Annotated in this window: 70 protein-coding genes (1 of these 70 cut by a window edge); 39 read left to right on the top strand and 31 right to left on the bottom strand. The window is 36.0% G+C overall.

Going from position 1 to position 81,263, the window contains the following annotated elements; all coding sequences use genetic code 11:
* The first annotated feature begins 479 nt into the window (after window positions 1-479).
* The 4 genes from E4T88_RS05495 to E4T88_RS05480 all read left to right on the top strand — a co-directional run bounded on the left by E4T88_RS05495 (window position 480) and on the right by E4T88_RS05480 (window position 3,191).
* Complete coding sequence (locus E4T88_RS05495; RefSeq protein ID WP_135104446.1) at window positions 480-1,652, top strand: TlpA disulfide reductase family protein; 1,173 nt, start codon at window positions 480-482, stop codon at window positions 1,650-1,652.
* Between the two features lie 174 nt (window positions 1,653-1,826).
* Entirely contained in the window at window positions 1,827-2,297 is a 471-nt protein-coding gene (greA, locus tag E4T88_RS05490) for a transcription elongation factor GreA (protein ID WP_135104445.1), read from the top strand.
* A gap of 4 nt (window positions 2,298-2,301) precedes the next feature.
* Complete coding sequence (locus E4T88_RS05485; protein ID WP_135104444.1) at window positions 2,302-2,694, top strand: HIT family protein; 393 nt, start codon at window positions 2,302-2,304, stop codon at window positions 2,692-2,694.
* Window positions 2,695-2,849: 155 nt separating this feature from the next.
* The gene (locus E4T88_RS05480) at window positions 2,850-3,191 is read left to right on the top strand and encodes an iron chaperone (RefSeq protein ID WP_135104443.1); all 342 of its coding nucleotides are present in this window, start codon (window positions 2,850-2,852) and stop codon (window positions 3,189-3,191) included.
* Window positions 3,192-3,196: 5 nt separating this feature from the next.
* Here E4T88_RS05480 and E4T88_RS05475 read toward each other — a convergent pair whose 3' ends face one another.
* On the bottom strand, window positions 3,197-4,471 hold the full coding sequence (locus tag E4T88_RS05475; protein WP_135104442.1) for a peptidase U32 family protein: 1,275 nt from the start codon (window positions 4,469-4,471) through the stop codon (window positions 3,197-3,199).
* Between the two features lie 470 nt (window positions 4,472-4,941).
* On the opposite strand from E4T88_RS05475, the gene nrfH reads away from it, so the two are divergent.
* The 5 genes from nrfH to ccsA all read left to right on the top strand — a co-directional run bounded on the left by nrfH (window position 4,942) and on the right by ccsA (window position 10,480).
* The gene (nrfH, locus tag E4T88_RS05470; protein ID WP_135104441.1) at window positions 4,942-5,526 is read left to right on the top strand and encodes a cytochrome c nitrite reductase small subunit; all 585 of its coding nucleotides are present in this window, start codon (window positions 4,942-4,944) and stop codon (window positions 5,524-5,526) included.
* 8 nt (window positions 5,527-5,534) lie between these two features.
* Window positions 5,535-7,031 carry an ammonia-forming cytochrome c nitrite reductase gene (gene nrfA / locus E4T88_RS05465; RefSeq protein WP_135104440.1) on the top strand — a complete coding sequence of 499 codons (1,497 nt, stop codon included), beginning with the start codon at window positions 5,535-5,537 and terminating at the stop codon, window positions 7,029-7,031.
* Window positions 7,032-7,104: 73 nt separating this feature from the next.
* Window positions 7,105-8,382 (top strand): alginate export family protein, encoded by a 1,278-nt coding sequence (locus E4T88_RS05460; RefSeq protein WP_135104439.1) that lies wholly within the window; start codon window positions 7,105-7,107, stop codon window positions 8,380-8,382.
* A 22-nt stretch (window positions 8,383-8,404) separates the two neighbouring features.
* Complete coding sequence (locus E4T88_RS05455) at window positions 8,405-9,682, top strand: cytochrome c biogenesis ResB family protein (RefSeq protein ID WP_228093737.1); 1,278 nt, start codon at window positions 8,405-8,407, stop codon at window positions 9,680-9,682.
* 18 nt (window positions 9,683-9,700) lie between these two features.
* Window positions 9,701-10,480 carry a cytochrome c biogenesis protein CcsA gene (gene ccsA / locus E4T88_RS05450; protein WP_135104438.1) on the top strand — a complete coding sequence of 260 codons (780 nt, stop codon included), beginning with the start codon at window positions 9,701-9,703 and terminating at the stop codon, window positions 10,478-10,480.
* Window positions 10,481-10,560: 80 nt separating this feature from the next.
* On the opposite strand, the gene E4T88_RS05445 is transcribed toward ccsA, so the two are convergent.
* The gene (locus E4T88_RS05445) at window positions 10,561-11,223 is read right to left on the bottom strand and encodes a Crp/Fnr family transcriptional regulator (RefSeq protein WP_135104437.1); all 663 of its coding nucleotides are present in this window, start codon (window positions 11,221-11,223) and stop codon (window positions 10,561-10,563) included.
* Between the two features lie 210 nt (window positions 11,224-11,433).
* On the opposite strand from E4T88_RS05445, the gene hcp reads away from it, so the two are divergent.
* The 7 genes from hcp to E4T88_RS05410 all read left to right on the top strand — a co-directional run bounded on the left by hcp (window position 11,434) and on the right by E4T88_RS05410 (window position 22,033).
* Window positions 11,434-13,086: a hydroxylamine reductase gene (gene hcp / locus E4T88_RS05440; protein WP_185146731.1), complete on the top strand. Its 1,653-nt coding sequence runs from the start codon at window positions 11,434-11,436 to the stop codon at window positions 13,084-13,086.
* A 31-nt stretch (window positions 13,087-13,117) separates the two neighbouring features.
* Complete coding sequence (locus E4T88_RS05435) at window positions 13,118-13,447, top strand: cupin domain-containing protein (RefSeq protein ID WP_135104435.1); 330 nt, start codon at window positions 13,118-13,120, stop codon at window positions 13,445-13,447.
* A gap of 3 nt (window positions 13,448-13,450) precedes the next feature.
* Entirely contained in the window at window positions 13,451-14,677 is a 1,227-nt protein-coding gene (locus E4T88_RS05430) for a DUF438 domain-containing protein (RefSeq protein WP_135104434.1), read from the top strand.
* A gap of 6 nt (window positions 14,678-14,683) precedes the next feature.
* Window positions 14,684-15,190: a DUF1858 domain-containing protein gene (locus E4T88_RS05425; protein ID WP_135104433.1), complete on the top strand. Its 507-nt coding sequence runs from the start codon at window positions 14,684-14,686 to the stop codon at window positions 15,188-15,190.
* Between the two features lie 239 nt (window positions 15,191-15,429).
* A complete protein-coding gene (locus tag E4T88_RS05420; protein ID WP_135104432.1) occupies window positions 15,430-18,321 on the top strand; it encodes a PD-(D/E)XK nuclease family protein in 2,892 nt (963 codons plus the stop codon).
* A gap of 155 nt (window positions 18,322-18,476) precedes the next feature.
* Window positions 18,477-20,150, top strand: a complete 1,674-nt coding sequence (locus E4T88_RS05415) for a putative transporter (RefSeq protein ID WP_135104431.1) — start codon at window positions 18,477-18,479, stop codon at window positions 20,148-20,150.
* Between the two features lie 104 nt (window positions 20,151-20,254).
* Window positions 20,255-22,033 carry a L,D-transpeptidase family protein gene (locus tag E4T88_RS05410; protein WP_135104430.1) on the top strand — a complete coding sequence of 593 codons (1,779 nt, stop codon included), beginning with the start codon at window positions 20,255-20,257 and terminating at the stop codon, window positions 22,031-22,033.
* Window positions 22,034-22,048: 15 nt separating this feature from the next.
* Here E4T88_RS05410 and E4T88_RS05405 read toward each other — a convergent pair whose 3' ends face one another.
* The 4 genes from E4T88_RS05405 to E4T88_RS05390 all read right to left on the bottom strand — a co-directional run bounded on the left by E4T88_RS05405 (window position 22,049) and on the right by E4T88_RS05390 (window position 27,005).
* On the bottom strand, window positions 22,049-23,341 hold the full coding sequence (locus tag E4T88_RS05405; protein WP_135104429.1) for a bifunctional folylpolyglutamate synthase/dihydrofolate synthase: 1,293 nt from the start codon (window positions 23,339-23,341) through the stop codon (window positions 22,049-22,051).
* Between the two features lie 145 nt (window positions 23,342-23,486).
* Window positions 23,487-24,851, bottom strand: a complete 1,365-nt coding sequence (gene radA / locus E4T88_RS05400; protein ID WP_135104428.1) for a DNA repair protein RadA — start codon at window positions 24,849-24,851, stop codon at window positions 23,487-23,489.
* A gap of 22 nt (window positions 24,852-24,873) precedes the next feature.
* On the bottom strand, window positions 24,874-26,487 hold the full coding sequence (locus E4T88_RS05395) for a trypsin-like serine protease (protein ID WP_135104427.1): 1,614 nt from the start codon (window positions 26,485-26,487) through the stop codon (window positions 24,874-24,876).
* A complete protein-coding gene (locus E4T88_RS05390; RefSeq protein WP_135104426.1) occupies window positions 26,484-27,005 on the bottom strand; it encodes a shikimate kinase in 522 nt (173 codons plus the stop codon). The genes E4T88_RS05395 and E4T88_RS05390 overlap by 4 nt, the downstream gene beginning before the upstream one ends.
* 418 nt (window positions 27,006-27,423) lie before the next feature.
* On the opposite strand from E4T88_RS05390, the gene E4T88_RS05385 reads away from it, so the two are divergent.
* On the top strand, window positions 27,424-28,062 hold the full coding sequence (locus E4T88_RS05385; protein ID WP_135104425.1) for an HAD family hydrolase: 639 nt from the start codon (window positions 27,424-27,426) through the stop codon (window positions 28,060-28,062).
* A gap of 8 nt (window positions 28,063-28,070) precedes the next feature.
* On the opposite strand, the gene E4T88_RS05380 is transcribed toward E4T88_RS05385, so the two are convergent.
* The 4 genes from E4T88_RS05380 to E4T88_RS05365 all read right to left on the bottom strand — a co-directional run bounded on the left by E4T88_RS05380 (window position 28,071) and on the right by E4T88_RS05365 (window position 30,591).
* A complete protein-coding gene (locus tag E4T88_RS05380) occupies window positions 28,071-28,589 on the bottom strand; it encodes an NUDIX hydrolase (RefSeq protein ID WP_135104424.1) in 519 nt (172 codons plus the stop codon).
* 200 nt (window positions 28,590-28,789) lie between these two features.
* Entirely contained in the window at window positions 28,790-29,008 is a 219-nt protein-coding gene (locus E4T88_RS05375) for a (4Fe-4S)-binding protein (RefSeq protein WP_135104423.1), read from the bottom strand.
* 47 nt (window positions 29,009-29,055) lie between these two features.
* Window positions 29,056-29,358 (bottom strand): GNAT family N-acetyltransferase, encoded by a 303-nt coding sequence (locus E4T88_RS05370; RefSeq protein ID WP_135104422.1) that lies wholly within the window; start codon window positions 29,356-29,358, stop codon window positions 29,056-29,058.
* A gap of 72 nt (window positions 29,359-29,430) precedes the next feature.
* The gene (locus E4T88_RS05365; RefSeq protein WP_135104421.1) at window positions 29,431-30,591 is read right to left on the bottom strand and encodes a low temperature requirement protein A; all 1,161 of its coding nucleotides are present in this window, start codon (window positions 30,589-30,591) and stop codon (window positions 29,431-29,433) included.
* Window positions 30,592-30,848: 257 nt separating this feature from the next.
* Here E4T88_RS05365 and E4T88_RS05360 point away from each other — a divergent pair, with 257 nt between their 5' ends.
* Together E4T88_RS05360 and E4T88_RS05355 are read left to right on the top strand one after the other, a co-directional pair.
* Window positions 30,849-32,015 (top strand): AIR synthase related protein, encoded by a 1,167-nt coding sequence (locus E4T88_RS05360; protein WP_135104420.1) that lies wholly within the window; start codon window positions 30,849-30,851, stop codon window positions 32,013-32,015.
* A gap of 121 nt (window positions 32,016-32,136) precedes the next feature.
* Window positions 32,137-32,376, top strand: coding sequence for a hypothetical protein (locus tag E4T88_RS05355; protein ID WP_135104419.1), 240 nt, complete (start codon window positions 32,137-32,139; stop codon window positions 32,374-32,376).
* Window positions 32,377-32,453: 77 nt separating this feature from the next.
* Here E4T88_RS05355 and E4T88_RS05350 read toward each other — a convergent pair whose 3' ends face one another.
* The 4 genes from E4T88_RS05350 to E4T88_RS05335 all read right to left on the bottom strand — a co-directional run bounded on the left by E4T88_RS05350 (window position 32,454) and on the right by E4T88_RS05335 (window position 40,097).
* Window positions 32,454-34,538, bottom strand: coding sequence for a DNA topoisomerase 3 (locus tag E4T88_RS05350; RefSeq protein ID WP_135104418.1), 2,085 nt, complete (start codon window positions 34,536-34,538; stop codon window positions 32,454-32,456).
* A gap of 72 nt (window positions 34,539-34,610) precedes the next feature.
* Entirely contained in the window at window positions 34,611-35,429 is an 819-nt protein-coding gene (panB, locus tag E4T88_RS05345) for a 3-methyl-2-oxobutanoate hydroxymethyltransferase (RefSeq protein ID WP_135104417.1), read from the bottom strand.
* A 266-nt stretch (window positions 35,430-35,695) separates the two neighbouring features.
* Window positions 35,696-37,222 carry a beta-helix domain-containing protein gene (locus E4T88_RS05340; protein WP_438503323.1) on the bottom strand — a complete coding sequence of 509 codons (1,527 nt, stop codon included), beginning with the start codon at window positions 37,220-37,222 and terminating at the stop codon, window positions 35,696-35,698.
* Window positions 37,223-37,262: 40 nt separating this feature from the next.
* Window positions 37,263-40,097 carry a TonB-dependent receptor gene (locus E4T88_RS05335; protein WP_438503322.1) on the bottom strand — a complete coding sequence of 945 codons (2,835 nt, stop codon included), beginning with the start codon at window positions 40,095-40,097 and terminating at the stop codon, window positions 37,263-37,265.
* Between the two features lie 257 nt (window positions 40,098-40,354).
* Here E4T88_RS05335 and E4T88_RS05330 point away from each other — a divergent pair, with 257 nt between their 5' ends.
* The 17 genes from E4T88_RS05330 (at window position 40,355) to E4T88_RS05250 (ending at window position 55,096) form a co-directional block, all read left to right on the top strand.
* On the top strand, window positions 40,355-40,924 hold the full coding sequence (locus tag E4T88_RS05330) for a hypothetical protein (protein WP_135104414.1): 570 nt from the start codon (window positions 40,355-40,357) through the stop codon (window positions 40,922-40,924).
* A gap of 23 nt (window positions 40,925-40,947) precedes the next feature.
* Entirely contained in the window at window positions 40,948-42,282 is a 1,335-nt protein-coding gene (locus tag E4T88_RS05325; protein WP_135104413.1) for a TolC family protein, read from the top strand.
* Between the two features lie 7 nt (window positions 42,283-42,289).
* The gene (locus E4T88_RS05320; protein ID WP_135104412.1) at window positions 42,290-43,519 is read left to right on the top strand and encodes an efflux RND transporter periplasmic adaptor subunit; all 1,230 of its coding nucleotides are present in this window, start codon (window positions 42,290-42,292) and stop codon (window positions 43,517-43,519) included.
* Between the two features lie 4 nt (window positions 43,520-43,523).
* Window positions 43,524-44,264 carry an ABC transporter ATP-binding protein gene (locus E4T88_RS05315; RefSeq protein WP_135104411.1) on the top strand — a complete coding sequence of 247 codons (741 nt, stop codon included), beginning with the start codon at window positions 43,524-43,526 and terminating at the stop codon, window positions 44,262-44,264.
* Window positions 44,265-44,273: 9 nt separating this feature from the next.
* Entirely contained in the window at window positions 44,274-45,494 is a 1,221-nt protein-coding gene (locus tag E4T88_RS05310; RefSeq protein ID WP_135104410.1) for an ABC transporter permease, read from the top strand.
* 2 nt (window positions 45,495-45,496) lie between these two features.
* Window positions 45,497-46,585 (top strand): sensor histidine kinase, encoded by a 1,089-nt coding sequence (locus E4T88_RS05305; RefSeq protein ID WP_135104409.1) that lies wholly within the window; start codon window positions 45,497-45,499, stop codon window positions 46,583-46,585.
* A complete protein-coding gene (locus E4T88_RS05300; protein ID WP_135104408.1) occupies window positions 46,582-47,283 on the top strand; it encodes a LytR/AlgR family response regulator transcription factor in 702 nt (233 codons plus the stop codon). The genes E4T88_RS05305 and E4T88_RS05300 overlap by 4 nt, the downstream gene beginning before the upstream one ends.
* A 214-nt stretch (window positions 47,284-47,497) precedes the next feature.
* Window positions 47,498-48,115: a TetR/AcrR family transcriptional regulator gene (locus tag E4T88_RS05295; RefSeq protein WP_135104407.1), complete on the top strand. Its 618-nt coding sequence runs from the start codon at window positions 47,498-47,500 to the stop codon at window positions 48,113-48,115.
* 138 nt (window positions 48,116-48,253) lie between these two features.
* Complete coding sequence (locus E4T88_RS05290) at window positions 48,254-49,159, top strand: phospholipase A (RefSeq protein ID WP_135104406.1); 906 nt, start codon at window positions 48,254-48,256, stop codon at window positions 49,157-49,159.
* Window positions 49,160-49,161: 2 nt separating this feature from the next.
* Complete coding sequence (locus tag E4T88_RS05285; protein ID WP_135104405.1) at window positions 49,162-49,599, top strand: thioredoxin family protein; 438 nt, start codon at window positions 49,162-49,164, stop codon at window positions 49,597-49,599.
* 29 nt (window positions 49,600-49,628) lie between these two features.
* A complete protein-coding gene (locus tag E4T88_RS05280; RefSeq protein WP_135104404.1) occupies window positions 49,629-50,576 on the top strand; it encodes a 3-oxoacyl-ACP synthase III family protein in 948 nt (315 codons plus the stop codon).
* Window positions 50,577-50,600: 24 nt separating this feature from the next.
* Entirely contained in the window at window positions 50,601-51,578 is a 978-nt protein-coding gene (locus tag E4T88_RS05275) for a UDP-3-O-acyl-N-acetylglucosamine deacetylase (protein WP_135104403.1), read from the top strand.
* Window positions 51,579-51,584: 6 nt separating this feature from the next.
* On the top strand, window positions 51,585-51,779 hold the full coding sequence (locus tag E4T88_RS05270) for a hypothetical protein (RefSeq protein WP_135104402.1): 195 nt from the start codon (window positions 51,585-51,587) through the stop codon (window positions 51,777-51,779).
* Between the two features lie 24 nt (window positions 51,780-51,803).
* Window positions 51,804-52,055: a winged helix-turn-helix domain-containing protein gene (locus E4T88_RS05265; protein ID WP_438503321.1), complete on the top strand. Its 252-nt coding sequence runs from the start codon at window positions 51,804-51,806 to the stop codon at window positions 52,053-52,055.
* A 158-nt stretch (window positions 52,056-52,213) separates the two neighbouring features.
* Complete coding sequence (locus E4T88_RS05260; protein WP_135104401.1) at window positions 52,214-53,320, top strand: PCMD domain-containing protein; 1,107 nt, start codon at window positions 52,214-52,216, stop codon at window positions 53,318-53,320.
* 11 nt (window positions 53,321-53,331) lie between these two features.
* On the top strand, window positions 53,332-54,096 hold the full coding sequence (locus tag E4T88_RS05255) for a porin family protein (protein ID WP_135104400.1): 765 nt from the start codon (window positions 53,332-53,334) through the stop codon (window positions 54,094-54,096).
* 22 nt (window positions 54,097-54,118) lie between these two features.
* Window positions 54,119-55,096, top strand: coding sequence for a DUF3667 domain-containing protein (locus E4T88_RS05250; protein ID WP_135104399.1), 978 nt, complete (start codon window positions 54,119-54,121; stop codon window positions 55,094-55,096).
* Here the strand turns inward: E4T88_RS05250 and E4T88_RS05245 are convergent.
* The 5 genes from E4T88_RS05245 to E4T88_RS05225 form a co-directional block, all read right to left on the bottom strand.
* On the bottom strand, window positions 55,093-56,142 hold the full coding sequence (locus E4T88_RS05245) for a winged helix DNA-binding domain-containing protein (RefSeq protein WP_135104398.1): 1,050 nt from the start codon (window positions 56,140-56,142) through the stop codon (window positions 55,093-55,095). The genes E4T88_RS05250 and E4T88_RS05245 overlap by 4 nt on opposite strands.
* A gap of 17 nt (window positions 56,143-56,159) precedes the next feature.
* The gene (gene nadC, locus E4T88_RS05240; protein ID WP_135104397.1) at window positions 56,160-57,020 is read right to left on the bottom strand and encodes a carboxylating nicotinate-nucleotide diphosphorylase; all 861 of its coding nucleotides are present in this window, start codon (window positions 57,018-57,020) and stop codon (window positions 56,160-56,162) included.
* Entirely contained in the window at window positions 57,013-58,596 is a 1,584-nt protein-coding gene (gene nadB, locus E4T88_RS05235) for an L-aspartate oxidase (RefSeq protein ID WP_135104396.1), read from the bottom strand. Before nadB ends, nadC begins: the two co-directional genes overlap by 8 nt.
* A gap of 86 nt (window positions 58,597-58,682) precedes the next feature.
* A complete protein-coding gene (gene nadA, locus E4T88_RS05230) occupies window positions 58,683-59,687 on the bottom strand; it encodes a quinolinate synthase NadA (RefSeq protein WP_135104395.1) in 1,005 nt (334 codons plus the stop codon).
* A 141-nt stretch (window positions 59,688-59,828) separates the two neighbouring features.
* Entirely contained in the window at window positions 59,829-61,037 is a 1,209-nt protein-coding gene (locus E4T88_RS05225) for a hexokinase family protein (RefSeq protein WP_135104394.1), read from the bottom strand.
* A 383-nt stretch (window positions 61,038-61,420) separates the two neighbouring features.
* Here E4T88_RS05225 and E4T88_RS05220 point away from each other — a divergent pair, with 383 nt between their 5' ends.
* The 3 genes from E4T88_RS05220 (at window position 61,421) to E4T88_RS05210 (ending at window position 67,058) form a co-directional block, all read left to right on the top strand.
* Window positions 61,421-62,521, top strand: coding sequence for an efflux RND transporter periplasmic adaptor subunit (locus tag E4T88_RS05220; RefSeq protein WP_135104393.1), 1,101 nt, complete (start codon window positions 61,421-61,423; stop codon window positions 62,519-62,521).
* A 67-nt stretch (window positions 62,522-62,588) separates the two neighbouring features.
* A complete protein-coding gene (locus E4T88_RS05215) occupies window positions 62,589-65,624 on the top strand; it encodes an efflux RND transporter permease subunit (protein ID WP_135104392.1) in 3,036 nt (1,011 codons plus the stop codon).
* Window positions 65,625-65,738: 114 nt separating this feature from the next.
* Window positions 65,739-67,058, top strand: coding sequence for a TolC family protein (locus E4T88_RS05210; protein WP_185146730.1), 1,320 nt, complete (start codon window positions 65,739-65,741; stop codon window positions 67,056-67,058).
* A 62-nt stretch (window positions 67,059-67,120) separates the two neighbouring features.
* Here the strand turns inward: E4T88_RS05210 and E4T88_RS05205 are convergent, their stop codons facing one another.
* The 12 genes in view from E4T88_RS05205 to E4T88_RS05150 are tightly spaced (at most 21 nt apart) and all read right to left on the bottom strand, a layout consistent with a single transcriptional unit that may run on beyond the window.
* Complete coding sequence (locus tag E4T88_RS05205) at window positions 67,121-69,076, bottom strand: polysaccharide biosynthesis protein (RefSeq protein ID WP_135104390.1); 1,956 nt, start codon at window positions 69,074-69,076, stop codon at window positions 67,121-67,123.
* A gap of 16 nt (window positions 69,077-69,092) precedes the next feature.
* A complete protein-coding gene (locus tag E4T88_RS05200; RefSeq protein ID WP_438503320.1) occupies window positions 69,093-70,235 on the bottom strand; it encodes a DegT/DnrJ/EryC1/StrS family aminotransferase in 1,143 nt (380 codons plus the stop codon).
* 1 nt (window position 70,236) lies between these two features.
* Entirely contained in the window at window positions 70,237-70,818 is a 582-nt protein-coding gene (locus E4T88_RS05195; protein ID WP_135104476.1) for an acetyltransferase, read from the bottom strand.
* Between the two features lie 10 nt (window positions 70,819-70,828).
* Window positions 70,829-71,434 (bottom strand): sugar transferase, encoded by a 606-nt coding sequence (locus E4T88_RS05190; protein WP_135104389.1) that lies wholly within the window; start codon window positions 71,432-71,434, stop codon window positions 70,829-70,831.
* Window positions 71,434-72,579 (bottom strand): glycosyltransferase family 4 protein, encoded by a 1,146-nt coding sequence (locus tag E4T88_RS05185; protein WP_135104388.1) that lies wholly within the window; start codon window positions 72,577-72,579, stop codon window positions 71,434-71,436. The genes E4T88_RS05190 and E4T88_RS05185 overlap by 1 nt, the downstream gene beginning before the upstream one ends.
* The gene (locus tag E4T88_RS05180) at window positions 72,572-73,660 is read right to left on the bottom strand and encodes a glycosyltransferase (RefSeq protein WP_135104387.1); all 1,089 of its coding nucleotides are present in this window, start codon (window positions 73,658-73,660) and stop codon (window positions 72,572-72,574) included. The genes E4T88_RS05185 and E4T88_RS05180 overlap by 8 nt, the downstream gene beginning before the upstream one ends.
* Window positions 73,657-74,886, bottom strand: a complete 1,230-nt coding sequence (locus E4T88_RS05175) for a lipid II flippase MurJ (RefSeq protein WP_135104386.1) — start codon at window positions 74,884-74,886, stop codon at window positions 73,657-73,659. The genes E4T88_RS05180 and E4T88_RS05175 overlap by 4 nt, the downstream gene beginning before the upstream one ends.
* A gap of 19 nt (window positions 74,887-74,905) precedes the next feature.
* Entirely contained in the window at window positions 74,906-76,237 is a 1,332-nt protein-coding gene (locus E4T88_RS05170; protein ID WP_135104385.1) for an O-antigen polymerase, read from the bottom strand.
* A gap of 21 nt (window positions 76,238-76,258) precedes the next feature.
* Window positions 76,259-77,503 (bottom strand): nucleotide sugar dehydrogenase, encoded by a 1,245-nt coding sequence (locus E4T88_RS05165; RefSeq protein WP_135104384.1) that lies wholly within the window; start codon window positions 77,501-77,503, stop codon window positions 76,259-76,261.
* Between the two features lie 5 nt (window positions 77,504-77,508).
* Window positions 77,509-78,519: an SDR family oxidoreductase gene (locus tag E4T88_RS05160; protein ID WP_185146722.1), complete on the bottom strand. Its 1,011-nt coding sequence runs from the start codon at window positions 78,517-78,519 to the stop codon at window positions 77,509-77,511.
* Complete coding sequence (locus E4T88_RS05155) at window positions 78,476-80,818, bottom strand: GumC family protein (protein WP_135104383.1); 2,343 nt, start codon at window positions 80,816-80,818, stop codon at window positions 78,476-78,478. The genes E4T88_RS05160 and E4T88_RS05155 overlap by 44 nt, the downstream gene beginning before the upstream one ends.
* Window positions 80,819-80,823: 5 nt before the next feature.
* Window positions 80,824-81,263, bottom strand: the 3' portion of a protein-coding gene (locus E4T88_RS05150; protein ID WP_135104382.1) for a polysaccharide biosynthesis/export family protein. Its footprint extends 391 nt past the window's final position; the window shows 440 of its 831 coding nt (coding positions 392-831); its start codon lies off the right edge, out of view; the stop codon is at window positions 80,824-80,826.

Below are 81,263 nucleotides of genomic sequence, written 5' to 3'. Positions count from 1 at the left end.
TTTTGTGATCCTGTCCTTATCGATTCACTTATTAAGTAAATTGACGGTATAATATTTTCTAGCACCGAAGTGCTATTGTACTACACTCATATGTTGTCAAAATTTCAAAGATCGTTATCTGTTCGCTAAGTGAAAATCTCCAGACTAAAACTAGTGGCCGAAACCCTCTTTTTATGCGCCGTGTTCTCTATCAAAGCGGGTGCAAAGATATGCATTTTATTTATACATCTCCAAATATTTTAATGCCTTTTTTTCAAAATATTTTAACCGAAATATACAATCACCTTAAACAAAACTACTTAATTGATTATTGTTTTTTCGACTATAAGAGCATCCATCAAAAAGAGCAATCCTAACCTTACTATATATTATATATATGAAAATATTTTTGGAAAGAAACTCTTGTGGAGAATCACATAATAATTATAATTAATATCTTTGTTCCGCTAAATACTTATATAATATAACATGCATTATACATGAAAACATTTCTTTTTTCCAAGTTATCTATTATTACTCTTGCGGTCATCACTTTTGCATCTTGTCAGAATAAAGGCCCTCATTTTACAGTAGAGGGCAAGATTGCCAATGCCGACACCACAATGTTATATCTAGAAAGACGGTCTTTGAATGAAACGACAATCATAGACTCAGTAAAACTAGATGCAGATGGGAGTTTCAAATTTGAAGAACCTGCATTAGGATATCCTGAATTCTATTTACTAAGAATGGATAAGCAATCCATAAACTTAGCAATAGACTCTATAGAAACAATTACTGTACATGCTAGCAAACCTACATTTGCATCGGAATATACAATAGAGGGATCTGAAGGCTCTGTGAAAATAAAAGATATTGTTTTTGCCCAAAACAAGCTTAGTCGGACTGTGTCTGATTTGAGAAAACAATTTGAAAGTAAAGAAATATCACAGGATCAATATGTCGCAGAAATTCAAAAAGCACTGGATGAATATAAAACTAAAGCTAAAGATCTAATCTTATCTGATTCAAAAAGCTTAGCCAGCTATTTTGCTTTATTTCAAAAAGTAGATGGATATTTAATATTCGATCCTTATGATAAAAATGACTTGGTAGCTTTCAGAGCTGTTGCTACCGTTTGGGATCTATACAAATCAAAATCACCACGGGCAGAGCATTTAAAGACTTTTACGCTGACTACTTTGGCTGAGTTGAAACAAATGGCAAGTCAGGAAGAAACACTGAAGAAGCTAGAGAATACCGAAGCTACAGATCACAGTGTGTTTTATAATATAACGCTACCTGATATTAATAATAAGGAAGTAAGTTTATCTTCATTGAAAGGAAAAGTTGTTATACTCGATTTTACGGCATACCAAACAGATTTTTCTCCGGCGCACAATATACTTATCAATAATGTATATATTAAGAATAAAGGAAATGTAGAAGTATACCAAGTATCTTTTGACACGGATATACATGCATGGAAAAATGCAGCAACAAATTTACCTTGGATATGTGTAAGAGATAGCAAATTACTCAACTCTGAATGGCTTGCCAAATTCAACATTCAAGGCTTCCCTACTACATATTTATTAAACAAGAATGGAGAGATTGTAAAAAGAATTTTATCTACTGATAACCTAGCTTCAGAAGTTCAAAAATTATTATAAAAGTATTTCCAAATATTTGAAAATACGAAAAATATAGTATATCTTTGTTTTTGATAAAATGAAAAAGGAAAAGGAGTTCTGGCCTTTAACGGCAGGAATTCTTTTTCTTTTTGTCGCTTTAAAAACAATCAAAAATTAAAAAAACAGTAGGAATTAATTTAATTTTTAATTACCATGGCTATCACTTACATGACCGCGGAAGGTTACAAAAAGTTGAAAGAAGAAATCAACACTCTTGAAACTACGGAAAGGCCTGCTATATCGAAACAAATAGCAGAGGCTAGAGACAAGGGAGACTTATCTGAAAATGCTGAATACGATGCAGCCAAAGAGGCTCAGGGGCTACTTGAAGCTAAAATAGCCCAAATGAAAAATCTATTGGCAAATGCTCGTCTGATCAATGAAGATTCAATAGGAACAGACGTTGTGCAAATATTGAACAAGGTTACAATACGCAATACGAAAAATAACCAAAAGATGACATATACAATCGTTGCAGAGAGCGAGGCTAACTTGAAAGAAAACAAGATGGCTGTAAACACTCCTATCGCGCAAGGATTGATGGGTAAAAAAGTGGGAGATATAGCCGAAATAAAAGTTCCTTCGGGAATTATGAGTTTCGAAATTATGGATATATCATTATAAACTTATGCCTAGTATTTTCAGTAGAATTGTTAAGGGTGAGATACCATCATATAAGGTGGCCGAAGATGAGAGGTTCTTTGCATTCTTGGATATAAATCCGATGGCAAAGGGACATACACTTGTCATTCCTAAGCAGGAGGTGGATTACATATTCGATCTTGACGACGATATTTTAAAAGATATGGTCATTTTTGCAAAAAAAGTTGCAAAATCTATTGAGAAAGCCATTCCTTGCAAACGTGTAGGTATAATGGTTGTAGGCCTTGAAGTACCTCATGCTCATATACACTTGATTCCTATAAATAAAGAATCAGATATGAGCCTTTCAAATCCAAGAATAAAGATTGAGCAATTTGAATTTGAAGAAATTGCAAAAAAAATAAGAGAAAATATATAAGACTTATAACGAATATTATTCTGAATTGGTGGGAGTACATACTCCCACCTTTTTTATTTTAGTTCATATTGAAATAATTTTAAATAAATTTGTAAGACTTGAAAATTAAATTCAAGCCTTACAAATTTATTTTATTAAAGTTAAACATTATAATTATGCAAAACATAGATGAATATATAGCTTCATTTCCTGAGAATATTCAGGCATTGATGAATAAACTAAGAAAAATCATCAAAAAAGCTGCACCTGATGCAATCGAGAAAATCAGTTGGCAAATGCCCACCTTTCATCAGAATGGAAATCTTATACACTTTGCAGGTCATAAAAAGCACATCGGTTTATACCCGGGTGCAGAAGCTATTATTGCCTTCGAAGAAGAACTCACACAATACAAAACATCAAAAGGAGCAATACAATTGCCATTGGATAAACCTTTACCATTGAATCTAGTTACGAAGATTGTAAAGTTCAATATAAAAAGGAATCTGAAAAAATAATATTGCTATATTTTTTCTACAAACTTCTTCTTCCGTTCTACCGCTACTAGCTTAAATAGTTTGTCGGAAGGTCTGATTTTATCATTCACTTTAATAGAGAACTTCTCGCCTTTTACTGTCTCTTCTACAGGTTGAAGGTCAACTCTAATTTCGTCTACGATCTGTGTTACTGCTCCTGTAGTAGGCCCGGTAATAAGTATTTCGTCACCAACCTTCAACGATTGTGTTTCCATCAAGAATTCGGCAACACCAAGATTTGAGAAATATTTAAGCCCTTTACCTATGTATATTTTTCGTTTTGTTGCTCCTGAACCATAATTACTAGACCACTCTCCCAGTTTCTGACCAAGATAATAACCATCCCAGAATCCTCTATTAAAGACCGTAGCAAGGCGTTCGTCCCACTTTCCAATCTTTTCTTCAGTATATGTATCTTCACAATAGGCTTGCACCGCTTCTTTGTAGCATTCGACTACAGTACGCACATATTCGGGACCACGAGCACGCCCTTCTATTTTAAATACACGCACACCGGCATCCATCATTTTGTTCATAAAATGAATGGTTTTCAAATCTTTTGGAGACATGATGTATTCATTGTCAATTTCGAGTTCGATATCCGACTCCTTATCTTTTACAATATAGCTGCGGCGGCACAGTTGATTGCATGCCCCCCTATTTGCAGATAAATCTCTTTCATGCAAGCTCAGGTAACATTTGCCTGACACAGCCATACACAAAGCTCCATGAGAAAACATTTCGATACGGATAAGTTCCCCTTTAGGACCTCTTATATTTTGTTCTACAATATCTTTATAGATAGAAGCCACCTGATCGAGATTCAGCTCGCGTGCCAATACAACAACATCTGCAAATTGCCCGTAAAACTTTAAGGACTCTGTATTCGTAATGTTCAATTGTGTAGATAAATGAACTTCAACACCTATGCTGCGCGCATACATCATCACAGCTACATCAGAAGCAATTACGGCTGAAAGCTCAGCCTCTTTTGCAGCATTTACAATCTGGTGCATCAACGAGATATCATTGTCGTAAATAATTGTATTCACCGTCAGATAGCTCTTTAGTCCATTTTCTTTACATATAGCGGCGATCTGCTTCAAGTCATCCATTGTAAAGTTATTAGAGGACTTGGCTCGCATATTCAGCCCTTCTATTCCAAAGTAAATAGAGTTTGCCCCACCCTGTATAGCCGCAGCCAAAGAGTCGTAAGAGCCAACTGGAGCCATTATCTCAAAATCTGATATCTTCTTATTCATTTCTTTCTTTTGTATGTTTTTTTAGTGCTTCAAAAAAGCTGTGCGCAAAATTACCGCTTTTAGATGAAAAGGACAAATAGAGATCAAGCTAAACCTTAAGCAAATAAAAAGTTAAAACAAAGAACAAAATTCTTTGAAGAATAAAAAATAATTTGTATTTTGTCGTGAATAACAAACATTTATATACGTCTTTTATAACGGTTCACTCTCATACAACTAAAAAATCTGTATAAGTATCTATTACAAATAAATTATTTCAATAAACAGATACTCTATTCTTTAATATTATGGCACGACTTTAATTATCCATTGAAACAGGATAACATATTTCGATAACTCTCAAAAGAGACGAAATGATATAAGTAGCTCTAAATTAATTAATAAAAAATAACACCACGTAACATTTGTTACGGAAATTATCATTTCTATATAATATCTTTGTTTAATAACAGTGTTCATTGGTAAATAAAATGAGAAAACTTCTAAATCTAATACCACGGAATTTTGTTGTTCCACTATTTGTTATAGCGGGAATCATAGCCGGACTTGGCGGATACACGGCCTATATGTCCCGGGCACATTCTTATCTGTCTGATGATCCCGAAGCTTGTATCAATTGCCATATTATGACTCCTTATTATCAAACATGGCAACACAGCGCACACCGAGAATGGGCCAATTGCAACGATTGCCATGTACCACATGATAATGTCATTAATAAATATGCATTCAAAGCTATGGATGGACTTTATCATGCTGCAGTATTTACATTAAATGCTGAGCCACAGGTTATCCGTCCTCGAGATGCCAGTAAAAAAGTAATCATGGATAACTGCATTCGCTGCCATACTCAATTGAATACAGAATTTGTGAATACCGGTATGATAAACTACACACAAGTAAAAGAAGGTGAAGGAAAAGCGTGCTGGGATTGTCATCGGGAAGTTCCTCACACCGTCGTGAGCAATCTATCTTCTTCACCGAACGCGATTGTTCCGTTACCAAAGTCAGCAGTACCGGATTGGTTGAATAATATTATGAAAAATAAAAAATAAGATCCAATATGTTAAAGAAATTAGCAGAAGCAATCAGGCGAAAACCGATCATTGGATGGGGGATTTTTGCGATAGTAATGGTTTTGGTATTTATGCTTGGACTTTTAGCAGCATCTATTACAGAACGTAGAGCTGAAATAGCGACTCTGTATAATAATAAAAAGATAGAGATTACAGGAATTAATACCAATAGTGAAGAATGGGGTATCAATTATCCTCGTGAATACGATACTTGGAAAAAAACAAAAGAAATGGATTTCCGCAGTAAGCATTTAGGCAATATGCCTGAAGATGTACTCGAAAGCCGTCCCGAAATGGTTGTTCTTTGGGCTGGTTATGCATTTTCCAGAGACTATTCGGCTCCACGAGGACATATGTATACGATAGAAGATGTAACGCATACACTTCGTACCGGAACACCTGATCATGAACACAAAGATATGCAACCGGCTACTTGCTGGGCCTGTAAGAGCCCTGATGTGCCACGAATGATGCATGAAGTAGGAATAGAGAATTTTTACAAAGCCACATGGAGTCAGTTTGGCAGTGAGATTGTAAATCCTGTAGGTTGTGCCGATTGTCACGATCCTAAGACGATGAATCTGACTATCACTCGCCCGGCTTTGATAGAGGCCTTTGAGCGTCAAGGCAAAGATATTACAAAAGCAACTCCTCAGGAAATGCGTTCTCTGGTATGTGCCCAATGCCATGTCGAATATTTCTTTAAGGGTGACGGTAAATATCTGACCTTCCCTTGGGATGGAGGTATGACAGTAGAATCGATGGAAGAATATTATGACAATGCAAATTATACAGACTGGGTGCATCATCTGAGCAAAGCTCCAATGCTAAAAGCACAGCATCCTGACTATGAAATTTTCCTTTTAGGACCACATGCTCAACGTGGATTATCATGTGCCGACTGTCACATGCCATATATCTCGGAAGGTGGCATTAAGTATTCTAACCATCAGGTAATGAGTCCACTTAAAAATGTGTCATCAACATGTCAAACATGCCATAGAGATAGTGAAGAGAATCTGAAAAATTATGTTTATCAATATCAGGATAAGGCATTAGAGATTAGAAACAGGATAGAAGTAGAACTTGCGAAAGCCCATGTAATGGCTAAAGCAGCGTGGGACAATGGTGCAGATGAAGCTAAAATGAAAGAGTCTTTGAAATTGATTCGTCAGGCTCAATGGCGTTGGGATTTTGCTGTGGCCTCTCACGGTGCATCCTTCCATGCTCCTGTAGAAACTCAACGAATCCTTGCTCATAGCCTAGACCGTACGCTACAGGCACAACTGGAACTGCAAAAAGTATTATTCACTCTTGGAGTTGCAGACGTTAAAATGCCAGATATTTCTACAAAATCAAAAGCTCAGGAATATATCGGATTGGATATGAAAAAGCTTCGTGAGGACAAAGATAAGTGGATTAAAACAACACTTCCTACTTGGATAGAAAAAGCCAAATCAGAAGGAAAGCTGGCTATGAACTAATTTTTTCTTACCTGAAGGGCGTCTGCATTCATCTAATATAGCATTTGCAGGCGCTTTTTAAACTATAATCATTATGAGAAAGATTTTCATAATAGGGTTGCTATTACTCCCTCTCACATTATTAGGACAAGAGAATAATCAAGAAGACATATTTTCCATATCGGCGCAACTACGATCACGGGGAGAATATCGCAATGGGGCCTTGTTCCCCAGAAATGAAGGTGAACACCCCGCTACTTTCATAAACAACCGTGCTCGAATCTCAATGGACTTTCAACGTTCAAATCTGGAATTAAAACTATCAGGACAGCACGTTGGAGTTTGGGGGCAAGATCCCCAAGTAGATAAAAATGGGCGTTTCATGCTAAACGAAGCATGGGCTAAATTAAATTTTAACAATGGATTCTTTGCCCAATTAGGAAGACAAGCATTATCTTATGACGATGAACGTATATTAGGTGGGCTCGATTGGAACGTTTCGGGACGCTATCATGATGTATTAAAGTTAGGATATGCGGATAAAATAAACACTTTGCATTTGATCCTGGCTTTAAACCAGAACGATGAAAAAATAAAAGGAGGAAGTTTTTATGAAGCCGGAGGACAGCCTTATAAAAATATGCAAACACTTTGGTATCACTATGGAAATAAAGAGAACCCATTCGGCATCTCATTACTCGCAATGAATCTGGGTCTTCAGTACGGAAGCGAAGAAGATTCAGCCAACAAGTATATGCAAACCTTTGGAACTTATTTGACTTATATAGCAAACGGTTGGGATATCAAAGGTTCTTTTTATTATCAAACAGGAAAAAATAAGTCAAATAAAGAAGTATCAGCCTTTATGGGAAGTCTTTTTGCAGGTTTCAAAATAGACTCTAAATGGTCATTAGGTGTAGGCAGTGACTATCTGAGTGGAAACAAGCAGGATGACACAAAGCAAAAAGCATTTGATCCGTTATATGGTACACACCATAAATTCTACGGAACAATGGATTACTTCTATGCTTCTTCATTTGCGAATGGTCTCAATCCGGGGTTATGGGACAATCAACTTGCCATTTTCTACAAGCCCTCGAAGAAAGTCGATCTATCTTTGAATTATCATTATTTCTTGACTGCAAATGAAGTTGTTGTATCAAATGAAAGAATAGACAAAGGCTTAGGTTCTGAGTTTGACTTTCAGGTAAATTGGTCAATCATGCCTGATGTAAAACTTATGGCAGGCTATTCGTTCATGCTTGGAAGCAAGTCGATGGATGTAGTAAAAGGCGGATACCATAAAAGCTGGCAAGATTGGGGATGGGTATCCATAAATATAACACCTAAACTATTCTCGACAAAGAAATAATAGCTCTCTTCTATATAAACAGATGGAAAAAACAAAGAATCGAAAAATTTGGCAACAGCCTTGGGGATATCCTGAAAGCATTGTTACTACGTGCGGAATCCTTTTGGTCGGATTTCTCCTTCAACTCACAATTGGTAATTTTAATTTTTATTTATTGGCATTCCCTTCCAATCTTTTGGTAGGAGCTATTACACTGATTTTATGTATTCTTTCGCTTTTTGTGCGTAAGAGTCATTTCATACTATGGTTTAGTGGTATTCCCTCTTCAGTCTGTTTAATCTCAGCATTACTCATTCTTACGATCATTATGGGGCTTACTCCACAAACGACAAGCCATACGGACGAAGTTTCAGTAAACATATTTTCAAGTCTGGGTTTCGACAGTATGACAAGTTCATGGGCTTTCATACTCATTTACTTTATCACCCTATTATCACTTGGCTGTCTTATCGTTCGCCGTTTGTTTAATTTCCGCAAGAAAGACTACGCATTTTACTTGAATCATATCGGACTATGGATTACACTTTTCGCAGCAGGACTGGGACATGCTGATATTGAACGTTATCTGATGCACATACGTGAAGGAGAGGTAGAGTGGAGAGTTTATGATGAAGATGAAAACGTAAAGGGATTACCTATTGCGATACAGCTCAACGATTTTGATATGGAAGAATATCCGCCCAAGCTAACTATTATAGATCGCAAAAGTGGAAAACCTCTACCAGAAGACAAGCCGGACTATTATCAGATAGATACAGAAATAACTGAAGGACATCTTAATGGATGGGAGATTGAATTGAAAGAATATATCCATCAGGCAGTACGCAATAGCGATAGTACCTATCGGGAAGTACCTATGCCCGGAGCAACTCCGGCTGCCAAAATACGGGCATTCAATGTATCTCAAGGTAAAGATACCACCGGATGGATATGTGGAGGAAATCAAGCTCAACTTTATATGACCCTTCCCCTCGATGAACACCAGTGTGTGGTAATGAGTGTTCCCGAGCCAAAACGATTCATATCGGATATAGAAGCATACACACCTGACGGAACAATAAAAAAAGGAACAATAGAAGTAAATAAACCAATGCGTATCGGTAGTTGGACGATCTATCAATATGGATATGATAATCAGGCCGGACGCTTATCTTCATACAGTAGCATGGAACTTGTATACGACCCTTGGCTTATACCGGTATATATCGGATTTATTTTTATCGCTCTAGGTTCAATCGCTTTAATTTGGAATGGCAGATTGGTTAAGCATAGAAGTGAGAATGACAACAACAAAGAATAATAGTACTAAGATAAGAATATGAATTGGAATAATTTTATATGGTTTTCACTTCCTGCTGTGATACTCTGGTTTTCGGCCGGAATTATAGTGTATCGATCACAAAAGCGATTAGCTGATATATTAATGCTATGTGGCATTGCTGTATTTGCTGCATTTATCGCAGGCTTTTGGATACATATCGAACGTCCGCCAATGAGAACGATGGGTGAAACTCGCTTATGGTATTCTTTCTTTCTGTCTTCGGTCGGATACCTAGCTTATCGCAGATGGAAATATCCTTGGCTATTATCTTTCTCTGCATTGGTAGCATCGGTTTTTGTGTTTATCAATTTATTTAAGCCCGAAATACATTCTAAAAATTTGATGCCTGCTCTTCAAAGCGAATGGTTTGTACCTCATGTCACATCTTATATTCTTTCTTACGCTATGTTTGGAGCTGCTACTATCGGAGCTTTTGTACAATTACGAAAAGTACACCGTTATGGTTATTCTGATGAAAAGATATTCAATTTTATAGATAATATCGTTTATGTAGGATTCGGGTTCCTTGTATTAGGAATGCTGATGGGTGCTGTATGGGCAAAAGAAGCATGGGGACACTATTGGTCATGGGATCCTAAAGAAACATGGGCTTTTGTTACGTCCATGGCTTATCTCGCGTATATACATATACGGTTGTATGGTAAATATGATAAAGTTGCGCTTTGGGCGTTGCCTATCGCATTCATATTACTGATGATAACTTGGATTGGTGTAAATTACCTACCGGCCGCACAAGGGAGTGTACATGTATATTGACAATACAGAGTTATATAGATAGAATAGAATATTCTGTTCTCTATTACTATAGAGTAAGACAAAAGATATTCGGAAATCAATTATCCTAACAATTCTTTTATTTCATTATAGTTTAGTATATTACCTTTACCTCCTTCAAATTCTATGATTCCACTGGCAGCCATTTCTGAAATAGCTCTGGATAGGGAAGGACGTTCTACACCAAAATACTCGGCAAGAGATGCGATACTTTTCCCTAGTTCAAAAGATCCGTTTTTATCGTGCTGCAAAATGTAATATGCTATTTTAGCTTTAATTCCTTTTTGTGAGAATATTTTGAGCCTTTCGGATAAGAATTGGACACGATCGGCATTGAAGGCCATAAAACCTCGCAAAAATCCGGGACATTTAGCCATTTGTTTCTCCACAGAGTCTTTGGTGATAAATAAGATTTCGCTATCATCAAGAGCTATCACATCCACAGGAAAACGATTATTTTCGGCAAAAATAAAAGCAGCAGCCAAAGGATAAGGAGCTGAAATTTCTTCTACTGATAGAGTAAGCCCCGAATCGGAAACTATCTCTGTTTTTACTTTCCCTTTTGATAACATATATAACTGTGAAATAACATCGCCCTGATAGGCGATATATTCTCCTTTTTTATAATGCTTTATAGTATGATCTATCGTACACTTTAGTCGAGCAATCTCTTCTTGAGATTTTTCACGACACATTGTACAGAAAAAGAGTAAGTCAGAGTTCATAGTCTTGTAATTTTTTACAAAGTTACAAAAAATAATTCACAGTCGTAACAAATGTTACGATTTTAGTTTTACTACCATCGTATGTTTGCATAGGAAATAACAGGTAGTCACAATAATCAGGAGTTAAATTTACTATATAACCAATTTATCAGAAATAAAGGAATAATCATTCTATAAAAAATAATTAACTAAAAAACTAAGGATATGAATATGTTTTGTTATCAGTGTCAGGAAACAGCTCACAATACAGGCTGTACGGTAAAAGGTGTTTGTGGAAAAACTTCGGAGGTTGCTAATCTTCAAGACTTGTTAATGTTTCTTCTCAAAGGAATCTCATACAGTACAGTAGAATTACGTAAAGCAGGTGTAGAAATACCCGCTTATACAAATCGCTTTGTAATGGAATCATTATTTATGACAATCACCAATGCAAACTTCGACAAAGAGCGTTTCGTAATACGTGTACGTGAAGCTATAAATCTGAGAGACGAACTTTTACTCGAATTAAAAGCTAAAGGAGGCAACACTACACCCAACCTAGATTGTGACTGCATTACTTGGACTACCGAAAGCGTAAAAGAAATGGAAGTGAAGGCTGGAAATGTAGGAATCCTTGAAACTAAAAATGAAGATATACGCTCGTTGCGTGAACTTCTTATCTATGGAATCAAAGGGATGGCAGCTTACGCTGAACATGCGTCAAATCTGGGATATGAGGATGATGACATCCATGCTTTTATGCAAGAAGCTTTAGTTGCAACAACCCAAGAATTAAGCGGAGACGAGCTTACAGCTCTTGTGCTTAAGTGTGGTGAATATGGTGTAAAAACAATGGCTTTGCTTGATAAGGCTAATACTTCTACATACGGAAATCCTGAAATTACAAAAGTAAATATCGGAGTTCGCAATAATCCTGGTATTCTTATCTCTGGTCACGACTTGCGTGATATGCAAGACCTGTTAGAACAAACAGAAGGAACAGGCGTAGATGTTTACACACACAGCGAAATGCTTCCGGCACATTACTACCCTGCATTTAAGAAATATAGCCATTTTGTAGGCAACTATGGTAGTGCTTGGTGGCGTCAGAACGAAGACTTTGAATCATTTAATGGTGTAATACTATTTACAACTAACTGTATTGTACCTCCACGTTCTACGTCAACCTACGCAGATAAAGTATATACTACCGGTGCATCAGGGTTTACCGGCTTCCAACATATAGAAGACAGAAAAGACGGGCAGCCTAAAGATTTTTCAAAATTGATAGAGCATGCAAAACAATGCAAAGCTCCTACTGAAATAGAGTCGGGAGAAATTATCGGAGGATTTGCTCACGCACAGGTATTCGCACTTGCTGACAAGGTTGTTGACGCTGTAAAAACAGGAGCTATACGTAAGTTCTTTGTAATGGCAGGTTGTGACGGTCGTATGAAAGGACGTAACTATTATACTGAATTTGCAGAAAATCTACCTAAAGATACAGTTATACTTACTGCCGGTTGTGCTAAGTATCGCTACAACAAATTGCCTCTGGGTGATATAGGTGGTATTCCTCGTGTTCTCGATGCCGGACAATGTAACGACAGTTACTCTCTCGCTTTGATTGCGCTGAAACTTAAAGAAGTTTTTGAACTAAATGACATTAATGAATTACCGATTGCATACAACATTGCATGGTACGAGCAAAAAGCTGTTATCGTTCTTCTTGCATTGTTATCACTCGGTGTAAAAAATATTCACTTAGGGCCAACACTCCCTGCATTCTTATCGCCTAACGTGGCTAAAGTGCTGGTTGATAATTTTGGTATTGGCTCTATTACCACACCTGACGAAGATATGAAGATGTTTCTTGCTTCATAATGTCAGCACATAATTACATAAAACATTAAAAATGGAAACAAATACATTCGCTAAAGCAACCGTATTCAATATTGCGGGGCAAATCGATTATTCCACAGGAGGAATAGTAAGCAAACAAATACTTAAAAACCGAGCAGGAAATGTTACATTATTTTCCTTCGATAAAGGACAAGGACTTAGCGAGCATACAGCACCTTTCGATGCGCTTGTACAAGTATTGGATGGTGAAGCTGAAATTCGCATAAATGGCGAACCTCATAGGGTAAAGGCAGGTGAGATTATTATAATGCCGGCCAACATAACTCATGCACTTCAAGCTGTGAAGTCTTTTAAGATGTTATTAACCATGATAAAAGAATAGACGATGAGCGAGCTAATCAATAATTCCGAAAAAAGAAAAGAGTTACTTAAACATCTTATTCTTCAATTACATAACGGCGAAGCTCCCGAACAAGTGAAAAGCCGTCTGATAAATTTACTGCACTCGGTTCCATACAATGAGGTAGTAGAGGTAGAGCAGGAATTGATAGCTGAAGGTCTTCCCGAAGAAGATATATTACGTCTCTGTGATATACACACGGCTGTACTCGACGGAAGTATAGATACCTCAACCGCCAAAGGTGTACCTGATGGACATCCTGTAGATACTTTTATCAAAGAAAACAGAGAACTGGAAAAGCGCATCGACCTGACTTATGGGATGTTCGATGTGTTGAAAAACTTGAAAGATAGTGACATTGCAGATTATACGATGGGATTGCGAAGCCTCTTTAATCAACTATCGGATGTAGATAAACACTATTTGCGCAAAGAGTATCTACTGTTTCCATTTTTGGAGAAGGCAGGAATTACAGGTCCACCGAAAGTGATGTGGGGTAAACATGATGAAACCCGGGAATTATTGAAAGCCGCTCATGAAGCTCTCAAAAGCGAACTGACAAGAGAAGAGCTGGAAACAGTTTGCTCTTTGGTTTTGCAACCTGCTATCGATGCAATAGAAGGCATGATAATGAAAGAAGAACAAATTCTATTGCCAATGTGCTTGGATACACTCACTGACGAAAATTGGTATCAAATACATAAAGAAACAACGATATACGGTTTTTGCCTTTATGATCCAAGCGTAGAATGGAAACCCGAACTTGTAAAGCAAGAAGAAGCGATCTTTATGCCGGGTAATGCAATTAAGCTATCTTCAGGCAACTTCGACATAAAGGAGTTAGAAGCTCTATTTGTTACTCTTCCGGTAGATATCACATTTGTTGATAAAGATGATAAAGTAAAGTTCTTTTCTCATAGTCCTAATCGTGTATTTGAGCGAAATCGTTCTATTATCGGGCGTGATGTACGTATGTGCCATCCTCCCCACAGCGTTCATATCGTAGAACAAATCATTGATGACTTCAAGACCGGCAAAGAAAACAAAGCCGCATTTTGGATATCTAACTTCAAAGGACGCTTTGTGCATATAGATTATACCGCTCTCAGGGGACAGGACGGAGAATATTTAGGCGTGATAGAAATTACTCAGGATATAACCGATTTGCGAAAGCTGGAAGGAGATCAGAGGTTACTTTCTTATTCAAAATAAAGAGTCATGGATATTAATCTACATATAAAGGTTTCTGATTTGCTGGATGCATATCCTCACTTAGAGGATACACTATTGGAACTTTCTCCTGCATTCTCTAAACTGCGGAATCCTATTTTGCGCCGTACTGTAGCAAAGGTTACGACATTACAGCAGGCTGCAAAAGTTGCGGGCATCTCCCCTATTCTACTTCTTGAAACACTGCGCCAAGCCGCCGGGTTGCCTATTGATAACAGTAATGAATCAATAGATATAGATAATGAACAGAAAGATAAGCCGGAATGGTTTGGCGAAATGAATATCACAATTCGGTTTGATGCTCGTCCTATTATAGAGTCTGGAGAAAACCCCATGCAAGAGATTATCCGGTTATCAAAGGAATTGCAAAACAATCAGATTATGGAATTAACTGCACCATTCAAGCCCGTACCAATCATGGATTTGCTAAAATCAAAAGGATTTGAAGTATGGTATAATAACGGTAAAGCTTATTTCATACAACAAAATCAATGAGCCTTGTAAGATTATAAAAATTAAACATTTAACCAAATTGGGAAAGGGGTGCATACTAAATGCATCCCTTTCTCATAAGAGAACCAGAATCTTTATAGTCGTGTAAGGAATCTATTTTAATTATAAAGCACTTCATCAAGAATAAAAACTTTGCCCGGTAATCTTTTGAAGAAAATAATACAGCCAATGTCTTAAATTCGTATTTTTGCATGTAGTTGATTTACCTACTTTCTAAAAAAATGATTCCTTTTCTATACAATGTAGCTCAAGCATACTATAAGGCCGATGGACAAAATATAAGTCGTTATACTTTTGTTTTTCCGAACCGTAGAGCCGGAGTCTTTTTCCAACATTACTTATCGCAGATAGCGGATAAGCCTATTTTTTCGCCCCAAATACTGACAATAGCAGACTTATTCGAACAACTAAGTCCATATAAAAAAGCAGATCGCATTGAGATGCTTTTTATGTTGTTCAATATATACAAACAGGTAGGTAAGACCAACGAAACATTCGATGAATTTCTATATTGGGGAGAAATGCTGCTCAATGATTTTGACGACATCGATAAATATTTAGTTGATGCACACCAACTGTTCAGAAATATAAAAGATTTAAAAGATATTGACGCCGGATTTTCATACTTAACCGAAACACAAATAGAGGTTATACGACGTTTCTGGTCAAACTTTTTGCCCGTAGGAGAAAATGACAAAAAGAAAGACTTCCTCGAAATGTGGGAAGTTCTCTTTCAGCTATACTCTTCTCTAAGAAACCAACTTGCAGAAAAAAATCAAGCCTATGAAGGAATGATTTTCAGAGATGTAATAGATTCTTTTTCAAAGAATCCGGATTATGAACTTCCATACGAAAAAATAATATTTATAGGCCTAAACGGGCATAGCAAATCCGAAGAGAAACTGCTTAGTTACCTCCATAAAAAAGGTATTGCCGATTTTTATTGGGATTATTCATCTCCTTTGGTACGCGATCCTCAGAACAAAGCATCTTTCTTTATGGATAAGAATAAGGTGCAATTTCCGTCTCAGCTCGCGTTACAACCGGAAGAATTAAGCCTTGATCGACCGACTGTGGAAGCTATTGGCATTCCGTCGTCAATAGGACAAGCAAAATATGTGCATACAATCATCAAGTCTTTGTTGGCCGAAAATCAGATAGTATCATCCGATCAAGCTATGAATATAGCATTGGTGCTACCTGATGAAAATCTTCTATTGCCAACGCTGTACTCCATACCCCAAGAGATAGACAAAATAAACATAACAATGGGGTATAGCCTGAACAATAGTTCTGTTTCGGGACTGATGGAACACATTTTTGAATTGCAAAAGAATGTAAGAAGATCCGAAAATAGCGCAGGCTTTTATTACAAACCGGTATTGGCTATACTCAATCACCGATATATAAGAAATATAGCCGGAGAGGAGGCAAAAATACTGGGACAAAATATACTTCAATACAATAAGATTACAGTATCGGTTAAAGAATTGGAGATTCATCCGTTATTTAGTCTCATATTCAAAACAATAGATAATTGGTACGATGCACCTGAATATTTAAAAAACATATTATCCACACTAAGGAGATCCTTATATAATCAGAAAGAAACAGAGAACGAAGAAGAGCAAATAAGTGCCCGTTCGGTGGACATTGAAGGTGAATTCATTGTAGAATACTACAAGACGATCAATAAAATGAACGATGCTTTGCAAAATGTTTCCTTTGAAATTAAAATTGAAACGTATTTCAAACTATTGAAAAAGTTGATCGTAAACATCAACGTGCCTTTTACGGGAGAGCCTTTATCTGGATTGCAAATTATGGGAGTGCTCGAAACTCGTGCTTTAGACTTCGACAATCTTATTATCCTATCGATGAATGAAGGTATCTTCCCTCTCAAACGTGCTACCAGTTCTTTTATACCATACAATCTTCGAAAAGGATTTGATTTGCCGACTTACGAGCATCAGGACAGTATTTTTGCTTATCACTTTTATCGTTTGATAAACCGGGCTAAACGAATTTATCTTTTGTATGATACTCGCACCGAAGGCTTACAATCGGGCGAAGTGAGCCGCTATTTTAAACAGATAAAACATTTATATGCCAATTCATTCGATATAAGGGAAAAGCTCACTGTTTATAAAGTTTCTTCTACCGAGAGTCTTCCCATTTCAGTATCTAAAACTCCTGAGATACAGGAAAAGATGAATGTGTTTTTGCAAGGAGGAGACAAACAACTATCTGCCAGTGCTATCAATATGTATCTCAATTGTCCTCTACAGTTTTATTTCTCTGTAGTAGAAAACATGGCAGAAGAGGATGAGGTAGTGGAAACAATAGAGGCCAGTATGTTTGGAACAATTTTTCACTCAATAATGGAATGGTTGTACGAGCCATTTAAGGGAAAGATGATTACTGCGGACTTGTTACACAAGATCAGAAAGGATGAAAAGCTGCTGACAGAAAATATAGAACGATCTTTTGCTAAAAACTATTTCAAAACTGAGAAAATAAAAAAATTGACAGGGCAGAATTATCTGACCGGAGAAGTGCTTCGTAAATATATCAAACAAGTTTTAGTTACTGATGCGGGACTTACACCTTTTATCTATGTCGACTCAGAAGAAAGAATAAAAATGGAATATACTCTACCATCGGGGAAAGTTGTATCCTTAAAAGGATTTATCGACCGTGTAGATGAAGTTAAAAGCCGTACCCGTATTATCGATTATAAGACAGGAAAAGGAGTATTACGATATAAAGAAATGAAAGATCTTTTTGATAAAGATCTTAAAGATCGCCCTAAAGCAGTGATGCAGGTATTTATGTATTCACATCTTTATATGCAAAAATATCCGAATAAAATAATAGAACCAGGCATATACTATCTCCGAAATCTATTCGATGCTAAATTTGAGCCGGGAGTAATCAACAAATCGGGACGCAACGATGACAATATAACAGACTTTTCAATGTATAGAGAAGAATTCAAAGAGTACTTCGATACGTGCCTCGATGAGATATTCGACCCTGAAACATCATTTACGCAAACACCTACCGGAGAAGCTTGTAAGTGGTGTATATTCACAAACATTTGCAAGAAATAGGAAGTCCGCAAATTATCATTAACACCTTCTGTAATTGAATAACGAGAGACGGAAAATTTATATTCTTCTCTCTCTTTTTATTTTTCACATGCGGATATTGGCTCTTTCACATTAAATGTTTTACCTTTGCAGTCCATTTCTAAGTAGTAAATTGTATGGATTGGTTTATGAAAACCATAATAGAATCACCATCGGTTCTATCAATTATAATTATATCTATAGTTTCTGCTGTTGGACTACAACTAGGAAAACTAAAACTTCTCAATATCTCTCTTGGTATTACTTTTGTCTTCTTTGTAGGTATCGTTATTGGTCACTTCAATTTCGACCTGAACAAAGACATGCTCAACTTTGCTCAAAATTTTGGACTTATCCTTTTTGTATATGCATTGGGATTGCAAGTAGGACCGGGATTCTTTTCATCTTTAAGGGCTGGAGGATTGCGTATGAATATGCTTGCCTTGGGAGTTGTATTTCTAGGACTAATCCTCACCGTTATATTCAGCTATGCGAGTGACATATCCCTTCCTAATATGGTAGGAATATTATGCGGTGCTACTACAAATACACCGGCTCTTGGTGCGGCTCAGCAGGCATTACAACAAATTAGCGGAAATCAAAGGGTAATAGCCGACATGGCCTTGGCTACAGCCATTGCCTACCCATTAGGGGTAGTGGGAGTTATTCTGGCTATAATATTTCTTAGAAAGTGCTTTGTGCCAAACGATGAATTTGCGAAGCTATCAGAAAAGAAAGAAAATGAAATGCACGTAGGTGAATTTCATATAACTAATCCGGCTATAGAAGGAAAATCGATAGTTGATATAATGAAATTAACGGCTAAGCATTTCGTTATTTCACGTATCTGGCACGATGGTATAGTTACTATTCCTACTTCTGCGAGTATTCTCAGACATAATGACCACTTGCTTATTATATCTAAAAAAAGCGACGTAGAACATATCAAAGTTCTATTTGGAGAACAAGAAAACGTTGACTGGAATAAAGAAGATATAGACTGGAACCACATAGACAATAGCCAATTAGTATCACGAAGAATCATTATCACCAATAGCAAAATAAACGGTGAGAAACTCGGAAGCCTGAAACTGCGCAATAATTATGGAATAAACATAACACGTATTAACCGTGCAGGTATAGACCTATTAGCATCATCGGATCTTATGCTACAAATTGGAGATAAACTCACTGTAGTAGGAGAAAAAGCATCGATAGACAATGTTGCTAAAATACTTGGTGATGAGGAAAAGCGACTGAATACACCAAATCTGATAGCAATATTTCTTGGAATCGCACTAGGTCTTATACTAGGAGCGTTACCTATACCTTTTCCAGGAATGGATTTTCCAATCAGGTTAGGGATTGCCGGCGGTCCTATTATTGTAGGAATTTTGATGGGCTCATTTGGCCCTCGATTTCATATTACTACTTATACAACGCAAAGTGCCAATTTACTGATGCGCCAGTTTGGTTTAACAGTATATCTGGCTTGTCTGGGTATCGGAGCAGGAGAACACTTTTTCGAAACAGTATTCCAAACCGAAGGATTGATATGGATTGGTTTTGGCTTTATACTCACAGTTGTACCGGTACTTATTGTTGCATTGATAGGGATGAAAGTATATAAGATCAACTTTGCCCGGAATGTAGGGATGCTATGTGGTAGTATGGCTAATCCGATGGCTTTAAGCTATGTCAATTCTACTATCGACGGTGATGAACCTGCCGTTGCTTATGCTACAGTGTATCCGGTATCAATGTTTGCTCGAATCGTTTTCACACAATTGTTGCTGATGCTATTTTTCTGAAATAACTATAATAACATCAGGTACCTTAACACGTTTGTACTATCATAACTTTTTGTATAATTTTGTCTTTATAAAAACACTTGTACTTGATCAACTTTACTTTTATGAAAAAAACATTATCCATTTCTTTAGTCTTAGCATTCTTAATTTTTAGCTTCACGGACTGTAAAGAAAAGGAAACTACAAAGCTTAGCGAATCAACAAATAAACAGGTAGCTAAGTCTAAATTTGCACGACTATATCCCGACTATAATCCTCAGCTGATAAAAGAGACTATACATGAGCTTATTCTAAAAGATTCCCTATTACTGCCATTTTATACCGAAGATGTATATCATCCTGTTTGGTCACATGATACATTAGACGTAGCGAGAATAAAGGACTTTGTTTCTGTTCTGAAAGAAAGTGATAAACATGGTTTATTGTCAGAATATTTCTCTGCGAGTAGAATAGAAGCTCTTACAGATTCTATAGACGCAGGATTGTATAACCTTGACGATCTGTATAAAAAGATGGTTGATCTGGAACTGACTTCTACTCTGACTGCTGTAAAATACATCAAAGGGATGAAATACGGTTTTGTCAACCCTAAAAAATTGTACAAAAAAGATTATGATATATCAGTATTAACCGCCGACTCTGCTTTCTATCAAGAGATATATAAGGGGTTGAAAGAAGATCCGATCTCTAGTATCATTAATTCTGTGCCTACAGACCCGATCTATCTGAGACTTCAAAAAGAATACCAAAATCTGAAAGATAACAAAGAACAAGGATTTAAAAAGATAACAAGTACAGAAACCTATAAGTTGGGAGATAAAAATAAACATATATCTGAAATTGCCAGAAGATTAGCCCTAACAGGAGAATATATTATGGAAGAAGGCGACTCTATCGGAGATGATTCTTCAGATATGATCTTGGATGAAAATCTGCTCGAGGCAATAAATGTATTCCGAAAAAAGAACTCATACCCGGAAGAAAAAGAAGTAGGCAAGCTGACTATAGATGCGCTAAACAGGCCACTGGATTACTATTTGGATAAGCTACAAGCTAATATGGAGCGTTATCGTTGGAAAATGACAAAAGCAAAGCATAACAAGCATATCGAAGTAAATGTTGCATCGGCATATCTTATGGCCACGGAGCAAGACAGCCTTCCTCTGATCATGAAAGTTTGTGTTGGCACTGCTACTAATAAAACACCTTTATTACAAAGTGATATCAGCTACTTGAATCTGAATCCGATATGGAATATTCCAACAAGTATAGCACAGAAAGAAGTAGCAGTATTACAAAAAAAAGATCCTACATACATTAAGCGTCACAACATGAAACTGTATAGGAACGGCAAAGAAGTAGATATTACGACTATCAACTGGAAAGAAGTTGACCCTTCTAAGTTTTCATATACAATTCGTCAAAGTCCCGGAGAAAGTAATGCTCTTGGCTTAGTAAAATTCATGTTCAACAACGCATTTTCAGTATATCTACACGACACCCCATCTAAAGCGGCATTCGGAAGAAAAAACAGAGCCGTAAGCCATGGATGTGTCAGAGTACAAAAACCTTTCGATCTGGCTTTCTTTTGTATGTCGACAACATCAGACGACATATACAAAGATCGATTATTTTATAGTATAGATAAACAACCTATATCAAAGGCAGGAAAGAAGCTCGCACAAGAAAACAAATTAAAAAAGCTACCGGATATTCTTAATCCTAAAGACAAGATTTCTTTATTCATAGATTATTACACAGTCTATATGTATCCTGACGACGATATGCTATACTATGCTGATGATGTGTATGAATATGATAGTGCAATACTTAATGCACTAAAGCCGCAACATAGTAAAGTAAAGAAAGAGCAAAAGAATTAATACCCTGTATTGCTTCTATTCATAGCCGAATTCGATAAGTGCATCAGCTACAACGAAGTTGCTTCCTCCTATAAATATAAAATCACTTGGTATAGCCCAATCTTTTGCTGCACGAATAGCTTCTTTCACTGTAGGATATGAATAGCCTGTAAGCCCTTTTTTGACAGCTAATTCTTGCAAGGTTCGTTCGTTCATCGATCGAGGTACAGATGCTTTAGTAAAGTAATAAATAGCCTTTTTAGGGAGTAAGGATAATACAGATGAGATATCTTTGTCATTTACCATACCCAGAATAATATGCAATGTATCATAACGCTCGTTTACAAGCTGTTCTGATATATATTTCATTCCGGCTTCATTATGCCCTGTATCACATACAATTTTGGGATTATAGTCTTGTAGTATTTGCCAGCGTCCCATTAGTCCGGTATATTCATTCACATAGGCAAAACTATTATATACAGCCTTGGATGGTATTACATAGCCCTGTTTTTGAAGTTCACGTATAGCACATAGTACTGTCGCCGTATTTTTTATCTGGGCATAGCCCGAAAGTTCACCTTTGAGCTGCTGATAGTATTTTGTATCATACAACCACCCACTGGCAGTACGCAAGCTTGAGTGTATAAGTTTTTCATCTTCTGCAAAAACGATAGGTGCTCCTACCCTCTCTGCAGTATCTTCAAACACCTTACGGACATCACCTTCTGCCTCTCCAATAATAACAGGAATATATTTCTTGATTATACCTGCTTTTTCAGCCGCAATTTTCTCTAGTGTATTGCCCAAAAATTGCATATGATCGAAGCTAATATTGGTAATTATACTCAACACCGGTGTTATAATATTAGTACTATCCAGTCTTCCTCCTAGTCCGACTTCTATTATTGCAACATCAACATTTGTATCGGCAAAATACTGAAAAGCCATCATCATCGTCAGCTCAAAGAAAGAAGGCTGTATAGGCTCATAAGCCTCTCTGTGTTTTGTTACAAAATCCAAAACATATTGCTTCGATATCTTCTCTCCATTTACACGAATACGCTCTCTAAAGTCAACTAGATGGGGAGAAGTATATAATCCAACCTTGTAACCAGACTGTTGCAATGTTGCAGCCAAAAGGTGAGACGTAGATCCTTTTCCGTTTGTTCCTGCAATATGAATCGTCTTATATCGGATATGAGGGTGTGAAAAATATTTATCAAGAGACAGACTGTTGTCCAATCCTTCTTTATAGGCTGTACCTCCTACTTTTTGATAAACAGGTAATTGATTATATAAATATTCTAGTGTTTCTTCGTAATTCATTATAAACTATTCTTCTATCTTTTTCTTTATCAGTTGTAATACAACGGAAAATGACATACTTATCAAACCTCCCAATAACGTAGTAAGCAAAAAAGATAATGTCGTCAATACTTCTTTTTGATACGATTCTAATATCGTTATATTTTCATCCAAATAATTGCCTAAAAGCCTCTTCTACTTTTCGTACTTGCACGATCTCAATATTTACTTTCGAGGCAAATCCTTTCAGGTTATTTTGAGGAACAAGTATCTTAGAAAAGCCCAGCTTCTCTGCTTCCAATATTCTTTGTTCAATACGATTTACGGGACGTATTTCACCCGACAAGCCTACTTCGCCAGTCATACAAACATGCTTCTCGATGGAGATATCCAAGCTTGAAGACAATACAGCACTAATTACTGACAAATCCATAGCAGGATCATTCACTCTAAGCCCTCCTGCGATATTAAGAAATACATCTTTTTGTATCAGCTTAAAACCTGCTCTTTTCTCTAATACCGCAAGTAACATATTCATCCGTCGCAGATCAAAACCTGTAGCCGAACGTTGAGGAGTCCCATAAGCAGCAGTACTTACCAAAGCCTGAGTTTCGATAAGAAACGGACGTATTCCTTCTATAGCTGCGGCAATAGAAACACCGCTCAGCCCTTCGTGATTCTGAGTTAATAGCAATTCGGAGGGATTACTAACTTCACGAAGCCCATTTTGCCTCATTTCGTAAATACCGAGTTCGGCAGTACTCCCAAAACGGTTTTTTATACTTCGCAAGATACGATACATATAATGCTGATCTCCTTCGAATTGCAGTACTGTATCTACAATATGCTCTAGTACTTTTGGTCCGGCAATACTTCCTTCTTTATTTATATGCCCGATAAGAACCACAGGGGTTCCTGTCTCTTTTGCAAACTTAAGGATTGAAGCAGAACATTCGCGGACTTGCGATACGCTACCCGGAGACGATTCTACGGTTTCTGTGAAGATTGTCTGTATAGAGTCTATAATAACAAAGTCCGGTTTCAGATTTTGTATATGAACAAATATCTGTTCGAGATTTGTCTCGCATACGATAAAACAGTTCTCACTATTGGAGTTTATACGATCGGCACGCAATTTCAATTGCCTGGCGCTCTCTTCTCCCGAAACATATAGTGTTTTTATTTTTCTCAGTCCTAAGACTGTTTGTAAAACGAGTGTCGACTTTCCGATGCCCGGTTCACCACCAATCAGCACCAACGAACCGGGAACCAGTCCTCCTCCAAGCACACGGTTCAATTCTCCATCGTGCAAGTCTATACGAGGTTCTTCTCCCGTTTCTACTTCCTTCAATAATAACGGCTTCGCCTTAGATATTTCAAATAAGTTGGAGTTCCCTCTCGATGAGCTGTCTTTACTAACAATCTCTTCGACATAAGTATTCCACTCTCCACATACAGGACACTTCCCTAGCCATTTAGGAGAGTCATTTCCACAGTTATTACAAACATATACTGTTTTGGTTTTAGCCATTTTATTATTGGATCTTTCTTCTTTACTTCATTACTTTTATCGACTTCGTAGACCTTCCCGAAACATCCACAGAGACAATATATACTCCCGGACGCCATCCATAGAACGTTTCTTCAAATATAGAAGAATCAAAACCTGTGGTTTTAGTATACAATATTCGTCCGTTTAAGTCTGCAATACTTACTTTCTTTAATATATCTTTAGCATATATGCGCAAAGCATCATCTTTAAAATATGCAATGAGTTCTGGCTGTTGATCAGGATTTGGTTCGTCAGTTCCAAGCGAACTCAAACCCTTCAATTTAGTAGCTCCTGTATTGTTGGGATCCAAATATTTAGACATATGCTGATCTGCATCATAGTACTGATCCCAATGAAACCAAAATTTACCAAAAGAATCAGCTAACCCCTGATTTGAACAATTACTTTCTCCTCCTGATAATGTACCCACCACATAACCATTTTGATTAAAGAGAGGAGCTCCCGAAGAACCACCCTCTGTAGCGCCTTTATAATAAGTCACACTCCATTGAGTACCATCTGGCTCGTCTTCAGAGTCCGGATCCCATTTACTCGAAGTAAGAGGTTTATTAAATAGAGTTATTTTTTTAACATCTCCCAGAGGGTGATGAATTACCGCTCCACCTGTTACACTCGCGCCATCATTTGTTCTATCCCAACCGTTGTAATAGACATCCCAGTTATCGGGAATTGACTCCGACAACCTAAGTAAGGCGCCGTCAGAACCATCATCAATTGAATTAAGCACCAATGGTTTTGCACCTTTATGATATTTATAGTTGGGTCTGTTTTCTGTTTCACATTCGGGAGTCTCATAATCAAAAAAGAATTCAGTATTAGATATTATTGACGACGATAAGTATTCAAAACAATGATATGCTGTTAACACATAGGGAGTTTTATCTTCACTCGTGTTATTAATTAACGTACCCGAGCAAAGATAAGTACTACCTCCTCTTTTGACACGCAATTGCAACACTCCTTTTTTCTGATTCTTCCAAAAGCCGCCTTCTGCACAATTTATATTTACCATACAAGAATTAGAGGCGGTATTAAAGCCACTGATTGGGTCGCCTTGTTCATCAACATATTTATACCCTACATCGGATATATGCAATCGTGGAGTTCCTAGATTTTGTGGTGCTACATATTCAAGTACAACATTATCTCCTTTCAGATTCTCGAGAGAGTAAGCTCCACCTTGGGGGTTATCTTCATGTTTGTATACAATAGCATTTTTCACATTGCTTTTTTCATATACATATAATTGAGCCCCTTCGGGTAAATAAAAATCATCGAATCCTATATAAAACCCTTTGGCATTGGGAATATCGAAAGACAACTTCCAAACATTTTTTTTTGTAGGCAATACCGACCATGTACCAACTGTGTCGGAAGCTATATCTAATGTATAAATTTTGGCCTCTTTGAGTGGAAGGCCTCTTCTTTTTACATTGTTTTTTACTACTAATAATTTTGTATTTTCTTTTTCAACAATGAGAGTCAATTTCGATTTATCTTTATTGAAACTATATTGCTTTTCTTGGGCAGAGAGTGAAATAATACAGGATAACAAAGTAATACCTGCTAAAAAACGAATCAGACTTAAGTTCATAATAATTTTATTAATTTCCGAACATACTCATTTACATCTTCACGAGTGACCAACACCTCAGTTTCATATATAATTTTCGCTTTGGAATAAAAAGACTCTCTCTTTTCTAGAGTATCTGTTACAAACCGAAGTAGTTCCTCTTCATTTTTATCCTTTATCAAAGGGCGTTTATCTTTACAATCATTCAATCGCGAAGCCAGCACATCAGCCGATGCTTTCAAATAAATGGTTGTACCTACTTGATTCATATACTCTATATTATCAAAAAAGCAGGGTGTGCCTCCACCTGTAGATATCACTACATCTTCGAACTCACCTACTTCTTTCAGAATGCTCTTTTCAATATTACGAAATTCGCCTTCTCCAACATCTGAAAAAATCTGTCCTACTGTTTTTTGATAGCGAGCCTGTATGAAGTGGTCTAAATCAACGAATTCTAGATTAAGCTCTTTTGCTAGCTCTCTACCTGCTGTTGTTTTTCCAGCACCCATATATCCTATCAGGAATATTCTTCTCATCTTAAACAATCAAATATACAAAAATATAAATAAAATAAATAAAGAGGCTTTTTTACAACACCGATTCTTTAGCAAATAAGTATTAATTGCACCTTAATTCCAACTTTTATGACATTCTTTATATAATGGTACAAAAAGTGACAATCCGGAATATATCACAACACAATATACTGCAAACAATTACGTAGCAAAAGGTGACAAAGGTGACACTTTTTTATATAATTATTATTGTCACTTTTCTGCTATGCTTTTTACAAGTGACAAGCGATTAATGAATTTATATTGCAATCGCAACAGTACTTTATAATAGATATTTTAAACAGAAAAATATAGTAACTATTTACAAATCAAACGCTAATTGTTAATAACGATTTAAAACCTTACCTTTGCAGCAGAAAAGAAGAAATAATATTGAAATATGACAAAAATAACAACCGTACTGTTCGACTTTGATGGAGTGATAGCTAACACCGAGCCTCAATATGATATATACATTGATGCTTTAGGTGAAAAATATAATCTAGGTATCGAAAATTTTGCTTTGAAAGTAAAAGGAACCACTAGTCCGGACATACTAAAAAAATATTTTAGCCACTTACCCAAAGAAGAAGTAAAAACCGTAGAGAAAGAATTAGGTGAATTCGAATTGCAAATGGACTTTCCTTTGGTAGACGGTGTGATGGAGTTTATTGAGTATCTGAAAAACAATAACTATAAAATAGGATTGGTAACCAGTTCGCAGGATTTCAAAATGAAACGTGCTTTGGATATATTAAATTTATCCAAAACATTCGATACCGAAGTTACAGCGGCACGCATAACCAAAGGTAAACCTAATCCGGCATGCTATCTATTAGCTGCGGAAGACCTGAATGTATCTCCCTCAGAATGCGTTGTATTCGAAGATTCTTTTCATGGAATACGATCAGGCAAAGATGCCGGAATGCGTGTTGTAGGTGTTTCCACTACAATTCCCGAAAATGAACTTCAAGGTAAAGCCGATTTTATAATTTCAGATTTTTCAGATCTAAAACAAGTCATCGAATATATCAACTAAATATAGGACTACTGTTGAGCTATATTTTGAGAGCCTTTGTGCAGGAATAATCTGAAGTCGGATTCAAAATTTAAGGTAAATACATCTTTACCCAACTCTTTTTGTACCTCATCGATCGTCCAAAAACGTCCGTCGGCAAGTTCTTCGGTATTTAGCTTAAAACTTCCATCGTATATAGCGTAATAGCAATAGCTTAATTCGCGTTCCCGATCTGTCTCTATTATATATTTGGTTATATAGCGAGGTATAATATCTGATATATTTAACTCTTCGGAAGCCTCGCGCAATGCTGCCTTTTCGGGTGTCTCGTTTAAATCTATATGCCCCGCTACGGAAGAGTCCCACCTGTTGGGCTGTACATCCTTTGTTGCAGAACGTTTTTGTAAATACAATTCACCTTTAGAGTTAAAGATGTGGAGATGAATTACAGGATGTAACAACTTTGATCCATCATGACAGACACTGCGTGGCGCCTGTCCAACTACAATACCTTGTTCATCTACTAGAGGAAATATTTCTTCTTGCATTAAAGTCTTTTTTATTATAAAGTCTTCTTGACTTCTAAATATAGAAATTATTTTGATTAGAATTAGTTTGTTATCACTACCAATTTTTTGTACAGAATCTTCCGCTTTACTATTTGACTATATAAATAAGGTTGAATATAAGTCTGAATTTGATAAAGTATTTATATATAAAAAGTTTAAGGATAAAGTAAAAGAGTATATTAAGTCTTATTCATCCGATAGGTAAGAGCTTTGGACGGACACATATCTATCTGTTCTATTAGTTCCTCAGTGGTAGCATTTTCAGGTTTTACCCATGGCCTTTCTTTAGGATGATAAACATTTGGAAGCATTTTAACACAAATACCCGCATGCTTGCATATTTCAGGTTTCCATATTACGGTCACTTCTCCGTTTGTGTATTCTATTACTTTTTCCATTTTATGAAATATTTTTTAATTGATTATTTTTGTAAAGATGTGCTACGTTATACATTTATCCCCTTCATAACAATACGCCTCCAGTCTGGATGTTTTCGTATATATCCGGCAACAAAAGGACATAATGGTACTAATTGAAGTTTTTGCATCTCAATATCCTGCAATACTTTTTCTACCAACTGACTGCCTATACCCTGACCTCCAAGTTCGGAAGGTACTTCGGTATGTGTCAGATAAATCTCATTGTTGACCGATTTCATATATTTTATTTTGGGAATGTATTTTCCTACATGAAATTCATACTGGCTTTCATCTGTATTATTTATCAATTCATATTCCTTTGTTTCCATATTTCATTTCTACTATAAGTTTTGTTTCTTATTTATAAAACATATTTCTAGCACTCTTGTTCTCAATTTTTGTCATTCAACATATGGATTCATCATTTCATAAATACTGATTGCCACAAATACGAACACAGACAAGGCATTAATTATTAACAGATTCAGGTATGGAGAAAACGGAATTATCAGCAATAAAGCTATTATGCCCACAATATGCGATTTTGCGATAATATGGCAAGTAAGCCATTTATAGGCAATATTGCTCACAAGATAAATGACTGGCCCCACTATGATTACAAAGATTGCAGCTAAAGAAATATAGCCAAGAGGATGATTGACAGTCAGTTCATCTCCAACAGCACTCATTATCAGTGCACCTACCAGTACCACATGCACAGCATGATATTTCAGCCCTAACATTCCGGGATCGTCCACTTTCTGGATTTTCTCAGCACCTACTTCGCTGCTCGTATCAAAATAGACCCACCACATAGCCAGACTGCTGACAGCAGACAAAAGGGCTGCTGCCACAACAGGTAGTGTCCAAACTTCTAATTCGCTCAACGATGCACCTGTCATCAATATGGTTTCTCCAAAAGCAATAATTACAAAAAGCTGACATCTTTCTGTCAGATGGTGTCCTTCAATTGTCCATTCTTTGCTCGAATCGGAACGACCGAGAATGGGAAGATAAAAACCATGCATAGGAGCTATATAGTCAGACAGAACAGCGATAGTCCATAATATCAATCGAATGAAATCTTCTTCCAAAGCTCCTACGATCCAGAATACGGCTGAGATAAAAAACCATATCAATATACGAGCATAGTTCTTTGTCAGATGATGCTTCTTGCCAAGCATAAAAAGGATAATACCCGAACGTCCAATTTGAGTAACAATATAACACAAGGCAAATATGAGCCCCCTATCTCCGAATGCATCTGGTATTGCTGCAGCAATGATAAGCCCTATCAACATTAAGATAAACAGAAAAATACGGATTTTTCGTGTATTAGGATCGAACCAATTAGTCATCCATGTAGTATGCTGCCAAGCCATCCACATGGCAAACCAGATTACTGCACTTTGTAAAAATCCAAGCCATGTAAGATGATGCAGGAGATAATGAGATATCTGGGTGACGGCAAATACATAGATAAGGTCAAAAAGAAGTTCGGAGAAAGAAACAGACGCGATACCATTCCCTCTACTGCGCAACAATGACTGTGAAAATGACATATTATAATAAGTTGAAAGATATTTTAGTAGCAATAAAGATAATAAAGAAAACTAAAAAGTCAAGATGGCTTCTATTCCAACAAAGATAAAATTTACATGTAAGTATGCGCTTAATTTCTTCTCATTTTTTCACACAATTCCCGCCTAAAAGAGAGTTATATATAGTATTGTATGATTGCAAAAATTAGAACTGTATTTCTTATTTCGATATTACCTCTATTTTATTAACTTTGCAGCTTAAATATATTCATATAATAATGAGTGACCAACGATACAACCAGCGTGGCGTTTCAGCATCGAAAGAAGATGTACATAATGCTATAAAAAACATCGATAAAGGAATATTCCCTAAGGCTTTTTGTAAAATAATCCCCGATATATTAGGTGGCGATGCCGAATATTGCAATATCATGCATGCCGACGGAGCAGGGACAAAATCTTCGTTAGCCTATATGTATTGGAAAGAAACCGGCGACTTGTCGGTTTGGAAAGGTATTGCACAAGATGCATTGATAATGAATATAGACGACCTGCTGTGTGTAGGTGCTACTGATAATATTTTATTGTCGTCTACTATAGGGCGTAATAAGATGTTGATTCCGGGCGAAGTGATCTCTGCCATTATACAGGGAACAAATGATCTTTGTGAAGAATTATCGTCACTAGGAGTAAATATATATCCTACCGGTGGAGAAACTGCCGATGTAGGCGACCTCGTACGTACAATAATAGTGGACAGTACGGTTACCTGCCGCATGAAAAAATCGGATGTAATATCTAATGACAATATACAGGATGGTGATGTGATTGTCGGCCTATCCTCATACGGACAAGCCACATACGAAAAAGAGTATAATGGCGGTATGGGTAGCAACGGATTAACATCTGCCCGCCATGATGTGTTTGCGAACTATTTGGCAACGAAGTATCCGGAAAGTTATGATTCGTCTATTCCTAGCAATCTGGTTTATTCAGGCAATATGAAGTTAACGGATATGATCGAAGGGTTAGGAATTGATGCCGGCAAATTGGTTCTATCTCCTACTCGTACTTATGCTCCTGTTATAAAACAGATACTGGATAAATTACGTCCGGTAATACACGGTATGGTACACTGTTCGGGAGGAGCACAAACAAAGGTTCTCCACTTTGTAGATAAAGTAAAGATAACAAAGAACAACTTGTTCCCTGTGCCGCCTTTATTTAAACTGATACAGGAACAATCGGGAACCGACTGGAAAGAAATGTACAAAGTATTCAATATGGGGCATCGTATGGAAATATACTTACCGTCAGAATATGCCGAGGCAGTAATTGATATATCAAAATCTTTCGGTATCGATGCTCAGATCGTTGGATATGTTGAGAAGTCGGATAAGACAGAACTGCTTATTGATAGTGAATTTGGCCGATTTGAATATTAATTAGGAATAGTTACTGTATTTGATTATCAAATTTAACTTTAGTTAATTAAATTCTATTTGATTTGCTACTATATTTGTATCCAAACGAAAATATTAATATTCACTTAATAGCGTACAAAGTATGAAAAAAATGATCATGTCGGCAATTATGTGTTTAGCCTTAATTGCATCAACAAGTGTAATGGCTCAAGACAAAGCACCTAAAAAAGATTGTCCTAAATCTAAAACAGAATGTACTAAAGACGGAGAAAAGAAAGCATGCTGTAAAGACAAAGCTGCTGCCGACAAAAAAGCTTGTACAAAAGACGGAGAGAAAAAAGCTTGTTGCAAAGACAAAGCTGCTACAGATAAGAAAAAGTAATTAAAACTTAAGGTAAAAATAAGAGCTATCATTGATTGATAGCTCTTTCTTTTTATATGTGACTTTCACAAAAGTAGCTAAGACTTATATTTCGTTTCAAATATTTCTTTTAGTTCATCATCAGTCAAACTATCACCAACTTCATCAAAGGTCAAACGGAAGGTACAGCCCTGTTTCCACTCAGAACATCCGTAAGCCGTTTTCCCTTTCAATATTTTACCGACTTTGCACAACGGACAAGATAGAGGCTCGCTATTTTTAGATTCGGTTTTCTTTTCTTTCTTAGGCTTTGGTGTCGTTTTTTTATCACTAGCCTTCTTGTCCTTAGTCGGTTTCTTTGTCGATTTAGCCTCTTCTTTTACGGCTTCTTGTATTGTAATAGTCGTTCCCCAATCATTTTTCACATTGGCTACAATCTCTATTAGCATTTGCTTGAGCTCGTCAATGAACTGACGAGGATCGTACTCGTTTCGTTCTATCTGGCGCAACTTTTTTTCCCAGATTCCGGTTAGTTCGGCTGATTTTAGCAGCTCTTCTTTGATTGTACCAATAAGCTCAACCCCTGTTTGAGTAGCATACAGATTCTTTCGTTCCTTGCGGATATAATTCCGTTTAAACAAAGTTTCTATTATTGCTGCCCGTGTAGAAGGACGACCTATACCATTCTCTTTTAAGGCATCACGCAACTCGTCATCATCCACAAGCTTCCCTGCAGTTTCCATAGCACGCAACAAAGTTGCTTCGGTATAATATTTAGGTGGCTGAGTCCATTTTTCGTTCAAAGCAGGGATATGAGGCCCCGATTCTCCTTTTTCAAAAGCAGGTAGTATGTTATCATCGGCATCCTCTTCTTTTTCATCCTGACTTTCTGCTTGCTTTTCAAATACTACTCGCCAGCCGGGTTCCAGAATTTGTTTGCCCGTTACCTTAAATTCTATTTTATTTACTTCACCCAGAACGGTCGTTGTTGCTATTTTACAATTTGGATAAAAAGCTGAAATAAAACGCCTTGTTATAAGATCATAAACCTTTTGTTCGTTACCTGCTATCGCATTCGCCCTTACACCTGTAGGTATAATAGCATGGTGGTCGGTAACTTTACTATTATCAAAAACCTTTTTTGACTTTGGAATCTTTGCTGCTGCCAATAAAGGTTTCACAAGCTCTTCATAGCCACTTATTCCACGGAGGATGGCAGGAATTTTAGGATAAATATCATCACTAAGGAATGTAGTATCAACACGAGGATATGTCACCAGTTTCTTTTCATACAAAGACTGTATCGTCTTTAATGTATCTTCTGCCGAGAATGCATACTTTTTATTGCATTCCACCTGTAGAGCAGTAAGGTCAAACAAGCGTGGAGGTGCCTCCTCGCCTTTCTTTACTGATACATCTGTTACTTCAAAATCAGCTTGCTTTATTTCTTCAAGAAACTTCTCACCTTCTTCTTTTACCAGAAACCGTCCTTTAGTTGCAGAGAACGTCGTTTCTCTATAAACTGTTTTTAGCTCCCAGTAGGGCTCAGGCTTAAAGTTCTCAATCTCGAGCTGACGGTTGACAATAAGTGCCAATGTAGGTGTTTGCACACGTCCGATAGACAGTACGGATCTATTTTGCCCATACTTTACAGTATATAATCGGGTGGCATTCATACCTAACAGCCAATCGCCTATTGCCCTGGACAATCCGGCTTCATAAAGTTTATCGAAGACCTGCTCTTCTTTAAGATTATTAAACCCTTCGCGTATAGAATCTTCGGTTAATGATGATATCCACAGACGTTTTACAGGAACTTTACATTGAGCTTTTTGCAATACCCAACGTTGAATTAGTTCTCCTTCCTGTCCAGCATCACCACAGTTTATAACCTCAGCAGCTTGAGAAATCAAGGTTTCAATAACCGAGAACTGCTTCTTAACACCATCATTATCAATAACCTTTATACCAAAACGAGGTGGAATCATCGGCAACACGAATAGAGACCATTTTTTCCACTCTTGGGTATATTCGTGAGGCTCTTTGAGTGTACAGAAGTGTCCGAAGGTCCATGTTACCTGATAGCCATTGCCCTCAAAATAGCCGTCTTTACGAGCATTCGCGCCTAAAATACTTGCTATCTCTCTTGCAACACTTGGTTTTTCTGCAATACAAACCTTCATTTATTGTCAACTCCTTTTATAGATATTATAATATTTAATAGATCTGCTATACTTTGCAACAGAGATCAAGCTCTAATAACTTTCGTTCTCATTCGGAAAATCAGATGTCTTTACATCCTTGATATAATTCTGAACAGCTTCAGTCATTACAGAATGTAAATCTGCATAACGACGTAAGAATTTAGGCGAGAAATTTTTATTTATTCCAAGCATATCATGTACTACCAAAACTTGTCCGTCGGCATGAGGTCCCGCCCCTATACCTATAGTAGGAATTGATAGTTTTGATGTAACTTCTTTTGTCAGTTCAGCAGGAATTTTTTCTAATACCACACCAAAACAACCTACTTCCTGAAGTTTAAGAGCATCCTTTAGTAGTTTATCTGCTTCCGACTGGTCTTTTGCTCTCACATTATAAGTTCCATATTTATTTATAGATTGTGGCATAAGCCCTAAGTGCCCCATTACTGGAATACCGGCATCGATTATCTTCTTGATATCCGAGATAACTTCTTCGCCACCTTCTACCTTAATAGCATCAGCTCCGGTTTCTTTCATCATGCGGATAGCATATTCAAGAGACTTTAATGGGTTACCTGACACAGTACCGAATGGCATATCAACAACAACGAGAGAGCGTTTAACTGCATTCATGACAGAACGCCCATGATAAATCATTTGTTCCAGAGTCATCGGAAGAGTAGTAACATTACCAACCATTACATTAGAGGCGGAGTCACCAACCAAGATAACATCCATTCCTGCCTGATCGATAATAGATGCCATTGAAAAATCGTACGCTGTAAGCATTGAAATTTTTTCGCCACGCTGTTTCATTTCTATCAGGCGGCGAGTAGTGACCTTGCGGTTATCTTCTGTGTATGTGGACATAATCTCCTTTTTATGGTTAAAAATTATGGATTTAAAGACACAAAGATATGATTAAAGTATCAATTTAAGGGTTAATCTTACCGTGATATAATTTCTCTTTGTTAAAACAATACAATTCCAGAATCATGCTAAGGAAGGAGAATATACGCTGCATTCTCTTCTATTTTATGCACTTATATGCTTATTGATATCCCCAATATTAAGCATAAAAAAGCCGAATGTTTTTCACATCCGGCCTTTTCTCATTTTGAAAATTTCTGTTATTATTAGTAAGTAGTGTTTTGAGGATCAAAATTTGTCCATCCTTGCAACCAGTTATCATTGCTAGAGTCACTGGCAAAAGCACCTGAATAGGTTACTTTTGTGAAGAATGAATCTGACAACGAAGCGTTTGAGAAAGAAGCCAATCCAAGGACAGGGCTACCTGAAACAGGACCGTAGTTTGGATTACTTGCTTTACTGTTTGGTTGTTTCAATTTCAGGTCTGAAATACTAGTCAAAACCTTATTATTGTTAGCTGTTAGTTTAAAGAATGTACTTGAGAATGATGCTTTTGTTTCGTCAGTTATAGATGTTCCATTTGTTGACAATTGGTCTGTCCATGTAGGCGATTGTTTATTGATATCAGCACCAAGAACGTTCATTCCGGCAAAAACATTGTTCTGTAGTTTAAGTGTGCCGTCTTCAGCCCATTTTTGAGTTGTTCCTTTCTGATTGTCTAATATTAAACCTACCGGATAGCCTGTTGCAACAGAATTGAAAAGATTCAAACGAGAGTTGCGACGAATTTGTATTGCAGCTTGGAATACACCTAGTCTTGATCCATTATTAGGATTTAGTCCATTACCTGTAATGTATTGAGTTGTATTAGCAAAATCTGTAGCTTGTCCGATTGGCCCTATTAGAGTCACATTACTAAATACAGCTTTTGTATATGGCTCGTCCGTTGTACCATTCGCGTTGTTGTCTGATTCGAAACCATTAGATAAAGATTGGTCTGCAATCTGAGGGTTTCTAACACCTAAAAGGAATTGAAGATTACCTGAATACCCATTATCTGTATCAAAATCATCATCCCATCCGTGATATGCTACAAGGTATTTAGCATTTACAGTCCCGCCAAACCATTCAAAAGAGTCATCATTAGAATAAGATACTTGTACGTGGTCTATTTGTGTACCACGACCTACAGATCCCATTGTCAAACCATTGATTTCCTGGTCTGTTGCAAAAGGAAATCCGGCATATTCAATTCTCACATAGCTGACTACACCAGAGTTGTCATTATCGTCATTACCACCATGTTTGGCATTTACTCCACCTTCTATTTGCATTCCATCTACGATATCGATATTATTTTTTGCTCTACCGCAAAGTATAATACCTCCCCAGTCTCCCGGCTTACGGCTTCCTGCCGCCTGATTAGAAGTAAATACGATAGGTGCAGAAGCTGTTCCTTTGGCGATTAGCTTTCCGCCTCTTTTTGCTATAATTGCTGCTTTTGTATTTTTATCACCTTTGATAATAGTACCCGGCTCGATAGTCAGTGTAGCACCATCTTCGATATATACCCAACCTTTCAATACATAAGTACCTTTTGCAAGTGTATGGCTCTCTTTTATGCTAAATTCCTGTTCACCATTACCTATTTCAGTACCATTGTTAAATAGGATCTGTTCTTTAGACGGATCTACTGTTGGATCATCATTGCCATTATCAGAACAAGCTGATAGAATAGCGATAGATGCAACTAAAAATAATTTTCCAAATAAATTTAATGTCTTCATATTCATATTATTAAAATGTATTACTTTCTGATTTATAATTTGTTTTCTAAAAAGAGTATCTAGCTGTTAATGATATATTTTGTCCGGTCTTAAATTCTTTTGTTATTTGTTCTCTTTCTTGTGTATTACCATCAGCATCTATGAACTTAGGAAATTGAGCATACTTTACTTTTGCGGCAAGTATATCTTTTACTGCTGCATTCAGTTCAAAATGCTTCCCGAATTTTTTAGTTATAATAAAGTCTACTACGCTTCTTGGCATCTCATACATATCGGGAATATCATTGTTTACAGAGCCACCAGAAGTAGTAGATACACGGCCAATACCAACTATTCGTTTCCCAATTATATTATAGAGTACTGTCGCATTAATTCCCAATTTTTCGTTCTGATAGAATATACCTGTATTTACCAGATAAGGAGATTGACCTTGCATAGGACGGTCGTAGTTGGCACTACTTCTTTCTTTAAACTTTACCTCGCTTTTTATCAGAGACCCGTTGAAGGTCAAAGAGAAGTTATTAAGCCCTATAAAGTCTAAACTTTTCTTTATGTCTACTTCAATACCATAGTTGTTAGCCTTATCCGCATTTTTGAAAGTATAGATATATGTTCCACCTCCATCGAGATAAGTCCATTCTATCGGATTCGTAAAGTTTTTGTAAAATAGAGCTACCGAGAAAATTTCTGAGTTGGAAGGATAAAACTCGTATCTTAAATCAAAATTATTGACATATGCAGGCTTTAAGTCAGGATTACCCGAAACAAAACTGAACAAATCAAAATCATAATATGACGAAGATGATATTTCTCTGAATTCTTGTCTGTTTGTAGATCGCCCATAAGCCAATCTTACTAAATGATCGTTAGATAAATTGTAAGAAGCATTCAAAGAAGGAAATATATCTGTATAGTTATAATCTGATGTTTTTGACTTATCTCCCGATATTGTTGTATAGCTCTTCAATGACATTTTGTTGTGTTCTAAACGAACTCCGGTATAAATATTCAATTTATTCAGTGGAATATTGAAGCCGATATAGCTTGCAGCCTGCGTATTTGTTCCCGAATAATCATTTAATCGATCAGTATCATCATAAACATACAGCTTGGTTGCTCCATAGTTTTGAGGAATCAGCATTTGAGTATAAACATCTTTATATCCAAAGTCTTCATCCAGATTCTCAGGTATCCAGCGATATTTAAAATAGCGTGTATTATAATTCCGATCTCTATATTCTCCATATACACCTGCTTTTATAGACGGTTTAAATCCATTATCAAAAGAGAAATCATGTGTATAATTGGCAGAAAAGGAATAATTATATTCGTTTAGTTTGTTATAGTCGCGTGTTATATCATTTTGATCGATTTGGTATTCCATATAGTGTGCATCACCCGGATAACCATTTTGCTCCCAGTTGATAATACGTCTGTCCGGCTGATTTCTATTGCTGTAAGAAAAGCCCAATACCCAATCTAATTTGTCTTTCTCGGTCAAGGTGTGCTTCCCTGCAAATTGGGTAGAATAAGCAAGACGACTGCTATAGATATATTCTGCTTTTCGTTGCCCGTAGAAGCCACTTGTATTCTGATATCCTTCGCGCTCAGTATATCTGCTTTTACCTATTTGGTTCAAAATATTTCTAAACTCGAAATGGTGTTTATCGTTCGGCATGTATATCAGATTAGCCAAAGCCCCTACCCTTGCATCATTGTTGTACTGATTGTCTTTATATTTAAATGTAAAGTATGGTTTATCATTGTCCGAATCATAAACTCCATATCGAGAGTTTTCCATATCTGTAAAAGTCTTACTTGTATTGCTATAATTCAGAGCAGCAATGAGTCCCCACATACTGTTGTTGGCTCCGGCGTATTTTCGGTTGATAACAAAACCTAAACGTTGATCAGGTAATGGTTTCTTGTTTTTTACAAGCCAATCGTTATTGAATCCGTTTTGGGTAAGATCTGTTACTTGCTGAGAATTATCATTATCTATACGTCCGGATGAAAATGCACTCGAAAGACTTCTCATACCATTATCAAATCCGAGAAAGTCTGTTGCACTACCTTTGCTGTATTTAAAGTCTTTGAATTGAGTTTGCGTATTTATACCGGCTCCGTAACTGACCTGGATAGAATTTTCATTCGGAATCCCCTTTGTCTCTACTTTAATAAAACCTCCCGAAAAGTCAGCCGGCAGCTCTGGTTGCGGAGATTTTACAATCATAATATTTTCTATCTGTGAGCTTGGCAATATATCGAATGAGAAAGATCGGCTATCTGCTTCCGAGCTAGGTATAGCACTATTATTTACCCATACATTGTTATATCGTTGAGAAAGACCTCTGGCAACAACAAACTTATCATCTATAATCGATATGCCGGGAATACGTCTTATCACCTCCGATGCATCGCGATCCTGACTTTTTGCAATTTGCTGTGAGGATACTCCACTGACTACTGCGTTCGATTTTCGTATAGAGCTGAGTAAAGACACTTCAGAATTTATACGTCCCAAGGCTACAACGTATACTTCGTCTAATGTATGCGATGCTTCTATCATGGGAATATCTACTACAGTGGGCTCTCCTTTTTTGATCTCTACATCTGTAATTTCTAATGGTTGATATGAGATGTAAGAAGTTACGAGGGTATATTTCCCCGGACTAAGCTTCAATTCATATTTTCCATCTTCATCAGAAATAGCACCTATTGTTGTGTTCTTAACAGAAATGGTAACTCCCGGTAGAGATTCTTTTGTTTTTGCATCTATAATACTTCCGGTCAGAATGGTCTGAGCAGAAAGTGTAGTTATTGATAATAAAGCAAATACAAGCAACATTGATTTTAGTAAGTTGCGGTTCTTCTTTTTCACTGAATAGTCAATTTTAAACATATATTTATTTGATATTTTACATTGCAAATCACTTACATTTTTGTTACAAGAGAACTACACCCTCAATAAGTTTAATTCAAGAAAACGTTTCGTTTTAGTTACGGTGCACCAATATCTGAACTAGCCAACAGATCAAACCTAAATATGATCTATTTGTCGATAAAACAGACTTATTCATCGATTACCATTGTGTAGCGAAATACACAAATATACTTTTGAGTAAAAAGAAAGATAAAATGAAGAAAATATTATTGACAGTAACTCTTGTTATAACATGCGGTAGCCTTGCTGCACAAGGCTCTATGGGAGGTATGGGAGGAGGAAGACCTCCCGGAGGAGGCAAAGGACGAGGGGAAGGCCATGCCCCTATGCATCAAGGTAATTCTCGAGACGAGAGCTTTTTTATTATGGGTATACCTGACATTCCGAACCTAACCCTTGAACAACGAGAGAAATTGAGTAAAACGATTTCGGATGAACGGAAGGATATCTTCAAATTGATGCAAGAGAAACAAGAGCTAAAAATGAGATCAGAGAATCCCGGAATAGCAAATAAAGAAAGATTAAAACTTACAGAAAAAATAAGTAAAACAGACGAGAAGATTAAGACTAAACAAGAGAAATACGACAAAAAGTACAAGTCTATACTTACATCGGAACAATACCACATATTTGCTGAAAAGAAACAAAGCGTGGAGTTCCGCGAACCACCCAGAAGGAGACTCGAAGAGAAAGGAGATCAACGCCCTTCAGCAATGCCAAACGAAGGTACAGCTCCCGATGAATCACCAGATGGAATGTTTTGAAAACATTAAGATACAATTTAAAGATGAGCATTTATTTTACTAAAAATTTGTTAGGTTTAGTAATGGCAGTAACCGGACTCTTCATTCCGGTTGCTGCTTTCTCTCAAAAAAAATGGACATTAAGAGAGTGCATAGACTATGCCAGACAAGAAAACATCCAAGTAAAGAAGTCCATTATCACTACAGAAAGTTACAATGTAGATATTTCACAATCGAAGGCTGCATTGTTTCCGAGTTTAAGCGGAAGTGTTTCGCAGCGATACACAAATTCTCAGTCACCGGATGGTGCCGGGAATTATCATTATGAAGGATTGTTCAATGGGGAATATACATTAAATGCAAACTGGACAGTATACAATGGTGGAAAAAATAAGAACAATATTAAACAAGCTCAACTAAAAAAAGAAGCTCAAAACCTAAATACAGAAAATATCCGTAATCAGACTGAGATATCTATTACACAGGCTTATTTACAAATTTTATATAGTAGAGAGTCGATAAAAAACAACGAGAATATTCTAGCATCGGATGAAGAGCAATTGAAACAGAGCAAAGAGTTTCTTGATGCAGGAAGTATTACACACAGTGAATATGCTCAGGTGGAAGCTCAATATAGTTCCGACAAATACAATCTTGTACAAGCACAAAGTTCTTACGAAAGTTATAAGTTACAACTGAAACAATTGCTCGAATTAGATTATGATGAAGAGATAGACATTGTATTTCCTGAGATAAATGACGAAGATATACTATTATTTATTCCTTCAAAATACGAAGTTTACAGAAGAGCTCTGAATATAATGCCCGAAGTAGCAAATAGCAAATTAAATATCCAGCTGGCTAATCTCAGTAAATCATCTGCAAAGGCTGGCTATCTACCTACTGTTTCTGTTACAGGAAGTATGGGCACCGGTAATATATTTAATAATTCACCCTCTTTTGCAACACAAATAGGACGAAATTTCAATCAGTCTATAGGGCTTACGCTTAGTGTGCCTATTTTCGATAATAAACAAAACAAGTCAAACGTAAAAAAGGCAGAGCTCGACATACAGACAGCTCAACTAGACTTGATAGATACAGAAAAAACATTATTAAAGACGATAGAAACCTTATACCAAGATGCAGTATCGGGGCAAAGCAAGTATAGAGCAGCTAAGGATCAAGTAAAATCTTCGGAATTGAGTTATCAGCTCGTACTAGAGCAATATTCACTAGGAATACGCAATACAGTAGAGCTCACTACCGAGAAAAACAATTATGCCAATGCTTTACAGTCTTTACTGCAAGCCAAATATACAGCATTGCTAAGTTTGAAATTACTAAATTTCTATCAAGGACAAGAATTAACGCTTTAATAAGATAATGATGAAAAGAAAATCCAAGAAATATCTGATAATAGGAGCTATAGTACTCACTTTATGCTGTATAGCTTTTCTTATATTCCCACAAGGGAAAAAGACAATAACTACATTAACAACAGCTAAGGTAGACAAAGGGAACCTTTCTATAGCCATCACAGCGACAGGAACAATAGAACCCATTACCCTGGTAGAAGTAGGTACACAGGTTTCGGGAGTAATATCTAAAATATATGTGGATTACAATTCGGAGGTCAAGGCCGGACAAGTACTTGCCGAACTAGATAAACGCCTACTCGCATCTGAACTGGAAAATGCAAATGCAGCACTTCAATCGAGACAAGTAGATCTGGATCTTCAAAAGAAAAATTATGAGAGGCAAAAAAGCCTTTGGGAAAAACAAGCGATCAGCAAGGTTGATTGGGAAAATGCCGAATCGACATACAAAACCGCTCAACTGGCTGTAACATCTTCCAAAGCAGCCGTATTAAAGGCTCAAACCAATCTTGGTTATGCAACTATTACTTCCACAATAGACGGAGTAGTTGTTTCCCGTGCCGTAGAACAAGGACAAACGGTAGCTGCATCATTCAGCACTCCGACTCTTTTCACCATCGCAAACGACCTGACCAAGATGCGCGTAATAGCCAATGTAGATGAAGCAGATATAGGCGGAGTAAAAGAGGGACAACGAGTATCTTTTACTGTGGATGCTTTTCCCGAAGACGAATTCCAAGGGAAAGTAGTGCAGGTAAGACTGGAAGCAACAACTACATCCAACGTAGTTACATATCAAGTTGTAATAGATGCACCCAACCCTGACCTCAAATTAAAACCAGGGCTGACAGCAAACGTAAACATCTATACAATGGAAGAAAAAGACTTACTATTGATTCCTTCAAAAGCTTTACGTTTCAACCCTGCACCCGAAGTAATGAAAGATATAGAAGGGTTAAAGGTATCAGAACAAAGAGGTCCTGTTGATCCTAATAATGATAAAACTCAGAAAATAGTATGGGTAAAGGACGGAGATAAGCTATTACCCAAACATATTGTGATTGGTAAAACCGACGGCATACATACGGCTATAATAGAAGGACTGCATGTAGGAGAGGAAGTTGTAACCGGAGTATCACAAAAGACAAATGGTGATAAACCCGAAGGACAAACGAATGGAAATGGAGAATCTAGCCCTTTTATGCCAAAACGCCCCGAAGACAATAAGAAAAAATAACGTAATGACTAAAGAAATTATAAGAGTTGAAAACCTTAAGCGAAACTATATTGTTGGTGATGAAACGGTTCTTGCTTTGAGGGGAATAGACTTTAGTATATCCGAAGGCGAATTTGTCACAATCATGGGTACAAGCGGCTCGGGTAAATCTACTTTATTGAATATACTGGGCTGTTTGGATACACCGTCCGATGGTGAATATTATTTGGATGGGATTTCTGTACGCAAAATGGGTAAAAATGAAAGAGCAACCCTCCGGAATCGTAAGATAGGATTTATATTTCAGTCTTACAATTTACTGGCAAAAACAACAGCTGTTGAAAACGTTGAGCTGCCATTGATGTACAATCCGGATATATCGGCAAAAGATCGTCACCAAAGAGCCATAAAGGCTTTGCAAGATGTAGGACTGGGAGACAGACTGAATCATAAATCGAATCAAATGTCGGGAGGGCAAATGCAACGAGTAGCCATTGCCAGAGCATTAGTGAACGAACCTGTTATCATATTAGCAGACGAAGCAACAGGGAATTTGGACACTCGTACTTCGTTCGAAATATTATCACTGATGCAGCGGTTACACTCCGAAGGACGTACTATTATATTCGTTACACACAACCCCGAAATATCGGCATTTAGCAGTCGTAATATTGTTATACGAGACGGACGTATCAAGGAAGATACAAGGAACATAAATATTCAATCGGCAAAAGAATTTCTCGCTAAATTACCGGTAGAAAACTGATATATTAAAATGAATTTCATCAATCTCTTTAAAATAGCATTACGAGCCCTTAGTGGTAATAAGTTTAGGGGATTCCTTACTATGCTTGGTATAATTATCGGTGTAGCTGCCGTTATTACGATGCTTGCAATAGGTCAAGGATCTAAAAAAAGTATACAGGATCAGATTTCCACAATGGGCTCTAATATGATAAATATACGCCCCGGAACCGGACAATTTGGGGGTGTGCGCCAAAGCTCTTCCAGTATGCAAACATTAAAGATGGAAGATTATCAGGCAATCGTAGATCAGGCAGAATTCATTTCTGCAGCATCGCCGGAAGTTCAATCTTCGGGGCAAGTGATTTTTGGAGCAAATAATGCCCCAACATCTATCTATGGGGTAAATCCTTCTTTTCTTGATATCCGCAAATATACAATAGCACAAGGTGAAATGTTTACCGATGCCGATGTGAAGACGTCTGCAAAAGTATGTGTAATCGGACAAACTGTAGTTGATAACCTATTCACGAATGGAGAAGATCCTGTAGGGCAAACAATACGTTTCAATAAAATTCCATTCAAAGTCATCGGCGTATTAACATCAAAAGGGGATAATACAATGGGAATGGATCAGGATGACCTGATGATATCACCTTATACTACTGTACAAAAGCGTATATTGGCAATAACTTATATACAATCCATATCGGTTTCGGCGGTTAGCGAAGATGCTACAGATCAAGCCATTTCGAGTATAGAAAATATAATGCGGCAACAACATAAAATAACAGGAAATCAGGAAGATGACTTCAATGTACGATCGCAAAAGGAACTAATAACTATGATGAGTTCTACAACCGACATGATGACTATCTTGCTGGCATGTATTGCCGGAATATCTCTTTTTGTTGGTGGCATCGGTATTATGAACATCATGTATGTATCGGTAACAGAGCGCACAAGGGAAATAGGTTTGCGAATGTCTATCGGAGCCAAGGGATTTGATATATTGATGCAATTCCTTATAGAATCTATACTATTGAGCGTTACAGGAGGCGTTATAGGCGTGATCATTGGTATTGGCAGTGCATATATTGTGAAAAATATTTTAGCATGGCCTATCGATATTCAAGTTTATACTATAGCTTTGTCTTTTATAGTATGTACCGCTACCGGAATATTTTTTGGGTGGTATCCGGCAAAAAAAGCGTCGACTCTCGACCCTATAGATGCACTCAGATACGAATAACGATGAAAAACTTTATAAGAATATTTCCACATGTACTTATTTGGACAATTGTTTTAATTGTTCCTACTTATCTGATGTCAAGAGAAGGGGTATTTGATATCAAGCCTTTCTACAATTATTGCATACGTGTTGCCCTACTAGCGATACTGTTTTACCTCAATTATTTATATTTGATAGAGAAATTTTTATTCAACCGTAAGATTATTACCTATATAAGTATAAATATTGTGCTTGTTATCATTATTGTTGCATTACAAACAGTAATATCAGACCTGCTCGCTTTTTCCATACCCTTCAATATGCAGGAACATCCAAGAGAATTCCCACGAATGGAAGAACATCGAAGAGGTGGTCCCGGAGGTCCTCCTTTGATGAAATTTATTATAGACTATATGTCTATTTTCTTTCTCATTGGTCTTAGTGTTGCAATAAAAATGACAGCCCGTTGGTATAAAGATTCTATCACTTTCGAGAAAGTAAAAAGTGTACAATTAGAAGCGGATTTGCGAAATCTTAGAAGTCAGCTGAATCCTCATTTTCTATTCAACACATTAAATAACATATACTCGCTTATTGCCATAGATCAAAACAGAGCTCAGGATGCAGTACATCGCTTGAGCAACTTGCTGAGATATGTTATGTATGATAATGATCAGAAATTTGTACCATTGGATAAAGAACTGGAATTCACAAAAAACTACATCGATTTGATGAGACTTCGTCTTAGTTCTACGGTAAAGCTCAATGTTGAAATAAATAGCGCAGGAAGCAAAGATCTGATTGCATCCCTGATGTTTATTACACTTATTGAGAATGCTTTTAAACACGGAATAAACAATGGAGATAATAGCTTCATTAATATAAGTATCTTGGTTGATCCGGGAAAAGGTGTTTTATGCACTGTAGAAAATAGCTTGATTGAAAAAGCTGAAAATATGGAAACTCATAATTCAGGAATCGGACTTGTAAATCTTACAAAGAGGTTGGAGTTGTTATATCCCGACAGATATGAATTCATCGCAGAAAAACGCTCTGATCGCTTCTTTACATTATTGAGGATAGATTTCAAAAAAACAGAAATAACAGTATGACTCTCAAATGTATAATAATAGACGATGAACCCTTGGCTATCGATTTACTAAAATCATACGTCTTAAAAACATCTTATCTGGAGCTAGTTGGAACATTTAATAGCGCACTATCTGCTATCAGCACAATAAATGAGAGACAGATAGATCTACTATTTCTTGATATCAATATGCCTCAGATCAATGGACTTGAGTTTTCAAAAACAATACATGCATCTACACGTATTATTTTCACTACAGCATATGATCAATATGCGGTTGAAGGCTTCCGTGTAAACGCTTTGGATTATTTACTCAAACCAATCAACTACACAGATTTCTTACAGGCAACAAACAAAGCACTAGAGTGGTTTAAACTGGCAAATATATCCCATTCAACAACAAGTATATTTATAAAATCGGGTTACAGAATGGAAAAAATAGATTTTGATAATATTCTGTATATAGAAAACCAGAAAGATTATGTGAAGTTCCATCTCGAAAATCAAAAAGAACCAATTAGCTCTTTAATGAGTATGCAATCGCTTGAAGAAAAACTTCCAAGTAATTTATTTATGAGAGTACATCGTTCTTTTATTGTCAATCTGAAAAAAATAAAAACAATAGAACGAAATTGTATCGTTTTCGGGAAAGAATATATTCCTGTCTCGGAATCATATAAAAACAAATTCATGGATTTTCTTAACAAACATTTTTTTTAAATCCCCTCTCCATCCACGATTTTTATCGTGACAAATAATCACCCTCCATTATACTCTAGCAATCAATAAGATCATCGCTAATCTTATTGATTGCATATCCAAACCTAAGCATTTGCAAAATATTTTTTAACAAAAAAGATATTGCATTTTTAAATTTTATCATGATCTTTGCAACGTGAACGATCGTTCACGTCTTTTATTTTTAACTCAAATAATGAAATATAGTAGAGAATATATATTAAGGAGAGCCTTTGATGTTTTCATGAATAAAGGCTATGATAGTGCTTCAATATCTGTCTTACAAGAAGAATTACAGATGTCTAGGGGTGCGTTGTATCGCTATTTTAAAAATAAAGAAGAGCTTTTTAACGCTGTTATTGATGAATATTTCTTTAAGATATTCGATAAGTTGCAGCACAATATGGATAAACATACATACTCTTTAGAGAAATTTATAGAAGTAATGCATAGGCGGCAAAAAATATTTGTCAATGCTTTTACCAGAGCAGGGGTTACTCATACTATTTTCTTAAATTATACAGCTCTTGTAATACAGGCCGGCAAGCATTATCCCAATTTCTTGGAACGCTTCAAAATAATAAACAATCGATCTTTGGAGTCATGGAAAGATGCTATGCGAAACAGTATAAAAGCAGGTGAAATTAAGGATGATATAGACATCGATATCTTAGCTATCTTGTTTAATAATACAAGTGTGAAAGAAACCTCTGACAGGGATTGTAACGATTCTTCATTCGCTATTAATGTAATGCAGGATATGAATCGGAGGATGGAAGTAATGCGTTATTTATATAGCCTAATAAAAGTATAGCGTTGATGAACAATGAAATGTGAATGAATGTTCATTATAAAAACAGCAACATAGAAAAAAATATCAAGACAACGCTCAGAAAAGAGAATTCATTTATATACTCATCATCATTAGACAATTTATAATACTAATTACCTCATGTTAAGAAGCTATATATTTATAATATTTATTATTTCATCAGTTACACTACTTGCTCAAAATGATACAGATTTAATGTATTTAGGCAACGATAGCATACGTCAGCAGTACGACAGTGCAATGAAAGACCCTCACATTTTTCGTCCAAGGCATTTAGAAATATCTGAGAGGGATGCTATAAAAATGGCAGACCGGATGCCTGCATTCGCTGTATATAGGGACACCTATTTTGTTACGGGGGTACCACTGGATGAGAAAATTTCAGAAAACTCTGCTGATGTAACTTTCCAGCTAAGTATAAGACAACGACTGACCAGAAGTATCTTACCTTTCAAATCATTTTTGTATTTAACTTATACACAAAAATCATTTTGGAACATATATGCTCAATCAAGTCCATTTAGGGATACAAACTACAATCCGGGGGTAGGGCTTGGAAAGTATATATTGTATAAAGACAGAGTAGTTGGTGCCGCCTTCGTACAGTTGAAACATGAATCCAACGGGCGTGATGAGGAAGAATCCAGAAGTTGGAACTATTTAAGTTTATCAATGAAATATTATTTCAACGCCCGATTCAATATTTCTGGGGAAGTTTGGATTCCATATGTAGACGGGGGGAATAATAAAGATTTGCTAGATTATAGAGGACTCGGCTTTGTATCGGTCAATTACACAAGTGATAAACATCGCTGGTGGCTTTCAGCAGATATCAATCCTCGAAAAGGATGGGGTAATGTGAATACAACTCTAACCGCTGCATTTAAAATGTCAGACAGATCAAACCAGTATTTATTTGCTCGTTTCTACCAAGGGTACGGAGAGAGTCTGCTCGGCTACAATCAATACACGATGAATATAAGAGTAGGTATTTGTATAAAACCTAATTTCTATAATTTCTTTTAAGAATGTTTGAATTAAAAAAATTTCGTTTCAAGACATGGCATTTTGTTCTACTATTCGTCCTTTTTTTTATTCTGGTAAACATTATCGGACTAATATCTATAAACGGTAACTCATACTCTATTGAAAATGAGATTGCGCAAATAGAAGAAATATATGATTTGTCTGAAATAGAAAATTCGACTGAGATTGTGTCTATTATTTTTTACAAAGAAGACTCAAATATTTGTGGTAAAATGATGCATAATATAAATCAGCTAACAAACAAAAACAGTAAGTTTTACAGATCGGAAGTAAATAAGAACTCCGAATTATATAAGAAACATAATATATCCGGGGTTCCTTGTACTTTGATACTTAAAAATGGAGAAGAAATAAGTCGCATTATGGGTTTAGTTCCAACCTCCAATCTGGAAATTATCTATAGTAGGATTGCTAAATAGTTGTAGGTAGTATAAAACAACACACTAATATGTTTATTAACTCAATAGGATATTACGTCCCGAAAACAAGGATTCCAAACGATTATTTCACCGAAATAAACGGATTAACAAGCGATTGGATAAGTCAACGTACAGGAATCTTAACTCGTTCAAGAGCTTCGCAGGAAGAAACGATAGACTATATGTCTAGCAAAGCCATAGAGTCGGCATTACCCGATCTTCCCTACAAAATAGAAGATATAGATCTGATAATTTTTGCATCATATACGCCTAGCGATACAATTGTTACAACAGGGCATTATGTACAGGGCAAATACAATATATCAAATGCAAAAGTATTCTTTGTATCATCAGCATGTTCATCGGGACTCAATGCGATAGAAATCATATATTCTTTCTTCGCATCGCAGATAGCCGAAAAAGCATTGCTTATCTGTGCAGATCGGAACTCAACATATTCGGATGATACAGATTGCGTATCAGGACATTTGTGGGGAGACGGAGCTACGGCTTACTTTTTCTCAACCGAATCCTATTCAGAAAAAGATCCTCAGATTATAGATATCACAACACAAGGATTAGGTCATATAGGATTAGCTTCGAGAGCAGTGTATCTTGATCCTAAAGGAGATGGTTTGAAAATGCCTCATGGCAAGGATGTATTTATGCAGGCTTGCACATATATGGCGCAAAACACGAAGGATATAGTCGAAATCAACGGATATTCGTTAGATGATCTAACCTTTTTTATAGGACATCAGGCTAATATGAGAATATTAAAGAATGTTGCGAAACAACTAGCAATACCCGAAGAAAAAGTATTAACGAATATTCAAGAGTTAGGCAACACCGGCTCAACAGGTGCCCTATTGGTATTGGCACAAAATATAAAAAAAATCGCACGAGGAGACCTGATATGCATATCGGTCTTCGGCGGGGGATATTCTGCAGGCTCATGCCTGATCAAGATTCCCTAAATATAAAATTAAAGAAATATTATTATGGTTTATCAACGTACTTTAAAAAACAGTTTTTCCTTACATGGGAAAGGATTGCATACAGGACTAAATATACATATCACATTCAATCCGGCTCCTGAAAATTATGGATATAAGATCAGACGTGTAGATATACCGGGAAAACCGATAATAAATGCTTTAGCAGAGAACGTTACAGCTACCCAAAGAGGAACTGTAGTATCAGCCAATGGTGTTAATGTGAGCACCGTAGAACATGCTATGGCTGCATTATACGCATGCGAAATAGACAATTGCCTGATAGATGTAGATGGACCCGAATTTCCTATATTAGATGGAAGCTCGATTTTGTATGTCAGCAAAATAAAAGAAGTCGGTACAGAAATACAGAATACAGCAAGAGAATATATTTCGATAAAACGCAAAAAAATTAAGGTTGTAGATAAAGCTACCGGATCGTCAATGATACTAATTCCGGATGAGTCTTTTAGTATAGAATCACATATATCTTTCAACTCTACATTCCTAAAAAGGCAAGATGCAACAATGCATGACCTATCTGAGTTTCCAAAAGACTTTGCTTCTGCACGAACATTTGTGTTTGTAAAAGAAATTGAATCTCTACTCAATAATAACTTAGTGAAAGGTGGAGATTTGGATAATGCTATTGTTATATACGATAAGCCAATAGAGCAAGAAAAGTTCGATCTATTAGCCGACATGCTGGGAGCAAAAAGAAAAGATTCTACAAAGCTAGGATATATCATGAACAAGCCTTTGCTTTATCCGAATGAACCGGCTAGACATAAATTGTTAGACATTGTAGGTGATTTAGCTTTAGTCGGTCGTTTTATAAAGGGAAAAGTTATAGCTAATTGTCCGGGACATAAAATAAATAATATGTTTGCCAGAGCCATTAGAGAAGCGGTATTTCCAAGTGTACAAGAAGAATCCGTTATACTGCCTGAAACAACTCATGCTGGTCTATATTCTTTAGCTTAATCAATAATGAAAGATATATTACAATTTATATTGCATAACAAAATTGTACTGATAGGTATGTTGATCGGTTTCATAGCCTCATATATCTATTGGTACTATTTTGCATGTTATTGGGGAACATATCCCCTTTCAGCTGAATCTTGGGTAAATTGTGGTTTTGGTACAATATTAGGAGGCTTAGTTGTCACGTTAATCAATTAAAATTAGTATATTTACATATAAGATATGCTAACCAAACTAAAACTATTCGCCATGCTAAAAAAAGATATTCGTATAAACGCCACAGCTATCTGGCAGTATCTGTCAGAAAGAGGCAAAATGTCGGTTCAGGAAATTGAAGAATTAACACATTACAAAAATTCGTTGATACTTCTTGCATTAGGTTGGCTCTCGAAGGAAAACAAAGTACGCTTTTCAGTCAAAAATGAAAACCTATATGTTGAACTAAGTAGTACTCCTACTGAAATATACTACTAGGAAGTGACTCTATTCGGGAACTATATCATATTCTCAGAAGGAAATATGATAAATTATCTCAGAAGATTTTAGCGTTAAAAAGCATTAATTTACAAAACTAAAAACTTCTGCCACAAAATCATTGTGTAACTTTATCATCGTTTCTTTTAGAATAATTTATGAATATTAAGAATCTATCACTATTTATCTTGTGTATGCTAAGTATTACTTCATGCATAAAAGATGAGCCGCTCAATATGGAGGCGGACATTATAGATATGAAAGTTGAAGATGAAGTATTTATCACTCGCGCTATAACAGAGCATACTGTTCAGCTTTTCGTTTCTGACAATGCTGATTACTCACATCTTACACCAATAATTGAGGTTACCACCGGAGCGACAATTGAGCCCAAATCGGGAACTTCTCAAGATTTTTCGAATGGAAAAAATGTTATCTATATAGTAACTTCCGAAGATGGGAAGTATACAAAAACATATACTGTAACAGTAACCTCCAAGATTAGTCTTAAAAATACGTTCGAAGAATGGACAACAGCGGGTACAGAAAAAGCACCGTATCCGATTTTAAGTGATCTATTATGGAGTAATGCAAACTCGGGACTATCTATTTTGGTAGGCACCGGATCATTAAAGTTGGATCATTATCCTACCGATAAAACGGCCGACTGTGTTAATGGAAAATATGCTGCGATACTACGCACAATAAAAGGAACAACGGTTTTTGGAATAGACTACCCTATTTTTTCCGGATCACTTTTTAGAGGAGCTTTTTCCGCGAATATGTCTAACCCTCTAAAATCACTAATATTGGGGCAGGCTCATCCGAAAGAAAATGGTAAACCAATCATGTTCAATGGTTACTATAAATATACGCCGGGCGATATTTTTACAGGCAAAGATGGAAAAGTTATAGCAAACAGAACAGATTCGCTGTCGATGTATGCTATAATATTTAAAGTGAGTAAAGGTGCTCCCGCAAACGAAGAGTTTCTTGATGGAGAATCAATTCTTACATCGCCTAGAGTTGTAGGAACAGCCAAGTGGTCTCATACTGACGAAAGTATAGTGGAAACGCCAGCTAACAATGGGTTTATACATTTTTCTATACCATTCAGATATAAAGAAGATCTTGATTTTACGAAAAATGATTATCGTCTTACGATTGTTTTGGCATCAAGCAAAGATGGAAACGAATATCAGGGGGCGGTAGGGAGTACTCTCATTGCTGATGATCTTGAACTAGTATGTGATCCTATAAAATAAGAATATATCTGATGAGATTAAAATATAACATCATCCTAGTACTTGCAACAGTATTAATGATAAGTAATAATATTTCAGCGCAGAATTCTGATAACAAAACATTTGATCTGAGCTTTATCCTAGGGTTTAATATGGGAGCAACTGCTCCTGTGCCTATTCCGGCTGAAGTAAGAGAGATTAATAGTTACAACCCAAAATTCAACCCTCAATTAGGATTCAATCTAGTCTATAAACTCAACGAACGATGGGGTGTAGGTACAGGACTAAGTCTCGATTGGAAAGGGATGCGAGTTTCCGATCATGTGAAGTACATGTACACAAGTGTTACTCTGACCGAAGGGAGCGAAAAGCTTACAGGTTACTTTGTAGGAAAGAATGTAACAAATGTAGATATGACTTATCTTACCATACCAATATATGGCACATACCGATTCAATGACAAATGGCAAGTGAAACTGGGCGTATATGCAGCAAAAACCCTTTCATCCACATTTGACGGATATGTAAATGATGGATACATCAGAATAGACTCTCCGGTAGGTCAGAAACAAGAAATAAGCGGAGAGGGTGCAACATTCGACTTTGGGGACGACTCTCGTTACTATGATTTTGGACTATTAGCAGGAGGTGAACATCGCTTAAATAACCGTATCGGGTTTTATGGCAGTTTCACATGGGGACTTCTTCCTTATTTTTATTCGGGATCAAACCCTATTAAATTCACGTTCTACAATATATACGGTACACTAGGTATCACCTATCGATTCAGCAAATAACTATAATAGCTTTTTTTGAACTATGAGTAAACATAAAATCAGGATCAACAAGACTTGCCAAAATTGTGGAGCTTTTGTTGAAAAGTACTACTGTCCTAAATGTGGACAAGAAAACAGCGAAAGCAGGCAATCTTTCCATCATGTATTTACTCATTTTGTCTTCGATTTTTTGCATTACGACAGTTCATTTTGGAGAACAGCTAAATATCTGTTTCTTTCTCCCGGTAAACTCTCATTGGAGTATATGAATGGAAAACGAAAGTCATATGTAAACCCTTTTACTCTTTATATATTCATCAGTTTCATTGCCTTTTTTATCCCCCCTCTCCTTCCTGAAGTATCAGCACCTAACAAAGAAAAAACACAAAAAGAGATCAGCGAAAATGTAAATAGTGACTCTTTAGATACGATTATAGCAAAGCTGGACGTAAATAAAAAAAATCTCATTAATGAGGCTAAAATACCGGAGAAAGTCAGCAAGATAGAAGATAAAATTAATAATTCGGGTGTAGATGAAAAGACAGAGAATGAGACAAAACAATTTATAGCAGGTATATTAAAAAATGTAAAAGATAAAGAAAAAGGAGAAAAAGCTATCGAGTTTTTCATTCACAACATCCCCAAAGTTCTCTTTATATATATGCCTCTCTTTGCCTTTTGGCTATGGTTGTTCCATAATAAAAAGAAAAAATATTATTTCGACAGTGCTGTCTTTACATTACATTTCTTTTCTACGACCTTGCTAACGATAACTATAGCAACGACTCTAAGCTGTCTGTTCGATTGGTTAAACTTAAATACCACATTCTATTTTCTTTTATATTCTTTTGCTACGCTATACGTAACATTCTATTTTTTCAGAGGAAACAGGGTGTTTTTTGAAGAAAACAGATTCGTATCGAATTTAAAATCTTTTGTTCTGATAGGAATAAATAGCTTCTTTATCTTCCTTACTTTTACATTTTATGTTGTATTTGTAGTGTATATGATATATACTTAAAGTAGGTGTTTTTTATATCCTTCGATAGCTTTAGTAACCAAATTCTGCGTTTTCTTACTTGATGCGTAAAAGAATTCGGTATCAAGAGTTTCATTCTTTTTTGATGACTTTTTCCAAGTACCGATAACTTTGCCGTCAAGGCTGATAGCTGGTCTGAATATTCCCGGACTTGTTATTATTTTATGGTGATGGTCTATATGCAGACTTTCTTTTCTATCCTTATAGCTAACTGTAAATTCATCAAAAGCAGGCAAAAGATTTATCAAATTATCACTGCTGACTAGTTTAGAGTCTCTGTGAAAAATATATGTTTGATCATTTATTGTTTCATGAATAAAATCGCTCCCTATCAGAGCTATCCCTTGTCTGGCTTCTGCTGTAGTCAATCCCGACCACCAAATAAAATCTTGTAAAGTAGCAGGGCCATGGCTCCTGAAATATTTGAATGCTAATTTATACAGGCATTCATCTTTATCGAACTGATTGGTCATTTTGGGAACTTTTTCTTGCAACAAAGCATACGTCTGTTTTTTGCCTTTCATCTCTCCATTGCATACAAAGCCATCCAATTCGGCATGCATCATTATATGATTAACGGTTCTATTATCAGCAGCTATACCTGCTCTATTTATTACATCTTTCAATTCTTGACGTGTTAATGAATTTCCCTGAAGTGCCTTTTCTATAATTGAATTTGTACGGGCTATAAATGCTTCGGTAAGTCCCAGATCTTTATCATAAGATCGCATTGCAGTTTTCACTCTCGGAACACTCAAATATAGCATCCAGTATATATCGTCCTTCGATACGAAATGCCATGTAGGACGTAAGATATGAAGACGTAAAATATCGCCCCTATTCAAAGCCCCCTCAATCTTCTGATCGGTAATCTCGGGTATACGTATACCGATGCCCCATTTCGCCATATTGTAATCTTGTGCCTGAATTGCTCCCATCCACGAAACCAACTCGTATGCCTCGCCCACGAATGAACCATCAAGTTGATGGTTTGATAGACGTAAGGATAGAATCTCTTCTGCTTTCATGGCAATTCAGATAAAAATTAAAATGCTTTAAGGCTTAAATCAATATTTGGAGCAGAATATATAATTGCTCCCGAAGAAATATAATCAACTCCGGTCTTAGCTATATCATGCACCATATCTTCTGTAATACCCCCCGAGGCTTCAACCTTTACTCTTCCGTTTATTAGTTTTACAGCAGCACTCATTTCATATAAAGACATATTATCGAGCATAATAACGTCCACTGCACCTGTAGCCAAAGCTTCTTCTACTTCTTTCAGGTTGCGTGTTTCTACCTCTATTCGGAGATTTTTATTGTTCTCTTTCAAGTATTTCAGTGTGGCCTCTACAGCATTGGTTATTCCTCCGGCATAATCGTTATGATTGTCTTTTAGCATAATCATATCAAAAAGGCCGAAACGATGATTTTGACCACCGCCGATATACACAGCCCACTTCTCACACATACGGAACATTGGAGCCGTTTTTCGGGTATCCAGAATACGTGTATTTGTATCTGCCAGCAACTCTACCATCCGATGCGTATATGTAGCTATTCCGCTCATACGCTGCATACAATTTAGGACTAAGCGTTCCATTGTGAGAATCGACCGAGCCGCACCTGATACGATAAATGCGATCTCGCCTTCTTTTACTTGATCCCCGTCATTTTTGAGAATTTCTATTTTCAGATTTTTATCATAATAATGAAATATCTCGCGAGCCAGATCAACTCCGGCTAAGATACAGTCATGTTTTATGATCAAATGTGCTCTTTGTTGAAGATCAGCAGGCACACTGGCCAATGTAGAGTGATCTCCGTCGCCAATATCTTCTTTGATGGCCTCATCAATAAAATGATATAATCTACTATCAGTTACGTATGAAGGTCTATTCATGAATATCTAAATCTTTATTATAAAATGTACCTCTATTCTCGGTTTGTTCTATACTTTGGGTTATAATCAGATAAGCCACACTAGCCAGATTTCTTAATTCTGAAAGTTGCGGCGATAATATCGAAAATTTATATATTTCTTTTACAGACTTGTATATTTCTTCTTCTTTCTGCTTTGCCATTTTGAGACGGGCATTGCTGCGCACAATGCCAACAAGATCACTCATCAATGTCTGTAATTCTTTTCGAAGATAATTTAGCAAAACCATTTCTTCGTTCACTCGCATCCCCTCCTGATTCCATTCCGGAATTTTTAGAAGATGATCATAATTAAAATTATCTTCATGCAAGCGTTCTATCGTTTTCATTGCTGCACGATGTGCAAAAACGAGAGCTTCAAGCAAAGAATTGGAAGCTAAACGATTTGCACCGTGAAGTCCGGTATTCGAACATTCACCGACAGCAAACATATTCTTTATTGTACTTTGTCCAAATGAATCTACATCGATTCCTCCACATAGATAATGGCTCGCCGGTACTACAGGAATCAAATCCATGAACATGTCCAGCCCTTCATCTTTAGATTGCTTATAGATATTTGGAAAATGTTCGAGAAACTTTCGTTGATCTAAGTGTCGGCAATCCAGACAAACATAATCGTCTCCACGCAGCTTCATTTCATTATCAATGGCTCGTGCTACAATATCTCGTGATGCCAGCTCTTCCCTATCATCGTATTTATGCATAAATGGCTCTCCTGAAGCAGTACGCAATTTAGCTCCAAAGCCTCTTACAGCCTCCGATATTAAAGGTAGTTGACCGGTCGTATTGCTATAGAATGCAGTCGGGTGAAACTGTATAAATTGCATATTGCTGATTCTGGCTTTTGCACGATGAGCCAAGCCAATACCGTCACCTGTAGCGATAGTCGGGTTTGTCGTGTTTTTGTATACATGCCCACATCCTCCGGTAGCCATTAGTGTAATTTTTGCTGTCATTTTAATGATCCGGCTGGCTTTCATATCCAACACGTATGCTCCATAGCAGTGGAGGTTATATTTATCAAATTCGGATTGAGGTACTTGATGCTCGGTAAGCAAATCGATAACATAATGATGGTTGAGCAAAGTAACATTCTCGAGTCGCTCTACAGCTTGCAACAATGCTCTTTCTATTTCTGCTCCGGTTATATCCTTATGGTGCACTACCCTGTTTTCGGTATGTCCGCCTTCACGTCCCAGATCATAACTTTGAAACTCGTCTTTATCGAAATTAGCACCCCACTCCACCATTTCGCGGATACGCTCAGGGCCTTCTTTCACTACGATCTCTACAACTTCACGTTTACACAAGCCGTCTCCCGCTCGTAATGTATCCTCAATATGCTTATCAAAGCTGTCTTTTTCAAAATTGGTTACAACAGCAACCCCTCCTTGTGCATACTTGGTACTCGACTCTTCATCGTCTGATTTTGTGATAATTGTTATCCTAGTATCGGGTCTCTGTTGCGCTATTTTTAAAGCATACGACAGGCCGGATATTCCTGAACCTATCACCAAAACATCAGTATATATCATTCTTTGTTATGAATTATAAATTACGGATTACAAACACACAACATTATGTGCTCACAATTCATAAATCATCACTTTTTGTTATTTGTTTATTTAATAGTCTTAGACAATTCCAACATTCTATTTATAGGTTTCAAAGCTTTTAGTCGGATTTCTTCATCCATCAATATCTCAGGCTGCTCATACTTCATACACAAATACAATTTCTCCATTGTATTTAATTTCATAAAATGACATTCGCTACAATTGCATTTATCATCAATCGTCAGTGCAGGAATTAGAGTTTTGTGCGGTGCACGCTTTCTCATCTCGTGCAAGATACCTTCTTCTGTAGCCACAATAAATTCTTGACTGCTATCATTCACCACATAGTTGAGCAAGTTGGCTGTAGAGCCAATATAGTGAGCTACCTGTAAAACCGGTTTTTGAGCTTCGGGGTGAGCTATAAGTTTAGCCTTCGGATGTTCTAACATCTGCTGCGCAATCCGTTCCAGAGAAAATGCTTCATGTACAATACAAGCACCGTCCCAAAGTATCATATTTCGTCCAGTCACTTGATTGATATATCTACCCAGATTTTTATCAGGAGCAAATATAATTTCTTGATCTTCCGGCAAAGAGTTTATGATGTGCTCGGCATTGGATGACGTAACAATTATATCACTCTCAGCCTTAACGGTAGAGTCACAATTGATATAACTCACAACAATGGCATTCGGATATTTCTTCTTCATTTCACGAATCCCCTCCCCTGACGCAGAATCCGCCAAAGAACAACCGGCTAATAAATCAGGAAGAACTACCTTTTTGGTCGGATTCAAAATTTTAGCGGTTTCGGCCATAAAATGCACTCCGCAGAATACAATCAGATCTGCATTTGTTTTTTCGGCGGCACGTGCCAGTTGTAAACTGTCTCCCAAAAAATCGGCTATATCCTGAATATCGCCTGTCTGATAATAATGCGCAAGAATAATAGCATTCTTTTCTTTTCGCATTTTATTAATCTCTTCTACCAGATTTATACCTTTCGGTATTTCCATATTCAGATATCCTTTTATAGGGAGTGCGTCAACTGCTTTTTCTAACATAGTCATATAATAGTCCAGATAAAATAAAACGACAAATAGTTATTTGCAGGGCAAAAATACTTATAAAAAGTGACTTAACCGATATTGATTATAAGAAAAAAGGGATTTGGAAACATCCAAACCCCTACTTGCTATTATATCTTTAGTTTACGACAAAGCAGCTATAGCAGAACCTATAAGATTTGCATTGTCCATTTGAGCCACATGTACATGAACATCTCCATGATTAAACTCTGTAAGAAGTTTTTGTAACTCAGACATTACCATATCTTTATAATTTTTGCCTTTTCTGTATTCACTCCAGAATAAGCTACCTTCGGCTACCAATCTTATTTTCTTGATAGATGGATCATGTGATACAAGAACCAAAACCAATCCGGCGATAGATGCAGCAACTAGCTTCGCTGATCTTTCGTATATTGAACGAGCAATCTCTACATATCTTTTCTTATGAATATCAGGATAATTCATAATATTAGTCAGCTTCTGAGCATCAAATCTTTGTTCGAATTCATCGCACGGGAAAACCGATTTTAGGATTTCTCCCAAATACATACCCGATACAGCTTTTTCGAAACGTTGAGCACCCTTTGCATCAGAGCAAGCATCTACCTTATCATCGATAGCTGTCAGATGAGGAGGGTTAAAGTTACCAGACTCTAAGTTTACAGGAATCACCCCACTCAGTTTGTAATCAGGATTTAGTTTCTTTATTTTATCAGCGTTGATAAAAGTAGCCATATTTGTACCTGTTCCAACAATCAGCCCGATATAAGCGTCATAACTAGAATCAGTAAGTCCGGCAAATAAGCTTGCGACTGTATCGTTGATTACTTTTACACCATTGAATTTAATATCATTACGTTGGTTCAGATAATCTACCAATGGTTGTCCTACGGGTTTTCCTACCATTTCTTTGATGTCAACACCTTTTGTCCATCTAAGAAGCTTCGCATCTCCGTTTTGAAGAGATTCAGCCGGATAAGAAAAACAATATCCTATAGGAGTTTCTTGATCACGTTTGATTTCTCCTATCGGATCGGCTTGTTCTTTAAACAAATCTTCTTCTGTAAAACCCGGAGTTTTCATAACAGACAAATCCTTCTTCCATCCATTTTCAGGATGAATTGTTGGTTTACCATCAACAAAGTCAACTACAGCAACCCGATAGTTAGTTCCTCCTAAATCTAAAACAGTAGCCTTACCGTTCACACTGGTTGTTTTAGGTATAATATAAGTAGGAATACACTGTATTTCGGCATTCTCTTTACTCAGACCAACCTCTACCTTGTGTTGGAGCGACTGGGCTATTTCTTTTAGTTGTTTCGACTTAAGATGAAAAATATCTTTCTTCATAAGGTATCTTTATGTTTAGGTTATTTTTTAAACTCTACAAATATAACTATCTCATTTGAATATTGAGCCATTACAGAGGCAATGAATCTGAATAAATAACTATTTTTAGGACATTCTAAGACATCGCTTTTTAAGGACATTTTAGAATGCTGTAACACTTCTATTTTAAATATTATATTTGTAAAATAGATCGACGCAAAACTTAAAAAACATTCCCAATAAATGATGAGCCAAAAGAAAATGGAGAGAGAATAAGTCTTGTTTAATTTTTGTTTAGTAATGCAAACAAAAATTAAAATACATCCAATAAATTAAACCTTTCCATCTATTTTAAATCGTATTCTTGGAAACCTGTATTATAAGCCCAAAATAGAATATTTACTATGAACAAAAAAACAAAAATAGGACTTCTGATTATTATTCTTTTATTTATTGCCGGAATGGCTTTTTACCCAAAGATCAAAGGTCTTTTAACAACGAATGCCGATCCGTCACCAACTCCACCAGGAAATAAAGGGACAAGCAATCGTACGATACTGAATGTTAATGCCCAGATCTTAAAATACGGTAATCTGGATAATACCATCAGGGTGAAAGGTGTATTGATCCCTGATGAGGAAGTTGATCTATCATTCGAAACATCAGGTATGATAACAGAAATACACTTCAAAGAGGGTTCGAATGTAAAAAAAGGACAGCTTTTAGCCAAAGTGAATGATAAACCGCTACAAGCTGAGTTGAAGAAATTACAAACACAAATACCTCTTGCCGAAGACAGAGTTTACCGTCAAAAGGCATTGTTGGCAAAAGACGCTGTAAGTCAGGAAGCTTACGAGTCTGTCAATACAGAGTTGGAAAAATTGAAGGCTGATATTGAACTGGTAAAAACAAGAATAACCCAGACGGAACTACGTGCTCCATTTGATGGTATCATAGGTTTGAGACAAGTGAGTGAAGGAACATATGCTTCACCTTCTATAATAATATCTCGGCTAACCAAAATAACTCCATTAAAAATAGAGTTTTCGGTAAATGAGTCAGAAGTAAATAATGTAAAGCCCGGAACACCTCTCACCTTTACATTCGATAATGATTTAAACAAATACCAAGCTACAGTTTATGCCCTAGAGTCTAACCTCGATAGACAAACACTCACTCTAAAAGCCAGAGCTTTGTATGCTAATCCCGGAGGAAGATTAAAACCGGGTCTCTCTACTAATGTTGAGATAAAATTGCAGGAGATAAAGAATACTTTAGTCATCCCTAGTTTATCTACGATAGCAGAAATGGGACGTGATATTGCATACGTATATAAGAACGGCGTAGCCCACCAGATAGTACTAAAGAAGGGTATGCGTACAGCTTCATCCGTTCAGGTATTAAACGGATTAAATGTTGGCGATACTCTTTTAGTAACGGGTGTCATGCAATTGCGTGACGGGTTGCCTGTTATTATCGATAATTTTATAGAAAACAATCAGTAAAACAATTTATATAATAGCTTCGGATATTTAAGATCGTAGATTTCTAAACATCCAAAACCTCTAAAAGATGACTATATCTGAATTAAGTATAAAGCGCCCGGTATTAGCCACTGTATTTGTATTGATTATATTCCTTTTAGGATTGATCGGATATACATATTTAGGGGTGCGCGAATATCCCAACATAGATAACCCCATTATTTCGGTAGACGTGAGTTATCCCGGGGCTAATGCCGAAATTATAGAGAATCAGATCACAGAACCACTAGAACAAAATATAAATGGAATACCGGGCATCAGGTCTTTGACAAGTAGTAGTAGTCAGGGTTCATGCCGTATAACAGTGGAATTTGAATTATCTGTAGACCTCGAAACAGCAGCAAATGATGTGCGGGATAAAGTCTCGCGGGCACAACGTTATCTGCCTCGCGACTGCGACCCTCCTACTGTATCGAAGGCTGATGCCGATGCCAACCCGATTATACAAATAAGTATACAAAGCGAAAAGCGTTCTTTGCTCGAACTAAGTGAAATAGCTGAGTTGACAGTAAAAGAGCGTTTACAAACCATACCCAATGTAAGTGCTGTAGAAATCTGGGGACAAAACCGCTATTCGATGCGACTATGGCTCGATCCTGTAAAAATGGCATCGTATGGCATTACCCCTATGGATGTAAAAAGTGCCGTAGATAAAGAAAATGTGGAATTGCCTTCCGGCAGCATAGAAGGCGATAACCTTGAGCTTTCTATACGAACATTGGGACTGATGCAAACCCCGGAGGAATTCAACAATATGATTATCAAAGAAGACAATTATAATGTTGTAAGGTTTAGAGACGTAGGTACAGCGGAGCTGGGTACAGAAAACTATAAGAGTATTATGCGTCGCAATGGTGTTCCTGCTGTAAGTACTGTTATTATTCCACAACCGGGAGCCAATCAGATTGAAATTTCTGATGAAGCGATGGTCCGTCTCGAACAACTAAAGAAAGACTTACCGGAGGATGTCAAAATTGATGTTGCCTTCGACAATACTAAATTTATAAGGGCTTCGATAGCAGAAGTGGAAGAAACGGTATACATAGCATTTGCGTTGGTCGTTATCATAATATTCCTTTTCCTTCGCGACTGGCGTGTGACATTGGTTCCTTGCGTTGTTATTCCCGTATCACTCGTAGGAGCTTTCTTTGTGATGTATGTTGCAGGATTCTCGATCAACGTCTTATCCATGTTGGCCGTAGTTCTGGCTGTGGGATTGGTAGTTGATGATGCTATTGTGGTCACAGAGAACATCTATCTGAAAATTGAGGGAGGTATGACTCCCAAGCAAGCAGGGATAGAGGGTTCTAAAGAAATATTCTTCGCCGTTATCTCAACAACAGTGTCTGTAGTTGCGGTATTTTTCCCTATTGTCTTTCTTGAAGGGATGACAGGACGTTTGTTCCGTGAATTTAGTATTGTTATTGCCGGAGCTGTCCTTATTTCAGCATTTGTAGCTCTTACGTTTACACCGATGCTTGCAACCAAGTTATTGAAGAAGAAAGATAAGGCGGGATGGTTTTACCGTAAAACAGATCCTTTCTTTCAATGGTTGACCAAAGCTTACGACAATGGTTTGCAACACTTCCTTAAACATAAGATAATAACATGGCCTATCATAATCCTTACACTCGCAGGAATAGGTTATTTAGTCAGTGCGATCCCTTCCGAAATGGCTCCATTGGAAGACCGCTCACAGATAACAATAAGAACCAGCGGACCAGAAGGCTCTACTTATGAATTTAATCGAAATTATACAGAAAAGATTGGAGTGATAGCTGATTCTGTTGCACCTGAACGCCTCATTAATACAATGCGTGCCTGGACAGGAGGCGGGATGATAAACCTCATGTTGCCCAATATTAAAGACAGAGAAAGAAGCCAAATGGAGATCGCCAACGAACTGACAAAGGCAGTAAGAAAAGAAACAGAGGCACGGGCATTTGTGCAACAGCAATCTACCTTCGGTGGAAGACGATCGAGTATGCCTATACAATATGTATTGCAAGCTACCAACCTTGAAAAGTTAGAGGAATTCATCCCTCAATTTATGAGAAAAGTACAAGAAAGCCCAATGTTTCAAATGGCTGATGTAAATCTTAAATTCACGAAACCTGAAACCCGTATTATCATAGACAGAGATAAAGCCGCCATACTAAGAGTAAGTACCAGAGATATAGGACAAACATTGCAATATGCACTAAGTGGACAACGTATGGGATATTTTTATATGAATGGGAAACAATATCAGATATTAGGGGAAATTAATCGCCAACAAAGGAATACACCTCTCGACCTTAAATCTATTTATCTTAAAAACTTAGGAGGGAATATGATTCAGATGGATAACCTTGTGCGCTTAGAAGAAAGTGTTGCCCCTCCCCAGCTATACAGGTATAACAGATTCAAGTCTGCAACAGTATCCGCAGGATTATCTCCGGGAGTAACAATCGGCGCCGGGTTGGAAGAAATGGATCGCATAGCGAAAGAAACCCTTGATGATACATTTCGAACAGCATTGGCGGGAGATTCGAAGGATTTTAGCGAAAGCTCTTCGAGTTTGATGTTCGCATTTATACTTGCTATATTACTGATCTTTTTGATCCTTGCAGCACAGTTCGAAAGTTTCAAAGATCCATTTGTTATTATGCTTACAGTCCCCCTTGCAATTGCCGGAGCTCTTTTGTTTATGTATGTCAAAGATATAACGATGAATATATTCAGTCAGATAGGAATTATTATGCTTATCGGGCTGGTCGCTAAAAATGGTATTCTTATTGTGGAGTTTGCAAATCAGCGTCAAGAAGCAGGAATGAATAAACTTGAAGCCATACAGGGAGCTGCAGTACAACGTTTGCGTCCGATCCTTATGACGAGCTTCTCTACGGTGTTGGGATTGTTACCTCTAATATTTGCCAGTGCCGAAGGAGCCAATGGACGTATGGCTATGGGGGTGGCTGTAATTGGAGGAATGATGATTTCTACTCTATTAACAATATTCATTGTACCGGCTATGTATTTATATATATCTACCGACAGAAGTAAGAAGAAAGATAGGATTTAGTAAATATAAATTTATCTATAATATAACAACTATATACTAGGACAAAAAGTAACAAATAAAAAAGAGATAAAAGCTGTTACTTTTGTCACCTTTTGACTAAGAAGAATTTTAATGATGAAAAAATATATATTAATTATCATTCTGGCAATAGCTGCACCAAGCATATGTAATTCTCAGGTTGTATTCGATCTGAAAAGATGTATCGAAACGGGATTGCAAAAGAACTATGATATTCGTATTATGCGCAATAATCAGGAAATATCGGACAACAATCTCACTGTGGGAAATGCAGGATACCTTCCGTCTGTAGATCTCACAACGGGTTATTCGGGTTCGGTAAACAATACAACACAGAATTTGGCAAATGGAGAGAAAAATAAGAATAACGGCATTCACAACCAATTATTGAATGCAGGCGTCAACTTGAATTGGACTGTTTTTGATGGCTTCAATATCCAAACGAATCATCAACGCTTAAAAGAGCTCCAAAAGATGGGGGAACTGAATACCCGCTTAACGATAGAAAACTTCGTATCGGGGTTAACTTCAGAATATTACAATTACATCCAGCAGAATATCCGATTAAAAAACTTGAAATCAGCCGTTAAGTTATCTAAAGAAAGATTGCGCATTGTTGAAGCTAGATACGAAATTGGAGCAGGCTCTCGACTCGACCTTCAACAAGCGAAGGTAGACTTCAACAGTGACAGCTCTCGCTTGATTAAACAATATGAAGTATTATACACATCTCGCATATCACTTAACCAAATGATGGCTGCAGACAATATCGAGCAACTCATTGTAACCACGGACTCTATAATTGAATTCAATCAGTTTATAAATAAAGAAGATGTTTGGCAAAAAACGCTATCTTCGAATACTTTCCTTTTGTTATCAAATAAAAATAAGAATCTTAGTTTGCTTGATTTAAAAACAGTTCAGAGTGAGAACTATCCGTATTTGAAACTTAATGCAGGCTATGGTTATACAAAAAACATTTACAATACGGGGACTATAGATAATCAAAACAATTTGGGCTTAACCTATGGATTAACTCTAGGCTTCAACCTGTTTGATGGCTTCAATAGAAAAAGAAAACAAAAGAATGCCCGTATAGAAGTTGAAAACAAAGAACTCCAATACGAGCAAACTATACTCTCTCTAAAAGCCGATTTTTCGAATATGTGGATGGCTTATAGAAATAATATAGATCTGACAAATCTTGAAAAAGAAAATGTACAGACAGCAAAAGAAAACCATGAAATAGCTATCGAACGCTACAAACTTGGAGACCTGTCAGGTATAGAACTACGAGAGGCACAAAACAGTCTATTAGAAGCCGAAGAAAGACTTGTTCAAGCTGAATATAATACAAAATTATGTGAAATATCGCTTATGCAAATTAGTGGGCAAGTGATTTCATATTCGGAGTAAATACAATGAGCATCTGTCGGATTCTGTTGTCTGTTTTGTAAAAATAAATACAGGTATTTCTTTTATACCCAAATTTGAGAATTGCTAGTGGTATCTATATTATTTTGATCAAGTTGTTCAAATTCTGAATTATTGCTAACAAACTCAGGTACGAGTACTTTCATCTGTCGTACGAGTTTGTATTTATCATTTGTCTGGGCGACTAAAATTAATTGCTCTATTTGAGGTAAAATATCCTGAAAATGGTATTCCCTTACTTTAGCCATCATAATCTTTTTGTGTGAAGTCTGTTCTGTTATTTCAGAGTCATTCAATAACTCTTCATACAGCTTCTCTCCGGGCCTTAATCCTGAAAATTGAATTTCGATATCTCTTTCCGGAACTAAACCGGCCAACTCTATCATTTTTTTTGCTAAATCATAGATCCTCACAGGCTGCCCCATATCAAAGACGTAAATATAACCGGACTTACCGATAACAGAAGCTTCCAAAACCAAGCGGCATGCCTCCGGAATGGTCATAAAATAACGAGTGATCTCAGGATCTGTTACAGTTATCGGACCACCCTTCTCTATCTGCCTTCTGAATAATGGAATAACAGAGCCATTACTTCCTAATACATTACCAAAGCGTGTTGTCACAAATTTAGTATGAGACTTATTTTTCTTCTGATCAGCAGCACAAGACTGAACGTATATTTCTGCGATGCGTTTAGTTGCCCCCATGATATTTGTAGGGTTTACAGCCTTGTCTGTTGAGACCATAATAAACATCTCAACATCATACTCAATTGCTAAATCAACTAATACCTTTGTGCCTAATACGTTGGTAATTATAGCTTCACATGGATATCTTTCCATCATAGGGACATGCTTATAAGCAGCGGCATGATAAACTATATTAGGTTTATATTTATCAAACACAAAATTGATAATTGTATGATTGCGAACATCTCCGATAATAGTCGTATAGTTTAAGCAAGGATACAACTTCTTTAATTCAATATCCAAATCATTCAAGGGCGTTTCAGCCTGATCGAGGCAAATAATAGAAGCAGGAGAAAATTGAGCTAGCTGTTTGACGATTTCACTTCCTATTGAACCTGCAGCACCTGTCACCAAAATATTTTTACCTTGAACATTTTCAGCTATAACATTCAAGCTGATATTTATTTCGGGACGCCCAAGCAAATCTTCAATCTGAACAGGACGAATACTCCGACTAATATCAGACAGTTGAGATAAACTGTCTATATTCATTTGTTTACTTATATAGATGCGAATATTTAAGCTTAATAGTTTTTCAACATAATTAGCTTCATTCTTTAGTTCATCTTCTTTGGTAAACAATATATCTTTTATTTTGTATTTTACGAAATCTTCGGGCTTCTGAATAGTCAGAACCGGTACGTTTGTGAGTTTCTTTAACTTTGAGTCAGGCTCTGTTGTAAGAAAGCCTATAATCCTGAATCTATTGTTTCCTGTACTCAACAGTTGTGCAAGGACAATATTGTCTTCATTTAATCCCCACACAAATACAGGTATAGACGGATTATTCCCAAACCGTCGTGTTAATGTCTGATAAGTATAAACGACAACTAAGCGAAACCCGTACAAACAAACCAATGAAACTAAAAAGAGTGTACTACAATATGCGACAGCAACGCTTCCTGATGGACCTATAACTTTATATAATGTAAGAAATATAAGTAAATCAGCAAATAACAAGGATGTAAGTATCTTTTGAAATTCATGAATTGTAGAATAACGGACAATTCCTTTATATGTTTTAAATATACTAAAACAGACTGCATTAAATAATACGGTTATAGCGAGATATTCGAAGAATACCGGATGATATACTATATGAATATTTTTGTATATCTGAAGTGTTAGAATATATGATATGATAGTCGCAAAAGTGACTATTGCCATATCTATCAACAAGACGAACCATCTGCTCAGCAGACGATTCTCTAAGAATCTCTTATATATTTTTCGTGTAGTATTGTTTATCATTTTTATTCTTCTGGGTTTAGAACATACTTTCTATAGCTTTTATTACTCTATCTACATCTTCAAAACTTAAACTAGTCCCAGACGGAAGACATAACCCTTCTCTAAATAATCGTTCAGATGTTCCGTCTCCATAATATGGGCAACCGCTAAATATTGGTTGCATATGCATTGGCTTCCATAAAGGTCTGGATTCTATATTATTTTCGTTTAATACATCATATATATCTTCTCTCGTTTTCCCTCCTGTTTTTAAAGGATTAACAAGTATAGATGTCAGCCAATAATTAGAAAAATAATCAGATGAAGGCTCTGTTTGGAAACTTATTCCTTCAACTTTTTCTAAACCTTTACGATAAAACTCATTATTTGTTCGTCTTTGTTTGATTCTATCTTCTAAAACAAGCATTTGCCCTCTACCAATTCCGGCTACGACATTGCTCATTCGGTAATTATATCCGATATGTGAATGTTGATAATGTGGCGCAGCATCTCTAGCCTGAGTTGCCAGGAATCGTGCCGTTTTTATATATTCCTCATTATGGGCGACAAGTGCACCACCTCCGGATGTCGTAATTATTTTATTCCCATTAAAGGAGAGTACAGCCATTTCACCAAAAGTTCCACAATGCTGGCTTTTATATCTCGATCCTAATGCTTCTGCGGCATCTTCAATGATCGGTATTTCATATTTTGAGGAAATACTTTGTATCTCTTCTATCTTTGCGGGCATACCATAGAGATGCACGGGTATAATTGCTTTAGGTTTTTTGCCTTTAGATATCCGATCCTTTATAGCTCTTTCTAAATGTTCCGGGGACATATTCCACGTATCTTTCTCACTGTCAATAAAGACAGGAGTTGCACCTTGATAGACTATAGGATTGGCCGATGCCGAAAAAGTAAAGCTTTGACAAAGGACTTCATCTCCTTGTTTTACACCTAAAATAATCAAAGCTAAATGTAAAGAAGCTGTTCCTGCACTTAACGCAGCGACATATACATTGCTCTGAAGGAATGCGGCTAATTCCGTTTCAAAAGCATCCACATTTGGGCCCATGGGCACTACCCAATTGGTATCAAAAGCTTCTTGAACAAACCGCTGTTCGTGCCCTCCCATATGTGCTAGAGAGAGCCAGATACGTTCATTAGTATTCATCATTTTATAAAAGTTTTGTTACTTTGCAAGGAGCTCCTATAGCGACTACATTATCCGGAATATTTCGAGTAACTACTGATCCCGCTCCAATTTTGCACCATTTTCCTATTTTAACTCCTTGTATAATTGTAGATCCTGCACCAATCAAAGTTCCTTCCCCTACTTCAACTTCTCCACATAGATTTGAGCCAGGTGCAATGTGTACGAAGTCGTGAATAATACAGTCATGATCTATAGTTGATGCAGTATTTATTATTACATGCTTGCCGATACGAGCACAAGATTGTATAATTGAGCCTTGCATTACCACCGTACCTTCTTCTACCAAAGCAGATCCAGATATTATTGCTTTTTGTGATATTGCTCTTTCATATCTAATGTTAGAGAAGGTGGAAACAATTTTTTTTCGTATCATGTTATCTCCTATACTTACAATCAGAGGTGATCTGCTCTCTCTTGATACAGGAATTCCCATAAAGTCTTTTATGGTTATATCATCATCAAATATTTTTTCAACAACGATATTGTTTAACTGAAGAATATCTAATATTACTTTAGCATGCCCTCCTGCACCATATAAATACACCTTCTTCATCCTATTTGTTCCCTTCAAATTTTTCCATGGTAAGACTTGTGTCTGAACTTATACCTTCCGATTTAAACACTTTTAATATGGTCTGGAGTAGTATCCTTATATCCAAAGATATAGATATATTATCTACATACCATACATCTAATTCAAATTTATCTTTCCACGAAATAGCATTTCGACCATTAATTTGTGCCCATCCTGTTATTCCTGGACGAACCTCATGTCTGCGAATCTGCTTTTCATTATATAAACGAAGATATTCGAGAAGTAAAGGACGAGGACCAACTAAACTCATATCTCCTTTTATTACATTTATTAATTGAGGAATTTCATCCAATGAAGTTTTTCTAATAAATCTGCCAAGAGACGTTAATCTGTCTTTATCTGACAGTAGATTTCCTTGCGCATCTTTTTTATCATTCATTGTTCTAAACTTAACAACTTCAAATATCTTATTGTTCTTACCGGGGCGTTGTTGAAAGAAAAAAGGTTTCCCATTATTTGCTATTGTCAGAAATATTGTCAGAAATAGAAATATTGGCAATAGAATTATGAAGCCTATTAGTGAACATACAAAATCTAAAATGCGTTTAAACAAGTTGCGATACATTACTCTAAGGATTTATATTCTGATAATAAAGTTCTCCAAATAATTTCCTGTTCATATCGAGATACAATCATTTTTCGTGAATTAGACCTATGTTTTGCAAGTAATGCATTATTATTTAAATACAATTCCATTCTACGTTGCAATTCTAATGAGTTTTTAGGAGGAATAATAACTCCATTTGTATCATTGATTATAATCTCATTACAGCCATTTATATCAGTAACGATAGACGCTAACCCCATCGCTCCGGCTTGCATAACTACGTTCGGAAACCCTTCTCTATAACTAGGAAATACTAGTACATCAGAAATAGCAAAATATGGTCTTACATCAGGTTGGTAACCAACCTCTATAATATTGGAGTTTTTAGAAATTATCTCCAGAGTTTCTTTTTTCAATGGATCGAGTTCGGACTCTCTGTTACCAACAAGTAAGAGCTTCACTTTTCTATTACGATGTGATATATCATCAAAAGCACTGATCAACTCATTTATTCCTTTATCCGTAACTAAGCGCCCAACAAAAATAAATACGAAGTCATCACTATCGATATTCAAAGACTCTTTTAAATCGGCTCTTTCCAGAGTAGAAATATTAATGGGATCAAAATAGGATGTATTTATTCCGTTCGAACTACCATTTCCTATTATTCTTATTTTTTTTTCAGGACACAACTTCTCTTTTATTATAATTTCTCTTAAACCTTTGGAATTAGGATATATTATTGTAGAACATTTATAAGTTATTTTTTCTACAAGATTCAGTACTTTTCGCTTCAGCCCCCTTGTTTCCATGAGTGGCAAACCCGCTACAGTATGTAGTCTATTAGGAACCTTTGCCAACAATGCCGCGACCATGCCAACCATACCAGCTTTCGGCGTATGAGTATGCACAAATAAAGGTTTCTCTTTCTTGAGAAAACAATAAAGTTTCCATATCGCTTTTACATCTTGAAAAGGTGTAATCTTTCTTGTCATTTCAACACAATAGATATCAACACCATCTTTTTCTCCAATTTTCTTCAGTAAAGATTCATTTGAAGAAACAGCAATGACTTTATAATAATCTTTCATAAAAGCCATCTGCTTATCTAAAAGCTTATCCAAAGATATTGGAACTGTGGTTATACGAATGAGCTTATTCATTATTTAATATTTCCTTATAAATCTTGATATAGGAATCCACCATCTTTTCTAGACTGTAATTACTTGCTCTATCCATGCACTTTAAGGATGTTTGATTATAGTACTCTTTATCAGACAATAATAATTTAATATTATCTGCCAGTTGATTTTCATTTTGATATTCAAAAAGAATACCAAAGCCAAGAACCGTTTCTCGAATACCCCTTACGTCACTGGCTAAGAATGGTCTTCCAGAAGACAGAGCCTCTAATGAGGCCAAAGAAAGACCTTCATAAGCTGATGATAAAATAATAATATCAGAGGTTTTTAATAATTCAGGAACATCCATTCTTATTCCTAAAAATAAGACTCTATTACTTAGCTCTAGTTGAGAGACCAATAATTTGACCTGATCCACGAGCGGTCCCTCTCCAACTAATAATAGTTTAACATTATCGGGTAATAATTTTAACGCTCGTACGATTGTTTGTTGATCTTTAGGATATCTGAAGCTTGATACTTGAATTAATATTTTGGCATCAACACCTTCGAAGAACATTTTTTTTTCATAAGAATTTGCATCTTGATATCTTTTAATATCTATTCCGTTTGGTATTAAAGTAATCCTATTAGATGGTATGTTAACATGATTTTTAAGTGCTTCATCTACTTCTGGAGATATTGTTATTATTTTTCTATAACGATTATAAATAAACGTTTCTAATATATCCAAATATCTCTTATTTCGTCTCTTATTATTTGTACTGTGTTCTGTATATACTAAAGGAAGCTTGAGTCTCTTTAACAGCTTTGCAAGAGGTACAAAATATAATGATGGAAATAAATGAACATGTACAAGATTATATTTCTTTAAAATCTTTCCTATTTTAAATATTAATGATGGATTATAAAAACTAGTTCTATTTAAGATATGAATATTTATATCTTTATGATCTAGCATATCAAATAACAAAGAATCTGTCTCTTTAATTAACAATAATCCTACAACTATATTTCTTTCTGTATATAATTTTAAAGAGTCTACGAGAAGTTTCTCCGCACCTCCTATGGACAAACTAGGAATAACATGTAATATCCTCATTTATAAAATTGTAATTTACTCTTTTTCTTAATAATAGAATAAGTTATAATAACCTGAATAACATAACAGAATATTGTAGTGTATATAGCTCCATTTATGCCATAATTTTTCACAAGAAAATACGAGCATATTAAATTCAGACAAAGAATAGTTCCATTGATATAAGGCTGAATTTTGAATTCTCTCATTGAAGTTAAAGTATAGCCTAATGAGGTGGCAATATATATAAACAATCCTGATACCATAATCAAAACAAATTGATTTTTATAAGCAGCAATAGTTTGATTGAACAAGAAATTTAGAATAAACTCTCCCCCAAAAATAGATATAATAATAGCAAGAACACCTATTATTATTGTAAACAAAGTAAATCTATTCTGTATTTGGTCAAAATTCTTTTTGTCTCGTTCTTGATAATATCGACTAAGCCGGGGAGAGACAGTTTGACCAATAGCGTTAGCGATAAATGATCCTAGAATTATACAATAAGACAAAGATGAATATATACCTTGTGTCGAAGTATCTATAAAATATTCAATATAAAATTTTGAAATATTTGTATTTAAAGAAATAACAACTATAACAATAGCTAAAGGAAAGGCTTTTATTAAAAGAGATCTATATTCAAATGACCTTAGGATAAACTTTTCAAACATATTTCTTTTTATATCATAAAATAGTAAGAATACTAACATCGATGCTATGCCGAGAATGAAACCAAGCTGAATACTTTTAAAAAAATATAATCCAACAAAGAATCCAATTGACAAAAGAATACTTTTAGACGCAATTGATATAAAAACAGTTTTCATTTGCTCTAGTTGTTGACATTTACCATTAGATATATCAGCTACTCCTTCAATACATCTAATTAATGCATATAAAATTAATATAGACAAATTAAACCTCATGAGAATCCCTAAAAAACAAACAATTAGCAAAAAAATAATACTGGTAAAAAGCCTAAATGAAAAATAGGTAGCATAGCTAAACTCATCCTTATGGTCTGTTAGAATTAATGATCTTAACTGCATACAGAAAAATAAAAATAATGGAGAAACAATGGCAATAGATAGTGTATATTCACCTAAATCATTGATATTCATAAACTTTGACACCAAAGACAATTGAAACCAATTAGACAATGCATATATAAAATTAGCCATAAACATATATAATACATTTTTCTTCAAAGAGATAGATTGTTTTATGACTTTATTTGCCATAAATAATTATATTAAACATTTAATTTTCAAAGACCTTTACTAGAATTATTTTTTTGCGGATTATTAAATAAGAGAATAATAATATATATATAAGCCCATATTGAATAATCAAAGCAGGATCTCCATTTTGAAATATGAACCATCCATAATTAAATATAAGAATATATATAACAAATAAAATTCCTTTATTTTTAAAATCGCTATTTTTAAATAAAAGATCTAACCATTTAGTCAGTTTTCCCCATAAAAGAGATTGGATTGTTAACGCTATCAAGCTTCCATTGATATATGAAAGCCCTATAAATCCGGGAGGAATTTCACTATCCCATTTCCGATTTATCAGATATGTGTTATAATATGAAATAGAATCATAGAATGTATTTGATTTATCAAATAATTTTAACGGTTTTAGTAACCAAACCCAATAATCTTTCATATATCGAGACTCATAATTATTCTCTAAGAAATTACTCATAGAGAAAAATTGATGATTGAATTCATGGATGAACATACTAAAATAGCTATATGATTCTTGGTTATTTCTTGCATCAACAAATGCAATAGAGTTTGATTCAGAGAATATATTGAAAAGGAATACTTTTCCATAAAAAATAACAAATAGACTTATAGGTATCCCTATAAATAAAAATCTATATGGAATTTTTGTTTTTATAAAGTAATAAGATAATGTTATATATATAAATAGCAGAATAATATTAGCACGTCCTGCTCCAATAAAAAATTTAAAGAAAACAGACGCCAATATAATATAAAAAAAAAGTGAAGCAATAACTTTCCCTCTAAAAAATCCTTTGAATTTCAAATATAAACAGATTATAAAAGACACTACTATTATATCCGATAGGATGAGCATAAATGCACCTAAATAGCTCTTATTTTCATCTACTCCACTTCGTATCCGGGATAAGTTTGCAATAACATAATCGAATCCGCCATATTTAGATATAAAAAAGAAAAAAAAGAAAATAGAGAGAATAAAAAACAGAATTGAATACTGAAATAAAGATCGGTCACTTATATTAATTTGTTTTATACTCCAATAAGTTTGTTTTATTCTACCCCCCAATATAATACATAAGTAAGACACTAGAATTATTAAAGATTCTGGGATATATTGTAGTTCTGTTTTATTTTGTTTATCTAAACCTATAAAAGACATAAAGACATAATCATTCGAACCTATTATTAATAAAGGAACTAGTGCATATATAAAAGTAAACCAAATTAAAAAATAATCAAAAAGACCAAAATTTTTATTTTTTATTGGTTCTGTTATTTTGCAAATGGTAGTTAATATAATAACCGTAAAAATAATAATAGAAATAATCATTATCTTTATATAGAAATAATTTTATTTTAAACTATACTTAATCTTATATTTAGAAATAGACGACATATCTAATTCTTCAAATTCCTTATGACTCACCGCCAACACTACAGCATCAAATTTGCCGTTAGGTAGTTTGGTTTCTATATCCAATCCATATTCATGCTCCACTTCTTCTGGATTAGCCCAAGGATCATAAATTGTTATATTTGTACCGTATTCTTTGAGTTCACGAATTACATCTACAACCTTTGTATTACGAACATCGGGACAGTTTTCTTTAAATGTAATTCCTAGAACTAGTATATTAGCCCCCTTTATTTGTATACCTTGTTTAATCATCTTCTTAACAACCTCACTAGCAACGTACTCGCCCATACTGTCATTCAGGCGGCGACCAGCAAGTATGATTTCGGGATGATAGCCATATTCCTGCGCTTTTTGAGCCAAATAATATGGGTCTACACCGATGCAGTGCCCTCCAACCAGCCCGGGCTTAAATGGAAGGAAATTCCATTTCGTTCCGGCAGCTTGTAATACAGCATTGGTGTCAATATTCATTCTATCGAATATTTTCTTTAATTCATTTACAAATGCAATATTTATATCCCGTTGAGAGTTTTCAATAACCTTTGCCGCTTCTGCCACTTTTATAGTTGGAGCCAAATGCGTTCCTGCTTTAATAACTGAGGAATAAAGGGCATTTACTTTTTCTCCAACTTCAGGTGTAGAACCGGATGTTACTTTCTTAATTTTTTCGACAGTATGTTCTTTATCTCCCGGATTTATTCTTTCAGGAGAGTAACCCGCAAAAAAATCAACATTATATTTCAGACCTGAAATTTTTTCTACTACAGGAATACAGTCTTCCTCTGTAGCTCCGGGGTAAACTGTTGACTCATATATAACGATATCTCCTTTATTGATAACCTTCCCAACTGTTTCACTCGCTTTATATAAAGGGGTCAAATCTGGCCTATTGTTTTTATCTACAGGTGTTGGAACAGTTACTATATAATAATTACAGTCACTAATATCCTCTAAGTTACAAGAACAAAACAAGCCAATATTGTCACTATTTTCGTTTTTCAAAACAGACTGTAAAATATCAGCATCTACCTCTAAGGTATGATCAACACCTGACATTAATTCCTTAATGCGTGCCTGATTAATATCAAAACCGACTACCGGATATTTGGTGGCAAAAAGCCTAGCTAGAGGTAAGCCTACATACCCTAGGCCAATAATTGCGATCTTAATTTTGTTCATTTGTGTTATTTTAAATTACTCCAATACCATTCTACAGCCTCTTTCAATCCTTCTTTCATACTATATTTCGGATTGTAATCTAACAAAGCTTTTGCTTTATCTATACTTGCTAATGAATGCGGGATATCTCCAACTCTATTTGGGCCATGTGTAATATCCACCATTGCAATCTGAGGATCATACTCACTCAGATATTCTTTTAGATATTTTATCAATTGATTTAGAGTTGTTCTTTCTCCAAAAGCTGTATTATATATTGTATTTAATGCTGAAGGATTAGATGTCGTCAAAGCCAGCAAGTTCATCTGTATCACATTCTTTATATAAGTGAAATCCCTTGAATACTCACCATCCCCATTAATTACAGGCGATTCGTGATTGATTAACTTCTTAACGAATAACGGTATAACAGCAGCATATGCTCCATTGGTATCTTGACGCTTTCCAAACACATTAAAATATCTTAGCCCAATACATTCAATTCCGTATGTACGTGAAAACACATCAGCATAAAGCTCATTAACATACTTAGTTATTGCGTATGGAGATAAGGGTTTGCCTATAACGTCTTCTACTTTGGGCAACGAGACAGAATCTCCGTAAGTAGAAGAACTTGCAGCATAAATAAACCGCTTAACGCCAACTTCTTTTGCGGCGAATAGCATATTTAAGAAGCCCGAAACATTCACTTCGTTACTTGTTATCGGATCTTTTATAGAACGGGGAACAGAGCCTAAAGCCGCTTCATGAAGAACGTAATCAATGCCTTTTATAGCATTTAAACAATCATCATAATTGCGAATGTCCCCTACTATTAACCGAAAGTTTTTTTTATCAAAGAATGGAAGTATATTTTCCATTTTACCTGTAGAAAAATTATCAAAACAGATAACCTCACAGTTGTACTTTAATAACTCTTCGCAAAGGTTAGAACCTATAAAGCCGGCTCCTCCGGTAATAAGAATTCTTGAATTATCGAGTTTTTGATTTTGAATCATATCCATATTCTTTTCCATATCCATATCTGTAACTACTATCTAAATATGAATCATTGAGCACCAGATACATATTTATTAATTTACCTTCACCTTTTTGCATATTCATGAAGTCTACAGCAGCTCTAGGTGTTACATTTTCTCTAACGATGTACAATGTAACATCAACATACTCATCAATTAGATATGTATCCGAGACTAATCCTACCGGAGCAGTATCAAATATTACAAAATCAAACTCTTCTCTTGCTTCGAGCATAAATTCTTTTAAGCGTGGTTCCATTAATAACTCATTCGGATTAGGTGGAATAGTTCCGGCCACCATCACTTTCAAGTTATCATTTAGCCCCGAATCATTAACATAGTTTCGCCAAGAATCATCACTAACTAGATAATCACTCAAACCTTTGTTTCTTGATACTTGAATATAATTTCTGAGTTTCGGATTCCTTATGTCCCCACCGACGATTAAAACTTTTTTTCCGGATAGAGCAAAGCTCATCGACAAGTTGACGCTTATAAAAGTTTTTCCTTCACCGGAAGCAGTAGAGGTCACTAATATTGTTTGATTTGACTTATGCTTAAGTATAAAATTTAAATTATTTCTTAATGACCGGAACATTTCAGCTATACCAGAGCTTTGATTTGACCTGATTACGACCTGATCCTTAACCTCATTTTTCCCTATCTGTCCGATAATAGGTACTTCCGATAATCTTTCAAGTTCACTTCTACTTCTTATCTGAACTTTGAATAGGTTGATTAAATAGATAATTACAATCGGACATAAAAAACCGAGTATTAATACCGAAAGAAGAATAATATTGGACTTAGGTGCTATCGGAAGAATATCTTCCTGTGGAGAAACTATTGTACGTGCCTTATTCGCGGTTGAAGCAATAGACAAATTAGTCTCTTCACGCTTTTGCATTAGGAATAAAAACAAATTCTCTTTAATCCGTTGCTCCCTTACTTTTTCGATGAGTCCTCTTTCCTGTTGAGGAACTGACAATACTCTAGATTTTGTAGAAGATGATTGCTTCAATAAATCTTGTTTTGAAATATTGTAAGTCTGCTTGACATTTTTTAGAGAGTTGGATATGCTACTACGCATATTGTTTATATCATCAGTTAGTCTTATACGCGTAGGGTTTTCTTCACCCAGTCCTTTTAACTGAACTTCTGAAACAAGTAGCTTATTGTTGTAATCATTTATTATTTGAGCCAAACCGAGATCAGCAATTCCAATGTTAGGTATCACTGAAAATTTATTTGCAGGATTTTGCACAAAACGCTCTATTAAAGAGATCACATTGAGCTGGGTTTCTACCTCCAGTAATTTTTGTTCATTTTGCCCCGTTTGTTGTACAAATAGTTGTGCTTCCGTACTCAGATCTGTTATTTGGTTCTTTTGTTTAAAATCAACAACATTCTCTTCTGCATCTCCTAGTTCTACAGATATTTCTTTCAATCTATCATTGATAAAGATTGCAGTATTGTATGCTATCTCATTCTTTATGTTTACGTTCATTTCATTATACTGCTTCACAAGTTCTCGAAGAATGGCAGCACCCTTGGCAGTATTATTGCCAATCAGCCCTATATTAAGGACCGAAGACGTTTTACTTGTTGGCGAAACTGATAACGCGTCATTTAGAGAAGAAACAGTAGAGTATATATCATTTACCTGAACATAGTATTTTTCATGTTCCGTTAGCGTTTTACCTGTTAATTCAATTTTTATAGCCGCATCGTCTAACTTTATTTCGTTCGGAAGAGATTCATATTTCTCATTTATTTTTTTCTCTTCTGAAGCAAATAGATCTTCATATGTACCGCTGATTTCATATTCTGTTTCATTTTTCTGTATATAGAATTGAATATTTCCTATTCCTTTTTTATCTACAGGTTCTAAAGTGACATGAAAAGGCGTTTGATTGTATAGCTCAACTTTCCTAAGTCTCTGAGTTATATAATATACAGTTTGCAAATTCAATGTATCTACAACAGAACGCATCAAATCGGGAGAAGATAAAATTGCAACTTCGTTTTCTATATTGTTTGTTGTAGAAAGCAAACCGAGAGCCTCTAAATCAAACTCTGCTGCTGCATTTCCTTTACTTGTTCCTTTATCCTCGTTGAGCAATATAGAAAGTGAAGATTTATACTGCTTTTGGGTAACAAGAATGATTGTGACTCCAATAATCAAAAACACAGCTACTGATAGAATAAACCATTTCCAGTAGCGTAAATAATCAAATATGATATCAGTTACAGAAGTTGAAGCACTTGTATCTTTCCAGTTTTTATTGGTTTCCATTTAATTTAGCGGGTTATGATAGCAATTACTGAGATTACGATTGATAATGCGGATAAACTAATCGATTCAAAGGTTCCAAATCGAGAATTATTTCCTTTTGCTTTATTAGTTTCAACATATAACTTGTCATTTTGTTGTAAATAAAAGAGATCTTTATTAAGCACTAAGCTCTTATCTTGCATATCAATTCGATGCATCGCAATCTCTCCATTTTCTTGTATTCTGAGCAACAATACATTATCTCTACGTCCGTATATTGTCATATCTCCGGCTGCAGCCAAAGCATCTAAAATTGTCATTTGACCATTAGGTGTAGTATATACTCCGGGGCGCGCAACTTCGCCAAGAACAGATACCCCAAAATTTACGAATCGAACATTTACAACCGGTTTTTCAGCTATATACCGTGGATAAATTAACGATACAATGTAATTTTGAGCCTCCT

Origin of the sequence: Dysgonomonas mossii (genome assembly GCF_004569505.1) — a bacterium.
GTDB lineage: Bacteria > Bacteroidota > Bacteroidia > Bacteroidales > Dysgonomonadaceae > Dysgonomonas.
This window is presented reverse-complemented; position numbering and strand designations above follow the sequence as displayed.

Coding starts and splice junctions, on each gene's coding strand:
- E4T88_RS05365 (WP_135104421.1), bottom strand. CDS start 30,591: ATGTCATTTTCACAGTCATTGTTGCGCAGTAGAGGGAATGGTATCGCG.
- E4T88_RS05320 (WP_135104412.1), top strand. CDS start 42,290: ATGATGAAAAGAAAATCCAAGAAATATCTGATAATAGGAGCTATAGTA.
- E4T88_RS05405 (WP_135104429.1), bottom strand. CDS start 23,341: ATGAATTACGAAGAAACACTAGAATATTTATATAATCAATTACCTGTT.
- E4T88_RS05220 (WP_135104393.1), top strand. CDS start 61,421: ATGAACAAAAAAACAAAAATAGGACTTCTGATTATTATTCTTTTATTT.
- E4T88_RS05455 (WP_228093737.1), top strand. CDS start 8,405: ATGGAAAAAACAAAGAATCGAAAAATTTGGCAACAGCCTTGGGGATAT.
- E4T88_RS05270 (WP_135104402.1), top strand. CDS start 51,585: ATGAAAGATATATTACAATTTATATTGCATAACAAAATTGTACTGATA.
- E4T88_RS05300 (WP_135104408.1), top strand. CDS start 46,582: ATGACTCTCAAATGTATAATAATAGACGATGAACCCTTGGCTATCGAT.
- hcp (WP_185146731.1), top strand. CDS start 11,434: ATGTTTTGTTATCAGTGTCAGGAAACAGCTCACAATACAGGCTGTACG.
- E4T88_RS05330 (WP_135104414.1), top strand. CDS start 40,355: ATGAAGAAAATATTATTGACAGTAACTCTTGTTATAACATGCGGTAGC.
- E4T88_RS05475 (WP_135104442.1), bottom strand. CDS start 4,471: ATGAATAAGAAGATATCAGATTTTGAGATAATGGCTCCAGTTGGCTCT.
- E4T88_RS05375 (WP_135104423.1), bottom strand. CDS start 29,008: ATGGAAAAAGTAATAGAATACACAAACGGAGAAGTGACCGTAATATGG.
- E4T88_RS05315 (WP_135104411.1), top strand. CDS start 43,524: ATGACTAAAGAAATTATAAGAGTTGAAAACCTTAAGCGAAACTATATT.
- nrfH (WP_135104441.1), top strand. CDS start 4,942: ATGAGAAAACTTCTAAATCTAATACCACGGAATTTTGTTGTTCCACTA.
- E4T88_RS05160 (WP_185146722.1), bottom strand. CDS start 78,519: ATGGAAAAGAATATGGATATGATTCAAAATCAAAAACTCGATAATTCA.
- panB (WP_135104417.1), bottom strand. CDS start 35,429: ATGTCCACATACACAGAAGATAACCGCAAGGTCACTACTCGCCGCCTG.
- nadC (WP_135104397.1), bottom strand. CDS start 57,020: ATGAATAGACCTTCATACGTAACTGATAGTAGATTATATCATTTTATT.
- E4T88_RS05495 (WP_135104446.1), top strand. CDS start 480: ATGAAAACATTTCTTTTTTCCAAGTTATCTATTATTACTCTTGCGGTC.
- radA (WP_135104428.1), bottom strand. CDS start 24,851: ATGGCTAAAACCAAAACAGTATATGTTTGTAATAACTGTGGAAATGAC.
- nrfA (WP_135104440.1), top strand. CDS start 5,535: ATGTTAAAGAAATTAGCAGAAGCAATCAGGCGAAAACCGATCATTGGA.
- E4T88_RS05325 (WP_135104413.1), top strand. CDS start 40,948: ATGAGCATTTATTTTACTAAAAATTTGTTAGGTTTAGTAATGGCAGTA.
- E4T88_RS05425 (WP_135104433.1), top strand. CDS start 14,684: ATGGATATTAATCTACATATAAAGGTTTCTGATTTGCTGGATGCATAT.
- E4T88_RS05445 (WP_135104437.1), bottom strand. CDS start 11,223: ATGAACTCTGACTTACTCTTTTTCTGTACAATGTGTCGTGAAAAATCT.
- E4T88_RS05255 (WP_135104400.1), top strand. CDS start 53,332: ATGAGATTAAAATATAACATCATCCTAGTACTTGCAACAGTATTAATG.
- E4T88_RS05310 (WP_135104410.1), top strand. CDS start 44,274: ATGAATTTCATCAATCTCTTTAAAATAGCATTACGAGCCCTTAGTGGT.
- E4T88_RS05225 (WP_135104394.1), bottom strand. CDS start 61,037: ATGAAGAAAGATATTTTTCATCTTAAGTCGAAACAACTAAAAGAAATA.
- E4T88_RS05380 (WP_135104424.1), bottom strand. CDS start 28,589: ATGCAAGAAGAAATATTTCCTCTAGTAGATGAACAAGGTATTGTAGTT.
- E4T88_RS05480 (WP_135104443.1), top strand. CDS start 2,850: ATGCAAAACATAGATGAATATATAGCTTCATTTCCTGAGAATATTCAG.
- E4T88_RS05370 (WP_135104422.1), bottom strand. CDS start 29,358: ATGGAAACAAAGGAATATGAATTGATAAATAATACAGATGAAAGCCAG.
- E4T88_RS05340 (WP_438503323.1), bottom strand. CDS start 37,222: ATGAATATGAAGACATTAAATTTATTTGGAAAATTATTTTTAGTTGCA.
- E4T88_RS05485 (WP_135104444.1), top strand. CDS start 2,302: ATGCCTAGTATTTTCAGTAGAATTGTTAAGGGTGAGATACCATCATAT.
- E4T88_RS05395 (WP_135104427.1), bottom strand. CDS start 26,487: ATGAACTTAAGTCTGATTCGTTTTTTAGCAGGTATTACTTTGTTATCC.
- E4T88_RS05435 (WP_135104435.1), top strand. CDS start 13,118: ATGGAAACAAATACATTCGCTAAAGCAACCGTATTCAATATTGCGGGG.
- E4T88_RS05215 (WP_135104392.1), top strand. CDS start 62,589: ATGACTATATCTGAATTAAGTATAAAGCGCCCGGTATTAGCCACTGTA.
- E4T88_RS05250 (WP_135104399.1), top strand. CDS start 54,119: ATGAGTAAACATAAAATCAGGATCAACAAGACTTGCCAAAATTGTGGA.
- E4T88_RS05210 (WP_185146730.1), top strand. CDS start 65,739: ATGAAAAAATATATATTAATTATCATTCTGGCAATAGCTGCACCAAGC.
- E4T88_RS05170 (WP_135104385.1), bottom strand. CDS start 76,237: ATGATTATTTCTATTATTATTTTTACGGTTATTATATTAACTACCATT.
- E4T88_RS05290 (WP_135104406.1), top strand. CDS start 48,254: ATGTTAAGAAGCTATATATTTATAATATTTATTATTTCATCAGTTACA.
- E4T88_RS05175 (WP_135104386.1), bottom strand. CDS start 74,886: ATGGCAAATAAAGTCATAAAACAATCTATCTCTTTGAAGAAAAATGTA.
- greA (WP_135104445.1), top strand. CDS start 1,827: ATGGCTATCACTTACATGACCGCGGAAGGTTACAAAAAGTTGAAAGAA.
- E4T88_RS05280 (WP_135104404.1), top strand. CDS start 49,629: ATGTTTATTAACTCAATAGGATATTACGTCCCGAAAACAAGGATTCCA.
- E4T88_RS05460 (WP_135104439.1), top strand. CDS start 7,105: ATGAGAAAGATTTTCATAATAGGGTTGCTATTACTCCCTCTCACATTA.
- E4T88_RS05385 (WP_135104425.1), top strand. CDS start 27,424: ATGACAAAAATAACAACCGTACTGTTCGACTTTGATGGAGTGATAGCT.
- nadB (WP_135104396.1), bottom strand. CDS start 58,596: ATGATATATACTGATGTTTTGGTGATAGGTTCAGGAATATCCGGCCTG.
- E4T88_RS05155 (WP_135104383.1), bottom strand. CDS start 80,818: ATGGAAACCAATAAAAACTGGAAAGATACAAGTGCTTCAACTTCTGTA.
- E4T88_RS05390 (WP_135104426.1), bottom strand. CDS start 27,005: ATGAGAAGAATATTCCTGATAGGATATATGGGTGCTGGAAAAACAACA.
- E4T88_RS05245 (WP_135104398.1), bottom strand. CDS start 56,142: ATGAAAGCAGAAGAGATTCTATCCTTACGTCTATCAAACCATCAACTT.
- E4T88_RS05305 (WP_135104409.1), top strand. CDS start 45,497: ATGAAAAACTTTATAAGAATATTTCCACATGTACTTATTTGGACAATT.
- E4T88_RS05275 (WP_135104403.1), top strand. CDS start 50,601: ATGGTTTATCAACGTACTTTAAAAAACAGTTTTTCCTTACATGGGAAA.
- E4T88_RS05285 (WP_135104405.1), top strand. CDS start 49,162: ATGTTTGAATTAAAAAAATTTCGTTTCAAGACATGGCATTTTGTTCTA.
- E4T88_RS05185 (WP_135104388.1), bottom strand. CDS start 72,579: ATGAATAAGCTCATTCGTATAACCACAGTTCCAATATCTTTGGATAAG.
- E4T88_RS05190 (WP_135104389.1), bottom strand. CDS start 71,434: ATGTATCGCAACTTGTTTAAACGCATTTTAGATTTTGTATGTTCACTA.
- E4T88_RS05205 (WP_135104390.1), bottom strand. CDS start 69,076: ATGATAAACAATACTACACGAAAAATATATAAGAGATTCTTAGAGAAT.
- E4T88_RS05430 (WP_135104434.1), top strand. CDS start 13,451: ATGAGCGAGCTAATCAATAATTCCGAAAAAAGAAAAGAGTTACTTAAA.
- E4T88_RS05360 (WP_135104420.1), top strand. CDS start 30,849: ATGAGTGACCAACGATACAACCAGCGTGGCGTTTCAGCATCGAAAGAA.
- nadA (WP_135104395.1), bottom strand. CDS start 59,687: ATGACTATGTTAGAAAAAGCAGTTGACGCACTCCCTATAAAAGGATAT.
- E4T88_RS05295 (WP_135104407.1), top strand. CDS start 47,498: ATGAAATATAGTAGAGAATATATATTAAGGAGAGCCTTTGATGTTTTC.
- E4T88_RS05410 (WP_135104430.1), top strand. CDS start 20,255: ATGAAAAAAACATTATCCATTTCTTTAGTCTTAGCATTCTTAATTTTT.
- E4T88_RS05420 (WP_135104432.1), top strand. CDS start 15,430: ATGATTCCTTTTCTATACAATGTAGCTCAAGCATACTATAAGGCCGAT.
- E4T88_RS05180 (WP_135104387.1), bottom strand. CDS start 73,660: ATGAGGATATTACATGTTATTCCTAGTTTGTCCATAGGAGGTGCGGAG.
- E4T88_RS05200 (WP_438503320.1), bottom strand. CDS start 70,235: ATGATGAATACTAATGAACGTATCTGGCTCTCTCTAGCACATATGGGA.
- E4T88_RS05355 (WP_135104419.1), top strand. CDS start 32,137: ATGAAAAAAATGATCATGTCGGCAATTATGTGTTTAGCCTTAATTGCA.
- E4T88_RS05350 (WP_135104418.1), bottom strand. CDS start 34,538: ATGAAGGTTTGTATTGCAGAAAAACCAAGTGTTGCAAGAGAGATAGCA.
- E4T88_RS05265 (WP_438503321.1), top strand. CDS start 51,804: ATGCTAACCAAACTAAAACTATTCGCCATGCTAAAAAAAGATATTCGT.
- ccsA (WP_135104438.1), top strand. CDS start 9,701: ATGAATTGGAATAATTTTATATGGTTTTCACTTCCTGCTGTGATACTC.
- E4T88_RS05260 (WP_135104401.1), top strand. CDS start 52,214: ATGAATATTAAGAATCTATCACTATTTATCTTGTGTATGCTAAGTATT.
- E4T88_RS05165 (WP_135104384.1), bottom strand. CDS start 77,503: ATGAACAAAATTAAGATCGCAATTATTGGCCTAGGGTATGTAGGCTTA.
- E4T88_RS05415 (WP_135104431.1), top strand. CDS start 18,477: ATGGATTGGTTTATGAAAACCATAATAGAATCACCATCGGTTCTATCA.